The organism is Soonwooa sp., from assembly GCF_030151385.1.
GTDB lineage: Bacteria > Bacteroidota > Bacteroidia > Flavobacteriales > Weeksellaceae > Soonwooa.
Genome location: NZ_JASLDS010000026.1, coordinates 1 through 115,343, shown reverse-complemented (window position 1 = coordinate 115,343; position 115,343 = coordinate 1). Strand labels below are relative to the sequence as shown.

The window sequence follows — 115,343 nt, the reverse complement described above, 5'->3', positions numbered from 1 at the left end:
GCAAATATAAAGTTTTTTAGGTATTCAAGGCTTTGTTTTTCTAACAAGTATAATTAATTGATTTGTAATTGTCTATGCTTGAAAAATCCTAAATTTTGTGAATTTGGCATTTCCTAATTATCCCCTGTTGCGCCCCGACTTGAGTGGAACTCCTTTTTTTTGCTTGGCCTAAAAGGGTTGGCAAAAAAAGAGTGGGAACGGAAGGCGGAAATGGCGCCCAAATAAAAAAGCCCGAGAAGATTCTCAGGCTTTATATCGAGTCTAAAAATCGGTTAAGATTTGAAGGCTTTTAATTTTTCTGTTAAAGCAGGTACAACTTGGAATGCGTCACCAACTACACCATAATCTGCAGACTTGAAGAACGGCGCTTCTGGATCGTTGTTGATAACAACAATTGTTTTGGAACCGTTAACGCCCGCAAGGTGTTGGATTGCTCCAGAAATACCAATTGCGATGTATAAGTTAGGCGAAATCGCTTTACCAGTCTGTCCCACGTGCTCAGAATGAGGTCTCCAACCGATGTCAGCAACTGGCTTAGATGACGCTGTTGCAGCACCTAGTACGTTTGCCAAATCTTCGATCATTCCCCAGTTTTCTGGACCTTTAAGACCACGACCTGCAGAAACAACGATTTCGGCTTCTTTAAGGTCTAGCTTACCAGAAGATTGCTCGTGGCTAACCACTTTTGTATCTTCGTTTGCGATGCTAAGTTCTTTGATGATTTCTCTACCTTCAGTTTGATTCTCTTTAACACCGAAAGCATTTTGAGATACTGTAAGGATTACATTTTTCGCGTCTGCTTTTGCATGCATATAACCTTTTCCTGAGAAAGCTTTTCTCTTCACTTCGAAAGGAGAAAGTGAATCTGGGGCTGCAATTACATTGGTAATTAAAGAAGATCCTTTGATAATAGATAGCATTGGCGCGATTGATGAAGCATCTGTTGTATGTGGGAATACGATGATATCTCCTGTGAATACTTCTGCAATTGCTTGTGCATAAGCTTTTGCGCCAAAAGACTTAAGACCTCCATCTACGATATGGATTACTTCTTCTGCACCATATTTGAATAATAAATCTGAAGAATCTGTTGGGTTGATAGCGATTGCTGTAACTGTATCACCAGCTTGTGTAGCAATTGCTCTAGCGTAAGAAACTGCTTCGAAAGCTGCTTTCTTGTAAACGCCATTTATATTTTCTGCATATACGAATATTGCCATTTTCTTAAATTTTAAATTTTGGATTATAAATTTTAAATGATTTATTTGAGATTTGACATTCGATTTTTGAGATTAAGACTGCAAAATTTCAAATTTCAAATCTTCAATTTCAAATCCTAATTAGATAACTTTAGCTTCTTCGTGAAGCAATCTTACCAATTCGTCTAAGTTGTCAGGAGAAACCAATTTAACAGCTGCTCTAGCAGGTACGCTATCAAAAGCTGTAGCTTCTACTTTTACTTCAACCGCTGAAGGCTCTACAACTTGTAAAGGCTTCGTTCTTGCAGACATAATACCTCTCATGTTCGGGATGATAAGGTCTTTCTCCTCAACCATACCTTTTTGACCAGCGATAACTGCAGGTAACTTAACAGAGATAGTCTCTTTACCACCTTCAATTTCTCTAACAGCGTTAGCTTCTGGACCACTAACTTCTAGACCAACACAAGCGTTAACGAAAGGTTGCTCTAGCAATTGAGCTAACATCCCTGGTACTGCTCCACCGTTATAATCGATAGATTCTTTACCAGCGATAATTAAATCATAAGCGCCATCTTTTGCAACTTTCGCAATTTCTTTAGCTGTAGAATAGCTGTCTTTAGCTTCCATGTTAATTCTGATCGCATCATTTGCTCCGATAGCTAATGCTTTTCTGATAACAGGTTCTGTTGCAGCATCACCAACGTTAACCACAGTAACTGTAGCACCTTGGCTTTCTTGTAATTTTATAGCTTTTGTTAAAGCAAATTCGTCCAAAGGATTAATTACCCATTGGATTCCGTTTTTGTCGAACGCAGATTTGTCTGCGGTAAAGTTAATTTTACTTGTCGTATCAGGCACACTGCTGATGCAAACTAATATTTTCATTTGGATAATTTTTTTGAAATTAAGCTTTGTAAATATACTAAATAATACTATGCACGCATAATATTTTGTTATTTTATGAATAAGAATCGCCGAACAATTGATTCCGAGCAATATCATAAGATTCTTCAAAAAGTTTTGAATTAAATTTTAAAACAAATCCAAAGTTTTGACAAGAATCATAATTCCCAAAAATCATTTCTAAATCCGAAATCTTATTTCCTCTCATTATTTTTTGACTTGTGATGCTCGAAGTTCAACTTTCGCAGGTAAAACGCGAGGATCCATTTTCACCATATTCAGCACCAAATCGCCAATATCTCGTGGTTGTATTTTCCAAGACTCTTCTTCTGACGGTTCCGAATTATTAAAATAAGTATTAATCGATCCTGGCAAAATGACAGAACATTTAATATTATACTTTCTAAGATCCAACATTGCAGCTTGGGTAAAACCAACAACACCAAACTTAGAAGCATTGTAGCCACTTCCCTTTTCAAAAAAGTATTCGCCTGCCAAACTCGCGATTGAAATAAAGTAACCTTCGGTTTTCTTTAAAGCTTCAATGCTCGATTTTAAAGTATAAAAAACACCTGTCAAATTGGTATCAATCATATCTTGCCAATCATCGACACTCAAATCTTCAATGGAAGCAAAATGTCCCAAACCTGCATTAGCAATCACCAAATCTAATCTTCCGAATTTCTCCACAACTTTCGAAATCGCTTTTTGCTCATCTTCAAATTTTTTAACATCGGAAACAATTCCTAAAACACGTTCACCAGAGGCGTCCAATTGTTTTGAAGCTTTTTCTACATCTTCTGCTTTACGCCCCGAGAAAGCGATTCGGAAACCATTCTCCAACAAGACTTCTGCAATCCCAAAACCTACACCTTTTGTTCCACCTGTTATATAGGCCACTTTATTTTCTGACATATTGATTCTTTAGTTTTACAAAAATAAAAAAAGACAATCCTTTCGAATTGTCTTTTAATACATTTTAACCTTTTGTATAATACTCAAAGAAGTAAGGAATACTCTCAATACCTTTGTAGTAATTGTACAATCCGTAATGTTCGTTTGGCGAATGGATGGCGTCAGTGTCCAGACCGAAGCCCATTAAAACTGATTTTGCACCCAATACTTTTTCGAATAAAGAGGTAATCGGAATACTTCCGCCACTTCTATAAGGAAGAACTTCTCTACCGAAAGCTTGTTCCATTGCTTTTTTAGCTGCTTGGAATTCTTTAGTGTCGCTTTCCAAAACATAAGGCATTCCACCGTGGTGCGGCGTAACTTTAACCTTAACACTTTTAGGAGCGATCTTCTCAAAATATTTTGTGAACTTCTCTGTAATTTCTTCAGGTGTTTGATTCGGAACCAAACGCATAGAGATTTTAGCAAAAGCTTTAGAAGCGATAACTGTTTTCGCACCTTCGCCAGTATAACCTCCCCAAATACCATTAACATCTAATGTTGGGCGGATAGAAGCTCTTTCCAAAGTTGTATAGCCTTCTTCACCTTGGATATCGTTTAGTCCAATTGATTTTTTGTAGCTTTCTGGATCATCCTTTAGTTTGTTCATTTCTTTACGATCTTCGTCAGAAACTACCAATACATTATCGTAGAAACCATCAATTGTTATGTGTCCTTTATCGTCGATAAGATCACCAATCATTTTAGCCAAAACATTAATTGGATTCGGAACTGCTCCTCCATAAAGTCCAGAGTGTAAATCTCTGTTAGGACCTTCCACTTCTACTTCTACATAACTAAGACCTCTAAGTCCTGTTGTAACAGTTGGCTGCTCAACCGAATAAATATGCGTATCCGAAATTAGGATAACATCACATTTTAGTTTTTCTTTATTTTCTTCTAAGAAATCAGCTAAACTTGCAGAACCAACTTCTTCTTCACCTTCGATGATAAATTTAACATTACAAGGTAAAGAATTTGTCTTCATCATCGCTTCGAAAGCTTTAACATGCATGAAGAATTGTCCTTTATCATCCGCAGAACCACGTGCGAAAATTGCACCTTCTGGATGTAATTCTGTTTTCTTAACAACCGGCTCGAAAGGATCGCTTGTCCACAATTCTAATGGATCAGCTGGCTGAACATCGTAATGTCCGTACACCAAAACCGTTGGCAAAGCTGGATCAATCATCTTTTCGCCATAAGCAACTGGATAACCTTTCGTTTTGATAACTTCCACATTGTCAGCACCAGCTTTCTTCAAGTGATCAGCAACAGTGTCAGCACATTTCAGAACTTCGTCTTTGTAAGCTGGGTCAGCACTAATTGACGCAATTCTTAATACATCAAACAATTCGTCTAAAAAACGTTGTTTGTTTTCCTGAATATAATTTTGAGTTTCGTTCATATCTAAAACTATTTGGAATTAAATGATATAAAAAATGTCTCACCTGAGTAAGACATTATATATTGTGAGAATCTATTATTACTTAACTTTAACGCTATCAACTTTTGCAGCTTCAACAGGCGCAGCAACCGCAGTCTGTACTGGAGCAGCTTTTGTTGTGTCTGCTTTTGCTTCGTAAGTTCCATGTGGTGCGTTAGGATCATCGTATCTAACAACATCGTCAGTTTTCTTAAGACGACCTTTGTTACCTCCTTCTGGTAAACTACATGATACTACAAATAAAGCTGAAGCCAATAATAAAAGAGATTTTTTCATTCTTAAAATTTTAAAGCTCAAAATTACTAAAACTCGCTCGTACAACAAAATAAATATCAGAAATTTATTCCGATTCTTGATAATTGTTTTTAATCTAAGAGCCTTTTCAAAATTCTTAAGTCTAATTTGTTTAATCAAAATAAACGAAGTTTATTCTTAATTAAACATTAAGAAATTTAATAAATCGATTTGTTTATTTAGTTAAGAAATCAATAAATCGATTTTTTTAAAGGTTTTTAAGCGCATTTCTGTTAAATCTTAATTCCTTAATGTTAAAAAAAAATCGCAATAATATTTAAACAAGCTCCAAACTTCGGAGGACTAATTTGGCTTTTTGACTTTGTGTAAAAACTAAATAATCTTGTCCGCCGTCTTTTATTTTGTATTTCTTTTTAATCTCGTCTGGCGTCAATGGATGATTTTTAGAAATGATATTAAACTTTTCGTTTTTAATTAACTTCTTAGGATCAATATTTTCTACTTTTAAAATTCTTCCCGAGAAAGCATTTAACAATTCCGAAGACGTGTAAAGATGCGTATTTGGATGTAATTTCTTCAGTTTAAATAATTTCGAAACACTATTAAATCCACCCGACTTTAGAACGGCATTATTAGGTATATAAAGATAATCTTCGACTTCGCCAAAGTCAGCTTTTATCGACTTTTCATCTTCAAAATAAAATTCAAAATTAGAATCTTGACTTTCCAAATTAACACAAGAAATCAATGGATTCCCTGAATTAGAATTCTTTTCTAAAGTCAAAACCAATTCCTTAACATCATTTCGCCAAGCAATAATTTCGATTTTGGAAAGATGCTTAACCTCCGACACCAAATAACTAATATCAATCAACGGCGACAATTTAATAATAACTTTATCGCCAATTTCTAATAATTTATTTTGAATTTCTAAAATGTTGGGTGATAAATCTTCAAGCAAAAATTTCTTTTTAAAATTTTGATCACGGCGTGCTGGATCGAGATAAATGACATCAAAATGCTTTTTGTTTTGACTTAAAAAATCTTCTAAATCAAGATTGTGGAAATTCGCTTTTCTGCCAAGGATGTTCCAGTTGTGTTCAACAATTTTGATAAGTTCTGGATTCTGCTCGACCAAATCAATTTCCTCGAAATTTTTTGAAAGAAAATAAGCGTCAATCCCAAAACCGCAAGTCAAATCGAGGAAGTTTTCACCTTTTAAAAATTCAGCTTTATAAACGGCGGTAACTTCTGACGAAGCTTGTTCTAGATTGAGATTTGGAGGAAATATAATGTTGTCTTTCTTCAAAAACGGAAATTTCTTTTCGGCAACTTTTCGACCTTTAATCTGTTGCACAATTTCCGGCATGGAAACGCCATCAAAAGGCGATTTTTTCAATAACAAAGAATGCAAATCTGCGTCGAGATTTGCATTAATATAATTTTGAATTTCTGTACTTAGAAGTTTTTCCATTTTTAAAATATCTGAAACGACGTCAGTTCGAGTTTTTCCTGCAAGGAAAAGTATCGAGAACTTTAATTTTTTTTAATCTATTTTCGATACAATTTTTCTCATTTAGCATTCGAAAAATCACTCAAATTGACGATTAAAAAAAACTACTCAAACATTTCTGCCCAACGAACAGCTTTTATTTCGTTATCGTTGTAAAGATCAGAAACTTGTTTTGTAAGCTCCAATTTTGGATAAAGATTAACACCAATCAATTTGATTTTGCCCTCTTCTACCCAAGTTTGTTCTTTAGTTGCTTGCTCAAAAATCATTTTTTGAATTGCTCCATTTTTGATATTTTCTGCAAATCCACCTTTGTTTTCGAAATCCAAAAACAAAGTCCAAGCTTGCTCTGACAACTGACGCGTCACATCTTCGATCATATAACTTCCAGACGTTGCATCTTCAAAAACATTGATGATACTTTCGTAAGCCAAAACAATCATCTGTTTAAAAGACAATTCTTCGGAAAGTTTGGTTTGATTTTTAATTTTGAAATCGTTGGCGAAAACAGCATCAGCACCACCAATCATAGCTGCAGACAATTCTAGCGTCGAACGAATCAAATTATTTTCTTCGTCGTTGTTGGCTTTATTTCTAAAACTTGTCTCAGCAAAAATGTAGGGAAACAAATTCAATCCATATTCTTTAGAAAGCTGATTGAACAAATATTTAAAAGCTCTAATCTTCGCAATTTCTAAAAAATATTGGTGTCCAATTGCAAATCTGAAACTCAGTTTTTCTAAAATTTCCGATCCAAACTTCTCCACCAAATCTTTAGCTTTTGCTAATGCAATCGCCAATTGCTGAACCAACGAAGCACCAGCATTTTGATAAACCGAAACATCTACACCGATATTTCTTTTGAAATTATTATTAAGTAATGATTGTGCTAAAGCTTCATCAATATTGGCATCTTTAGAAAAAACATCAACCAAACTAACATATTGATTGGTCTCTACCGTTGCAAGATTCGCTAATTCTGGATTCGTAAAAAACAGCGTTTTCTCAGCAACTTTAACATCTTTATCGATTAAAAAAGCATAAGCATCTTCTTCCAAAAAGTCGTTGTATTTCGCAACAAGATGTGTACTTTCTTCAATTCTTGGAAGCTTTTCAGCTTTTGGCGTATTGTTGTTGTAATAAGCTTTAACAACAATATTTTCAAGATTTTCTTTAATTAAAATTGAATCAATATCATCGGTTTTCAATTGCTTTTTCACCAATTGTTCCCAATCTTGAAGACTAACTTTTGGAAATTCCATTTTTACTTTTTATCAATTTTTGTACTATCGGCAACGAGAATAAAGATTTCTTCATTAGGCTTTTTCATGAAATAATTTTCGCGAGCATATTTTTCTTTCTCGTCTTTATTATTCATTAGTTTTTTGTAGAAAGCATCGTTTTTCTCGTATTCGGCTTTGTAATAAGCCAATTGGTGTTCGTATTTTGTAATATCACCATTTAGCTCATTAACAACTAAAAAAGAGGTGTTGTCAAAGAATATCATCCATGCAAAAAAAGCCACCAAAGTGATGGTATATTTGTTAAAAATATAACTGGTCACAAACTTAAGAATCGGTGATTTTTTCTTGATATCTTTGATTAGCTCTTTCATTATTTTTTCAATGAATTGTTAATAACTGTAGTTAAAAAATCAATAGCCACCGTATTGTTTTTCATATTCGGAACAATAAGATCGGCTTCATTTTTTGATGGTTCGATAAACTCTTGGTGCATCGGCTTAAGCGTCGTTTGGTAACGGTGAAGCACTTCTTGCAAGTCTCTTCCACGCTCTTGTGTATCACGGCGAATTCTTCGGATCAATCTTTCATCAGAATCTGTGTGTACAAAGACTTTAAGGTCGTATTCTTTAAGCAATTCTTTGTTTGTTAAAACTAGAATTCCTTCAACAATTAATACATTTTTGGGTTCAACCAAAACATGATCTCCAGTTCTCGAATGTGTAACAAACGAATAAACAGGCTGCTCTATTGGTTGATTATTTTTTAAGGCTTTAACATGTTGCGTCAACAATTCGAAATCGATAGACTTTGGATGATCGTAGTTGAGCGCTTCGCGCTCCGCCAACGTCAGATGTGGGTTATCGTGATAATAATTGTCCTGCGAGAGAACGTTAACACCTTCTACATTAAGCTGTTGAAGAATTTTGTTAACAACAGTGGTTTTTCCAGAGCCCGTTCCTCCGGCAATACCAATTACAAGCATACTTTGATTTTTTACAAATTTAATTTAAAAATAACATTCAGCACAATAGAAATCACATGAAATATATTTTTTGAATTTTATATGTATAAAAAGTAAAATAACTAATCTTCTGTTGGCGAGATTCCTAATATATAATAGAAAACCGCTAAAGTTCTTGCCAAAAATTCTCGAGTATGATTTCGGTAGTAACTTTCATTCTTCGTAACATCTTGAGCGTCAAAACCTAAAGCATTCATATTATTATTTCTTGCAAAAAACAAAGCACGAAGATTATGAAAACCTTGAGACACGATGATGACATTTTTCTCCTTGTAGACGTCCTTACAACGCATAATGCTTTTGTGCGTGTTAAAACCTTTAGGATCTTCTATAATAATATTTGCAGGAACACCTTCTGTATAAACAAGGAATTTCTTCATCGCAGCAGGCTCATCATAATTCTTTGATTTTTCGCCACTCACGATAATTTTTTTGATTTTTCCATGATGATACAAGGTGCCGACAGCAGCCATTCTTGCAGTAAAATAAGGATTGGCAAAGCCCGATTTCATTTTGGGAGAAGTTCCCAAAACCAAAGCACATTCGCGAGGCGGAACTTTACTAATTTTGGTATAAGTCCTACCACTTGTCAAAGCGAAAACCCAGAAATTCGCTAAAAGCATTAGCAAAAAAATCAATTCAAGGCTGACAAAGATGGTCTTGAAAAAAGATTTTATAAACTTCCACATACAAACTGGTTCGCTAACTATATTTTTGAGACAGTGAATTTAACTATAATTTTTTAAAAACAGACTAAAAACTATTAATCAATAATATCAAAATCCAAAAATAAATCTTGACTCATCGCAATTGCCGAACAAGGCAAAATCTTGGATTCTGCAAGTTCTCTATCCGTAAGATACTCATTCTCTTCCATTTCCACTTCACCATTTTTAAGTTTGCAAAGACAACTACCGCAAACGCCAGACTTACAAGAATATGGAACATTAATTCCCAGTCCCAACAATTGTTGCAGAATTTTTCCCTTGTTATTTTTAAGAATAATATCTTCCTCTATCAGATGATTGTATTTAATTTTAACCTTGATATTTTCAACCAAAGGAAAAGCTTTTTCTTGCGGATAAATATCTTCGTTAAAAGATTGAAACAATTCAAAATGAATATCACGCTTCGGAATTCCGCGATTATAACAAGCATTGGCAACGCTTTTTATCATTTCTCCCGGACCACAAATCACGACTTTATCGGTTGCATCCCAAATCGTTGACTCCTCGTCTTCTACGTCCAAATGCAAAATCTGATTGATAATAAGCCCAACCTTTTTGTCATCGAATCGGCCTTCGAAAAGCAAATTATTAATCCGCTCCCGCGAGAAAAAATAATGAACAAAAAATCGGTCAGAATAATCTTGTTCTAATTTATCTAACTCAGATTTAAAAATAACATCTTGCTGAGTTTTATTACTATAAAATAAGAAAATCCTTGTGCTAGGTTCATGATGCAAAAGATTTTTGATTTGGCTAAAAATAGGCGTAATTCCAATTCCTGCAGCAAAAGCAAGAATGCTTCTTTTTTCGTCGGGTTTCAAAATCAAAGAAAAACGACCTTGCGGCGTACTGACAGACATCTCGTCACCAACATTATAGTTTTGATAAATCGCATTTGCAGAACTCTCTGGAGAACTGATTTTAATAGCAACTTCGAAGTTTTCTTCCTCGGGAGCAGTCGTTATCGAGTAATCGTTAATTTTTTCTAATTCATTAATATTGAACTTTAAGCCAACGTATTGTCCTGATTTATAAGCGAAAACAGATTTTAATTCTTGAGGAATTTCGAAACCCAATAAGAAACTATCTTTGGTTAAGTCTATTTTTTTAACTAATTTTAACCGATAAAACTGAGGTTGATTTCCAACTGCAAAAATTTGTTCTGTCATAGCCTCAAAATTAATCAAAAATTATCAAAGTATAATTTCGTAAAAACAATTTCAAGCTTTTAATAATCAAAATAAAATAAATGAGAAAATTAGTCTTAAGCCTTGTTTTGGGGGCGTCTTTAATTGCATGTAAAAACGATAAAGAACTAAAATTCGAAGAGAAAAATAAAGAAACTGATTCAACAACAATCGGTGCCAAAGTAGAAGAAGATTCTGCAATTATCCATAAAGATTTAGTAGAATTCCAGCCAGCACAAATGCCAAATATTTTGGCTGCAAAAACAAACGATACCTTATATGTAACCAACTTTTTTGCAACTTGGTGCCAACCTTGTATGATAGAAATTCCACATTTCAAAGAAAAAATGGAAGCTTTAAAAGGGCAACCTGTAAAATTCACGTTTGTAAGTCTTGATAACAAATCGGATTGGAAAACTTCGGTTAGCGATTTCGCTGATGAATATGGACTTCGCAATAATATCGTATTGCTTGATGGTAGCAATTTGACACCAGAATTTTTTAAAGAAAATTTTGACACTTGGAATGGCGAAGCAATTCCTTTCACATTAATGCGTCGCGGAAATATGGTCGACGAATATATGGGGTCGATGCAAAAAGAGGAAATAAATAGCAAAATCGATAAAATGATGGCTGCTAATTTTGCTCCAAACTTAGACCAACAGAAAGAAAAGAGTAAGATTACAGGCAAAAAATAATCAAAAAGACATCCACTTGGATGTCTTTTTTCTTTTTAATAATTGTACTTTTGGCAGACAAAATAAACTATGGCTAAAAGCTTCCGAATTCTTGGTTTTGCATTAGGCATCGGCATTCTTGTCGCTGTTGCTATCAACCTGAATATCGGTTTTATCCAATTACGTTTTCAAGATTTTTTTGATGAAAATTCTGTCAACGCTGCGATTGCCGACATCAGAATTAATCGCGTATTAGCGATGATTTTGGCAGGCATTTCGATTCCGAGTAGTGGTTTTTTGTTACAAGAATATTTTAAAAATCCTTTGGCTGGGCCAGACGTTTTGGGAATCACTTCGGTTTCGAGTTTGGCTGTTGCATGTTTCATCTTCTTTTCGCAATCTTGGATTTTGCCAGATTTCCTACAAAATAGTTTTATCAGCATCTCGGCAATTGGCGGAAGCTTGGTATTAATGCTGGTTTTGATTTTGTTTTCAAAGCGTTTTCAAAATGCGTCTTTTATTATAATTTTTGGTTTTTTAATATCTGCCTTGGCAGGTGCAATTGTCAGCATTTTGCAATTTTATGTCGAAAGTCAAAGTCTCAAAAACTACATTCTGTGGTCATTTGGTGCCAATAATAATGTAAGTCGTGAGCAACTTTTAATATTATTTTTAATCGTACTAATAGGACTATTTTTCAGCTTCAAATCTATAAAACCATTAATGGGAAGCGCTTTCGGAACTTCTTATGCACGAAGTATTGGTGTTAATCTTGAGACTTTAAAGTATTTCATAATTATTGCCACATCCCTACTATCAGCGTCTGTTACTGCGTTTTTAGGACCGATATTATTCGTCGGAATTGTCGTGCCACATTTTTGTCGTTTGTTATTTAATCCATCAAAACTTTGGCATCAATGGATTCTCAACATGATAATGGGAATTTTTATTATGTTAAGTTTTTCAATTTTATCAGAGTTGACGCAGTTCCCAATCAATATCATCACTTCGGTTATTGGTATTCCAGTTATACTTTTGATGCTTCTTAAACAATCTAAAAATATTTAATTATGAGTGCGTTTTTAGAATTGAAAGACTTAAGTATTGGCTACAACAAAAATTTGGTTTCAGATATTAATACAGAAGCAAATCTTGGCGAAATCATCCTATTGATGGGAAATAACGGCGTTGGTAAAACAACATTGATAAAAACCTTACTTAAACAAAATCAAATTTTAAAAGGTGATATTTTAATTGATGGAAAATCTTTAAAATCCATTTCTCAACAAGCTATTGCCGAAGATGTTGCAATTGTTTTTTCCAAAGCAGAAATCCCAACCAATTACAGCGTTGAGGAACTTATCAACTTTGGAAAGTATATTCATTATCCTTATTATTTTAAAATTAATGAAAAAGATAAAAAGGAAATCTCTGAGATTATTTCTAAACTCAATCTAGAGCAATATCGACAAACGCAACTGCAACACTTATCTGACGGAAATCTTCAAAAAGCTTTTATTGGTCGAGCTTTAGCACAAAACTCTCCGATTATTATTTTGGATGAGCCAACAACGCATTTGGACGAAGAAAACAAATTAATTATTTTAAAATTGCTCCGTTCACTGGCAAAAACGCAAAACAAATTAATTTTATTTTCGTCGCATGATTGGCGTCTTGCACGTGAGTTTGCTGATAAAATTTGGTGGATTCGCGACCAAAAATTAAGCTCTGGAATAACGGAAGAAATTCTTCTAGAGTACAAAAACTTCCTCGACCCTCATATTTTTGACATAAATTCTAAATTTGTTTCTCCTAAAATTTTCGCGCCACAACTCGAAAAAGAATTGTTATTTTCATTTCTTCAAAAGAATTTCGATGAAGATTTATCCTCGTTTTCAATAACTTACAATGACAATTTGTGGTCAATTAACGAAAATTCTTCATTAAGTTATCACAAAAACCTTTCAGAAATAAAAAATTCGCTACAAACTCGCTTAAAATCTACATTTTAGATAATTTTATTTTCTATTTATTGCGAATAGCATAGCAATTAACCCACTGATTCTCAATATTTAACATTTATTTAACTTAGATATACTATGCATGCATAATATATTTTCCTAATTTTGAGTAATCACTTTAATGGTTATTATGGAAAAGAAAAATTCTGATAAAGTTGAAAGTGTAGATTTATTACTTAAATCTGCGTGGTTAGCTGTATCCAAAATGTATTCGGACAAAGCATCGCTATACAATTCTACAGCAGTACAAGCATTGACATTGCTAAAAATTGACCCAAAAGAAGGTACTAGAAGTACGAATCTTGGTCCTAAAATGGCAATCGAACCAACGTCATTGACAAGAATTATCAAACTTTTGGAAGACAATGGTTATATCTATAAAGAAAAAACGACGACTGACAAACGCGAAGTTATTATTAAGTTAACGGATAAAGGCATCGAATCGCGTAATCTATCTAAAAAGGTTGTTCTTGATTTTAACACCAAAGTTGTTGAAACCATTCCTCAAGAAAAATTTGAAGTTTTCAAGGAAGTGATGACTCAAATTCTAAAAATCGCCAACGATCTTAATAACAAGAAATAACATAGTGTTTTTATAAAACATTATTCAAATAAAATTAAATACAAAATCATAATGAAATCGCAAGATTCCATTATTCCAATAAAATTAAATAATAAAAAATAATGAAAAGACGAATCAAACACGTTACAGTATTAGGTTCCGGAATCATGGGAAGCGGTATTGCTGCGCACTTTGCAAACATTGGCGTGGAAGTATTGCTTTTGGACATTGTTCCTTTCGAACTTACTGAAGCTGAACAAAAAAAAGGTTTGACTAAAGAAGACAAAGCGGTTCGCAACAGAATTGCCGCCGAAAATTTAGCAAAACTTCAGAAATCAAGCCCTGCGCTACTCTATTCTCCAAAATTTGCGGACAGAATTAAAGTAGGAAACTTCGACGACGATATGAAGAAAATCGCGAATACCGATTGGATTATCGAAGTTGTTGTAGAAAGATTGGACATCAAAAAATCGGTTTACGAAAAAATCGAGCAATTCCGCAAGCCAGGAACTTTGGTTTCGTCGAACACTTCGGGGATTCCGATTCATCTTTTGACAGAAGGCAGAAGCGATGATTTCAAAGATTATTTCGCAGGTACACACTTCTTCAACCCTGTTCGTTATTTGCCGTTGTTGGAGATTATTCCAACGCCGCACACGCTTCCAGAAGTTGTAGATTTCTACATGTCTTACGGAGCGAAATTCCTTGGAAAAACCACTGTTTTGGCAAAAGATACGCCAGCTTTTATCGCTAACAGAATCGGTGTTTTCGGGATTATGAACATCTTTAATACGATTCAGAAATTAGGTTTAAACATTTCTGATGTTGATAAATTAACTGGACCAGTTATCGGTCGTCCAAAATCAGCGACTTTCCGTACGGCGGATGTTGTAGGTTTGGATACGTTGGTACACGTGGCTAACGGCGTTCGCGAAAGTGGTGTTGAGCAAGATATGTTCAAGGACCAATTTGCAATGCCGAGCTACATCGACTTTTTGATGAATAACAATTTCTTGGGCTCAAAATCGGGTCAAGGTTTCTTCAAAAAAGTTAAAAACGCCGATGGAAGCTCAGATATTTTAAGATTAAATCTTGATACTTTAGAATACGAAACGCAAGGAAAAGTAAGTTTCCCAACTTTAGAATTAACAAAAACGATAGAAAAACCTTTGGACCGTTTCAAAGTTTTAATCGGTGGTAAAGATAAAGCTGGCGAATTCTACAGATTGACCTTGGGAGCGATGTTCGCATACGTTTCTCACAAAGTTCCTGAAATTTCTGACGACATCTACAAAATCGACGATGCGATGAAAGCTGGTTTCGGTTGGGAAAATGGTCCTTTCGAAATTTGGGATGCTGTAGGCGTTCAAAAAGGTATCGAATTGGCTAAAGAAGCGGGTTACGAAGTTTCGGATTGGGCTAAAGAATTGGCTTCTAAAAATGAAACTTTCTATAAAGTTAATGATGAAGGTCAAAGTATTTTCTACGATAAAAACACAGGTAACTACGACCAAATCCCAGGTCAGGAAGCCTTTATCATCCTTGATAATATCAGAAAAAACAAAACACTTTGGAGCAATTCTGGTTCTTCGATTTTAGATTTAGGAGACGGAATTATCAACTTCGAAGTTCATTCTAAAATGAATTCTTTGGGTGGTGAAGTTCTTGATGGACTAAACCGAGCAATCGACCTTGCAGAAAAAGAATACGACGGATTGGTAATCGGAAACCAAGGTGCTAACTTCTCGGTTGGTGCTAATTTGGCGATGATTATGATGATGGCGGTTGACCAAGATTGGGACGACTTGAATATGGCGATTGCATATTTCCAAAACTCGATGATGAGAATTCGTTACTCGTCGATTCCTGTTGTAGTTGCTCCTCACACAATGACTTTGGGTGGTGGTTGCGAAATGACGCTTCACGCTGACCGCGTTGTTGCTGCTGCAGAAACGTATATCGGATTGGTGGAGCTTGGCGTTGGAGTAATTCCTGGCGGTGGTGGTACCAAAGAATTGACGTTGAGAACTTGCAGAGAGTTTATGAAAGACGATGTTAAAACCAACAGACTTCGCGACGCTTTCATGAATATCGCAACGGCTAAAGTGGCGACTTCGGCTTACGAAGCTTACGACATGGGAATTTTGGAGCACGGAAAAGACATCGTTGTTGTTGATAAAAAACGTCAAATTGCTGAGGCTAAAAAAGTGGCTAAACTTATGGCTGAGCAAGGTTACACGCAACCTATTGAGCAAAAAGTGACGGTTCTTGGTAAAGATGCTCTGGGTATGTTCTACGTAGGTACTGACCAAATGCTTGCTGGAAATTATATTTCAGAATACGACAAGAAAATTGCAGATAAATTAGCAAACGTAATGGTAGGCGGAAATCTTTCTGAGCCAACTGCCGTTTCCGAGAGATATTTATTGAATCTTGAAAGAGAAACTTTCCTTTCCCTTTGTGGCGAAAGAAAAACTCTTGAGAGAATTCAGCACATGTTACAAACTGGGAAACCGTTGCGTAATTAGTGGGAAGCTCCGTAGGAGCGACCTGTTAATAGCAGAAAGTGAATTTATTTTGTTGAACCTCGTAGAGGCGACCTGATAATTGTTATGGCAAACACGTACACACAAATTTATATCCAAATTGTTTTCGCTGTTAGTGGAAGACAAAACTTGATTTCGAAAGAAAACAGAGAGGAGTTGCATAAATTTATTTCAGGGATTGTTACTAACAGAGGACAAAAATTATTTGCGGTATTTGCAATGCCAGATCATGTGCATCTGCTTGTCAGTATGAGTCCAGCGATTTCTATTTCTGATTTAGTTAGAGATATTAAAGCAGGTTCATCAAAATTTATCAATGATAAAAAATGGATGAATGGAAAATTCCATTGGCAAGAAGGTTATGGTGCATTTTCATATTCGAAAAGCAGTGTAGATACCGTTGTAAAATATATTTTAAATCAAGAAGAACATCATAAAAATAAATCATTTCGAGAAGAATATTTAGACTTCATGCAAAAATTTGAAATTGAATATGATTCTAAATATTTATTCGATTGGATAGAAGATTAACAGGTCGCTCCTACGGAGCTCCGCTTACCGCTCAAATCCTAGGCTATTAACAGAAAACCTCTACGAGGCAAAAAGCAAAGAAAAATTAATTTTAATTAACAAAAAATGAAAACAGCATACATTATAAAAGGTTACCGTACAGCGATTGGAAAAGCTCCAAAAGGCTCACTACGCTTTACAAGACCCGACGAAATGGCAGCAACAGTTATCGAAAAACTAATGGCTGACGTTCCGCAATTAGATAAAAACAGAATCGACGACCTTATCGTTGGAAATGCAATGCCAGAAGCAGAACAAGGCTTGAACGTTGCGCGTTTAATCTCTTTAATGGGACTAAACACCGACAAAGTTCCAGGCGTTACCATCAACAGATATTGCGCATCAGGTTCGGAGGCGATTGCGATTGCGACTGCAAAAATCCAATCTGGAATGGCTGATTGTATCATCGCAGGTGGTACAGAATCGATGAGTTATATTCCAATGGGTGGTTACAAACCCGTTCCAGACCCTATTTTAGCAAAATCAAATCCCGATTATTATTGGGGAATGGGATACACGGCGGAAGCGGTAGCTAAGGAATTCAATGTTTCAAGAGAAGCTCAGGACGAATTTGCTTTTAAATCTCATCAAAAAGCTTTGAAAGCGATTGCAGAAGGAAGATTCAAAGACCAAATCGTTCCAATGCCCGTAGAATATACTTTTATCGACGAAAATCAAAAATTGCAAACCAAAAAAGTAGAATTTGCAATGGATGAAGGTCCAAGAGCAGATACTTCTTTGGAAGGTTTGGCAAAATTAAAACCAGTTTTCGCACAAGGCGGAAGCGTAACGGCAGGAAACTCTTCTCAAATGTCAGACGGCGCGGCTTTCGTAATCGTAATGTCCGAAGAAATGGTAAAAGAACTTGGTTTAGAGCCAGAAGCAAGATTAGTTTCTTACACTGCAGCAGGTTTAGAGCCAAGAATTATGGGAATGGGACCAGTTTATGCAGTACCAAAAGCATTAAAACAAGCTGGACTTCAACTAAATGACATCGACTTAATCGAACTTAATGAAGCATTTGCTTCTCAATCGGTTGCCGTAATCAATGAGTTAGGAATCAATCCAGAAATCACAAACGTAAACGGAGGCGCAATCGCACTTGGTCACCCACTTGGATGTACAGGAGCAAAATTGGCGGTTCAGTTATTCGACGAAATGAAAAAACGTAACCAAAAATACGGAATGGTAACGATGTGCGTTGGAACTGGTCAAGGTGCAGCAGCGATTTATGAACTACTTTAATAAAATAAAATCACAATAAATAATGGCAAATTTAACTGGCGGTGAGTTTCTAATTAAGGAAATCCCAGCAAACGAAATCTTCTCTTTGGAGGAACTGAATGAAGAACAAAAAATGCTTCGCGACTCTGCAAAAGAGTTTATCGACAGAGAAGTAGTTCCGAATAGAGAAAAATTCGAACATAAAGATTATGCATTCACGGAAGAATGTATGAAAAAATTAGGCGAAATGGGAATGTTGGGAATCACCGTTCCTGAGCAGTATGGCGGTATGGGAATGGGCTTCATCAACACGATGTTGGCTTGCGACTACCTTTCTGGTGCTACGGGATCGTTGGCTACGGCTTTCGGTGCGCACACGGGAATTGGAACGCTCCCTACCCTTTTGTACGGTTCTGAAGCTTTAAAATCAAAATATCTTCCTGATTTAGCAGCGGGAGCAAAATTCGGAGCTTACTGTTTAACAGAGCCTGATGCAGGTTCGGATGCGAATTCAGGAAAAACAAGAGCGACACTTTCGGCTGATGGAAAACATTACATCATCAACGGTCAAAAAATGTGGATTTCTAACGCAGGTTTTGCAGATACTTTCACGCTTTTCGCAAAAATTGATGATGATAAAAACATCACTGGTTTCGTAATCAATCGCTCTGAATTGGAAGATCCAAATTCTCTTACTTTAGGTGAAGAAGAGCACAAATTGGGAATCCGCGCGTCTTCTACGAGACAAGTTTTCTTCAACGATATGAAGGTTCCAGTGGAAAATATGTTGGGGGAAAGAAATAACGGTTTCAAAATAGCTTTAAATGCATTGAACGTTGGTCGTATCAAGTTGGCAGCGGCTTGTTTGGATGCTCAAAGAAGAATTTTAAATCATTCAATTCAATACGCGAACGAAAGAAAACAATTTGGTGTTTCGATTTCAACTTTCGGAGCTATCAGAAAGAAATTGGCTGAAATGGCAACAGGAACTTTCGTTTCAGAAGCTGGTGCTTACCGTGCTGCAAAAGATGTTCAGGATAAAATCGACGAATTGGTAGCTGGTGGAATGAATCACCAAGAAGCAGAATTGAAAGGTGTTGAAGAATTCGCGGTTGAATGTTCAATTCTAAAAGTTTTCGTTTCGGATTTAGCACAACATACAGCTGATGAAGGTATCCAAATCTACGGTGGAATGGGCTTCTCAGAAGACACACCAATGGAAGCAGCTTGGAGAGATTCAAGAATTTCAAGAATTTATGAGGGAACCAACGAAATCAACAGACTTCTTGCAGTTGGAATGCTTATTAAGCGTGCTATGAAAGGGCAATTAGACCTTTTAACTCCTGCAATGGCGATTTCTAAAGAGTTGATGGGAATTCCATCTTTCGAAGTTCCAGATTATTCGGCTTACATGAGCGAAGAAAAAGCAATTATCGCAAACTTGAAAAAAGTATTCTTGATGGTTTCTGGTGCAGCGCTTCAGAAATACATGATGGATATCGAAAAGCAACAACATCTATTGTTAAACGCTTCTGAGATTTTGAACCAAATTTATATGGCAGAATCTGCAATCCTAAGAGCTGAAAAACACTTCTCAGCGGATTCAGTAGAAGCAGCAATGGCTCAATTGAACCTTTACAAAGCGGTTGAGAAAATCATCACAGCAGCTAAAGAAGGTATCGTTTCTTTCGCAGAAGGCGACGAGCAAAGAATGATGTTGTCTGGTCTTAGAAGATTCACGAAATACACCAACACTCCAAATGTTGTAGCACTTACAGAGAAAATTGCTGCACATTTTGTGGAGAAAGGACATTATTAAGAGTTGGAAGTTTAAGGTTTAAAGTTGGAAGTTTCGCTTTTGAACATAACTTTAAACATGAAACTCGAAACAATAAAAAACCTCGCTATGGCGAGGTTTTTTGCTTTATATTTCATTATTAGAAGACATGTAAGTTTCAAAAGTTTCTTGAAATTTCTCTAAACTTTCGTTTCCGGATTTTATAACTTTTCCTGATTTGTAAATGTCATACTTTCCTGTTTTAGAATCTTTAGAATCACTTTTCCAAATGATTCCATTGGTGATTTTCCCTTGGCTATTGGTTTTTAACCAAGCAGTTCCTTGCGGTTGGACTTTCTCGGCATATTTTCCATAGTAGATTTTCAAAAGAGCATCTTCCTGTGAGAAGAATTGCGCAATATTATCAAAAATCGAATCCAAAGAATTTAATTTTGGGTCAATATTTAATCGGTGAAATAGCTTCAAACTTTTGTCTGGATTATCGTCGCCAAGTTTTTCATAATTGGAAACTACTACAACATAAAAAAATGAATTCGCAAAATAACCTCCCGTCACTCTTGCATTTTTAGGCAAATTATTGATGTCAAAATCTATTGTCTCTACCGAAATAGTTTGTTGATTTTTGTAGAAAAACGATTTGTATTGCTTTCCATTTTTCACGCCAAATTTTAGCAAAGAGTTTTTATCGTCGATACTTTTCCCAATAATTTCTTTATCAGTTTTTGTGAAAACCAAATGATTGCCGTAATTCATGGCATACATAGAAACTACGAGGCTATCGAGTTTATCGCCTTTATATTTTTTATAAACTTCCCCACTTTCTATTTTCTTGGTTTCGGTTTTTTGTGCGAAAACAAAACTCGAACATAAAAGCAACACAGCGATAACAAAGATATCTTTCTTCATCAATAATATTTTAGAATTTAAAAATAAAACTTTTACGACTAATAGGAAAAATTTAGAATTTTCATTTATCTAAGTCATAATATTATCTATTATTTTTTGTAGATTTATCAATATAAACTAACAATCGCAAAACGTTTAAATACAAATCTTTTTATAAATATGAAAAAATCTCTATTAGTTTTAGCATATTTTATTTCAATCCTGTTCTATTCTCAATGTGATACCTTTTCGGATTGTAATCCTAATAGTGGATTATATTCAGGTAATGATCCAAATCTCATAGAATATGATAATTTCACCGTTGCCTTTCATACGTCAGTAGTTAAAGATGCTTTTGGCCAATGGAAGGTCTGGGGTGCGAACGGAAAATCGGATGGTATGACAGCAGCAAGTGTTCCCCAATTTATAAACCAAGAAAATTACCCAAACTTGCGCGGTGATATTTTAAAAGTTACAGTAGGTTCCTACTTAGGCAATGCTCAATTGATTGTATTGACTACCGAAGGTTTATTTGTCGGCGGTGCTCCGGAATCTGTGATTCCATCAAGTATTAAATCTACCGCTGAATTTGACAAGATAACCGTTAACTCTAAGTCCGACGGTCTGCCAGCAGGAGTAATGCCTAAAGATGTAAAAATGCTTTTCGCTTCAACTTATACATTAATCTTGACAACGTGCACAGGCGAGGTATATGTCCTTAGCAAAAGCCCAGAAGCTTGGGCTAATGGAAAACAAGGAAGTGATGATATGTGGCATCAGGTAATGGAAAATCCTACTGCACCACTTAAAGATATCATCGTCTGTCGTGGGCAAAGCGCAAAAGGATATGCCTTAAAAAAAGATGGCTCGCTATGGACTTGGGGTGACAATGTTCAATTAGGAGCAAACCAAGCAGCAGCAAATGTATCTTTAGATTACGCAACCAAAATGGTCATGCCAGATGGTATTTCTAAAATCAAGATGATCCAAATGGGAACAGGCCAATCTGATACGGCATCATATTTCGCGTTAGATGATCTGGGACAACTTTTCGTACTTGGATATAATGAATGGGGACAGTTAGGAACATTCCCCTACATAAAAAAGAGACAAAAGACATGGGCTATTTCCAGATACACAGATGGCAGCCCTGTTAATAACATTGTTTGGGTTTCTACGGGAGAACATCAAAGTTGGGGAAGCAACACTGGAATAATCACAACTGATGGGAAATACTACACCGCTGGTAGTAACGGATCTTACATGATCGGTAGAGAAAAAAACGGAGATTTCCATTATTGGGGAATCTCAAATGGCATTTCATCAACTGACATTATTACATTTTGCGAAATAGGTAGCCATTGCAGTGCAGTTATTAAAAAAGGTACTTCGCATTATGGTTATGCTGGTCATCATATTGATGGCTCGATGGGTGACGGAACCGTAAGTGATGGTGTAGAAATGGCTTACAACTTTGTAATAACACCGGAAGTTTCTGTATGTGGCGTTACCTGTAATGACCCAACTATTGAAAATAATAGTCCTGTTTGCGAGGAAGAAGATGAGGCTATTTTCACAATTAGAAGTACACCAAATGATAAAGTAGAATACTCTTTAAACAATGGGTCAACACAGTCAGTTACTATTGATAATACAGGTCATTTTGAAATTAAAATCCCGAGCGTAAAAACTGAGCAAGAACTAAAAGTAACCCATTTTACTAATAATATTTGTGATAAATCAGTTTCAATTACTTCCAAAATTTTAGTAAATCCTAAAACCAAACCTATATTTTCTAACTTCGACAAGATTTGTTTTAATCAAACTTATCCACCTTTGCCTACAACGTCAGATAACGGAATTAAAGGTACTTGGTCGCCGGATATTGATAATCAAAAGGAAATAACCTATACCTTTACTCCAGACAAGGGACAATGTGCTGACATATTTAGTACCACTATCCCACTTATTAACAACTCAAATATTAATATTGACGAATTAGCTAATAATTATATTAATATTAATGTCATTGCTGGCACACCGACTTATGAATATCAACTTCTAGACAGTGAAGAAAATGTATTAATTCCTTGGCAAACGAGCAATTCATTTAATATTCAGAAACCAGATTTATATATTGTCCAGGTGAGAACCATTGGCACAAATTGCGTTTCCCAAACCGAATATTTATATTTAAATATCACCAATGTTATTACTCCAAATGGTGACGGCAAAAATGATCAAATTAAACTCAACTTCCTCAGCAAAGTACCATCTGCAAAATTGACAATCTTTGATCGATTTGGTAAGCTAATGGCAATATTCGACTCAAATACGACTTTTCAAGATTATAAAAATTTCAAATCAGGAACCTACTGGTACATCTTCACTGATGGAAAAGGCAAGACAAAAAACGGTTGGATTTTGATTAAACATGATTAACAAAAATCAATTCTATCCATTAGAATAGCAAATTCTCTTATAATCTCGCTACCTTTGCGCTATGTTCAAAATCGTACTTGTCGGTATTTTGGTGGTCGCGTGCAATGTTATTGTTCAGGCGCTTTCTACCCTATATTTCCTAAGGATTTTCATTCCACAATATAAGCGTTGGCGCAAGAAAAGTGACCTTATTAGTTCATTCGTAATGTTGGTATTTTTGATGATGTTTTTCACTTTGCTTCATGGTGGACAATGTACTTTGTGGGCGGCAGTTTATTACCTTAATCCCCATATATCGAGTTTGGCGAGTTTTTCGGAATCCATTTATTTTTCGTTAATTACCTTTACCACGATTGGCTATGGCGACGTGGTTATCGATTCCGAATGGCGAATTTTAGCAGGTTTGGAGGCTATTAATGGTATTATGTTAGTGGGTTGGTCCACGGCGATGGTTTTCTCCTTCTTACAAGTAATTTATAAAAACGGAAATATTCCAGCTTTGCATCCAGAAAATGACAAACATTAAAATCCTTCTCGTAGAAGACGACGACAAGCTTTCGAAGATTATCAGCAAAGGTTTAACCGAAGCTAGTTTTGAAGTTCTTAACGCTTACGATGGCGAAATGGGACTAAAATTGGCTCGACAAACGGATGTCGATTTGGTGATTACCGACATTATTTTACCTAAAAAAAATGGTCTCGAATTATGTCAAGAATTAAAAATTTCGAATCCTGAATTGCCGATTATCATGCTTACCGCCTTGGGAACGACCGACGAAAAGTTGGAAGGTTTTGACGCTGGCGCTGATGATTATTTGACGAAACCTTTTGAAATGCGCGAATTAATCGCAAGGATAAAGGTTCTTTTAAAACGAAATTCAGGAATTATTTCTGCTCCTAAAAGTATTTTGCAATACGAGGATGTTTTGCTAAATCTTGATGAAAAAACGGTTTTCAGAAATAAACTCGAAATCAAATTAACGCCCAAAGAGTTCAAACTTTTTCAATACATGATGGAAAATCCCGAGCGTGTGCTTTCTCGCACCGAAATTGCCGAAAATGTTTGGGAAACACATTTTGACACAGGAACCAATTTCATCGATGTTTACATTAATTATTTAAGAAAAAAAATCGATAAAAACTTCGATGTAAAGCTGATTCACACCAAACCTGGAATGGGTTTTATGCTAAAAAAAGAATCTTAAATTTTCTCCCATTATGAAAATAAGAACGCGCCTAACCCTACTCTTCACGTTGATAGCCATGCTTTTAACGGGAATTTTTGGTGCGGTTATTTATTTTTCATCCGAGCGAGAACGCGAAAATTCTTTCTATACACAACTTCAAAACGAAGCCATCGCAAAAGCCGATTTGTACTTTACCAGCAGCCTTTCCGAAAAGGAAATGCATAAATTGTACAGCACTAATAACCGAACCTTAAATGAAGTTCAGGTTGCGATTTATGACCGTGATTTTCATTTGATTTATCACGACGATGCAAAAGTCGATTACCTGAAGGAAACGCCCGAAATGATTGCGTCGATAATCTCTGGAAAGAAATTTCGTCACACCGACCACGACATACAAAGCATCGGAATTTTGTATCCAATTGATGGCAAAAACTACGCGATAACGGCAGCTGCCAACGATACTTATGGCAAAAATTCAATTAATAATTTGTTGGTGATTATTTTAATTGCATTCGCCAGCATCAGTGCCTTTATTTATTTTGCGGGGATTTTTCTTTCTCAAAAAGCTTTGCAACCCGTTGGCGATATGGCTTCCCGAATTAAAGACATCACTGCTGGAAAACTTCAAACACGTCTAAATATCGGCAAAGACAAAGACGAATTATCGGAATTGGCGCAAAGTTTCAACCAAATGTTAGAACGTTTAGAAAACTCTTTTGATTCTCAAAAACAGTTTGTCAGCAATATTTCTCACGAGCTACGAACGCCTTTGGCAGCGATGATTTCCGAAACCGAAATTTCACTTCAACGCGCAAGAACGCCCGAGGAATATCAACAAACTTTAAGCAGCATTTTGGAAGATGCCCAAAATATGAATCGCCTTTCTCAAAGTTTAATGGACCTTGCCAAAGCAGGCTACGACGCCGATGAAATCAGCTTCACCGAGCTTCGTGCCGATGAAGTTCTTTTGGATTCTTATGCTCAAGTTTTAAAAGAAAATCCTTCTTATCATATTTCTATCAACATCAGCGACGATTTGGAGGAAGAAGATTTAATGCTTCGCGGTAATGAATATCTGCTAAAAGTAGCATTCAACAATCTTATCGAAAACGCTTGCAAATATAGCTTTGATAAGAAATGTTTCTTGGATTTAAGTAAAGAAAAATCAGGTTTAAAAATCTCTTTCCTCAATCACGGCACCGAAATTCAAAGAGAAGATTTGCCTTATCTTTTTCAGGTTTTTTACCGCAGTAAAAATACTTCTGCACAAAAAGGTCACGGCATCGGACTTTTCTTAACCGAAAAAATTGTAAAACTTCATCATGCCAATATTTCCGTTTCCTCCGAAAACCAAACGACGGTTTTTAGTATTTCCTTTGCGACTTTGACGTGATTTCTTTTGAATCTGAGAAAGATTTTTTTTTAAATAATGAAGTAAAACGTTTCATAGAAACCGAGACAAAATTACTTTTCCAAAACTTCGTATGAGCAACAAGCCTTGTCAAGGTTCTGAACCTTGACAAGGCTTATAGTCCGCTTCCTCCGAAAATAAAATAGCGGTTTTTAGTATTCCCTTTCCTGCTTTGACGTAATTTCTTTTGAATTAAAGAAAAATTTAAAACAAGCCTAACCACCTCGTCAGTTCGAGTAGCGAAGCGTATCGAGAACTCTCACAGGATTTTTCTCTAATACTTTTCTAATAAAATCCTAATACTTCTCTAACGACCCATCCACCGCATTCGTCCTACTTTTGCAACGTTAAAAAACAAAGACATTATGGAAACTGATTTTCCTCCATCACCAATTTTCAAATCTTAGCTTCTTAAGAAACGGCTTTTTACAGGCGTGCTTTCGAAGCTGCAAAAAACCTGTAAAAAAATGACTTTATTAGATTTCACACTTCGTCTATCTGCGGCATTTGTGCTCGGTGCATTCATCGGATTCGAGCGCCAATGGCATCAAAAAAGCGCAGGACTTCGCACCAACACTTTGGTTTGCGTGGGTTCCGCAGCATTTATCCTTTTATCAACCCGAATCGGCGGCGACGCAACTGGCAGAATCGCTTCGTATATCGTAAGCGGCATCGGCTTTTTGGGCGGTGGCGTCATTATGAAAGACGGCTTTACCGTTCGCGGGCTCAACACAGCGGCAACCATTTGGTGTTCGGCTTCTGTAGGCTCTTTGGCGGCTTTAGGACTTTTTCCCGAGGCGGCAATTACCGCACTTTTTATCGTTGCTATTCACTTCTTTTTACGTCCTGTCAGCAATCGGCTTCGTTCCAAAATGGCGAATCGCGAAGAATACACCGAATATCTTTTGTACATCAAATGCAAAAACGAGGTCGAAAACCATATTCGTGTTTTGTTGATGCAAAGCCTTAGTGGGACAGATTCTGTTTTATTAAAGTCGCTAACCAGCGATGACAACGGCGTTCCCGAAAATGCGATTATCACCGCCGAAGTTCATGCTTCCAAACCTCAAGATGCTTTAATCGAAAAAATCGCCAGCAGACTAACCATCGAGGATAAAGTGATAAAAGTAAGTTGGGAAATTATCGCTTCTGAGAATGATTAAGATTTTAATTTAAAATAGAATAACAATGAGCTGCGCAGCTTTACTTTTAATTACACAAAGACGCTATTTAGAAACAAAAATTAAACTACTAAAAAGCACAAAGGATTTGCCTACGATAGAAAGAAAAACCAAAAAAGAAATTATGATTATTCAAGAGGAAAATTCAAAATGAATTTCAGGTTTAGACAATATTAAATCTTATTAAAATAAGGTATTTCAGTCAATTTCTAATGAATCTCTAATGCCTTAACTAAATATAGCATATTACTTTTACACTTTGTTAAAAAACGTTAATTCATTAACAATAGAGAAGATATTTTAAATATAAATTATTAACCAATTAGATGTTTTATGAAAAAAACACTATTCAGCCTTTCATTGCTGGCAATTTTGTGCGCTTGTGGTGGCAAAAAAACCGAAACAACGGAAGAGCAAAGCCTAAAACTTGTTGACGGAAGTGTGAGCATTCCCGACAACAACCCGATTTTGAAGAAAATTTCTACCGTAACCATCGGCGAACAGACGCATAGCGACGACATCGTTTCCGCTGGAACTATACAAGCAATTCCCAATCATTACGCAGAAATTGCGAGTCCTTTTTCGGGACGAATTACCAAATCTTTTGTGAGATTGGGGCAGACCGTTTCCGAGGGAAGTCCGATTTTCGAAATCCTTTCGTCTGATTATTTTTCGGTTCAAAAAGATTATACGGATGCTCTTAACGATGTTCAGTTGGCGGAGAAAAACTACCGTCGTCAGCAGGATTTGGTGAAGCATGGTGTTGGTATTCAGAAGGAATTGGAAGAAGCCGAAACCGATTTTAAAAATAAAAAAACAGCTCTTTCGAACGCATCTTCTGCCTTGAAGGTTTACAACAGTCGTGGCGGCGGTTTGGGAAGTCCACTTATCGTGAGAGCACCGATTAGGGGCGAAATTGTGTCCAACAAAATCGTGAACGGACAATACCTAAAAGACGATGCAGAGCCTGTTGTAATCATTGCCGAGCTGTCTAAAGTTTGGATTACAGGCGAGGTTAAAGAAAAGGATATTCGCTTCATTAATGTCAACGACCAAGTTTCGGTAAAAGTGAGCGCTTATCCAGACAACAAGATCACTGGAAAAGTCTATCACATCGACGAAATGGTGGACGAGGCAACACGAAGTCTTAAAGTCCTTATCGAATGCGACAATCCAAATCGCAAGTTAAAACCTGGGATGTTTGCTACCGTAAGTTACGCTACAACGCCAGAAACGGCGATTTTAATTCCTGTTACCGCAATTATGCAAAAAGATTCCGAGCAATATGTTTGGTTAAAATCAGGTAAAAATAAATACACAAAACGCAAAATTACCACTGGCGAATCTACCGAAAAAACGGTGAAAGTGACGTCGGGACTTCAAAACGGCGACGTGATTATGTCCGAAGGTGGAATTTATCTTTTGGATGCGCAATAAAATTTTGTTCAAGCTTTGTTCGATTGACAAAAACTTTTTTAAATGAAAAAATTACTTACAATCTCTATACAGAAAAGATGGCTGATGCTGGCACTCTTCGTGTTGCTCGCGTTTTTCGGCTATTACTCCTGGACCAAATTATCGGTGGAAGCCTATCCCGACATTGCCGACGTTACCTCGCAGGTCGTGACGCAGGTTCCTGGATTGGCCGCCGAAGAAGTAGAACAGCAAATCACAATTCCGTTGGAACGCTCTCTAAATGGACTTCCTGGGATGCACGTGATGCGTTCCAAAAGTACGTTTGGTCTTTCAATTATTACCATCGTTTTTGATGATGGAATCGACGATTATTGGGCGAGACAACGTATCCAAGAAAGACTTTCGGATGTTAATCTTCCGTACAATGCTCAGCCAGGCTTAGACCCGCTTACATCGCCTATTGGTGAGATTTATCGCTACGTTATCGAGAGTGATAACCACAGTCTCCGCGAATTAACGGATTTACAAAATTTCGTGATTATTCCGAGGATTAAACAAGTTTCGGGGATTGCAGATGTTACCAACTTTGGTGGAATTACCACACAGTTTCAAATCGAATTAGACCCGCACAAATTGGAGCAATACGGACTTTCGCTTGCAGATGTTACCGAAACCATTTCCAAAAACAACCTTAGCGCCGGCGGAAGTATGCTGACACGTGGCGACCTTTCCTACGTTATCCGTGGAATTGGTTTGGTTAAAGATTTAAATGATTTAGGAAAAATCGTTGTTAAAACTCAAAATGGCGTTCCCGTTTTTTTAAATGATGTTGGAAATCTAAAATATGGAAACCTTGAAAGAAAGGGAATTTTAGGCTACACAGACCGAAAAATAAATATTCCCGAAGGTGTTGAAGGTATCGTCCTTTTATTGCGTGGACAAAATCCGTCCGAAGTATTGACAGGCGTTCATGAAGCGATTGACGAGCTTAACAAAGATATACTTCCGCCAGGCGTTCGCATTCATGCTTATTTGGACAGAACCGATTTGGTGAAGACTACTCTTAACACCGTTTCGCATACGTTGACAGAAGGCATTGTTCTTGTAATCGTAGTGTTAATCGTGTTTTTAGGAAGCTGGAGAGGCGCGCTTTTGGTGGCGATTACCATTCCGCTATCCTTGTTGTTTGCATTTATTTTGATGCGTTTTACCAATATTCCTGCCAACTTGCTATCCTTGGGTGCTATCGATTTTGGTATCATCGTGGACGGCTCAATTGTAATGCTGGAAACCATTCTTAAAAAACGTGAAGACAATCCAGAAGAGGCTTTGGAAGAAAAAACAATTACCCAACGTGTGATTGAAGTGGCAAAACCAGTTTTCTTCTCAACCATCATCATTATCACCGCTTATATGCCGTTATTCGCGTTCGAAAGAGTAGAAAAGAAACTCTTCACGCCAATGGCTTTCACGGTTGGTTATGCTTTGTTTGGTGCGTTGGCTGTGGCTTTGCTTTTAATTCCAGGTATCGCGTATGTTATTTACCGAAAACCTCAAAAATTATATCATAACAAATGGCTTGAAAGGCTGAGTAATTCTTACGGAAAACGCATTGAAAAAATCATGCAACGCCCAAAGAAGATTATTCTTCCTTTAAGTATAGTTCTTGCTGCTGCTGGAATTCTGTCATTCACGGTTGGAAAAGACTTCTTGCCCGAATTGGATGAAGGTTCTATCTGGCTTCAAGTTCAGTTGCCGCCAGGAATCTCTTTAGCAAAAGCAAAAGAAATGAGTGACGCACTTCGCGAAACGACGATGAAGCATCAAGAAATCACTTACATGATGGTACAAGCGGGACGAAACGACGACGGAACCGACCCTTGGACAGCTTCTCACTTCGAAGTTTCCGTAGGTTTAAAACCTTATAAAGAATGGCCAGCAGGCAAAAAGAAAGCGGATTTAATTAAAGAACTGGATGCCGAATACAAGAAAATGCCAGGTTTCACGGTAGGTTTCTCGCAACCGATGATTGATGGTGTAATGGATAAAATTTCTGGTGCACACAGTGAATTGGTGGTGAAAGTTTACGGTGACGATTTCAAAGAAACCCGTAGAATTGCGGAAAGCGTGATGAAAACCTTGGAGAAAACGCCTGGTTCTGCCGATTTAGCAATTGACCAAGAACCGCCATTGCCACAGTTGCAAATCATCGCTGACCGTGATAAAGTGGCGCAATATGGATTAAATGTTTCGGATGTTGCAGACCTTATCGAGGTTGCCTTGGGAGGAAAAGCGATTTCTCAAATCTTTATCGGGAACAAAGTTTATGACATTTCTTGCCGATACACCGAGGATAGCCGCGATACGCCAGACAAAATTGGAAGTCTAATGTTGACGTCTGCTTCGGGAGCAAAAATTCCGCTTTCGCAAGTTGCCGAAGTTAAATTAACAACTGGTGAAAGTACGATTACCAGAGAGATGAACAAGCGTCATTTAACGGTAAAACTAAACCTTAGAGACCGCGACCTTTCATCGTTCCTAAAAGAAGCACAAGCAAAAATCGAAAATGATGTGAAGTACGACCACGAGAAGTACCACATCAAATGGGGTGGACAATTTGAAAACCAAAACCGTGCATATTCGCACTTGGCATTCATCGTGCCGCTGGCGTTGGCAATTATGTTCTTGCTTTTATATGGCGCTTTTGGGGATGTAAAACAAGCAAGCGTTTTGATGTCCATCGTTCCTTTAGCATTATTTGGCGGAATGTTAGCGCTTAATGTCCGCGGAATGACGCTCAACGTTTCTTCGGCAGTAGGATTCATCGCACTCTTCGGCGTTGCCATCCAAAATGGAGTGATTATGATTTCGCATATCAACGATTTGCGCAAAAAAGGAGTTGACCTCAAAGAAGCCGTTACCAAAGGTGCTCACGACCGTTTCCGACCAGTTTTGATGACTGCAACCGTTGCCGTTATCGGATTGTTTCCAGCGTCATTGGCAACAGGAATCGGCTCGGATGTTCAACGTCCTTTGGCAACCGTAATCGTGTATGGACTGATGTTCTCGACGGTTTTAACCTTATTTGTTCTACCAGCTTTGTATTATATGATAGAGCGCAAATTCGGAAATAAAAAAATTGAAACTCATGAAGCTTAATATTCAACATTATATCGCAGGAATTGCCCTTTTTGCCACCTCAATTTTTGGGGTTAAAGGGCAACAAAACGAAAGCCTCACTTTTCAGGAATTCCTGAATCAGGTAGGCAGCAAAAACCTTTCTTACGCCGCACAAAAATACAACGTTAGCATGTCCGAAGCCGCAATACGAACGGCAAGTATGTTCCCAGACCCGCAATTGGGTTTGGACGGCAGCGACAACGGAATTAATCGTCAAATGGGTTACACCATCGGCGGAAACATCGGCTGGACTTTGGAAATGGGTGGAAAAAGAAAAGCCAGAATCGATTTGGCAAGAAATAATTCGGAATTGTCTAAAATTCAGTTAGAGGATTTCTTCAGAAATCTTCGTGCTGATGCGACTTCCAGTTATGTTGATGCTCTAAAGGCAAAATCACTTTTGGATGTTCAAAAAGATTCTTACAAAAACATGAATCAGCTGGCAAAATCCGATAGTATCCGTTATAAATTTGGTGCAATTTCTTTGGTAACGTCGAAGCAAAGTAAATTAGAAGCTTCTTCCCTACTCAACGATGTTTACCAAGCCGAAAGCGATGCCCAACAAGCGATTACAGGATTGTCTGTTTTCTTAGGAAGCGACGCGGCTCCCGCAGATGTGGAGGGAAATTTTGAAAGTTTTAACCGAGATTTTAACCTTGATGATTTAATTACACAAGCTTTGAATACTCGTGCAGACCTTTTGGCTGCAAAACAAAATACCAAAGTGACGCAAAGCCAAATCAACTTGGAAAAAGCCAATCGCAAAATCGATTTGGGATTAACCGCTGGGATGTCTCACAACACGACAGCGACCAACGATATTGCGCCATCACCTGCCGTAAATGCTGCTCAGTTGGGTGTTAGTATTCCTCTAAAGTTTTCGAATAAAAGAAATGCCGACCTCAAAATTGCAGAAATGGCAAATTCGCAAGCCGAAATCGAATACCAACAAGCCGAAAAAAGTATTCGTGCCGAAGTAACCCAAGCCTACCAACAATATCAGGCGACGCAAAAGCAACTAAAGCAATACCACAACGGAATGTTGGCTGATGCTAAAAGTATTTTGGAGGGAATTACCTACGGTTACAAACGCGGTGAAAGCTCGATTTTGGAAGTTCTAAACGCACAACGTACCTACAACGAAACGCGCCAAAACTACTTCCAGCTTCTTGCCGACAACGCAAAAGCGCTTATCGACCTCGAACGCAAAACCGGAATTTGGGATATCGAGTTTTAGAATTTGAATTTTTGTAAAATATTTAACATCGCAAAGGCGCTAATGATTTGTAAAAACTATATTTTTTCTAAGGCGCAAAGAATTTATCGTCGATAAATTGAACTTGCAAAAAATGAAAATCTTTGATTTTCTTGCGCCTTAATAAGATTTGTTATGATTCAAAGATTTGCGCCTTTGCGTTTTTTAATATCATTAATCATTCAATTCGAAATTTATAAACCTAAAAAAAACCTACAAAATACGACGCTTTGTAGGTTTTTTGGTTTTTAAGATTTTAGATAATTTCGGAAAATAAAAACGCTTGCAACAATCACATAAATCGCAAAAACAACTTGTAGATAAATTTTGTAATCGTCATCGTAGCCAAGTCTGTCGAATTTTAAAAAGTTGGTGTTTATCAAAACATCTGTAATAACAATGATATTGCCCAACAAAAGTCCCAATTTTAGTTTTGTTAAAAGTAAAACAACAACTAAAAAGTCCAAAAAAGTCAGCGAAACCCAAAAGGTATTTTTCCATTTTGGAACTTCGGGATTTAATATCCAACCGTTATTTAATAAGTCAAAAATATGCGTCGTTGTACCAATCGCAAAACCGAATAGCATTGCGGAAAGCAAAATTTTGACCTTTGTAGGATAGCTTTGAAAAGTTAACTTCACGGTTTTAGTGACTTAATTTTTTGATATGTTTAAAACAATTATTCAAAGATAATTTTTTGTCCTTTAAGTCAAGCAAATTTATTTAAACCCAATTATTTGCAAATAAATCAATGCCCTTGAAAAAACGAAAGCATCGTTTCCAAAGCATCTGAAGCATGCATTCTGTCACCATTTTCTAAAGACTCTTTTGCAATTTCCGAAGCTCTTTTGCGCATATTGATTTCGTAATGTTTGATAGCATCTTTAGTATTCGAAAATTCGTCAGAAGTCAACGCTTCGCTTAATTCTAAAGCATCAAGCATCGCCATGTTTACACCTTCGCCAGCAAATGGCGGCATCACGTGCGCAGCATCGCCCATCAAAGTTAAATTAGCTCGACTTTCCCAGTTTTGGTCGAAAGGCATACAATAGATTGGTCGCGGAACAAAATACTCAGCGCTCGTAAACAATTCTTCCCAAATAATTGACCAATCGGGATAAGTTGCTTGGAACCAATTTAACAATTGTGCATTATTTTTATAATCTAAACCATTTTCCAAAGACCAATTTTCATCCACTCGAATGCTGGCATAAAAACCGATTTCGCCATTTCCTTTTTGTCCCATCAAGATATTTTGATTATCGCCAAAAGCCATGATTTTACCACCTTTCAAAAGTTTGAAAATATTTGGTGCTTTATTTTCGGCATCGTAAATAGTACCTTCCAGCATCGTAATTCCCGAATAAAAAGCTTTGATATCCGTTACATACGGACGAATTTTAGAATTCGCTCCATCTGCAGCAATCACCAAATCGGCATATTCAGGTTTTCTATTTTTGAATTTTAAAAGCAAACCTTCGCCATCTTTTTCCATTGAAATAAAATAACTATCCCAAACCACAACATCTTCTGGCAAAGCGTTTAATAAAATCTGACGCAGCACACCGCGGTCAATTTCTGGTCGAAAATGTTCAGCTCCAAAATCCTCCAAAACTTTATGATCGTGGTCGCTGTAGAAAATCTCAGCTTTTTCGTTCATAATCTGCATTCGGTCGGCGCCAGCCATAAAACTATTCTTGAATTCCTCCAGCAATCCCGCTTTTCGGAGCGCTGCCAAACCCGATTCGTCGTGTAAATCCAAAGGGGAACCTTGCACACGAGCATTTCGGTCGGTATCTCTTTCGTAGACTTTCACGTCAACGCCTTTCAACACTAATAATTTTGCTAAAGTCAATCCCGCAGGACCGCCACCAATGATGGCAACTTTTTTATTTGATAATAACATTTGATTTATTTTTCTGCAAAGTTATTTCGCCGAATAAACTAAGAATTGTAAAAATCGGTCGTTTTCGTTTTTGGAAAGTTCTTTGGGCGAAACGCCAGATAATTTTTTGATTGTTAAACTACATCATCTTTCTTATTTGTCATTCATTTAAAATTGTAATTTTACTCAAACCTAATAATTGGCGAATGTTTGAAGAATTAAAACAAAAATTACAACTAACAGACCAGCAATGGAATGATTATTTTTCATGTTTCCATAAAATTGAGGTAGCGCCGAGAACAATTCTTTTGCAGGAAAATGAAATTGCCAAAAAGATGTTTATCATCGAAAAAGGTTGCATTCGGGTTTGGTTTAATAACGATGGAAAAGAAGTTACGTTGCAGTTTTTCTTTGAAAAGGAGGCGGTGGGCTCTTTGGAAAGTTTTTTCAAAAACATGCCGAGTGTGGTTCATATAGAAACGGTAGAACCTTGTGTGATTTGGTGGATACACAATAAGGATTTGGATAGAATTCTTTCCGAAGTAAAAGAAATCCCGTATTTGAGGGATATGTATATTGATAAAATATTTCAGCGGACTTTCGATTATATGAACTACTTTTTCTCCACGATAAAAGATACACCAGAGAAGCGTTACCTTAATTTAATGAAAGAAAGACCTCAAATTATAAAACGTGTACCACAGCATTATATCGCTTCCTATCTTGGCATTTCGTCGGTGCATCTTAGCAGGATTAAAAATAAACTGATTAAAAAGAAATAGTTTTTAGTAACAAATGTTATCGCTTGGCTTTTAGCTCTGATTGTAATTTTGTTTAAAATTTTAAAACAATCTATTATGAAAGCAGCAGTAGTATTTAAAAAAGGTGAATTACCAAAATTCGTTGAAGATTTCGAAGAACCAAATATTAGTGGAGATAACGATGTTTTAGTTTCTATTAAGGCTTGCGCTATTAAAAATTTAGACAAAATGCGGGCAAGTGGTCAGCATTATTCAACAATAAATGAAGAACAAAAACCAAAAGTTGTTGGCGGAGATGGCGTTGGCATTTTGGCTGACGGTACTAAAATTTACGGAATAGGAATAAGCGGAATGCTGGCAGAGCAAGCCATTGTAGCCAAAGATAAAATGGTGATTTTGCCTAAAAATATAGATGATGCAACCGCTTCTGCGCTTCCCAATGCAGTGATGGGTTCTGCGATGGCATTGCGCTTCAGAGCTCAGTTGCAAAAGGGAGAAACGGTGATAATTAACGGTGCAACCGGCGTTACAGGTAAGCTTGCGGTACAAATTTCCAAACACTATGGTGCAAAAAAGATTATTGCGACGGGCAGAAATGAAAAAGTTTTGCAAGAATTATTAGCTTTGGGCGCTGATGAAATAATCTCTTTGCATATCGGTAACGAGGAATTTATTAAAAAAGTAAAAGCACTTCACAAAGAAACACCTATCGACATCGTTATTGATTACCTTTGGGGCAACAGTGCCGAATCTATTTTGGCTGCGTTGAAGGGAGATGGAAGCTTTTCGCACCATACACGATATGTGACAGTCGGCGGAATGATTAATGATAGCATCAATTTATCATCTTCTATTTTAAGAGGAACTAATATTCAGATTTCTGGGTCGGGATTGGGAAGTTGGAGCCGCCATGAAATGCAATTGCTGATTACCGAAATTTTGCCCGAAATGTTTCAACTGGCTGCCAATGGTGTTTTGAAAATAGAAACCCATCAAACAGATTTAAAGGATATTGAAAAAGTTTGGGATATGAATATTGAAGCTGGAAAGCGCTTGGTTGTGATGGTTTAGAAATAATAAAGCTATTTGGGATAATATTTTTAACAAGTATTATCCCATTATTTTACCTCCGCAGCTGACTCGGCAAATGGCCAAATATTTTTTGATGTAAGTCATAGTTCTGGATAATTGCAACCGATAATTTTGCGAAAAATTGTGAAATTATGCAAGAATTAGAAAAAATAATATGGCTCTCAATTATATTCATTATCATCATCTCGGTAAAAGACAAGGTGAAAATAGTGTTGCCAATTTTATTGGTAATTGCTGGCTTAGTTTTGAGTCTTACCCATTTATTACCTTCAATGGATTTGAATCCAGAGCTGATTTTTTACGTCGTTCTTCCTCCCATTTTATTCGATGCAGCTTGGAATACTTCCATTCCGGATTTTAAAAAGGAATTACCCCGTATTTCCATACTCGCCTTTGGGTTGGTATTTCTTACAACAACAATCGTAGCCGTATTTGTCCATACTTTTATCCCTAATTTTAGTTGGGCATTAGCTTTTGTTTTGGGGGCTATTATTTCTCCTCCAGACGCCGTTGCCGCGACAAGCATTACAAAAAACATCCCTATTCCCAGAAAGCTAACCACCATATTAGAAGGTGAAAGTTTACTGAATGATGCCTCCGCTTTGATTACCTATAAATTTGCAGTAATCGCCATTGTTAGCGGTTCATTTTCATTATGGGAAGCTGGTTTTCATTTTGTCTTAGGTGTTTTTGGTGGACTTGCTATAGGGCTATTTATTGGTTTTCTGTTTTTAAAGGCACATAGATTCTTAAATAATGACAGTAACGTAGAAACTTTTGCAGTCGTATTACTACCATTTGCGGCTTATAGCCTTGCCGAGCATTTAGGTTGCTCTGGCGTATTGGCAGTGGTAATTTTAGGAATGTATCTTTCTTGGAACTCATTTTCTATTTTTACGACCAATAGTCGAATCCAAATGGGACATTTCTGGGAAGTAATCATATTTATACTCAACGGATTGGTGTTTTTACTTTTGGGGATGCAGCTACCAAGCATTATTTCTAATATTCCATCCTCACAAATACTGATATTGGTTTTTTATGGTTTCTTGATTTTTTTAATTTTAGTGATTGTGCGCTTTATCGTATTATTTTCATTTCCAATTTTCAATGATAAAAAAACCGAAAAATCTAAAGGCGATTTTTATCAGACAAACAAAGAATATTTAATACTTTCTTGGTCAGGGATGCGTGGCGTTGTTTCGTTGGCAGCAGCATTTGCACTTCCCATAAGTAATCAATCAGGAGAAAATATCAACCAAAAAAGTACCGTATTATTCCTATCGTTTGTAGTGATTTTATTGACATTAATTATTCAAGGAATCACATTGCCAAGATTAATAAAATTGATTAAACCAACACCGCAGACTTCTAATGATGATTTTGATTTAAATAAAATTCTGTTAGAACAATCGATTTCCTATTTGCATCATTTTCCAACACAAGAACATGCTCCCCAAGATGTACGAGAAGTAATGATTGCTAAACTTCAAAAGGAAGAAATACCTTGCCATGAGGAAGAAAATCTTTCCAAAAACAATCCGCAATTAGACTGGGAAAAAGCCTATCTCACATTGGAGTTACAATTGATTGATTATCAAAGAAAAGTGCTTGAAAGGAATTATCAGCAAGGAAATTTTTCATTGGAAACCATAACTAAAAAAGAGTCGGAACTGGATTTTTGGGCCACTACAGTTTTACATGAACTCAAATAGTATTAATGTTATTTGTCTTCATTCTACTAAATTATTTTTCGGCAATTCTTCTTTTTTGACCTGAGTCAAAGTTTTAGCGCTTGGGCAATTGCAATTTTGCAGTGGAAATAATTTTTAAAATAAAATTTATGAGTGTAACATTACAAACACAAAAAACACTTAGTTTTTATCAAGCTATAATTCCCATTATTATTTCAGTTTTTGGCGTTTATCTTACCATCGGAATTGCCTTTGGAGTGCTCCCAACATTTGTACAAAATAATCTTGGTTACGATAGTCTTATTGTAGGATTGGTCATCGGTTTGCAATCCTTGTCAACATTAATTACCCGTGCCTATTCTGGCAAAATTACCGACACCAAAGGTGCCAAAAAAAGTAATCTTTTGGGCGTTATTCTGGCGGTTGTTGCTGGGCTTGCTTATCTTTTTGCGGCATTATCTCAGGAAAATAAAGCTCTTGCATTGGGTTTGTTACTACTTGCCCGTGTGATACATGGCGTTGGCGAAAGTTTTTTAGTAACGGGTGCTTTAACTTGGGGTATCGGCCTTGTTGGGCACAATAATTCGGGAAAAGTCATGACGTGGAATGGCATCGCAATGTATGCAGGAATCGCTATTGGCGCACCATTAAGCATTTGGCTTAGTCACGGTTATGGTATTTTTCCAGCTTTTGTATTAATCGTTTTAATGCCTTTTGTTAGTTGGATTGCTACCGCAAAATTGCCTGCATTGCCTGTAGATAAAGACCATATCCGAACGCCTTTCTATAAAGTAATCGGAGCAATCTCTGGACAAGGTTTAAGTCTTGCATTTTCATCGCTTGCTTTTGGATGTATCGCCTCTTTTATTGCTTTATTTTTTACCGAAAAAAATTGGGGTGATGCCTCATTGGCTTTCATGGTTTTCGGAGCGTGCTATGTCTTGACAAGAATATTTTTTGCGTCGTTTCCCGATAAATATGGAGGTTACAAAATAGCTTTTATATCGCTCCTTATCGAAATTGTAGGACAAGTTTTAATCTGGACAGCTGCCAGCAAAGCTATTGCTATTGTAGGATGTGGATTAACAGGAATTGGATTCTCGTTGGTTTTTCCAGCATTAGGTGTTTTGGCAATAAAGAAAGTAAGTCCGCAAATGCGTGGTACAGCTCTTGGCGCTTACGTTGCCTTTGTCGATTTGTCGTTAGCGTTGGCAGGTCCTTTGGCAGGTTTAGTTGCTGGCTGGTTCAATTATCAGTCTGTCTATTTATTTGGTGGTATTAGTTGTGTTTTATCGATAATTATTTTGATGCTAAACAAAAGTAAATCGTAGCACCCGACTCATCTTTTGACCTTAAAGGTTTTCAGTTATTGACTATCGATATGAAATTTAAAATGATGAAAAACTAATTGAGGCGTGAGGGAAATCTTTGATTTTTCAGTTTATAGGAAGTAATTTTTTTGTTAAAGATAAAATCCTTGCGCCTTTTTATTATATGATTGATTTTTCAATTGATTGTATTTTTTTTAAGCCTAAAAAATAAGAATAAAAATAATGGAAAATAGTTTGAAGAATTTTGGCAAAACAGCCAAAGAAAGAGTAGAAAATGCCATCGCCGAATTGCAGATGGGAAAAGGTTTATTGCTAATAGACGATGAAGACCGCGAAAATGAAGGTGACCTTATCTTCTCCGCCGAGAAAATGACCCTCGAAAATATGGCGCAAATGATTAGATATTGCAGTGGCGTTGTTTGCCTTTGTCTTACGAATGAAAAAGCCGACCAATTGGACTTGCCTTATATGGTTAACGACAATTCCAGTTTGTTTGGTACGCCGTTCACGGTTTCTATCGATGCCAAAGAAAATGCCACAACAGGACTTTCTGCATCAGACAGAATTGCAACAATAAAAGCGGCAATCTCTGAAAATGCAGTGCCAACAGATTTGGTGCGTCCCGGACATATTTTTCCTTTGCGTGCTAATGACAATGGCGTTTTGGCGAGAAATGGACATACCGAAGGCAGCGTCGACTTGATGAAGTTGGCAGGTCTGCAACCAATGTCGGTTTTGTGTGAGTTGATGAATGACGACGGAACAATGTCTCGATTGCCAGAAATTATCGCTTTTGCCAATGAAAATGATTTAATGGTTTTATCCATTGCAGATATTATAGAATACAGAAAGTATCACCAAACCGAGATATTACAAAAAAATGAAATGCTTTTATAAAATTTAAAACAATGACAAATTCAATTAAAGCTAAAATAGTACGCTCCGTTTTTACGGTAAAAAGAAAAGAGTTTTTAACACCTAATTTTATACGTGTTATTTTTGAAATAACCGATGAACAATGTAAAATGCTTACCAACGTCCAGGAAGGCTCCAACAACAAAATTTTTATTCCGCCTAAAGGGGTTTTACCCACTTATTTTCCAACGAAAGAGCTTAATAATAACTCCGAATTGGTTGCTGTAATGAGAACATACACCAATCGCAAAATTGATTTAATCCAGAAAGAATTAGTCATCGATTTTGTGGCTCATGGAGAAACGGGACCTGCCTCTGCATGGGCAATTAATGCAAATATTGGTGCACCGTTAGGCATTGCAATGAAGGAAGCTGGGCGTCCTTTGGTTGGCGAAGCGGATGATTTTTTATTGGTGGGCGATGCAACGGCTTTGCCTGTAATCGCTTCTATTCTGGAAAATTTACCAAAAGATGCTCATGCAAAGGTTATTTTAGAAGTTCCGACTCATGAAGATGAAATGCCAATTTTCTCCGCCGCAAATATCGAAGTAGAATGGTTGCACAATCCCAATCCCGAAAAAGGAAGTCGGTTGGCAGTGAAAGCCTTGGCACACCAATTTCAAAATAAAGATTCCGTAAATTTTGTGTATTGTGCTGCCGAATATAGCACGGTAAAGGAAGTGCGTGAGTATTTTCGCAAAACCTTAGCTTGGGATTCGCAGTTAATCTACACCAGCAGTTATTGGAAAGCAGGTGCATCCGAAGACGCGATGGAAGCCGATAGGTAAAATTATCATCCTGTTAGGCAAACACAACATTGCTGTTTTTTGGTACATTTGTCTAACACTGATTTCTAAACCATGGAAGAATTATTAATCTCCTACATCAAAAGCAAAATATCGGTAACGGAGGAAGATATTGCGACGATTTTGACTTACTTCAAACCCATGAAAGTAAAGAAAAATGAAATGCTTCTAAACCATGGACAATCCAGTCAGCGTTCATTTTTCGTGGTAAAAGGTTGCTTGCGCATATTTTTCATCAACGAAGCCGCAACAGATTATTTGTTGATTGGGAACGTAACCTCCTTAGCCTATCTTTATGAACTGAACAGAGCAATTGCAGTTAGTAAAAATGTGCACAGCCTTGTTTTCGCAAATGATGCCAAGGAAATTTTCCAAGATATTGACCATAGTTTTCCTTTGGATTCTTATATTCTTGATTTTAAAAACCCTGCCGAACTCACAAAACTCTTAAACGAAAATCTTCCAGAACTTAGTAAAAATAATGTCGCCTACATTGCTGGTGACGCCACTGAAGTGGCTTTAATTCATAATTTTTTGAAAAGTAATTCTAAATTTTCAATGGATAAAATTCATTATAAAAACTTTCGGACTGAGGAAAAATGATTTTAATAATCCATCTTTAATAGTTACTTTATTTGCATTTTGTGAAATGCATAATAATTATTCACAATTTTTTAAAAAAATTAATTCGATATTCTGACAACATTTTTAGCAATGCGAAAAACTTGAATTTGAATATAAAACACTGATAAACATTGAGTTTATTTAGTGTTTGTATTTTATTTTAATGCTTGTCGTGCATATTTATTATTTATAACGTTTATAAATAATCTCTATTTCGATAGAAAATTTTCATTAAATATATTTTATTTAGAATAGTTAAAAATAATACATTTGACGAAATTTTATTTGTGAAGATTAAAACCGCAAAACGTTGGTTCAATTGGCATAAGTGGACAAGTCTTATTTGTACCATCTTTCTATTAATGCTTTGTGTTACGGGCTTACCGCTCATTTTTCATGAAGAAATTGAACAGCTTACACAGAATTTCAACGCACAAGTTCCAGCAGGTGCACAAAAAATAAACCTCGACAAACTCAAAGAAATCGCCGAAGCCAGAAATCCTGGTAAACATGCAAGATTCGTCTTTTGGGATGCTGAGAAAAATCCAAACCAAGTCCTTTTTGATGTTGTCGAAAAACCTGATGCGCCCTACAAGGATAGCAAATATGTTTTGATAAACGAATATACTGGCGAAATTCTCGACGAGCCTAAAGATGAGGGTTTCATGAGTGTTATGCTGCATTTGCATACGGATATGTTTGTCGGGATTCCAGGAAAACTTTTCTTAGGTTTGATGGGCATTTTGTTTGTTATTTCGATTATCTCAGGAATTGTGCTTTATGGTCGTATCATGAAGCATTTTGATTTTGGGATGGTTCGCAAAGACAAATCTGCGCGTTTAAAATGGCTTGATACGCACAATTTTTTGGGTATTGCTATAACCGCTTGGATGTTGGTAGTGGGCTTAACGGGCGTTATCAATGCGATGTCCGATGTAATTATTGGTCTGTGGCAGCAAGGTCAACTTGCCGAGATGACCGCGCCTTATAAAAATGCCAAACCGCTTACGGGCAATCTTAGTTCGATAGACGCTGCAAAAAAACTTGCCGAACAAAAAATTCCCGATATGCACGTTTCGGTGTTGGTATATCCTGGGACGGCTTTTAGTAGCAAGCATCATTATGCGGTTTTCATGAAGGGAAATACGCCTTTAACCGCCAGAGTTCTGAAGCCTGTTCTCATAGATGCTGCCAACGGCCAATTCACGGATTCCAGAGATATGCCTTGGTATGTTAATACTTTATTTGTTTCCGAGCCTTTGCATTTCGGAGATTATGGAGGATTGTTCCTAAAGGTTTTGTGGGCGATTTTTGATGTCATTACGATAATCGTCCTCATCACTGGATTGTACCTATGGATTATACGCAGAAAATCACAAAAAAAGCAATGGACAAGAATACAAAGACTAAATGATGAAAAAAAATAGGTTTTTAAAAGTATGGGGACTCCCAAGCATTTTGGGAGTTCTTACACTTGTCGGCTTAGTTCTGGCATTGGTTAAAGATGGCATTTTGGACATTGTTGCCTGCGCGATTTTGCTAATTCCCATTATCATTCTTCTCAAAAATTATTATTTCAAAAAATAAACGATTCAATTATTTAATTCAATATGAAAAAAATTATAATTCCTGCATTGATATTAAGTTCAACTTTGACTTTCGCACAGGAAAAAGATACGATAAACTCGCACAAGATAGATGAAGTAATCATCAATAAGGTCATCAAAAAAGAATCTGAATCTACCAGTAAAATGCCTTTGAAGGCTATCGAAGACCCACAAGTTTATTCCTCAATAAGCAACGTCGTATTACAAAATCAACTATTGTCGACTGTTGATGATGCCTTTAGAAACTTTACAGGCGTACAAAAAATGTGGAGCGCAAATGGACGCGCTGGCGATGGTGGTTCCTACGTTAGTTTGCGCGGGTTTATTAGTGAGAACTCTATGAGAAATGGAATGATAGCACCAGTTTCCACGGCAATGGATGCTATTAATATTGAAAAGATAGAGGTGCTAAAAGGTCCATCAGCAACACTTTTTGGTAGTAATGTAACTTCTTATGGTGGTTTGATTAATAGAGTCACAAAAAGACCTTTTGACTACCTAAAAGGTGAAATATCATTAAGTGGTGGTAGTTACAATTATTACCGTGCGCAGGCAGACATTAATACACCAGTGACAAATGATAAACGTTTGATGTTTAGGGTTAATTCGGCTTACACAACATCAGGTTCTTTCCAAGATAGTCATGCCAAAAACACTTATTTCGCGTTTGCACCATCGTTACGATACAAAATAGACGACAAATTGGACATTAACGTAGAGTTTGAAAACTTTGAAAGTCGCGCCACGCCAGAGCAAGTTATTTTTTATTTAAATAGTAGTATTGCGCCAGGAATTAAAGATTTAGAAAATCTGGGACTGAACTACAAAAACTCGTATATCGCTTCGGGTATTTATACCACCGCAAAAGTTAGAAATCTTTTTGGTCAAATTAATGCCAAGATTAATGACCATATTAAATCTTCAACCAATGTAGCGACATCTTATTCGTACTCCGATGGGCAAAATCCATATTTTTACATTACACCAAAGTCAGCACTGGATAACGAGTTGGGTGTTGTAAGAGCAGACCAATCTACGCATAATAGCGTACGAAAGTATTTCCAAGTTCAGCAAAATTTTAATTTGGATTTTAATATTGGGAATGTTAGAAACCGAACGGTAATTGGAGGAGATTATATGACGCGTAAAGACGACCAGCATTTTATATTCCTTAGCGCTTTCGATTGGGTTCCTTTCCGTGGTGGCGTGTATGATAATATGACATCTGCAGCAATTTCGCAAATGTATAGCACTTTACAAAATACGCCAGGTTACGATTTTACTGCTAATAATACTTATACAGCAACGGGAACTCTTAACACTTATAGTTCTTATGTTGCCAATGTTGTTACACCCATAACAGGGCTTAACATCATGACATCTGTACGTTATGAAAATAATAAATACGATGGCGGATTACAAGGAACGGTACAAGTTGCACCATATTCACAAGGCTCATGGTCTCCTAAATTAGGCGTTGTTTATGAAATTATTAAAGATAAATTTTCCGTGTTTGGAAATTATCAAAACAGTTTCAAAAGCAATGGTTACATCAATATAGATACGGCTTTGAACACTGCACTTTCTAAACCCGAAACGGCAAATCAATGGGAAGGAGGTTTCAAAACAAGTATTGTAAAAGACAAAATAAATGCAACAATTAGTTACTACAATATCGATGTTAAAAACTCTTTGCTAACAACAGGATATGTTGGCGCTATGGCGATTCAAAATCAAGCAGGAGCCTTAACCAGTAAAGGTGTCGAATTAGAAGTGAATGCCTACCTAATCAAAGGTTTTTCTTTAATCGGTGGTATTAGCTATAATAATATGAAATACACTAAAATGGATGCAGATAGCCAAGGTCTAATTGGTTTAAGACCAGATACAGCATCTTCTCCTTGGTTAGCTAATTTCAATGCAAGTTATCAATTTGTGGATGGTAATCTCAAAGGATTAGGTTTTGGTATCGGTGGTAATTATGCAAGTGAAAACAGAATTTCTAATACGCCACAAGGCTACTTTGCTTTACCAAAATATTTTGTGCTTAATGCAAATGCATTTTATGATACCAAGAAATTCAGAATTGGAATTAAAGCCGATAACTTCACCAACGAGCATTATTGGAATGGCTACACAACCGCAAATCCACAGCAGTTGTTAAATGTTGTAGGCAGCTTCACATACAAACTTTAATGGATGAAGAAATCGCATCATCATAAGAAAAAAATAGGTTTTTTCAAAAAATGGTCAGCCAAACTACATTTGTGGTTTGGCTTAGCTATTGGCATTCCTATTTTCATTATTTCTTTAACAGGCGCCATCTACGTTTTTAAAGATGAAGTCCAAAACTACCTCAGAAAAGACTATATCTACCTAAAGCAAAGCGATATTGCCAATAAAGAAGTACTTCCGATACGAGTTTTGGAACGCCATGTTAACGAACAAGTCAAGGAAAAATATCCAATACATTGGGTTAATGTTCCAATTGAAGCCGATGCCAGTTATCAATTCTATTGGTACGAGCATGATCCATCAGCGTGGAATTATTTCGACGAATTTCCTATCTACAAAGTGGCGTATGTAAATCCTTATAATGGCAAAGTTTTGCAAGTCTATGACGAGAAAATGGACTTTTTCCAAATCGTTAAAATGATACATTGGAGTTTTTTGCTGAAACAAGATTGGGGAACTTATGTGGTCGGAATTCCGGTAGCGATTTTCTTAATCATGCTAATAACCGGAATCGTATTATGGTGGCCAAAAAATAAAGCAGCACGAAAGCAGAGATTCCGATTTCAATGGAAAGAAACAACACGCTGGAAACGCAAGAATTACGACATCCATAATATCTTTGGTTTTTATACCTGCGTTTTGGCTTTGGTATTCAGCATTACAGGCTTATTTTATGCTTTTCTCATCGTGCAATCTTTGTTGTACTTTGCTTTTTCTGGTGGTAAAACAACTTATCCTGATTTCACTGCAATAACCACTAAAGCGCCTATCGAAATGCGAACGGAAGGTACTTTAGATATTATTGCAAACAAAGTAAAACATGATTATCCCAAAGCTTATGGTTTTAGTTTAGACCTTGGACATCCGCACATGGACGATCATCAACATCCCAATTTCGAAGTCTATGTTGCGCACAAAAAGCAGGTGTATTATAAAAGTAGTAGCCTAATATTTGATGAAAATAACGGCGATCTTTTGCATACCCACGATCCAAAAGACAAGAACTTTGGCGAGAAATTTATTGCAGCCAACTACGACATCCACGTTGGTGCCATTTTAGGGTTGCCGACCAAAATTATTGCCTTTATCGTAAGTCTTATGATTGCTTCAATGCCTGTAACGGGTGTACTGATTTGGTTTGGAAGGAGGAAGAAGTAATATAATTTTAATCTAAAAAATCCCTTTAGGTAAAAACATAAAAATTTAAAAAAAATTGAGCTCCGTCAACGCCTTTCAACACTAATAATTTGGCTAAAGTTAATCCCGCGGGGCCGCCGCCAATGATTGCAACTTTTTTATTTGATAATAACATTTGATTTAATTTTCTACAAAGTTATTTCGCCGAGTAGACTAAGAATTGTAAAAATCGGTCGTTTTCGTTTTTGGAAAGTTCTTTAGGCGAAACGCCAGATAATTTTTTGATTTCTTTGATAAAATGCGATTGGTCGGTAAAATTATCAAATTGTGGTGCCAATTGACCTTTTTGAATATATGGCAAACATGCTTGAAACCTCAAAATATTGCAATACGACTTCAAGGAAACACCTAAATTTTGGTTGAAATAACGATTGATTTGTCTTTCGCTCCAAATCACTTTTTCGGAAAGTTCTTTTACGTTGATATTACCGTCTTTTTCAAAAATAAGTCGGAACAATTGGCGTTTGCGTTCATCAATTTTGGTAGGAATTAAAGACTTGATTTTGGCACTTGCCTTGGCGCAAAAATCATCAAAATCGATTACTTTATCCACTTCAAAATTCCAAAAATCGGCAGGTAAATTTTTAGCAACATTCAAAACATCGGCAATGGATTCTTTTAAAATATATTCCAACGCCAAAGGATTAAAACTAATGCTGTAAAAGGTTTCGATATTGCCTTGACGCATTTCTTTCGCCTGCGTTTCCAAGCCCATTAACAGCACTTCCCAATTTTGATTTTCGGTTTTGCACCACATCAAATCAATTCTCCCATTCGGAATAATGATGCCTTTCTCAATCTTAGAAACATCATTTAAACACGAAAAAGCACAGACGAAATCCGCCAAATCTGCATCTGGCAATCGAAACTGATATTGAAGTTGATGAGACAAAATTTAGTTTAAAATTAAGGTTTAAAAATTGTATTTTCGCTGTTAAATCGTTTTTTATTTCCATTTAATTTCCAAGAAATTCATTTATCAAAAATGCAAAAAAAATAGTTTATTCTGCAAAATCCTTTAAACTTCTATTCAAGCTTCTCAAAGTAACGCCGAAATAATTTGCCAAATCATTTTTATGAATCACGGATAAAATATTAGGATAAGATTTTGTGATTTCGGCGATGTTTTGGGCTAAAGTATGGGTTTGCATAAACGAATACCGCAAAGCTTTGTACCTGATTTTATTCGCGAGCATTTTTAATAAAAGTCCATTAAATTCGGTATTTTCAAAAATTAAATTTTGAAAAGTAGCCAATGAAATTTTATAACAAACCACTTCTGTAATCGCCTGAACTTCGGCAATGGTCTTGGTTTCGGAATTGGAAATAATCGTTTCTATTTCGCCTAATATTTCTCCAGTGCTAAAAAATTCTTGCACAAATTCGATTCCATCATTATCAAATCGACTGCATTTTAAAAGTCCAGATTTTACAAGAAGAATATTTTTGATGTAACTATCTTGCTTGATGATAATATCGCCTGCAGCAAAGGTTTTTTCTTCAAAATCCGAATTGATTTTGTGTTCGAAAAAGTCCAAAAAGTCGTCATTTGTTCTAATCATTTTTCAATTGGACATTTGTCCTTTCTTCAAATTGTGCGCACTATTAAATTTGCAAAAAACATCGATTAAATGTACAAAAAATTATATGCATTAAGCCTTTCGTCTCTCTTCTTTTCGGCGAGTTACAATATCTTACTTCCCGAATTGCCAAAATACCTAATCAATATCGGTGGCAAAGAATATTTGGGATTTATTATTCTGCTTTTTACGATTGCAGCATTGGTTTCACGGCCATTTAGCGGATTTTTATCCGACCAAAAAGGTGGCAAATTTGTTATTGCTGTCGGCGTTTTGGTTTCGTTAGGAATTAATCTTTTGTATCCAATTTTCCTAAATGTATTTGGCTTTTTATTACTTCGTTTTGTACACGGTTTTTCGACGGGATTTGCGCCGACGGGATATACCTATTTTGCAAAAAATAATTTTAGCGACAAAGGCAAAGCGATCAGCATTCAAACTGCTTTTTATGCTTCTGGAATGGCGATTGGACCACTTTTCAGCAGTTATATTACCGAAAATTTCGGTATAGAATATTTGTTCTTTGTAGGTTCCGCATTAGCATTGCTATCGATAATTTTGGTTTTACCTTTAAAGGAAATCCGAAATCGAGAAAAGCAACCAATTTCAACACAAGGAAAAAGCAAATCTTTAATCGATTTTAAAATTTGGAAACCCGCAGTTTGCATGTTTTGGGTCTATCTAAGTTTCGGGGTTTTGTTAATTGCTTCGCCATTAATCGCCGAAAAAATAGGATTCGAAAACAAAGGAGCTTTCTTCTTTTTCTTTACGATTTCCACCATTGTGAGCCGACTTATTTTAAGCAATCAATTTCATCAATCAAAACTGCCAAAACTACTACAAATAGGAAGTCTTTTGTTGATTTTATCATCCTTATTTTTCGGAATTTGGCAAGAAAAAATAGGTTTTATTTCCGCTTCTTTACTTTATGGTTTTGCAATGGGAATATTTGTTCCAGCACTTAATTTGTGGACAATTAACAGCAATTCTGGCGAGGACGGAAAGGCGATTTCGACGCTTTATATCTTTATGGAATTGGGCATCGGCATCGGCGCTTTCCTCATTGGTGCGTTGATTGTAAAATACGAATCAGCGTTTAAAATTGTCAATATCTCTTATTTGATTCTCTCAGTTTTCATTCTGTACTTTTTATTGAAAATGCCTAAGAAAACTCAAAATTCAAACAAAGTTTAATTTTTACCAATCCATTTTGCTTCGGTTGGTGGCTGATAATTTCTCATTTTGGTTAATAAATCGTCAATATTGTCGCTAACGATTACCATTTTTTGGTTGACTTCACTCAGAAATCTTTTGTCTACCATTTTGTCAATTAGCGCAAAAAGGTCGTCGTAAAAACCATCGACATTAAGCACTGCTACTGGCTTTTTGTGCAAACCAAGTTGCCCCCAAGTCAACATTTCGAAAAACTCTTCCAAAGTCCCGAAACCGCCAGGAAGCATAATGGTTCCGTCGGAAAGGTCGTTCATTTTGGTTTTTCTCTCGTGCATGGTTTCCACCAAAATAAGCTCGGATAAATTGGGATGTGCAACTTCCAAATTCTTTAAGAAAATTGGTAAAACGCCAATCACATTTCCATTGTTTTCGATGGCACCATTTGCGACAGTTCCCATTAATCCTGTACTGGAACCTCCGTACACCAATCCTATATTTTGTTCGGCAAGTGATTTGCCCAACTGGTAAGCTTGCTCTTTATAAATCGGCTCCGAACCCATGCTGGAACCACAAAAAACTGTAATCCTTTTCATAATTAATCAAATTTTGATTTTATCTTCTTTAGTTTTTTTTCAGAAAAAATTCGATGCAAATATCGGAATTAATAGAATATAGTGAAAGAAATCCGCTCGAATCCCATTGTTTGTTGCTACAATACGACTGTTGGTGGATTATTTTTTAGGAATACATTTAGAACGACTAATATTGCATCAGAAAATCAAAATAGTGTAAATTTAATCAACGTAAAAAATGATGTCTTACCTCAAAATACATTGGAAACAAATGCTCTTTACCTTGCTGGCGTATACCTGTTGGTCGGTATTGGCGTTTATTTTTTTGGTGGCTTTTCAGGGAAGAGAACTTACGATTGAGCAATTTGGCGGCGACCGAATTTACATCAATTTTGGTCATTCGATTATCAAAGGAGCGCTTGTTTATTATGTATTGATTTTTGTGTTTTTGATTCCCTCACTGCAAACTCGAAATTGGAAAAAAGCAAGCTTTCAGATAATCATTTTCTTCGCTTTATTGAGTGTTTATGAATATCTGTGGGCGTTTAGCATCGGTACGCCAACCCAAGCCGAAAGTGGGCATTTAACGGTAAAAACCTTTTTCTTGACCTTGATAATGCTCGATGTGCTTTGCATTTTGGTTTCGATATTTGTGGCGGTTTTGCTTACTTCCTATAAAATGCAGCAACACAAAGCGCTATTGGAAAAACAAAAATTGCAAGCGGAACTTGCAGCGGTAAAATATCAAATCAATCCACATTTTTTGTTTAACTCTTTGAGTTTTATTTATACCAAAACCTACAAACAAAACCCAGAAGCGGCGCACGCTGTACAATTGCTGTCGGAAATTATGAGTTATGCCTTGGAAGATTGGGGCGACCAAGGAACGGTTCCGCTGAATGTGGAAGTAGAGCAAATGAAAAAGGTAATTGAGATGAACCAAATCCGTTTCAGTAAAAAGTTGCCTATTTTCTTTAACGAAGAAATCAACAATTGTACAACGCAGATTCCTATTCTTACGTTGATAACAATTATTGAAAATGCCTTTAAACACGGTGATTTATCGGATGAAAACAATAAAATGACCATCGAGATGAAAGCGAGCGCCAGCAAAATCAATTTTTACGTTTGCAACAAAAAGAAAAAAAGTCCGAAAGAGCCTTCAAAAGGAATCGGTCTGGAAAATGTACGTCAACGTTTGCAGCAGTTTTACGGCGTCCGACATACTTTTGTGACCAAAGAAGACGAGAATTATTATATCACCGAAATCACCATTAATCTCTAAGTTATGATTAAATGTATAGTTGTGGACGATGAAGCCCACGCAATAGAGCTTCTAACGTCGTATATAGAGCAAATTCCCTTTCTACAATTGGTGGGAAGTGCCAGCAATCCGATGGAAGCTTTGGAATTAATCAATACAAAAGAGGTCGATTTGGTATTTTTGGATATACAAATGCCCCAAATGTCTGGAATCGAGTTTTTGCCCATCGTGAAAGACAGGACAAAAGTAATTCTGACAACGGCGTTTCGGGAATATGCTTTGGAGGGTTTTGAGCATAATGTGGTGGATTATCTTTTAAAACCAATATTCTTCCCAAGATTTTTAACGGCGGTACAACGAGTGCAGAATACTTTATCAGAAGTAAAAGCAGAAACAGAAGATTTTATTTTGGTAAAAACCGAATTGAAAGGAAAACTATTAAAAATTAAAATAAAAGACATCCTTTTCATCGAATCCAAAGGAAAATACGTGAGTATCCACACAACAGACGGACAACAAACGATGACTTTACTCAACATCGGAACGCTGGAAGAAAAGCTTCCGAAAGAGCAATTTACGAGAGTTCACAAATCTTTTATTGTTGCGGTTTCGTACATCATTATGATACAAGGAAATAGTATTCATTTAGAATTTACAAAATCTGCAATTCCCATCGGGCAAAGCTATCGCGAGGTTTTCATGAATCAAATGACCGACAAAATCATTACAAATAAAACGAAAGATCAACCAGACGAAAAGTCTTAAATCAATTTAAAATAAATTTTAACAAATATTAAATACAATGAAACAAAAAACATTCATTGCAGCCCTTGCTATGTCTTTATTTTTAGCAACTGCCAACAAAGCAAACGCACAAGCATATCTTGGAAAATCCTACACGCCTACCGAAAAAGTGGACATGTACCTTAACAGCGAAGACGTGAAAAAACCGTACGAGGTAATGGGAACATCCAGTGTTAATCAGGGTTTCAAGTCTTTGGAAAAAACTCAGAAAAAAGTCATCGAACTCGGAAAAACCAAAGGAGCAGACGGCGTTATCATGAAGTTGACCGAAGAAGTGACGGGAACGCAACAAAGCGATTTTGGAAATGTAAATGCAGGCAAGAAAAACAATTCTACCTTTTCGGGAAGTTCGTCTACCACGAATATTAAGGTAAAAAAGATTGAAGCGACTTACATCAAATACAAAGATTAATTTCTGTTACAAACAGCCTACTTTTAGTCAAATATTTAAAAGTAGGCTGTTTTATTTTTTATTGTTTTTGAATTAAATATGCTTGAACAATATTTTATAAAAACTATTAACTTTAATGATAGTAATTGCTAACATCTATTGATTTTAAAATAAGAAAATGAATTTTCGTTCTTAAATTTGTCTTGAATTTAAAAAGAAAAAGCAATGATAACGGGACTTTACGAAACACATATACAAGTACGAGATTTAGAAAAATCATTAAAATTCTATACCGAAGTTTTAGGTTTAAAATTTGCACACCGCGACGAAACTCGCCCCATTATTTTCCTTTGGATTGGCGAAAACAAAGATTATATGTTGGGACTTTGGCAGACGGATGAAGAAATTGTTCCACGCCATTTTGCATTCAGCAGTACAAAAGAATATATCCTAAATGATGCTGTCAACTTTCTGAATCAAAACCAATTGGAGCCTTACAATTTCTTGAAAAATGGAACGACCGAACCAATGGTTTTTGCATGGATGCCTGCTTTAGCCATCTATTTCAAAGACCCTGATGGAAACAATCTGGAATTTATTTCACTGCTTGATGGCGACGCAAAACCAGAATTGGGCGTTTTGTCGTATCAGGATTGGTTGGAGTTGAAGTAAAGGGGAATTCCGTAGGAAAATCTATCCCAACGCAATTTCCACCAAAGCTTCGCAATGCAAATAGGTTGTATCGAAACTCGGAATGTCCAAATCCTCAGGTTTTATAAGCATCGGCAGCTCGGTACAACCTAAAATAACGCCTTGAACATCTTGGTGTTTTGCAATTATCTTAAGGATTTCCGTTTTGGTTTCATCTTTAAAAATGCCCTTGCAAAACTCATTGTAAATAGCATTATGAACATAAAGTCTATCGACTTCGTTCGGAATTTCGGCTTCGATTTGATATTTTGAAAGCTCGTCGGTAAAAAAGTCTTTCTCCATCGTGAATTTCGTTCCTAAAAGCAAAACCTTATTCAACTTTGCTTTCTCTACCGCTTTTGCAGCAACTTCCGCAATATGCACAAACGGAATATTCAGGTTTTTTACCACATCTTGCGAAACGTGATGCATTGTATTACAGCTAATTGCCACACAACTTGCGCCATAATGTTCTAATTTCTGTGCAATCTCCGAAAGGTCAGCACCAATTTGTTGCCAATTATCGTCGTGTTGCAAACTGGTAAAGTGGTCGTAATCTACGCTATCCATGATGATTCGCGCCGAATGAAGTCCACCCAATTTTTCGCTGACAAGTTTATTGATAATCGAATAATACACCGCTGAACTTTCCCAAGACATTCCGCCAATTAAACCAATTTGTTTCATCGCAAATTTTTAAGCTTGTAATTAAAGTGTAAAAATAGAAATAATGCTATACTTTTGTAAGTAAAAATCCGCTAACAATTTTGTAGGTATGGCAAGAAAAGACAATTCCAGCAACCAAATTAATCAATCACAAATCCAAACTTCATGCGACTTAGCGTATTCCGTTAGTTTGTTCGAAAAACGTTGGGCACTCATCATTTTATGCCGTCTCGAGAACGGAAAAATGCGTTTCAACGAAATTTATAAATCTATTGATGGCATCAGCGACCGCATGCTTTCTCTTCGTTTAAAAGAATTGGAAGAAATGCAACTTATCACCCGAAACCACATCAATTCGGCTTCTCCGCACGTTGAATATCAACTGACGGATTTGGGAATTCAATTGTCTTCAATTTTCAAGGAATTACGGAAGTTTGGGAAGAAGCACAGGAGTTTTGTGGAGGGAGAAACTTTGGTAAATTCATCAAAATAAATTAGATAGCAAATTCAGAAATGAATAAATTTAAAAATGCAAAATCCAATCAAGGTAGAAGCTTATAATTTTAAGCCTATAATCAAGTATAGTATCATTGCGGCTTTAGTTTCCTGTTGTTTAATTTTCGTTATTCCTAATTTTGTAAGATTTTTAAGCGAATTATTTGCGGGCATCATCATTGTCGGAATTCCTTATGGTTTTTTTGTTCAAAAAATTAAAAAAAATGAAGAAACATTAGAAGTTTCATTTGATGAAATAAGCATTAATAATAAAAACCTAAATCCTCACGATATTGGTTCTTATCGAATTATGAATGCGTTACGTTTGTATTTTATCCTACGAATCAACTTGAAAAATGGGGAACAAATTGTGTATTATCTTCCCGAAACCGCTAAAGAAAATATCAGAACATTTTTTAACAAAAACGACATTAAAGAAAGCCATTTAAATATTGACTTTTTCATTAAAAACTATCTTTTTATTTACGTTCTTGCATACGTCGTAGTTATCGGTTTTAGCTATTATTTTGGGCAACAATTGTATTACTTTCTTAAGTTTAATTTGTTTATTTAAGGACATATTTAAAAATTTTAGAAAGACTCTCTTAAATACGAGCTTTGCTAAATTTTAATCTTTTCGTAATCCTATTTCGTACTTCACATTTGTGATTAAAACCAAATCATGCTTTCAATATTTGGGATAAGTTTCACTTCTAAAAAAGCCATTTTAAGAAATTTTTAAGCCCAAAAAAATAAAATCGGTTTTTCATTTGCTGTAGTTTTGTACTATATATTTTCTAAATGAAAAAAATAATAGCTTCCGCAGCTGTACTTTGTTCTGTGATTGTACTGGCACAGCAAAAAGCCGACACGTTGAGAAAAGACAACGAAATTCAAGAAGTAACGATTGTTGCTTCCTCCAGAACACAACAAAAAATTGAGAATTCTCCGCAGAAAGTCGAAGTCCTTGGCAAGGAAGAAATGAGTGAGGAAAGTGGTATAAAACCTGCTGGAATCGGAAGTATCCTCGGTGATATCAGTGGCGTACAAATACAACAAAGTTCACCGATTTCGGGGAATTCCAATATTAGAATTCAAGGTTTGGATGGGCGCTATACGCAGATTCTTCGTGACGGAATGCCATTGTTTGATGGATTTAGTGGTGGTTTAGGTGTTTTAAATATTCCGCCTTTGGATCTGCAACAAGTCGAATTGATAAAAGGCTCAGCATCGACGTTGTACGGTGGTGGTGCAATTGGCGGTTTGGTGAATGTCATTTCGCGCAAACCAACTTCTAAGCAAGAACTAACTGCATTGGCCAACTACTCCACTTTGGACGAAAAAAACCTAAATATGTTTGCCTCCAAAAAGTACAAATGGTTTGGCTACACTTTCTTCGGTGGTTACACGCATCAAAATGCTCAAGATGTAAATAAAGATGGTTTCTCGGACGTTCCACAGATTCGTTCTTTGGTTGTACATCCAAAATTATTCTTTTATCCTTCTCAAAATTCAACGATTAGTTTGGGTTGGAGCGAAAGCTTCGACAAAAATCTGGGTGGTGACATGCAAGTTATCAAACATGGCGAAACGGCTGACCATCAATATTTCGAGAAAAACAGATTGCAAAGAAATACTTACGAATTGGTTTACGAGCAAAAGCTTAATGACAATTCGAAGCTTGAATTTAAAAACAGTTTGAGTGATTTCGAAAGAAAATTCACAAGCAACGACAATTATCTCAATGCAAACCAAAGCAATTATTTTTCGGAACTTACCTATGTAAAACCTATGAATAATATGATTTGGGTTTTGGGAACCGATTTCCAAGGAAGTAGGTTTAATCCGCAATCTTTTCAGAACTTTAATATTCCAAGATTCGAGAACAACAGCTTTGGACTCTTTTTACAAAATACTTTAAAATTCAATAAAGCAACAATAGAAACGGGAATTAGAAACGATTTCACCAATCATTATGGAAGTTTCTTCTTGCCAAGTATTGCGATGATTTATCACTTTGACGATCATTGGGCAGCGCGTGGCGGTGTTGGTTTAGGTTACAAAGTTCCGAATGCATTGGCTCCTCAAATGATCGATTATCATTTGGAAAATTTGATGCCAATAAATATGCAAACGACGAAAGCCGAAAAATCTGTTGGTTATAATCTCGAATTTAATTACAAAAAGAAATTTGACAACGGAAACTCGATTTTCATCAATCAAGCTTTCTTCCTGACGGATATTAATCATCCTGTGATAGCGACTGTGGACGCTAACCAAAATGTATATTTTGCAAACCAAGACAAACCTGTGGTTTCAAAAGGTTTTGATACTTATATAAAAGGAAAAGTTGACGATTGGGAGCTTTATTTGGGTTATACCTTTACAATTGCGAAATACAAATTCCAAAATGGAAACCAATTTATTCCTTTAACACCTAAAAACCGTGCAGCAATGACGGTTGTCAAGGATTTTGAAGGTGGTTGGAAATTTGGTGTAGAAGCATCATACAATGGCAGTCAGTACAGAATGGATTACAGCAAAACGCCAGATTATCTTTTTGCAGCAGCAATGATTTCTAAAGATTTGGGCGAGCATTTTACTGTAGTTCTTAACTGCGAAAACCTTTTCGATTACAGACAAAGTCGTAAAGAAGCTTTGTATACAGGAAGCATTTTGAATCCTACATTCAATCCACTTTGGGGACCAATCGATGGACGCGTTTTCAATCTTTCGGTGAAGTGGAAGTTGTAGTATATTTGATTAAAATTTGAAAACTAAAATAGAAATCTTGACCTACTTCGAACGATGGAAAAAGCTTCCTCCACTCCTCTATTTGATAGTGGCTTTAATTCTAATTTTCGGTGTTGAATTTTTACTCAATTTTGTATTTGAACAATTTAATATTTCCGAAAATGAAATAGGATTTTCAAAGTTAAAAAACAGAGGCTTAGGAGAATCTATTTTTCTTGTGGCAATTCTCGCACCTATTTTAGAAAGCTTAATTTTTCAATATTTCGTAATTAATGTGATTCAGTTTTTAGCAAAAAAAATAAAATTTAATGATTCGAAAAAGATCAATTTAATTTGCATTCTTACTTCAACAATTCTATTTGCAAGCGCCCATTTTGGATATAGTTTTTGGTACTTTCTAGCGACATTACCTGCGGGATTAATCCTTGCTATAACTTATCTTAATTTTCAGAAAAGAACGCCAAATGGATTTTGGATGATTGTTGTATTGCACTCCATCCATAATATTATCAGCTTAATGTTGAATGCTTTTTTTTAACATAAAAGCCTGATATCCAATTTTCTATTATTCAAGTTTCCGCTCGAAATTTTCGTCATTTAATATTTATGAAAGAAAAATAAAAACGTCCAACTGATTAAAATTATTAACGCAAAACATTTAATTCCAAAAAAATAACAAACTTGAATTCATTTTTTGTATTTTGAATTAAAATTCAGACTATAACTTATGATGAAAAATTCAAGAATTTATTTGCTCACTTCATTGCTTATTCTTAGCGCTTGTAAGGATAAAAAATCGAATGAGATTCAGCTAGATAAAGCTAAATCCACTGAAGTTAATTCGACTTCAACTCCAACAAAAACAAATCCAGAACAAAGGATTTCGGATATTAAAAATTGGTACGCTGAAGCCCAAAATAGCATGAAATCTTCCAGTAAAGATTGTAAAAAAGCGGAAAAAAAATGGGTTTACAAACTTGACAACGAGCTCAGCATGGATTTTGTTAACAAGGCTACTGAGTGCAATCTTCCAAACGAAATAAAGATCTTGACTGGACAATTTAACGGTTACGAATGGGACGAACAATACAGTTATTATTTTAAAAATGGTAAATTATTTTTTGTTTATTATGAGGTTAATTCGGAAGCTTGTAGTGATGAATATCGAATTTATTATGATGAAAATAAACAAGTTATCCAAATCTTAACAAAAACAAATAACTGTTCTGGAGACTATGTTTCGGACAGCAACACAAAACTTACAGATCCTAAAAGACTGTCAGAAATTCTTGAATATGTCAACAAAGGACTTATCGAAACCAATAATATTCTGAATCAAAAAAAATAAAACAATGGGCCAAGGCAGAGAAAATTACTTACGACAAATTAACCGACGAGAACTATATTTTACAATTTTTTTGATATCCATACCTGTTATTTCTGCTATAGTTATGTATTGGACCACACACCAAGATACGGTCAAAATTGGTATCGAACATTTGGGTGAGAGTAGATTCAAGGAAAGGGAGGATGATAGCCTCAAATTAAGTTTAAAGATTTTTGCTATTAACTCGGGAATTGCTTTGGTTGCGTGGTTTTTTATGCGATTCTATTTTAATACACATCGAAGAAGAATTAACGACATGTCAGAAACGTCCTTCCAAAAACTTGATGACGCCAATGCAAAATTGGGAGATCTAAATATTAATAAATATATGCCGCCAATCATTATTGATGGTGATATTTTGATCGTCCAAAAGCTATTTGGGGCGCAAAGAATTTCATTTTATGATATGAAAGAAATTGGTATCTACAAAGGTCGTGGGCGATATGGCAATACGATGGATTATGTGTACATCAAAACCATTAGCAAACGCTATTATTTTGTCGTAGCGAGTTCCAGAGAATCTATTGACGACCTGATTAATAAAGCGCGGGAATATGGAGATCACATTAACATTGATACAGATTTCACTTGGGCGCTTGGTCATTATATTACTTATTTAAGATCTTCATCTAACTAAAAAAAATCCGCGACCTAAATCGCGGATTTCACTTAAACTTAAACTTTATATCAAGAATTAATTCTTTTTATGATAATTGATTCCACATTCTAAGAATTTTTTGAAATCATCTTTTGGCATATAACCTGATACTGGCGTATTAAGCACTTTTTGATCTGGCGTTACCAACACATAATGTGGCTGTGAGTTGTTGTTGAAATTCACTTGCTGGAACATCGACCACTTGTCACCAATTGTTTTGATCTTCTTCATTTGGCCACCACCCATATCGATTTTCATTTGTTCAGCTTCTGGCAATTCTTCTTTGTCATCAACATATACTGATGCAATAATAACATCATTTTGCAACAATGGCAGAATATCGTCTTGACTCCAAACAAACTCTTCCATCTTACGGCAGTTTTCGCAACCATAACCTGTGAAGTCAATCATGACTGGTTTGTTTTCTTTCTTCGCAATTTCCAAAGCCTCGAAATAGTTATGATAAAGTTTTAAACCTAAAACACCATCTTCTTCTTTGTGGAAATAACTAACATTCATTGGAGGAAGAATACCACTTAGCAATTGTAATTTTGGTTTATCAGCTGGGATTAAACCATAGATTAAATAACCTAAAAATCCTAAACCAACAACACCTAAAAGCTTTCTTCCCATTGAGATTTTTGGCTCTTTATCGTCATGAGGAAATCTGATTTTTCCAAATAAATAAAGCACCAATCCTATTGTGATAATGATCCAAAGTACAATGAACAATTCTCTCTTTAGCATAAATGTTTTTGAAACCAAATCCGCTTTTGAAAGGAATTTTAGAGCTAAAGCAACTTCTATAAAACCAAGTACAACTTTAACGGTGTTCATCCAACCTCCCGATTTTGGAAGACTTTGTAATGCTTGCGGGAATAATGCTAACAATCCGAACACCAATGCCCAAGCGATACCAAAACCAGCTAAAGCAAATGTCAATAAAGTCGGTACATTAGATGATCCCGAAACTACGCCTCCTAGTAAACTTCCCAAAATTGGTCCTGTACATGAGAATGATACAATTACCAAAGTTAGCGCCATGAAGAAAATCCCGATAATACCACCTGCATCTTCTGCTTTTGACGATTTGTTTGCAACCCAGCTTGGTAAGGTAATTTCGTAATATCCAAAGAAGCTGAATGCAAAGAAAATAAAGATCACAAAGAAGAATAAGTTAAGCCAAATGTTGGTTGAAATTTGGTTAAAAATATTCCCTGAAATGCCATCAATAATATGGAAAGGTACACTCAACAATACAAAAATCACTAGAATAAAGAAACCATAGATAAAGGCATCTCTTTTTCCTTTTGCTTTATTTTTGCTACCTTTTGTAAAGAACGAAACCGTCAAAGGAATCATTGGGAACACACATGGTGTTAACAAGGCGATTAAACCTCCCAAAAATCCTAAAACAAGGATTAACCAATTGTTGTCTCCTCCTGTACTTTCCTGAACTGTACCACAATTAGTTAACGGATTTCTGAAATCCAAAGAATTGATTTTTAATTCTTTCTCGTGGTTATTTGTTACCTCCGAAACGACAGCAACTTCACCATTGTTTTCTGGTACTGCAACCGAGGTTGTATCAATTTGTGCAGTTGTTGTAGCATCAGGTTTCACTTCCTCTGGCGCAGCAACAGCTGTTGCACTTTTTACTGCTTTTTCGAATTCTAAAGTCGTTGGTGCAAGACAAAGTCTATCGTTACAAACTTGATAAGTTATTTCCGCAGCAACTTTAAAGTCTTTATCAGGATTCTTTGCTTTAAATTTTTGTTTAAATAAAACCTGATTCGAATAATAAATAATCTGCGCTCCAAAAGCTTCCGAATATTCATCATGCTTTTTCCCAACTTCGATGACCTTGCCAGTTGTGGTAATACCTTCTTTGGAAGTTAATTTGAACTCTGTTGGAAAACCTGAATCTGGCGGCAAATCTTGTGAATAGATGTGCCATTTGTCCTCCATTTTGGCAGTCAACACTGCTTCATACTCTCCTTTTCCTAAGTCTTTAACATCAAATTGAAACTTTACAGGATTCTGAACTTGTGCTAAGACTAAAACTGAAAAAATAAAGGAAAAAAATAATAAAACTCTCTTTAAATTCATTTTTAGCTAAATATTTATTTAAAAAAATTGATCTAGAATGTGGTATTGATGTTAAGCGTAAAACCAGTATTCTCTGGTACCATACGGCAAACACCTCCTACGCAAAGAAGTCCTCCTCTCTGTCTTCCATAAGAAGCTTGGACTCTGGTAGAGTTTTTTCTGAAAACAGCGCCAAACGTATAATAGTGCATCTGCTTTTCCTTATCATCATTACCATAATTATACATGTCACTTGCAAATATAGACCAATTCTTTTTAAAATTGAACTCCGACAAGGCAGCAGCCCAGTTCTTATAAGAAGATTCTGCCCACTGATGTTGTAATTCTAGCTTTAAAGAATTTTTATTGATTTTGAAAATATTGTCCCAAACGGCTGTGGTAGCGTATACGTGCCCTTCCGTTTCTTGGATTCTACTTGTGTTGTAATCTTGATAGATATAGACTAAAGCTGTATTCCAACTTTCCGATAACCTCTTACGGATATCAACATTAAAGTCAGAATAATATCTTTCTCCCAAAGCAAAAGTCTTTGTATCAACGGTATTGTAATCTTCGTAAACTCTGTATTTACCTTTTAGTCCATACCAGTTTGCGAAGTTAAGCGCCACATCTGTACCATACTTTCCTCCAAGTGCTGTACCTTTTTTAAATTGATAATAAAGGTCAAACTGTGATCCAATTTCCCCAGCTTTTCTTTGTGGGAAAAATGTCAGTTGTGGCTGTGCTTGGTAGACATAGATATTTGCTAAACTATAGTCATACTGCTTTGTTAAAGCTGGCGTATAGTTAAGCAAAGCTTGGTTATACTGGTTACCAATTTGCTCTCTATCAGAATAAATATTGAAGTTTTCTAATCTTCTAAGTGTACCACTAAATCCTAAACCTTTTTTAGTAAAACCTAAAACCAAGTTCATTGCATTTCCAGAATAGATATTAACTGGATCTACTGCGGTAGCCATTTTAATGGCGTCTTTGGTTTTGTAAAGATATTCGGCGTTTAGATAGAAATCTTTGTATTCGTTATTCCAGCGTACACCATAGATGTTAACATCAGCAGGTGCATTAACATAATGAGGATCTTTTGCCTCGTGTTTATTAACAAAACTAAATCCAATATTCGAATCAAATTTGTCAGAGCCTAAAGCTTTTGCCAACTGAAATTCTGTATCAACACCAGCAACAGCTGTATTCGACAAGTCGAATCCCATCCCTAATCGTTGTTTACCATATAAAGCTTTTACGGTTGCTAAGTTATCAGCAAGAGAAAGCTTAACACGACCACCGACTAAAGAATTGGCGATTCCTAACTGTCTGTCTTCCCATGTTCTTAATGCCAATCCCGACCCAAACTGCTCGTAAAAATGCCCCAAAGTAACATCAACACCTTTATCATTATTATAATTAACATAATAAGTACCAAGGTTAACATCTTTGAAAGTCGGCGAGTAGTTAAGAAGCGCTTTTGGCGCATAAGATTCTACTTGTGCACCAACGGTAAACTGCTTGTATTTGTAGGTCATTGTCAAATAAGAATTTGATCTGAACCTATCTGATGCTTCGTTTTCTGCTAATTTGATTTTTGCATCATCAACATAATATTGGTTGTTAGATTCTAAACTTGCGTTAAACTGAGCATGCAGTAATGTTGCACCGAATACAAAAAATATAGGGAGTAGTTTTTTATTCATATTTTATTGACTTATTGGATTTGCTTTAATTTCTCAAATAATTCATCTTCATCACCTGGCGCATATCCAACATGCGAATAAACCAATTTGTTTTTATAATACACTAAAGTTGTAGGTACATTGTTAACATTAAGTTGTCTTTTAATAGATTGTGATGGATCTAGTAAAACTTGGTCAAAATTCCAGTTTTTACCATTAACAACTGTTTTAACTTTAGTAACCGTTCTAGGATCGTCGGTTGAAACAGCAATAAAATCAAAATCTCTTTCTTTCTTCCAGTTGTCAAGTTTTTCGTTAACAGCATTCAGCTCTTCCATACAAGGCAAACACCAAGTTGCCCAAAAACTCATTACCAGAGGCTTTTCATTATTAAGTGTTTTGAGAGCGATATTTTCACCTTTGATGTTTTTAGCAGCAATACTTTCAATAGATTGTGCACTAATAGAAGCACTAAAAATAATTGCCAAACCAACTACGATCTTTTTCATGTTACTTTTTATATTAATTATTCCTGATTTTTCAAAACACTAAACTATTAATAAAATTTCACAACTTCCAAATATTTGTTAAATTAATTTTCAAAATATCCATTTAATTTTAGGATAAGTGAAAAAAATAAATATTCTTTAGGTCAATTTAAAAAAAATTGTAATTTTACATAAATGTTATGAATCTATTAATGAAATGAAAAATCTATTCTATTTACTATTGTTAGTTACGTTATCGTTAAACTCTTGTACTGGATCAGAAAGCGATGAAGGTCAAGATGTGGTAACTTATGTTAAAGTATTTTCTTCTGGCAGTAATATTATCTTAGGTCAAACTGCTAAACTTGTAGCGACTGACAACCTTAATAATGATGTCACTAGCGAAAGTACTTTTTATATCAATGGACAATTGAATGCTGGGGGTGCACTTTTTAATCCAGAACACTTAGGTGATTACACAATTACAGCAAAGTATAAGGATTTCAATACCAAACCAATCAAAGTTGCTGTTATTAAACCTACTGGCGTTAACTTCGTTCATAGAATTTTGTATGAAGACATTACAGGTACTTGGTGCGGTAACTGTCCAATTGCAAGTGTTAGATATGAAAATCTTGTTGCGCAAAATGATAAAGTAGTATTCCTTGGTGTACATGGTCCTACTGTAAAAACGGACCCTTTCACTAGTCAAGCTGCTATGAATCTTGTTAGCTTGTTAAAGATTGGTGAATATCCAACAATCCTTTTAAACAACACTAAAAAATGGACAGCTAATGACAATAACTACCAAGATATGTCTTTTGCAATCCCATTAATTAAACCTTTTAGCAAAATTGGTATTGCTATCACAACAAAACTGGAAAACAATGTTTTTTCTGGGGAATATAAAGTTGCATTTGCAGAAAACTATTCAAATCTTAAAACTACTGTATACATTGTAGAAAACAAAATAGTATATCCGCAGCACAACTACTTTGATGGTTCTGGAGGTCGACCTGTCTTATTTGGAGGAAAAGCAATTGTTAATGACTATGTTCACCACAATGTTCTAAGAGATGCATTAACACCAGTTGCAGGAACACCAATTGCATCAAGTGATAGCCAAGACGGATCAGTATACACACAATCTTTCTCTTATACAATCCCGGCTGACTTTGCAAAAGAAAATGTAAAAGTTATGATTGTTATTTCTGATGCAAATAATGATGTGTTAAATGTTAGAGAAGCTGACATCAACACGATTAATGCTTTGGAAACTTTGTAAAATATAGAACGTAAATTATTTAAAATAAAATTAAAAGTAAAATTGTTATGAAAAAGTTTTTCTTAATTTCTTCAATGTTAACATGTGCGTTTGCTTACTCGCAAATGCAAGTTCAAAAACTTGACGGAACACCAATCCACGATGGCGATGTTTTCACTTATGGTGTTTTTGATGATCCAGAATTAGGAACAGAAAATAGTTCTCTAAAATTCACTGTAGCAAATACCTCTTCCTCCCCTATTAAAGTATCTGTACTTTGCGAAAAACTAAATAATACAGATGGAATGGATTTTGAATTTTGCTTTGGTGGAAATTGTATGCCGTTTGTAATTGAAGGACAAGACTATCCTATGAGTGGACAAGGCTATCCAATCGCTGCGCATGGTAATTCCGGTACTTCGGATCATTTTAAGAATATGACAGGCTATGATGACCCAATGAGCATGGTTTTCAAATTCTATCAAATGGATGACCTTGGAAATCCAATAGGTACTCCAGTACACGTGACTTACAAATATGATAAAAACCTAGCCGTAAGTGACGTTAATACAACAAAAGATGTTGTTCTAAAAAATACTATTGTGACAAATACTTTAGAACTCGTTTCCAAAAATAAAACAAGCTTTCAGCTTTATGATATGAACTCGAAGCTAGTAATGAATTCTGAATTAAAAGCCGGAGATAACACAATTAATGTTAGCAATTTAGCAGCAGGAGTTTATATTCTAAATGCAAAAAATGCAAATGGAAAAATGCAATCGCAAAAAATTATTAAAAAATAATAATTAACACAACACTCACAACACACCAAATCACAACATTTATGAAAAACATCTACAGCATTGCAGCAGCATTTTTGCTGGCTGCATCGATGAGTGGTCAAGTACACTACTCAGAAAATTTTGAAACTTTAGATTTTAGCACGTGGAAAAACTCGGATCTTGATGGAGATGGTCAAAAGTTTTTCGTAGCTAACGCTAGTGGTATTTATCCCAACGCAAACTTGGGCCTAAAAACACTAGGTTCGTACTCTTATGCTAATAATACACCGTTAAGTCCTGACAATCTGGTAACAAGTACACCAATCACTTTACCATCTGGAATGGCAAATCTTGTTCTTAAATACCAAGTGGGCTCGCAAAATGGTGATTATGGAGCAGAGCATTATGCAATTTATCTGTCACCAACAAACGTTCCCGCAGAAGTTATTGCAACAACACCAGTAAAAGAAGAAACTCTACCAATGGCTGGTGGGATGAAAGAAGTAGCCATAGATGTATCAAGTTATGCAGGCAAGACTGTTTATCTTTCATTTAGACACTTTAACTGCGTAGACATGTATTTTGTGTTGTTTGATAATATATCGATCGAAACGCTTCAAAATAATAATGCAAAACTCGTATCATCAAATATTGCAAAATACATTGCTGTTAATTCTCAAAATGACCTTAAATTCACAATTAAAAACCAAGGTGCAAATCCAATAACTTCGGTTGAACTAAATTGGAATGATGGTACAGATCATATAGCAACGGTTCCGGTTAATATTGCTGTTGGAGCAACAGCTACTGTAACACACCCAACTAAAGTAAGCTACTCTGACATTACAACAAAAAATATCAACTTAACAATTACTAAAGTTAATGCTGGAGCTGATGCGGATCCTAGTGATAATACAGGAACAACTTCGACTTCGGTAGCATCGCAATTAGTTGCTAAAAAGATTGTTTTAGAAGAAGGTACTGGTACTTGGTGCGGATGGTGTCCAAGAGGTATGGTTGGTCTAGAAAAAGTTAACAACGAATTGCCTAACGATCAAGTTAGTATTGCGGTACATAATCAAGATCCGATGGTTCTTGCGGCATACAACTCAGGAGCAGCATTTAACGGTTTCCCTGGTATGAACGTTGACAGAGAACTAAAAGGTGTTGATCCAGGGCCAAATGGTATCAATAATTATGTAACATCTAGAAAAAATCTTCCTACCCCTGTTAAGGTATCAGGTGATTATAGTATTGCAGGAAATCAACTGACAGCAAATGTTAGTAGTAAATTCTTCATTAACAAACCAAATACAGCATTTAAATTACTTGTGGTCATTACTGAAGATGGTGTTAAAGGTACAGCTGCTAACTATGGACAATCTAACTACTATGCAGGTGGTGGTAATGGTCCAATGGGTGGTTTTGAAAACTTACCGTCAACGGTTCCAGCTGCACAGATGGTATACGATCACGTAGGTAGAGCTCTACTAGGTGGATATACTGGTCAAGCTGGCTCAGTTCCTGCCGCAATCACTGATGGACAAACAGTTAATTATACATTCAACTATACAATTCCAGCAGCGTACAAAGCAGAAAACCTACATGCTATCGCAATGTTAATTGATTCCGACGGAACTATCTTGAATGCTGAAAAACTCACAGGTTCTTTAGCTGTTAGCGATATTTCTAAAATTGGTGCTAATACGTTAATCTTCCCTAACCCTGCAAAAACAGAATTCAACATCAAAACTGTTGATGATGGTAAGTACAATGTAAGCATCTTTGATATGTCAGGAAGAGAGGTTAAAAACCTAGGAACAGTGAATACGTCTTCTAAAAATATTAATGTACCAATTAACTTAGCACCAGGTAAGTATATGGTAAATATTTCTAGAGATGGTGTTTCATTCTCTAAAGAATTATTAGTAAAATAAAACATTAAAAATTAAAGATGATGTCGACTATTATGATATCATAACAATAATAACAACCGTTGATATATTACTTTTTTGGAAATGAAGGAATAATATATCACGGTGTTATTTTTTTTAATTAAACAACATTTTGTAACGTAAAAAATTAAAGTTATTATGAAAAAATTCTATCTATTAGCTGCAGCTTTATATTTCTGCGGTTTTTCTAATGCTAGTACAATCAAAACTGGCGACAATCCAATTTCTATTAAAGCCTCAAAAAATGCTTTTGCCACAAATGACGTACAGGTTGTCAGTGCAAAACTTGATAAATTTCTTGTTGCAGGTGCGCAAACCTATATTAAAGCAGTTGTAAAAAATGTTGGCACTAACTCGATTTCATCCATTGAAATCAATTGGAATGATGGTACAGGTGATCATAAAGAAAGAATAGTCGCTTACATCAGTCCTGGCCAACAAAAAGAAGTTACACACCCAATACCAACTTCCTATACTGATGTTTCCACTAAAACTATAACAGTATCTGTAACTAAAGTAAATGATGCTGATGATGCAGACCCCTCTAATAACAGCGCCAATGTTATGACAAGTGTTGTATCACAGTTTATTCCTAAGAAAGTTGTTTTTGAGGAAGGTACTGGTACATGGTGCGGTTGGTGCCCACGAGGAATGGTTGCTCTTAAACAAGTTAATGAAGATTTTCCAGATGATCAAATTAGTATTGGTGTACACAACAGCGACCCAATGGTAGTTGCGGCGTATAATAGTGGTGCTGCCTTTTCTGGCTTCCCAGGTATGAATGTTGATAGAGAACTAAAAGGTGTAGACGTTAGCCCTTCTTCTATCGGAAACTATGTCACTAATAGAAAACAAATGGCATCTCCAGTTAATTTGTCAGGAGACTTTAGTATAGTTGGCGACCAATTAACAGCAAATGCTAGCGCAAAGTTTTTCATAAACAATCCTACGACAAATTATAAAATGAGTGTTGTTGTCATTGAGGATGGCGTTGTGGGAACAGCAGCAGGTTACAAACAAGCTAACTATTACGCAAACAATGCGCAAGGTGAAATGGGAGGTTTTGAAAGCCTACCAAATCCAGTACCAGCAGACAAGATGGTCTATGACCATGTTGGAAGAGCTCTACTTGGTGGTTATAGTGGACAAGCAGGATCTGTCCCAACGGCAATAAGTGTTGGTACTTCTGCAAACTATACTTTTAATTACACAGTCCCTGCAGAATACAAATCAAACAATATTTCGCTGGCGTTACTTCTAATTGATGGGGCGGATGGAACAATTATATCAGCGGCAAAACTAAATAAAACACTTGCTGTAAACGATGTTTCAAAAATTGGAGCCAACACAACTATCTTCCCTAACCCTGCACATTCAGAATTCAATATCAAGCTAACTGACGATGCTACTTACAAAATCACTATTTTTGATATGAATGGTAGAGAAGTGAAAAACTATGGTGAAGTGAAATCTAATTCTAAGAATATCAAACTTCAGATTAATAATTTAACTCCTGGAAAATATTTAGTAAACATTGCTAAAGATGGTGTTTCGTTTACGAAGAATCTATTAGTTAAATAATTATAAATTTTTCAACATAAATTAAAAGGATGCCTAGGCATCCTTTTTTGTTATCTATTATGATATAAAAAAACCGAAGATTAAATCTTCGGTTTCATTTATTTTATTAGTAGATGAGACTACTTAGCTTTTACGCTTTCTAATGTTTTATTATAGGCGTCTTTTACATCATTACCTGCTTTTTTAGCTGCATCTTTTGTATCCTGTGTTGCCGTTTTAACATCAGACTTCAGATCTTGAGCAGCAGATTTAGCATCTGCTTTAACATCTTGCGCAGCTGTTTTTAGGTCAGATTTAGCATCTTGTGCAGCAGCGTTTGTTTTGTCCGCAGCATTGCTAACACCATCTTTAACATCTTGAGCAGCAGAACCTACTGCAGCTTTAGCTTTATCCCAAGCTGTTTGAGCATCAGCTAATGTTTTTCTAGCATTTTCTTCTGCAGCTTTATCACCTTTTTTAACAGCAGCATCTAAATCAGCTTGTGCTTGGTCAACTTTAGCTTTTGCATCAGCTTCGCTAATAACGCCAGTTGTTTCTTCAGTATGCACAACTGCAACTGTATCTTTTCCATCAGTCGTAATTACAGTGCTGTTTTCTTTTTTACAAGATACAACTACTGTCAATAATACAGCAGACGCTGCGAATAAAATCTTTTTCATAGGTTTAAAATTTGATATTGTTTTTTTATGTTTAATTGTTATTTAACTGCAACTCATTAGAAAATATTATACCAAACACAAAAATTTTAAAACTATTTTCCTAAAACTTCAACGATAGGTTGTCCAACGTTTCCACTTGGGTTTTCAATCTTTAAAAATTGAGCTAAAGTTGGTGCAATATCGGTCATATAATAAGGTTTGTTGCTTTCGCCATTTTTAACTTTCCAACCCATAAAAATTAATGGAATATGTGCATCGTAAGAATTCCAAACCGAATGTGTTGTACCTTTTTTAGCATAGTAAGCTAGGTTAGAATCTTTAGTAACAATTTGGATATCACCACTTCTCTTCCAGTTGTAACCATTGATTGCTCTGCTTTTAATAGGTTCTGGTACAGGCACCTCTCCTACTTCGGTCATATCAAAAGCATACAAAACTGTTGGATTTGATTTTAAATTTTTAATAATGTATTTTTTAACATCTTCCGAATCTAAATTCTTTTCCGAAATTAATTTATCATTAGTATAAACTTGATAGTTATCGATTGCTAATATTAAATTTGCAACTCCAAATTTCTTCTCCAAATCAGCATTAAGCGATTTTTCTAAACCTTCGCCAAAGAAACCCGTTGGTATTTTGTTTTCTTCTAAAAATCCTACAGAATGTGCACCGCCGTGATCCGCTGACAAGAATACCAAATAATTATCCTTCCCAACTTTTTTGTCCAGCATTTTGAAAAAAGTACCCAAATCTTTGTCCAATCTCAAATAGGTATCTTCAACTTCGATAGAGTTAGGTCCAAAAGCATGTCCTACATAATCGGTAGACGCCACATTAATTGCTAAGAAATCTGTAATATCGTCCGCACCCAATTGATAACCATCGACTGTTGCTTCAGCAAATTTTAAAGTATATGAGTTTCCAAAAGGTGTTGTTCTGAGAATTCCTTTCTTTTTATCGTAATCTGCCGCCAAATTGTTATAAGGAAAAACAGGTTTTGTAGCAGAACCAAGTAGACTTTCCCAAGGTGCGTCATCGCGAGAACTTTCAGTATATTGATTGATTGGCAATAAGGTATTCCATCCTTTAGAAACCAATTCTTTTGCATAATTTTTTGAATTAAAATCTTTAACCCAATTTGGCAAATCTTGCATGTAATAAGTACTTGTGACAAAATTACCTGTCGTCTCATCAAACCAAAAAGCACCAGTTGGATTATGACCTGCTGGTAGAATCGAAGCTCTATCTTTTAATGAAACTCCAACGACTTTTGCCTGAAAATTAGTAGCAAGCCCCAGTTGGTCTGTTATCGTCGTGCTCCACAAATTTTTTGGCGAATGTGCACCAATCTTATTATCAGTTGTCCCAACGCCTTTGTAGGCATCATCTGTCGTACAATAGACATTTTTTCCAGTTTCTTTGTCCGTCCAATCATTTCCTGCAATTCCGTGGATCGATGGTACCGAGCCTGTATAGATACTTGTATGGCCAATCGCTGTAACAGTCGGCAAATACGGAATCATAACATTGTTAAAAGAATAGCCTTCCTTCAACATTCTTTTGAAACCATCTTCCCCAAATTTATTATAAAAACGGTACAGATAATCCCAACGCATTTGGTCTATTGCAAGTCCTACAACCAGTTTTGGACGTTCAACTTTAGTTTGTGCCGAAGCCTGAAAAACTCCTAAAAATGTTATTGCAGCTGCAATCCCTATACGTTTTATCATGTTTTTTATTTTTAAGTACTACAAAGCTAAGCTAGATTTTCAAAACACGAAAATTAATTAATCTTAAAAAAAGAAACCTTCCAAAAATTGAAAGGTTTCTTTGATTATTTTCCGCCGCCTTGGTTTTTCTCCACATCGGTTTTGGTATTTTCTTTTACCTTTTGATTTCCGAAACGTTTGGTAATCGTTAACGAAGCACCATACCAATCGGAAGTATTAATATTTCTGATGGTTCCGGCTTGACTATAAGTTGTTCTGTCAAATACTGGTCTTAGGAATATATTATTAAACTGCACACTTGTTTCTAAACCGATTTTATCAAAGATTTTGGTCACCGAAATATTGTGGAAAACATTGGTTGTATTGCTAAGAGAGTTTCCATTATTATTTTTGTAAACGCCCATCCAACCAGAAATATTAATATTTTTATTAAACAAGTTGGTGTATGAGAAGTTAGCAGAACCAGAGAAGTTCGTTAGATAATCTTTCGCATTAAGATTATTTCTGTGGTTAAAATCGCTGTTGTCTTGATAATTAACACCTAAGGTTACATTGACATTTAATTTATTTTTAAAAAATGTTTGATTGGTGTTAAAGTTAGCAGAATAGCGTGCCGATTTTCCGTCAAAATTATTTGGCATTGATACCAACTTATCTCCTTCTGGCACATAATCCGTCCAATAATCTTGGTTGGTAAATCCGTAGCCTAAAGACAAGAAATACTTTTTGTAAACCCCAAATTTCATCGTAAATCTATGATTTGGGTTTGGATTAAGGTTCATATTTCCGCGGTAATAATTTCCGTCGCTTGTTGGCAACTCAAATGGATTATACTCCGAATACCAAGGTCTCCAAATATTATAATTATAAGAAGTTGATATATTAAAGTTTGGACTAAACGTATATTTTAGTAAAGCATTTGGCATCAACTTACCATAAGAATCATCACGTTTTAAATCCTGATTTTCTTGATGCAATTTAAAAGTCATATACTCATAACGAAGCCCAATTCTAACATCCAATTTTTCAAATAGTTTTGTACTAATATTGGCATAAACGGCATTAAGATTATCTTTATAGCTAAATCTATTTCGTAGAATATCCGCCGAATATCCATAATAATCGATTGGCATAAAGTTGTTATTGAAATCGAATTTCGCGCCTGCTTCCAAGTTAGTATTTTTAGAACCCAAAGCTTGCGAATAATCTAACTTAAGATAATAGTTTCGCATTTGCGAGTCCTCTGTAACTCTTGTATACTCTGTGTTTGGCGCAATCGTTTGATTTCTAACATAACTTCTATCACTTTCGTCTCCGTTATAATTAACACCTAGATTAACATCGAAAATTCTATTTTTTACTTTATCATAATACTTATAAAATAAATTGGAATTCAGCATCAGATATTTTGAAGTCTGATTTTGGTTAATGTTGTAACTGTTAAAAGGATTTCCATCACGTAAGATATTTCCAGTACTCGTATTTTCGGAGTTTCCATTATTTTGAAAATACTCTACAATAAGCCCAACGTTGTTTTTATCATTCAACTCCAATTCTGAAGTCGAAGATACCGATGGCATTTTTCCTTTATTGACAGACCGCATATCAGTGTAACGCTCTTCGTTGTCCTGGAAAAGATTGCTTTCGGTTTTGATGGTCGAAACGTTAGTATTATCGTTATAACTTCCTGTTATCGTTTGCGTAAAATTCTTTTTGTGATAGTTAAGATTAAGGCTAGAATATTGATTGTTCTTGGTATTCTGCGTATTAGTCAATGCCACACTTCCTTTGATACCTTCGTCTTCGCGTTTTTTAAGAACGATATTAATCACTTGTCCAGTCGTTTCGTATCTAGAAGATGGATTGGTGATGACCTCGATTTTCATCAAATTATCAGCAGGAATAGATTTGAGATACTCTTTAAGCTCCTTACCTGTGAAAACCGATTTTCTATCATTAATATATACCGTCACATTTTCGCCTTCAGATTTCACAACATCATTGTTATCAATGCTTACCAACGGTGTCATCCGAAGAACATCCCAAGTTGTGTTACCAGCAAGAATTGAACTATCTGCAACATTAAAAACAGTTCTGTCAACTTTCGTTTCCACAGTAGGTTTTTTCGCAATGATTGTTACAGCCTCTATTGAATTTGACTTAATAGTATCCTGTTGGGTTTGAGCGAAAAAAAAACTGCTACACAGTAATCCAGCACTAGTAAAAAATAATTTCATGTTTCGTTTTTTAATAAGACAACCGAAATAGGCAACTTGTTACATCTGAATCAAAAAACATCACTAATTATTTAGTTTAACACTGACAATCAAGATAATAATTTTACAATTAAACAAAAAAAGGCGCATCAAAATGACACGCCTTAATATTTTAGAGATTGAAAATCTTAGAATTTCAAATCACCATTAACATCTCTTACCGCTTGTGCAGCTTCATCGAATTTTGCTTTTTCAGCATCTGTTAATTTGATATCAACAATTTTTTCAACACCATTAGCACCGATAATTGCCGGAACTCCTAAGCAAATGTCAGATTGTCCGTACTCACCATCTAACATTAATGAACAAGGAATCATTTTCTTTTGGTCGCAAAGGATAGATTGTACCAATACTGATACAGCCGCACCTGGCGCATACCAAGCAGAAGTACCTAATAATTTAGTTAATGTTGCACCACCAACTTTAGTTTCTTCTGTAACGTAAGCGATTTTTTCATCGTTAAGGAATTCAGTAACTGGCACACCATTTCTTGTAGCTTTGCTAACCAATGGAAGCATTCCTGTATCTGAGTGTGCTGCGATAACCATACCATCAACGTCAGAAATTGGACATTCTAGAGCTTCAGCCAATCTGTATTTGAAACGTGCAGAATCTAATGCACCTCCCATACCGATGATTCTTTCTTTTGGAAGACCAGAAGTCTTGTGTACCAAGTAAGCCATTGTATCCATTGGGTTAGATACCACAATAATGATTACATCTGGAGAATGTTTTACCAAGTTAGCAGTAACTTCTTTAACGATACCAGCGTTAATACCGATAAGTTCTTCTCTTGTCATTCCTGGTTTTCTTGGAATTCCAGAAGTGATAACCGCAACTTTAGAACCCGCAGTTTTGCTATAATCACCAGTTGTACCAGTAATTTTTGTATCAAAAGCGTTAAGAGATGCACATTGCATTAAGTCCATAGCTTTACCTTCAGCAAAACCTTCTTTAATGTCAACTAATACTACTTCTGATGCGAAATTTTTCATCGCGATGTACTCTGCACAACTTGCTCCTACGGCACCTGCGCCAACAACAGTTACTTTCATTTATTTTTCTATTTAATAATTGTTAAAATTAATGCTTGTAAATATAATAAAGATTGACCACATAAAAACAATTTGAAAACCTAAAAATTATCATTTCTTCGTATTTCTAAATGTGATTAAAATCAAATTTATTAATTATTTATTATTCAATGAAATGTCTATTTTTTTGTAGATTTGCGTACTAATAAGTGGACTATGTCAAATCAAAAAATAAAAACAATCGCTGTTTTAACTTCTGGTGGTGACGCACCTGGGATGAATGCCGCTATCCGTGCTGTTGTAAGAACGGCTTGTAGTCTTGGCCTAGAATGCTACGGCGTTCGTGAGGGTTACAACGGTCTTATCCATGATGAGTTTATCAAAATGGGACCTCGTTCTGTTAAAAACATCATCAACGAAGGTGGTACAATTCTAAAATCTGCTCGTTCTTCTGAATTCAAAACACCTGAAGGTCGTGCAAAAGCTTTTGAAAACTGTAAAAAACACAACATCGACGCATTGGTATGTATTGGTGGAGACGGAAGTTTCACAGGCGCTAAAGTCTTAAACGAAGAATTCGGAATCCCTGTAATTGGTGTACCAGGTACGATTGATAATGATATTTTTGGTAGTGACAATACCATTGGTTACGACACAGCTCTTAATACAGCAATGGATGCTATTGATAAAATCCGTGATACAGCAACATCTCATAATAGAGTATTCTTTGTAGAAGTTATGGGTCGCGATGCTGGTTTTATCGCGCTAAATAGTGGGATTGCAACGGGAGCATTAGATATTTTAATCCCTGAACAAAAAGACAGTATGGAAGAACTTTTTGGCACATTTAGAAAAGCTGAAAAAGTTGGAAAATCTTCAAGTATTGTTGTTGTTGCAGAAGGCGAAAAACTGGGTAACATCTATGATTTAGCAAAAGCAACTAAAGATGAATTCCCAACTTTCGATATTCGTGTAGCTGTTTTGGGACACATTCAACGAGGTGGATCACCAAGTTGTGCAGATCGTGTTTTGGCAAGCAAAATGGGTTATGGCGCCGTGATTGGACTTATCGAAGGTAAAAGCAAAGTAATGGTTGGTGTCAAATCTAACAAGCTGGTATATACGCCAATTGAAGAAGCGATTAAAAAACACAACGAAATAGATAAAGACTTGCTAAAGATTTCCGAAATATTAGCAATGTAGTTCGTTAAAAATTTTGTAATTTTAGAAACAATATATTATCAAATTTAAAAAGTAAAATATGTCAACAATTAAAGTAGGAATTAATGGATTCGGGAGAATCGGACGTTTAGTTTTCAGAGCAATGGCTGAAAGAAGCAACATCGAAGTAGTAGGTATTAACGACCTTATCGATGCTGAATATATGGCTTACATGCTAAAATACGATTCAGTTCACGGTGCTTTCAAAGGTGAAGTTTCTGTACAAGGAAATAACCTTGTTGTGAATGGAAAAACAATCCGTATCACTGCTGAAAGAGATCCTAACAACCTAAAATGGAACGAAGTTGGTGCTGAGTACATCGTAGAATCTACAGGTCTATTCTTATCTGCTGATACAGCTAACGCACACATCAACGCTGGTGCTAAGAAAGTTGTTCTTTCTGCTCCTTCTAAAGATGATACGCCAATGTTCGTAATGGGGGTTAACCACAAAGAACTTACTGACGATATCAAAATCTTCTCTAACGCTTCTTGTACAACTAACTGTCTTGCGCCTTTAGCAAAAGTAATCCATGATAACTTCGGAATCGTTGAAGGTCTTATGACAACTGTACACGCTACAACTGCAACTCAAAAAACAGTTGATGGTCCATCTGCTAAAGATTGGAGAGGTGGTAGATCTGCACTTAACAACATTATCCCTTCTTCTACTGGTGCTGCAAAAGCTGTAGGAAAAGTTATTCCTTCTCTTAATGGTAAATTAACAGGTATGTCTTTCCGTGTACCAACAGCAGACGTTTCTGTAGTAGATTTAACAGTAAGATTAGAAAAAGCTACTTCTTATGATGAAATCGCTGCTGCTATCAAAGCTGCTTCTGAAGGAGAATTAAAAGGTATCCTAGGTTACACTGAAGATCTAGTAGTTTCTCAAGATTTCGTTGGAGATAAGAGAACTTCAATCTTTGATAAAGATGCTGGTATTATGCTATCTCCGAACTTTGTTAAGTTAGTATCTTGGTATGATAACGAAATGGGTTACTCTAACAAGTTAACAGATTTATTAGTTCATTCAGCTTCTTTGTAAGTCAAGAATTAATATCAAAAATAGAAACTCTCCTACTTTGGAGAGTTTTTTTATTTTAAAAATTAAAAACTCCCAATTCGCGATTGAGAGTTTCTAAAATTATGTTGATATCAAATATCTTTTTCTAAAATCTGTAGCCAAATGAAATACCAGAACGCAAACCAGCCCAAGGTCCATCCAGCTTAATGCTACCACCAGTTGCATTGATATGCGCTTCATGCTTTATGATAGGAATATCCAAAGTATTAATTTCATCCTGTAATTCTGCTTGTTGAGAAGGCGTCATTGTATATCGAGATTTACCATCAAGATTACCTGACGCAAAACCATAATGTCCTCCAACAATCCACCAATCCAAAACCCAGTTTTGACTAGTTCCAAAAAGCCATTGTGCACCAATCATCAATCCAAAACTATGTGCAGAGATAGATCCGTTCATATCCAATGGATTATCCACTTCATTATTGTTCGAATCTTTGTATACTAGATAGTTGTAATGAAATTCGTCGAACTTCATATTGGTATAACGATAATATGGGGCCAAATAAAATCCACTATTATATTTCTTCCCAAAGTAATATCTTCCCTCCAATGTGAAGGAAGTATTTCCCATTTTAATCGTACCAATATCCTCTCGATCTCTTTCATTAAAAAAGGTATTCATAAAAGGTAAACCTCCCTGTGGAATCACAGCCAAAGTAGCATTAACAGCAATATTTTTATTAATCGACCTTTCGTAAGTTATATTCAAATTACGAAAAGCATAGGCTGTAAGGTTGGTTTTAATCGTGTTTTTATTTTCAGAATCGCCACCAGAATTCTGGGCATAGACTAAGCTTGTAGCAAGCAAAGAAGCAAGTAAAATTTTAGTTTTCATATTGTACTTTTATTTTTTTGTCAAATATAAAACACATTACGCCTAAAAAAAATACCTAATTCTCGGTATTTTCATTTTTGATACAATTTGTATCAATTAATAAATTCTAAAACTAAAGTTTTTTCGTATTTTTGAACTAATTAAAAATTAAGATGAGTAATATTGACGATAAAAAGAAAGCGCTACAATTGGTGCTGGACAAATTAGATAAAACGTACGGAAAAGGAACCGTAATGACCCTTGGCGAAGATTCTGTAGACCACACAATTGAGGTTATTCCTTCAGGCTCTTTGGGTCTTGACCTTGCCTTAGGTGTTGGTGGTTATCCTCGTGGTAGAATTATCGAAATCTACGGACCAGAATCTTCAGGTAAAACAACTTTGACACTTCACGCTATTGCAGAAGCTCAAAAAGCGGGTGGTATTGCAGCCTTCATCGATGCAGAGCATGCTTTTGATAGAAACTATGCAGGCAAACTAGGAATTGATCTAGACAATCTTATCATTTCTCAACCAGATAACGGTGAGCAAGCTTTAGAAATCGCAGATAACTTGATCCGTTCAGGCGCAATTGATATCGTAGTTATTGACTCTGTTGCTGCATTGACACCAAAAGCTGAAATCGAAGGAGAAATGGGTGATTCCAAAATGGGATTACATGCAAGACTAATGTCTCAAGCACTTAGAAAACTAACAGCAACAATTAACAGAACAAAATGTACAGTTATCTTTATCAACCAGTTGAGAGAGAAAATTGGTGTTATGTTCGGAAATCCTGAAACAACGACTGGTGGTAACGCTCTTAAATTCTATGCTTCTGTGAGAGTAGATATTAGAAAAGCAAGTGCGCCAATCAAAAACGGAGACGAAGCGGTTGGTAGCCGTGTTAAAGTAAAAATTGTTAAAAATAAAGTAGCACCGCCTTTCAAAATGGCAGAATTCGACATTATGTATGGTGAAGGTGTTTCTAAAGTTGGCGAAATCCTAGATCAAGGTGTTGAACTTGGTGTAATCCAAAAAAGTGGATCTTGGTTCAGCTACGAAGGAACAAAACTTGGTCAAGGTCGTGATGCAGTTAAGGATGTTATCAAAGACAACCCTGAGCTTGCTGAAGAGCTTGAAACAAAAATTAAAGAAAAAATTAAAGGAGAATAAGCTTTTAATAATATCACAAGAAAACGCCGCAATATTTTGCGGCGTTTCTATTTGTATAAGGTATTTAAGGTTTCCTATTCGATACTAAAATTAACTTCGGCGTCTAGTTTTGGAAACTTATTCTGAGAAATAAATTGCTTGCCTGTACAATCAACCTCCTTCCAGCCTTTCTTACGCCCCAAATCGCCAACTTCAGCAACAAAAGGCACCAACTTTATATTCTTTTCATTTTCGTCGAAAATTTCCTTGTACTGTACCGCAACATCCAAAATACAATCAAAGTCTGTATTTAGTTTGACATTGCGATAGATAATATCAAAATGGCTTTCTTTATTTTCTGGAATGCTAAAATAAGTTTCGTAGCCAATACTATCACCTTTCAAGACTGCCATAGATTTCAAAGCATAAAAAAGAGCATAGGTATAAAAGATCCTTGTTTTCTCTCTTTGATAATCATTAGGATAAAAACCACCTTCGAATAAGATTGTAGGAATTCCAGACTTCATTAAGTTATCGCCAGATGATGTCGGATAAAACTCATCATTATAACGTGCAATTTGATTCGGAATCATCGTTTGCATCTGCATAAAAACACCCGCAATAATTGCCATACTTTTCTTGCGATTCTCAGTCAAGCTTCTTTCCACATCTTCCGATGGCGCCAAGAATGATAAAGTTGCTGGATGCTCCTTATCGGTCGAAAAAATCGTGCGTTGATCATGCAAATTAAGGGCATAATCATATTTCTTTTCGCTTAAAAACTTTTTAAGAAGACGCATTTCGATGCTGGATTCTTTTAGGAAATCTCGATTAATATCAATATCCAAAGCGTTACGTCGCGTCCACACTTCCGATCCATCTGGGTTTAACATAAAGATAAAGTCCAGACTAATCGCCGAAAACAAACGCTTTTTAACCTCATCATCAGTTTCTAAGATCTCAATCAAGTCAAGCATTGCTAAAGTCGCGGTAGATTCGTTTCCGTGCATTTGTGACCAAGCCGATACCTTCACAGGGCCATTACCTAAGCTTAATTTATAAATAGGTTTCCCCAAAGAGGATTTTCCAATTTCAGAAATGTAATCGCCGAGATTGTCCTGTAGGTAAGAAAATAATTTTTCAGGGGAAATATAGCGTTCTGGGAAATTTTGATTTTTAACGTATTGAAAGATTCCAGCCATTTATTAACAATTTAAGTTTGTCAAATTTAATAAAATCAAACTAAATAAACATCGTTTACAAATGTAATTTGATTAAACATTTCTAAATGCCATTTTGTCTGTGGATTTTATTGTTAATTACATTATCGAAAATTAAAATTTACATATAATTATATATCAGCATTTTAGAAATTTTATATGAATTTAAAATTTAACTTTACTTTAAGTGTTAATAAGTCGATTTCAAGGCATTTAAGGAGTATTTTGCTAAACAACTGCCTTGTGGATAAGCATCTAATATTAAACACTTTATACAAAAGTAAACATCTATAAATTCTGCATCAAAAATAAAAAAAGCAACTCCAAAATAGCATTTACATTTGTATTTGATTGATTTACAATACATTAAAGTGCTTAAATGTGATTTCTGCTTCTATTTTTCATATTAAACACTGAGAAATTTACAATACTAAATTAGCTGTAGTTAAAACAATATTTCCACACAGATGAAGTTATTAACAATGTATTATATTGATTTTAAATAGATTACATTCATGTTTACAAGTGTGTATTACAAAAACAATAGATTGTTTACATTTGTTGTTTTACAGTTTTAAAACATTTGTTACATTTGTAAAATGGAAATTAATGAGAGAATCTCCATTATTATGGAGCATTATAATATTACGCCATCAGAATTTGCGGAAAAAGTTGACGTGCAGCGATCGAGTATTTCACACATCACCTCTGGTCGTAACAAACCTTCTTTGGAATTTATCACGAAAGTGAAAAGTGCTTTCCCAGACATCGAATGGGACTGGTTAATCAATAATAATGGGCCAATGATAAAACCCAAAGTCGAAATTATTGAAGAAAAACCCGAAGCAAAGAAGCTTCCCCTACCCGACCTCTTCTCAATAATCGAAGATGATAATTTTGGGCAAGAAAATTTGGAAGTGCCAACACCTGAAAAACCTAATCGTCCAGAACCGATTGTTTCTGCTCCTATCAAAGAAGAGAAAAAAACATCCAATTCTCAGCCATTAGATAATTTTCCAATTCCACAAGGAAAAACAACAAAAAAAGTAAAGCGCGTTATTCTTTTTTTTGAAGATGGAACCTTCGAAGCTTTTGAAAATTAATTTTTCATTTAGCCTTTATTTAATACCATAACGAAAAACGCAAAACCTAATGAAACTTGAAAAGCTTTATCTGCCTTTTTCAAATTAAATCCAATTTTTTGTTGCCTAATAATTATTAGGAATCGTTTTAATATTTCTGCCTCTTAGCAATTATGATTTTGAATAGGCATAAAATTTGACAATGAGAAATCATGAAAAACTCAGTTTATTTATTAATCCTTCTCTTTGCTTTAACATCCTGTGGAGCGATACATAATACGCCAAAAACGGAAACACCTAATAAGGTAGAAAGCTCTAGTTTGGCTTATTCCTTTGTTGATCAAAACGGAAACTTCTATCCAGATAATTGGCGCAAGCAATATGGAGCACCTCCCGAAAATGCTAAAAACAAAGATTTTTCTCTTAAAAAATTAGCTAGTGAAAAAGGTAAAGAAGTAGAACTTTCGGCTTCCGAAAAAACAAAAATTACGCAAGTTGCTAACAGTGGAAAAAATAAAAATAGGATTTTTATTTTCGTGCATGGTTTTAATGCTAGTTCCGAAAAAGTAACCAAAAGTTATGCAGCCATAAAACAACAACTAAATACCACCAACAAAGACCAAATCATCAATTTTTATTGGGATGGATTGGTTGCCAACTCGATGTTTGGTGCTGGGAAAATTTGGTTTAATGCAACCAATAATAGCCAAATGGCAGGCGAATTTGGATTGCGTCGATTGTTGAATTCTTACAAAAACAAAGACATTTATATTATTTCTCACAGTCGCGGCGCTTCGGTGGTTCTTAGTTCACTAAGCAATCCGCCCTTTAGCAAGCAAGAAATTGCGGATCGAAAAGATATTCATAATGTTGATATCGATAACGATTCCAAATCCTTGCAAGAAAACAACAATAATATCTACTGCATTATGCTGGCGCCAGCAATTGGCACTAAAGATTTCAAATCTGAAGACCTTAAATCTGGTGATGATAGCTATCGCGAGTTTAGTCCGCAACTCAAGAAAATCCATATCACGATTAACAATACAGATCCAACACTTAAGAAATATTTAGGCTTTCTTTCGGACAAATTAAAACCCACGGATTTAGGTTATAAATCAGACGCTTTTGATGCATTGAAAGAACATTATAACTTCATGGAAAAAACTGATTTTAGCGGTCAAAAATCGCATAATTTTGATGTCTATATTCACAATCCGAAATTCAAAAGTATCTTAAAAGAATTCAATATTGCGAAATAAAAAAAGCCTTGATCGATCAAGGCTTTTTCGTTATTTAAGAACTTCTGCTAAAAACATCAAGGTATGTTTCCAAGCACGTTTTGCCATAGTTTCATTATATTCTGGCGATTCTGGATTGGTAAAAGTATGACCAGAATTGGCATAAGTAATAATTTGCCAATCTGCTTTTCCCTCGTTCATTTCTTTAATTAAATTATCATAATCTTCTTTGGTCACGCTTTTGTCATCAGCAGGATTTTCGACCAAAATCTTTGTTTTAATAATTGAATTTGGACGCGCTTTATCTTTAGCCAAACCGCCATGAATGCTGACAACTGCTTCGACAGGCAAGCCAGCTCTTGCAACTTCCAAAGCGCCAGTTCCACCAAAACAATAGCCGATAACAGCAATCTTTTTGGGATCAGCATTTTGTTTTAACAAAGCTTCCAAAGCCAAATTAATACGATGTTGATAAGCTTTGTAATCGGTTTTATAATTGGTTGCTATTTTTGCTGCTTCTTCGTTGGTCTTTGGAATATTGCCTTCACCATAAATATCGGCGATCAAAGCAATATAACCTTCTTTTTGAAGATCCAAAGCCGCTTGTTTAGCCTCGTTGTCAATACCTTTCCAAGCAGGTAGAATAAGAACAGCCGGACGTTTTTGATTGCTATTATCAGTAATTAAAGCATTTAACTTTTGAGAGCCATCTTTATAAGCAAGATTTTTGAGGCTTTGTGCAGAAATATTTGTCATCATAGCTAAACTTAAAATTGCAATTATCTTTTTCATCTTCAAAATTTTACGTGTTTTAAAATTAATCATTTTTAAGTGCATGTTTAAATTTTATTATAAATAATTTTTAACATTAAGGAATTAAGATTTAATAGAACAAAACTTAAAAACCTTACCAAAAATCAATTTATTGATTTCTTAAAAATTTACAACTTGACTTCCTTAATTTCTTAATGTTTAAGGAAGAATAAACTTCGTTTATTTTTGATTAAGGGAATTAAATTTTAAAACAGGATTAAATAAAAATTTAAACAAAAAAAGCAGTTCCAACTCTGAAACTGCTTTGTAATTTATCTTGTATTTTTTCCGTCAACAATAATACGTTCTGGACGATTCGCCAACTCCCAAGCCGTTGTGAAAACCAATTGTGTTCTCTTTTGCAACAAAGGATAGTCAATTTTGTCTGGTGTGTCGGATGGCTTATGATAATCTTCGTGAATCCCATCAAAGTAAAATGCAATTGGCACATTATGTTTTGCAAAATTATAATGGTCCGATCTGTAATATAATCTATCTGGATCGTTTGGATCGTCGTATTTGTAATTCAGGATTAGATTATGAGAGTCTTTGTTGGCTTGCTCATTAATCTTTTTTAATTCTGTACTTAGCATTTCTGATCCAATAACATAGACATATTGTTTACCTCTGTTTTCAGCATCATCGCGACCAATCATATCAATATTAAGATCTGCAACTGTGTTCTCTAAAGGGAAAACTGGATTTTGCGTGTAATAATCAGAACCCCAAAGTCCATGCTCCTCACCTGTTACATGCAAAAACAAAATCGAACGTTTTGGTCCATAACCAGCTTTCTTAGCTTTTTGAAAAGCTTCAGCGATTTCCATTACAGCAACTGTACCACTTCCATCGTCATCGGCACCATTGTACACAACACCATTTTTTGTACCAATATGGTCGTAATGTGCAGACACAACAAGCACCTCATTTGGCTTTTCGCTACCTTCAATATAAGCAAGAATATTTTCCGAATCTGGAAGTGTGCCTTTACGGCTTTTCATAAACTCAGATGGCACTTTTTGATAATAAGAACCTAAAGCGGCAGGATAAGAAATTCCGTAGCTTTTGTATTGACTAATCATATATTCGCCAGCTTTTTTCTGTCCAGCAGAACCAGTATCACGACCTTCCATATTGTCACCTGCAATGATATACAGATTCTTTTTAAGATCGTCAACGCTGATGCTTTTGTAGGCATTCTTAAATCCTTTACCAGAAACCGAATAATCTTTACCACCAGCAACATAAGCGGTCGAACCACAACTTTGCATAAAAGCTGCAACAGCTACAAGTCCTAAATACTTTAAATTCTTCATATAATTTTTTTTTGCTTTTAAACTTTATTAATGCGCTTCTAGCCAGTTATCGCCAACACCAACCTCAACGGTTAAAGGTACTTTTGTGGAATAAGCAGACTCCATCGCATCTTTAATAATTGTCGAAACCTCATCAACTTCATCCAATGGTGCTTCAAAAATTAATTCGTCATGAACCTGAAGCAACATTTTGGTTTTCAGTTGTTTTTCGGTTAAAATTTTATCAATTTTAATCATCGCTAATTTTATAATATCCGCAGCACTTCCTTGGATTGGTGCGTTAACAGCATTACGTTCGGCGTGACCTTTCACCACAAAATTGCTAGAGTTGATGTCTTTAAGATGTCGCTTTCTTCCCAACATTGTTACAACAAAACCATTTTTCCTTGCATTTTCGACCTGTTCAGACATATATTCTTTAAGTCTTGGATAAGTTTGGAAATAGGCATCAATCATCGCTTTAGCTTCTGATCGTGACATTCCTGTTTGGTCAGCAAGACCAAATGCACCTTGTCCATAGATAATTCCGAAGTTAACACTTTTCGCCTGAGAACGTTGTGTTTTACTAACTTCTTCAATTGGAATTTTAAACAATTTTGCAGCCGTAGCAGCGTGAATATCTTCACCGTTTTGGAAAGCTTCAATCATATTAAGTTCATCAGAAATCTCTGCAATAAGGCGCAATTCGATTTGTGAATAATCAGCAGAAATAATTTTGCAACCTTTATCCGCCACAAAAGCCCCACGAATCTGCTGCCCACGAAGTGTACGAATTGGGATATTCTGCAAGTTAGGATTAACACTCGCCAAACGTCCAGTCGCCGCAACGGTTTGCGCATAAGTCGTATGCACGCGATCATCAATTGGATCTATCTGGTTAGGAAGTGCATCTACATAAGTTGATTTCAGTTTTTGAAGCTGGCGATAATCTAGAATTAAAGCAATAATTTCGTGTTTTGAAGCCAACTTTTGCAACACATCTTCCGAGGTTGCATATTGTCCTGTTTTTGTTTTTTTAGCTTTTGGATCGAGTTGTAATTTTTCAAATAAAACTTCTCCCAGTTGTCTTGGAGAATTCATATTAAACTCTTCGCCAGACAATTCAAAGATTTTAGTTTCTAAATTTCGAAGATCATTTTCGAGGTCGCCACTTTCTTTTTTAAGCCATTCAGAATCGAGTTTAACACCGATTAATTCCATTTTTGCAAGAACCAACATCAACGGCATTTCGATATTATTAAAAACCTCTTCTAAGTTTTCTTTAATTAATTGCGGTGCAAAAAGTTGATACAATTGGAAAGTAATATCAGCGTCTTCTGCTGCGTAAGCCGTCTGCTCTTCCAAACTAACGCCACGTAAAGTCAGCTGATTTTTACCTTTTTTACCAATTAAACTTTCAATCGAAATTGGCGTATAATTAAGGTACATTTCGGATAAATAATCCATACCATGACGACCATCAGGATTCAGCAAATAATGCGCAATCATCGTGTCGTACATTGGACCTTTGACTTCGATGTTGTAATTTTTTAAAACTTTATAATCATATTTAAGATTATGGGCAATTTTTAAAACTTTGTCATCTTCAAAAAATGGTCGAAAAATTTCAACAGTTTCCTGTGCTTTTTCTTGATCCTCAGGAATCGGAATGTAATAAGCCAAGCCTGCTTTGTATGAGAAGCTCATCCCAATAAGTTGTGCTTCTAACTCGTTAAGCGACGTTGTTTCTGTATCAAAACAAACCGCTGGTTGCGCCAACAAATTGTTAAGCAACATTCGCATCGCTTTCGGCTGATCTACAAATTGATAAAGATGATCGTTTTCTTTAATATTCGATTTGGAAGAAGTAGCTTCATTTAACTCTTCAAAATTTGCAAAAAGGTCAAGTTGCGTCACTTGAGGTTTTGCCGAAGTCGAGGTTTTAACTGTCGCAGTTTCCGCTGGAGCAACGGTTTCGGTTGAGAAAGTTCTGTAAAGATTCTCGTATAAACGGCGGAACTCTAGTTCTTCAAAAATCTCTTTAAGCTTTTCGAAGTCAGGCGTTTCGAGGTCATAATCTTCTTCTTTAAAATCAATCGGAGCATCACAAAGAATGGTCGCAAGCTTTTTTGACAACAAACCACGCTCGGCACTTGCTTCAACTTTTTCTCTTAATTTTCCTTTTAATTCATTAGTGTGCGCTAAAAGATTCTCCATAGAGCCATATTCTTTAATGAATTTCTTAGCGGTCTTCTCACCAACACCTTCTAATCCTGGAATGTTATCCACAGCATCGCCCATCATCCCAAGATAATCGATAATCTGTTTGGGATCATCAACTTCATACTTGGCTTTTACTTCTTCAACACCCAAAATCTCGATGTCACCACCTTTCAGTCCAGGTTTATAAATTTTAACCTTATCGGTCACCAACTGAGCAAAATCTTTGTCAGGCGTTACCATAAAGACATTGTAATCTTTTGCCGATGCTTTGCAAGACAGCGTTCCGATTACATCATCTGCTTCATAACCTTCCACTCCCAGAATCGGAATATGCATAGCTTCAAGAATCTGATGAATATAAGGTTTTGCAAGAATAATCGCTTCGGGCGTTTCGGCTCTATTGGCTTTATAATCACTATAATCTTCATGTCGAACATTAGTCCTACCAACATCGAAAACTACTGCCAAGTGGCTAGGTCGTTCTCTTTTGATAAGCTCAATAAGCGAGTTGGTAAATCCGAAAATTGCCGATGTATCCAGACCTTTTGTCGAGAGTCTAGGATTCTTTATAAATGCATAATAGCCGCGAAAAATCATCGCATAAGCATCAATTAAGAAAAGTCTTTTGTCTGTTGTCATAGCAACAAAAGTAAGGAAAATTGCAGCATCTTTTGAAGCTAATATTTTAGATTTTAATTTTGAAATGTTTAATTCACAATAAGGCAAAGTATTCAAAAATAAATAATTGTTAAACTTTCTTAAAAAAAAGACATTTATGAAAGTATTTGGTCGTATTTTTGCATTACAATCGCGATGAATAAAAAACTACTTTTTGGTATTGGCATTTTTGCCGTTTCTTTAATTGTTATAAGCTGCTCCAGTGCTGGAAGAAGCCAGATGGCGGTTGCACAATTGGCGCAGAAAAACAATATTAAAAGAATTCTGTATTTCGTACCAGAAGTAATTCCTGACATCGAAGAAATCAAACAACCGACTTACGACGTTTTCTTTACTGCTGCAAGTGACAAAATGATGTCCTTGGGAACGAGAGATTATTTAAGAATAGATATTCCAATTTCTTACGACAGCGTTAACATTGATATGCTTCGTGAATTTTGCAAAAATAATGATGCCGATGTTGCAGTCGTGCCTCGCGTTAAATACTTTAAAGTAGGATTGGGAAAATATGTCTTTTCTAATCAGGTTGAAGTAAGCCTAAAACTCTTTGACGCAGATGGCAATTTTATGTTGGAAACGCGCTACGACACCTTCAAAGGTGGTGGTCGTATGCTAGGATCTGCAGCCAATTCTGTTAAAATCGGAACCAAAGGTGCTTTGCAAAATATGAACAAAGAGTTGCAAAACAACAAAATCTTCTTCGTTAAATCTACGTAACATTTGAAATCAAAGACTAAAGTTGATTTCTTTATTCATAGACTTTTTAATACTTTTGCACTTTAAAACAAAAAGCCTTGGAAAATACGGAAATCATTTTAAATCCAGCCGATATTGCCGAATCTCTTAGCGAACTACCTGCTAAGGACAGGCTCTTGGCGTTTTTGAAAGTTCCGAAAGCTTACAAAGCTGAAGTTTTTGCACATCTAGATCCTGATTTTCAGGAGGAGACAATTCGTGGTATTGGTAGCAATGAGGTTGCCTACATCCTTAACGAAATGACGCCCGATGACCGTACACAGTTGTTTGAGGATTTTCCAGATGAGCTAATCAAATATTCTATCAATCTTCTTAATCCGCAAGAACGTCGTGTTGCCCTAAAACTTTTAGGTTATCACTCTGACTCCATTGCGCGATTGATGACACCTTATTATATCCAAATCCGCAAGGAATGGACTGTTAAACGTTGTTTTCAACAGATTAAAAAAGTCGGTGCCAAGGTAGAAACCATGAACTACCTTTTCGTTGTTGATGAGAAAAATCGACTTATCGACGATATCACCATTGGGACTTTATTGCTAGCTGACGAAGACCAATTTGTATCAGAACTATGTGATAATCATTTTGTTGCGATTACAACGACAACAACCAAAGAAGACGCTGTTCCGTATTTCGAAAAGTATGACCGAAGTGCCATGCCTATTGTTACAGATTCAGGAGTCTTGGTAGGTATCGTAACGATTGATGATATCCTAGACCAAATCGAGCAACAAAACACCGAGGACATCCAAAAGTTTGGTGGTTTGGAAGCTTTGGACTTGCCTTATACGCAAACGCCTTGGACAGAAATGATTAAGAAAAGAGCCACTTGGCTTATTATTCTTTTTGTGTCCGAAATGTTGACTGCGAGTGCGATGGGCTATTTTGACAAAGAAATCGAAAAAGCCGTTGTTTTAGCATTATTCGTTCCATTAATTATTTCGAGTGGTGGTAATTCTGGTTCTCAAGCAGCAACGCTTATTATTCGTGCAATGGCACTACAAGAGCTGACCCTCAAAGATTGGTGGTATGTTATGAAAAAAGAAATTATCTCTGGACTATGTTTGGGATTAATTCTTGGTGTTATCGGCTTTGTACGAATTATGATGTGGCAAAAGCTAGGACTCTTTAACTACGGCGTATATTGGCCTTATGTTGGGTTAAGTGTTTCCGTTTCATTGATTGCCATCGTCCTTTGGGGAACGCTTTCTGGCTCGATGATTCCTTTTGTTTTAAAGAAATTAAAACTAGACCCTGCAACTTCTTCAGCACCATTTGTTGCAACTTTGGTGGACGTAACAGGTTTAATTATTTATTTCACTGTTGCAGGATTATTCTTGACAGGCAAACTTTTGTAATTTCTCACTCTAACAATCACTTTTTTTATTTGTTTATCAATATTAAGTCGTAGAATTCTGTAATTTTTAGTATTTTTAAAGCTCAGAAACAGAATCTCATTATGATTAATAAAACGGTAAAAAACGTTGAAGAAGCTTGCCATGACATCCAAGATGGCGCTACCATTATGCTAGGCGGTTTTGGTCTTTGCGGAATTCCAGAAAATAGTATTGCCGAATTGGTAAAAAAGAATGTCAAAAACTTGACTTGCATCTCTAATAATGCTGGTGTTGACGATTTTGGACTTGGATTACTGCTCCACCAAAAACAAATCAAAAAAATGATTTCGTCTTATGTTGGCGAAAATGCCGAATTTGAACGTCAATTGTTAAGCGGCGAATTGGAAGTTGACCTAATCCCACAAGGGACTTTGGCGACACGTTGTATGGCGACGGGTTACGGAATGCCTGCTATCTACACACCTGCAGGTGTTGGAACCGAAGTTGCGGAGGGCAAAGAAACTCGAAATTTCAATGGTAAAGATTATTTGCTAGAATATGCTTTTGATGCGGATTTTGCGATTGTAAAAGCTTGGAAAGGCGATACAGCAGGTAATTTGATTTTCCGTTCGACGTCACGTAATTTCAATCCATTAATGGCAATGGCTGGTAAAATAACAATTGCCGAAGTTGAAGAATTGGTAGAAGTTGGCGAACTAAATCCTGACGAAATCCACACACCTGGAATCTATGTACAACGCATCTTCCAAGGCGAAAAATACGAAAAGAGAATCGAACAAAGAACTGTCCGTAAAGCTAACTAAATATAAGGCTCCAGATTTTTGGAGCTTTTTTAATTTTAAATTTTATCCAATGAAATTAGGTGCATTTTCTATCAGCTTAAGTGTCAAAAATTTAGAAGTTTCTAAAAACTTTTACGAAGCTTTGGGTTTCGAGGTTTTTGCTGGCGCATTAGACCACAAATATTTAATCATGAAAAATAGCGACAGCCTTATCGGTCTTTTTGAAGCGATGTTCGATGGTAATCTTTTGACCTTTAATCCTGGTTGGGACCAAAACGCCAACGAACTCAGCGATTGGCAAGACGTTCGCGAAATCGCTAAAAGCTTTGCCGAAAAAGGAATAAAATTCAATCAACAAATCGACTCCGAAGCTGGTCCGGGAAGCATCACTTTACAAGACCCAGATGGTAATATGATTTTAATTGACCAACATCGTTAACTAGAATAAAGCAAAAAGCTCAGAAATTTCTGAGCCTTTTTATTATGATTTATCCGTTTCCTTTTCTTTTGTTTCCTTTTTCTTTCGTCCTGCGTTACTGAGACTTTGATGAATGAGAAATTCGATTTGCCCATTCACACTTCGGAATTCGTCCGCCGCCCACTTTTCAATAAGCTTGTAGGTGTCTTCGTCAATCCGCAAAACAAAACTCTTCTTACTCATTTCGTTTCATTTAAAAGCCAAAAGCTTTAGTTAGATTAGTTATAAAGTGTACCAGCATTTAGGATTGGTTGCGCTGCTTTTTCGCCGCATAATACCACCATTAGGTTGCTTACCATCGCTGCTTTGCGCTCGTCATCCAACTCTACAATATTCTCCTCTGATAGTTTTTTTAATGCTAAATCTACCATCCCAACAGCACCTTCAACGATTTTGGTTCTTGCCGCAACTATCGCCGTTGCTTGTTGTCTTTGTAGCATCGCACCAGCAATTTCGGATGCGTAAGCCAAGTGCGAAATTCTTGCTTCTTGCACAACAATTCCTGCAGGAGCAAGACGCTCTGTCAACTCTCTCTCCAAAATATGGTTAACATCATCCCCTCCGCCTCTCAAGGTAATTGGCGCACTTTCGTCCTCCAAATTATCATACGGAAAACTAACTGCCAAGTGACGAACAGCTGCCTCACTTTGCGTTCTTACATATTCCAAATAACGCTCAACATCGAACGCTGCCTTGTAAGTATCACCAACTTTCCAAACGATAACCGCTGCAATCTCAATAGGATTTCCCATTTTATCGTTTACTTTAAGGGTTTGTCCTTGTAAGTTTTCGGAACGAAGACTCATTCTTTGTGATGAATAAAAAGGATTGATAAAAAACAAACCATTTTCTTTAACAGAACCTACATACTTCCCAAAGAAGTTAAGAACACGTGAGTGATTGGGTTGGATAATCATTAAGCCTTTCATAAAAAAGAATGACAACAATATCATCAGAATCGCGACAATTGCTAATCCTACGCTGTAATCAATAGAATAAATAAACAATCCTACGCCTCCAAAAAATAGCACAATGCTAATTAGTAAGGCTAAATAACCAGACATTGGTTTTAAAACTTTTTCCATAGTGTTTGAAATTTTGATATTAATTTGATATTATAAAGATATTGATTTTTAAAATACAAAACATGAAAAAACGCTTAAAAAAAGCGTTTTAATTTTCTTATTGTTTAATAAAGCTTTGTTTAATCAGCTTTTCGTCGGTTTTTAAAACTAAAATATATGTTGCTTTAGAAAGTTTAGAAACATCAATTTTTGAAGTATTTAAAATGCCTGATTGTAGCAATTGTCCACTCAAATTGAAAATTTGGAAACTAATATTTTTAACATCGCCTTCAACTGTGATAAAATCTTTTGCCAAAGTTGGATAGATTTTAATATTATTTGCTGCTTGATTATCAACCGCCAAACTGCAATTGGTTTCAACTGTCGTATTGGGAACATTGACAATGATGTCATTACAATCTTTTTTAATCAAATTAAAGTTAGGATTTGACTCAACATTAATTAAAGTAATATTATTATCAAAACCATCCATAAAATCAAATGAAGTCAATTGATTATTCTTTGTCAAAATCGTTTTTAACAAAGGATTATTGCTAAAAGTGATAGCTGTCAATTTGTTAGACTCGGCAGAAAACCAATTTAGTTTCGTAAGTCCTGACAAGTCCAAAGTCGTCAATTGGTTGTCGTTGATATGGATTCTTTCGAGGTTAGGATTTTGCGAAACATCCAAACTCGTCAATTTGTTGGTTACTAAAAACAAACGTTGCAAATCTTTAAGCTCGGACAAATCAATCGTTGTCAAGGCATTCTCATTGATATAGACGATTTTTAACTTGGAATTCTGAGGAAAAATAATACCAGTCAACAGATTTTTATTAAGTTCGATATTCGTCATTTTATCAAGTGCCGAAACATCTAAAACGCCTGTCAGTTTATTATTACGAAGATTAAGCGTTGTAACTTTCGTATTTTTTGAAACATCAATTTTGTTAAGATTGATAAGGTCTCCCAAATTAAGCTCTGTCAAATTCGTAAAATACTCGATTCCTGTAGCATCATAAATATTAGGATAATTGGAAAGGTTACGAATGGACGTCAAAGTCAAAGCTTCGGTCTCCGAAATTTGCCCATCTTTATTAGCATCAACAGCTGGATAAGCCTTGATAATTGCCGCCTTGAAGTTGGCATCTGGAAAATTAATAATTTGTGCATTAACAGCACTTGCGCCCATCATTACTAGGCCGAAAATTGTAAAAATTTTCTTCATAAGTATAAAATTAAATTAGTTTAACTCCCGAAACTATTGGGGATTATACTCATAAAGAGTTGCTATGAAAAGACAGAACGTCCATCACTTTTGTCCCCGAAAGTATCAACATTAGGCAGGTCTCCTGGCTCACATCTTGACATCGTCCTTCCCAAAGCTAACTTCAGTGGACATTATTTGACATCAAGTTTTGTAGTTTACAGTTGCGGGTACAGCTCAGGTATTTCACCTGATTCCCTTTTAATAAAACAAAAACTGCTTTAACCTAAGTTTTGCAAAGATACGTCTAATAAAGTGGTTGGTAAAATTTTTCATCGAAAAGTACACATTAAAGAATGCCAATAATGCTTGTGCAAAACTTCAGTTATTTTTTTGCATTTTGTGGACAGATTATTGCAATACAATTGTTAAATTAGATTTTTCAAAAACTACTCGTGAAGTCCTATTTAAAACAGATTCGGTTCAAAAACCTCCCTTGGAAAGAATTACTTGCCGTTATTATTTTGCTTTTTGCTTTCGTATTCTTCCGAAGCGAAAGACACGAAATGGCACAAATTATCCCGCAGCTAAAGCTTTCTGATGGATTTTGGCTATTGATTGGCGTCCTTCTAACAGGCGTCTATATTGCGTTGCAAGCTTATATGTATGTGATGAGCTTTCGTGCTGTCAATCTTAATCTCAACTTTTGGACAGCGATAGACTTGTTTTTGAAACGCAACCTATTGAGTGTTTTTCTTCCTGCAGGCGGCGTCAGTTCTTTAGGATACCTCCCAAGAAGTCTTAAAAAACAAAAATATCACAACACAGCGCAAATTCACCAAGCCAGCGCGATATACGGCTTTGTTGGATTTTTGACGGTATTAATTGTCGGAATTCCGTTGATTATCTATTCGCTTTTCATCAATAAATCCATTGCCAATTCGTGGGTGTGGCTTGTTGTATTGGCGGTTATTATTTTTGCGCTTTATTATATTTATTTAAGTTTTAAAAAACAAAATGCGCTGTATCAATACCTTTTAAAGAAGTTTCCAAAATTGATACACAACACCGAAGATATTTTCGCTGGAGATGTTAACAGCTCTTATTTCTGGAAAAGCGTTTGGGTTTCTATTTTTATTGAGGTATGTGGCGTTCTGCATTTGGTTATTGCCATGAAAGCGCTTGGATTAAACGAATCTTTTTCAGCGGCCGCCATTTGTTATGTTGTTTCGGTATTATTGATGATTGTATCGCCGTTCTTACGAGGATTGGGCGCTGTAGAATTTTCATTGACATTTTTGCTAGCCAATTTCGGATATTCGCATTCGCAAGCTTTGGGAATTACTTTAGTTTATCGTGTTTTTGAATTCTGGTTGCCACTCGTTCTCGGGATTTGTTCTTTCTTATGGAATGGTCGAAAAATGTTTGCCCGAATCTTCCCTGCTTTGCTAATATTTTCTTTAGGAATTATTAATATTTTGTCAGTAATAACGCCAGCCATCACCGAACGTCTTTTACTCGCAAAGAATTATTTCTCAGTAGAACTTGTTCATTATTCCAAAATCTTAACATTAATTGCTGGTGTTTTGCTGCTTGCAACCTCTGCCAACTTATTACGAGGTTCCAAAAGAGCTTGGTATTTTGCCATCGTTTTATCTTTAAGTTCCTTAGTTTTAAACCTTTTAAAAGCGCTCGATTATGAAGAAGCTTTGTTTTCGTTTTTTACAATTTTGTTCTTAATCTATGCTAGAAAAGAATATACTTTAAAAAACGAAAAACATTTTATTAATAAAGGTTTTGGACGCTTTTTAGCCTTTTTTATTTCGGTGCTTATCTTCAATTGTATTTCACTGTATTTTATTGATGTTCATCATTTTGGAACAAACTTCAATAAAGAGCAAGCCTTTTCGTACACCTTGCAATCTTTTCTATTATTCCATGATTACGGCATAAAACCTTTAACAGGATTTGCTAGAGATTTCCAAATCTTAAATCAAATTCTTGGAGTTCTATCATGGACATTGTTGATTATTTCATTTTATAGAACTGCCAAAAAGCATGACTCCGCCGAAGATAATGCTAAAGAAACCGCGGAATCTCTTATTAAACAATATGGTGATTCGTCACTTGATTATTTTAAAACTACCAAAGAAAAATCGCTTTATTTTTCAAAGGAAATTGAAGGCTTTGTGTCCTATCGTGTTGCGAATGGATTTGCCATCGTCCTAGAAGAGCCCGTTTGCGCCGTCGAAAATAAAATTGACCTCATAGATGAATTTGATAAATATTGTCAGCAAAAATCCCTAAAAACCGCCTATTATCGCGTAACTGAAGATGCTTTACATTACTTTAAAGTTTTAAAAAAGAAAAAACTCTTCATCGGTCAAGAAGCTTTACTGAATGCGGAAGCTTTTAGTTTGACAGGAAAGGATCGAAAATCGTTGCGTAACGCGATTAATCTTTCGGAAAAGTCGGGCTACAAAACGGAAATAAAACTCGCGCCGCAATCAGACGAATTCATTGATGAATTGCAAAAACTCTCCAACGAATGGCTACAAAAATTTGATAAAAAAGAAATTGTCTTTGCAGAGGGCTTGTTTGACAAAGCGACGATAAAAAATCAAGATGTTATTTCTCTTTTTGACGAGAATGGCACTTGTGTTGCCTTTCTTAACATTATCCCCGATTGCGCGCGCGAAGAGACGAGTTATGATATGATTAGAAGAAGCGAAAACGCTGCTGGAGGAAGTATGGATGTCTTAATTGTAAAACTGGTAGAATACGCGAAAAGTAAAGGTTTGAAATTCATTAATATGGGAATGACGCCAATGGCAGGAAATGACGACCCCAACAATGTTGCCGAAGAGTTAATGAAAATCGCCTACGAAAAAATGGGAAGTTTCCGACATTATCAAACGCAGCGTGGTTTTAAAGAAAAATATGCTGATGTTTGGGAAAATGCCTACCTCATTTATAGTAATGACATTGACCTGATCCAACTTCCAATGGCGCTTAACAAAGTAATGAAAGCCTAATTATGAAAAAGAAATTGCTTATTGCGGGTTTAGGTCTTGCTGTCATTTGTGGCGGTCTTTACGAGTATTGGCAATACAAAATCACGAAAGATTTTCCTGTAACTTCTTGGAACAGTGAAAGCAAGAAACCAATTATAATGTACATAAGTGGCGATGCTGGTTTTAACACATTTTCAAAAAGCTTGTCGGAACATCTACATGAAGCTGGTTATGATGTTTTTGCATTAAACTCCAAAGCTTATTTTTGGAATAAAAAAACACCAACACAAGCCGCTTCCGAAGTCGAAAGATATATTAATCATCAGTTGGATGGTCGCGATAACCAGCACGTTATTTTGATGGGATTTTCATTTGGTGCTGATGTAACACCTTTTATCTACAATCGTTTTTCTGACCAAATGAAGAAAAATATTGAAAAAATTATTGTGATTGGCCCCTCACAAAGCAATGATTTTGAAATTCACCTTTCAGAATATGTTGGTGTCACCAAAAAAAGACACTTTTTGGTAATTCCAGAGATTAATAAAATCACTGACAAACCTATATTATTGATTATGAGTGATTTGGAATATATGTATTTTCCTTTTAAGAAAATTAAACTCGGGAACAATTACAAAATGCTACACATCCACGGCGACCACCAATATGACAATAACACCAAAATGCTTGCTGATACCTTAGTTAGTCAGTTTCCTACAAGCTAATAAAGTTTTAAATTTAATTTTAAAAAAAGCATTTTGCCAATACAAGGTTAGCGGCAAGTGTTGTTTGTTTTTTAGTTCAGAATTCCGTTTGCTTCTGTTAGTATTAAAGGTTTTCCGTCTGTTACGATAATGGTATGCTCATGTTGAGCCATATAACCACCTTTATTACCAACCATTGTCCAACCGTCATTTAATTCCGTTGCATAAGTTGAAGTTGTAGAAATAAAAGTTTCAATAGCAACAACAGAATTTTTCTTAAACCGTCTTTGGTCAAAACGGTTTCTGTAATTCATTATTTCATCAGGCTGTTCGTGTAGGCTTCTTCCGATTCCGTGTCCACCAAGATTTTTTATAACTTTTAAACCTCGCTTTTTTGCTTCGGTTTCCATTATATAACCAATGTCAGCTATTTTTACTCCACCTTTTATGTTATCAAGAGCTTTCTGCAAAATTTCTTTTGAAGCGTCAACTAATTTTTGATGTTGATTAATATCTTTTCCAATAACAAATGACGCTCCGTTGTCTGCCCAAAATCCATCTAATTCAGCCGAAACGTCAATATTTATTAAATCTCCTTCTTTCAAAATTCTTTTTTCGGAGGGAATGCCGTGACAAAATTCGTTGTCCACGCTTATGCAGTTCCAACCTGGAAATCCATAGGTTAAGTGAGGTGCAGATTTTGCTCCAAACTCTGATAAAATTTTCGCTCCGTACTCATCCAGTTCTTTTGTAGTCATTCCAGCCTGAGCATATTTTATCATTTCTCTTAATGTAAATGCAACTGCGTGACTTGCTTTTTGCATTCCTAATAATTCTGATTCTGTTGATATTGACATAATTCACTTTTTTGACAGATTGTTGTTTTAGACTTTCCGCCAACATTTGATGTGGTCTTAGCTTTTTAAAACCAGTTTAAATTCTAAAAAGCTTTTTAATTCAAAACATTACTTTTTAGGATGAAGACTGTTTTGTAAGCTTTTAAATCTAAAGTAAGAAACGACTGTTAATGTTCCCATAAAGGCTAAACCTAACCAAACCCAAAGCGGAATTGGAATAGCATCTCCTTTAGCATAAGAATGCAGACCTGTTAAGTAGTAATTTACTCCAAAATAAGTCATCACCATAGAACAAAACGCAAACATCGTCATCACGTGGAAAATATGTCTACTACGAAGTCCAGGTACCAATCTCATGTGCAATACAAAAGCATAAACCATAATCGAGATGAAAGCCCAAGTTTCTTTTGGATCCCAGCTCCAATAACGTCCCCAACTTTCGTTAGCCCAAATACCACCCATAAAGTTACCGACGGTAAGTGCTAGCAATCCGATACTTAACGACATTTCGCTGACTACGATAAGCTCTTTAAGTGTTGTGTCATTATGTTTCTTAAAGATTGTTGGCGATGCCATGATATAGAAGAATAATGAGATCACAGCAATAATCATCGACAACGAGAAGAAACCGTAACTGGATGCAATAATCGCAACATGGACAATCAACCAATACGATTTAAGAACCGGTTGCAATGGTGTCACTTGTGGATCCAAAGCCGATCCGCCGTGCGCAAATCCCATCATAATAACCGCAACTAAGAATCCAGCTGCTGGAATCAAAGCATTGGAGTTTCTATAAAGTGCAAAACCTGCTGTAATACCAACCCACGAGATAAAGATAATTGCCTCGTAACCGTTACTCCAAGGTGCGTGACCAGAAATATACCATCTTGCAATTAATCCCATAAAATGGAACAAATAACCAACTGCGCCAATATAAATTAGTCCTTTTACAATATTATGTAGTATTTTGTTCGGTCTGAAAATTTCGAAAAATGCCAGAATTAATAAAATACTTCCAAGTATCGTGTAGAAAATCAACAATTTGAAATTGATGTCAATTTTATTTAATAAAACTTCTAAATTAACTTTAGAATCTGGTGGAATCACTTGTTTTCCCCATTTGTGTTGATAAGCTTCAACTTTTGCTAATTCTTCGTCTGCTTTTTTCCAGTTTCCATTTTGTGTTGCAAGAAGCACGCTTGATAAATAAGGCCCTAAAACATCTTGTGCATTCTTGTCCATTTCGAAATTGGCAGTCATCACCGAATTCCAAGTGTGGTTAGCATCATTCTGAACAGGAACAGCACGGAAATATTGATAAGACATTAAAGCATTAAGAACCTGTACTTTATCATTTAATTTGATAACAGCTTCATCAAATTTCGTTTTATCAATTGGCTTTTTACGGAATGCGGCATTATACTCATCTTCCAAAACAAAACGAAGATTTCCATTTTTATCTGCTGGGAACAACTTCACCAAACTTGTAAAACCATCCGCATTAGCTTTGGTAATTTTTGCTAAATCTTTACCAACTTTTCCTCGGTGTTCAATTTTAATAATATTAACCTGCGCCCAAAACATTGGGTCAATTGTCGCCGCCAAAAACCATTGGTTAGCATCCAATTGTTGGAAGTAATCGCGATCCGTTAATTTATGTAAAATATCGATGGCTTGCGTGTTAGCAGGCTGTATACGTCCTTCGTAACTTTGCACCAAAAGATGTCCAAACTTCTCTGCGTGATCTTTATCAATCTGAATATTCTTAACGAAATCGTCTGCAGAGACTTCTTTCATTTTGTTAGTCGGTGGCGCAACATTAGAGGTTGCTGGCGCTGCAACATTATCTTTGCTTCCATCTGTTGCAGAATGTGTTTCAATCTTTTGAGCGTTAAGTCCTAAACTTAAAAACAATAAAAGAACACTAGCCATTTTTGCTTTTTTCTGACTGATATCACGAAGCATTTTGTTAAGATTCCAGAATCGCGAACCTTTCCAGAACATCGTCACAAACATCCCAACAAATAAAAATCCGTAACCAATGTAACTGAATAATGTTCCCCAATAATCGTGGTTAACTGATAGAATCGTTCCTTTTCTGTCTGGGTCAAAACTCGATTGGAAAAAACGATATCCTTTATAATTAAGAACGTGGTTCATAAAGATTTTATAAGGCGTTTGTTTTCCTTCATCAATAATCTGTACATGAGATTCGTAAGCCGATGGCGAAGAACTTCCTGGATATGTTTCCATAACAAATTTGTCTAATCTTAGCGCAAAAGGCGTGTTGTATATTTTTGGACCAAAACCAATCATCACATTCATTCCGTCCAACTCCACTTGCTTATAAGCATTTGGATTTCCTTTTTCCACAGAAAGATCTACCATCATTTTAGATTTTGGACCTTTAACTTCTACTGTCAATTGGTCAGGTACATCTTTATCTTTTTGCTTGTCACCTTCATAAGCTTTCAAACTTCCTTTCTTAAGTCCTTCTGGCACAACCAATTTCAAATCGTTGATAGAATAGAGACTTCTTAGCGCTAAAGGTTGCAACTTATCCTTGGTTGTTGTTCCTGTCGCTTGGGTTGCCATCGTCATGTATTGTGCATCCACAGGAGTTTTGATAAACAATGAATCATTCTCTTTACGGAATTCTACAGCGCCATCAATCGATGTTCTGTTAAAACTCACCAAAGTTCCATTGATATTTTGGACATCGCCTGCTGCAAGATATATATTTTGACGACCACCTTTCTCATTAGTCGACACAAGATGGAGATACTCTTTTCCATTTGGATTAACGACAAGGCTATCCATTTTGCGTTGCAAATAATTAAGCGCTTTTACTTCCAATTGCTTATCGTGGAAGTTATATTTCGCATTCAAATCATAATGAAGCGGCGACATTAGATATGGAATATCTGGATAATGTAATTCGTCTCCTTTCTCTTCGATTTTAACTTTTAAAAATGTTTTATCTGTCACAATCTCGTTGCTGCTTTCGCCTTCGCGGATGTGCATAACACCTTCAAAACTGATGTATCTCGTAATAGCACCTCCAATAAAAATTAAGATAAAAGCTAAGTGAAATACCAAAATTGGCCATTTTTCTCGACGGAAAAGTCTGTATCGTCCAATGTTACCAATAAAATTAAGAATCAGCAAAAACATAATGGCTTCAAACCATTTTGCCTCATAGATAAGCGCCTTTGCAGTTGGAGTTCCATAGTCATTTTCCACGAAAGTTGCGACTGCCATACTAATGGCATACAACAGCATCAGAACCGCCATTGTTCGCGTGTTAATCAGAATATTCTGAATCTTTTTCATAATAACTCTTTCTATTAAAGATGAAACCAAATCCAGAAAAACACACTTATAACAACCTAGATTTAGTCGATTGCAAAAATAGTGATGTTATTTAGATTAAATACATAAAATCAGGCATTAATGACAATTCTCATAATCGATATTAGCTATTAATTAATGAAATCTCTTTTAGTTTTCACTATAATTAAATTCAAAAATTCGGTTTCTTAAGACTTCTTGAAAAATTAATCGTTATTTTATGTTATTCAATCTTAAAATCGCTTTTTTAACACAATTTTATTTTTATTATTTTTATTAAATCTAAATAACAATATTGCTTCAAAATAATTTTAAATCGAAAAACACCAAAGCCTCAAATATTTACGCCAAAATCCATAAGAAAGCCCTATATTTAACTTCAAAATTCATTTAAAAAAGATTAAATTTGCACGGAATTGACCGTATCTATCAATGGAAAAAAGCAAAACTACAAACACAAACGACCAAACAAAAATCCTTCCCAAATCCCGCATCGTTACAGGTATTATCCTATTTTGCATCGCTGGGATGATGACCATAGCTTTCGTGTCTTACCTAATGAATTGGAAAGCAGACCAGTCGCAAGCTGGTACAATGGGTGACCGACACATCAAATCTTCTAATGTTTTAGGAAAAATCGGTGATTGGCTGGGGAATCTTTTCATTTTCGATAGCATTGGTGTTACGGCTTTTATTGTTCCTTTCTTGTTGATGGTTTTCGGATTTATCATTCTTAAGAAAAATTACTTCAAGCCTTGGAAAACAATTTCGCATAGCTTATTTTTCATTTGTTGGTTGCCAATTTTCCTAGGTGCAGTTACCAAAGGTGATGGCGTATGGAGTGGCGTATATGGTTACCAAATCATGGATTACCTAAAGGCTTATGTTGGTTCAGTTGGACTTTGGCTTATCATATTAATAAGTATATTGCTTTATTTTGTTTTAGAATTTAATTTGAGACCAAGTAGCATCAAGAATAAATTCAACAAGATTAATGACAGCACCTTTGGCAAAATAAAAGATATGATGCCAAAATCGGAAGAAAACTTCGATGCGGATGCCGAGCTTGAAGAAGAACTCGAAAAACATCATGAAGAAGTAAAATCTGAAAAAACAGAAATATCAACTGAACTTCCAAACATTAAAGTTACCGAAGATATTCAACCAATTGCAACACCAAATAAAACAACTTTTGAAAGTGTTGAAACACCGCCAATAATACCAGCAGAAGAGCTAGAAGCCGTTTCTATTAAATTAGATAACGATTTCCGCACACCGCCTGTTGTAGAAAAACCAGTTACGCCAACTCAAAATATTGCGTCAAACACAGAAGATATCGCTTTTAATATCGAGGTTAAAAAAGAAGAGCCACTTGATCCAAATGAAGCTAAATCACAAGAATTGGTGAAAGAACATGGGTTGTATGACCATAGATTGGATTTGGCAAAATTCCAGATGCCTAGCACTAATTTGTTAAAAGATTATGGTAGCGAAGAAATCACAATCAATAAAGACGAACTAGAAGAAAACAAGAACAAAATTGTTGGTCTTCTTAAAAACTTTAATGTCGGAATTTCTGAAATTAAAGCAACGATTGGTCCAACAGTAACACTTTACGAAATTGTTCCAGAAGCGGGAATTCGTGTAGCACAAATTAAAAAACTACAAGACGATATTGCGCTTAACCTTTCAGCTTTAGGAATCCGTATTATCGCGCCAATGCCAGGAAAAGGAACCATTGGTATCGAAGTTCCAAGAAAAAATCCAACCATGGTATCGATGCGTTCTGTGATTGCTTCCAACAAATTCCAATCTTCGGATATGGACCTTCCTGTGGTATTTGGTAAGACGATTTCTAACGAGATTTTCATGGCGGATTTAGCAAAAATGCCACACTTATTGATGGCTGGTGCGACTGGTCAAGGTAAGTCTGTTGGTATTAATGCGATCTTGACTTCCCTACTTTATAAAAAACATCCTAGCGAACTGAAATTCGTGATGGTAGACCCGAAAAAAGTAGAATTATCGCTTTATTCTAAAATCGAAAGACATTATCTAGCCAAACTTCCAGATGCGGAAGATGCGATTATCACAGACAATAACAAGGTAATTAACACTCTTAATTCGCTTTGTATAGAAATGGATAACCGTTACGAATTGCTAAAAAATGCATTTTGTAAAAACTTAAAAGAATACAATAAAAAATTCACGGAACGAAAGTTAAATCCTGAAAACGGACATCGCTATTTACCTTATATTGTTTTGGTTGTAGACGAGTTTGCAGATTTGATTATGACCGCTGGCAAAGAAGTTGAAATCCCAATTGCACGTCTTGCGCAGCTTGCGAGAGCGATTGGTATCCACTTGATTGTAGCAACGCAACGTCCGTCTGTTAACGTTATTACAGGTATGATTAAAGCAAACTTCCCTGCCCGTGTCGCTTTCCGTGTTATCCAAAACACCGACTCTCGTACGATTTTGGACTCACCTGGTGCTGAACAGTTAATCGGAAAAGGTGATATGCTATACTTCAATGGTAACGAAATTACGCGTCTACAATGTGCTTTTGTTGACACACCAGAAGTAGAAAAATTAGCAGAGTTTATTGGTGAGCAAAAAGGTTATTCGGATGCTTATATCCTACCAGAATACAGCGGCGAAGAAGCTTCTTCTACTGTTGGAAGTTTTGACCCTAACGAGAAAGATCAATTGTTCGAAGAAGCTGCAAGAATCATCGTTTCGACGCAGCAAGGTTCGACTTCTATGTTGCAACGTCAATTAAAACTTGGTTACAACCGCGCTGGTAGAATTATGGACCAGTTGGAAGCTTCGGGCGTTGTTGGTGGCTTTAACGGCGCCAAAGCGAGAGAAGTTTTGATCTCGGATTTACACGGTCTAGAACAATTTTTAGATAGCTTAAGAAAATAAGAAACTCGGCATTTAATGAATGCCGAGTTTTTTTTGTTAAAATGATTTATCATTACTTTCACTTACTTTTCCTTCATAATTTAGATGAAACCCAAAACATCCCAATTGGTTTGAGCTACAGAAATGAGGTTTACGAAAAGTTGAAAATTTAGTGAAGAATTTCGTATTCAAAAAAAAAATGACACTTCCAATCGTAAGTGTCATTTAATTATATTTTCTTGATCTTATTTTAAAAAAGCTCGCAGATTCTCTAAATTCTTTCTGTCACTACCAGCAAAAATCTCTTTATCGGCGATAAACACTGGTCTTTTCAAAAAACTGTAATGCTCGAGAATCAAATCTTTGAAATCATTTTCTCCCAAGGTCTTTACATCAATTTCTCGCGCCTTGATCTGCGTTGATTTTTTACTGAACAAAACTTCATAAGATTTTGTCAATTTATACATCTCTGCCAATTCTTCTTTTGTGACTGGCGCTGATTTTATTTCGCGAAGCTCCCAATCTGACAAATCGAATTCCGCCATTATCTTTTTGCAAGTTCCGCAAGTTTTTAGATAAAATACTTTTTTCATAATCAATTATATTTAATTAAAACTTAAAAGTATTTGCAGGGAATTCTTTATTCACTTCGATTTTAAAAATAGAAAGAACATAATCGCCATCTTTTTTAGGCGAAGAAGATTCGATACGATGTGCCATCACAAGATTACCAACTTTCTTATAGTCATCATAAGTTATGGTTTCTTCTTTTTTAATTTCTTTGTACAACATATATGTTTTAACATCGAAATAATAAATCGTTTTGTTAACATTTTTGGTCAATTCAACCTTAAAATAATTGTTATTTCCGATTTGTTCTTTACCTACTAAATTGGCTTCAAAACCTTTGTTTTCCCAATCAATAAAATCATTATCAAAACTTTCTGGAACATAACTCGGATATTCTTGAATCTTGTTTTGAGCATAATTCATCGCATAACCTTTCCTGCCGTCATAACCTTCAACAGCCGTTTCTTTTTGATTAATCATAATCACGGTTTTTGTCAAATTAGGACGTTTTTGATAGATTTTAAACGGATATTCGTCATTAACTCCCAAAGTCACACGACCTTGTAACAATACAGAATTCAAGAGCTTCCAGTTGGTCAAACCGCCCGAAAGTTCTATATTTTTATCGATAATTTCTTTTGCTGTTTGTGCTTGAATAAAACACGATAGAACCACCCCAAATACTAATAGTAATCTCTTCATTTTGCAATTAAACTCCAAATATAAGTTTTTTAAAATGCTTTTTTCTTTTGAAAATTATAAAAGATGTTAATTCTGACCAATTATCAACTTTGCCTTTTCCAAATCTTCGGGTGTATCGATGCCAACGCCTACAAAATGGGTTTCTATCAATTTGATTTTCATACCATATTCCAAATAGCGAATACACTCAATTTTCTCGGAAATTTCTAATGGCTTCATCTCTAATTTTGAAAACTGCAACAAAGCTTCCTTTCTAAAAGCATAAACACCAATGTGCTTGTAATATTGAACATCAAAACTTATTTCGCGATGAAAAGGGATAACCGAACGACTGAAATACAGGGCAAATCCGTTGTTATCCGTAATTACTTTTACATTATTAGGATTTTCGATTTCTGACTTTTCTTTAAGTTCAATTTTTAAAGATGCTAAAGATATTTCTTTATTGCTATCGGTCTTGAAAACGTCTATCAACTGTTGCAAAGGCTCTAATTTAAGGAAAGGTTCATCGCCTTGAACATTAATTACAATATCGCAATCGATATTCTGAACAGCTTCTGCAATTCTGTCGCTTCCCGTTTCGTGTTCGCCCGTCATAACAGCTTTTCCGCCATTTTTTTCGATTTCGTTGAAAATAATTTCGGAATCTGTTGCTACAAAAACATCATCGAAAAGTCCCGTTGCCAAAACGTTCTGATATGTTGTTGTAATTATGGTTTTGTCGCCCAAAGTCTCCATTAACTTCGCAGGAAACCTGGTCGAATTGTAACGTGCGGGAATAACTGCAATGATTTTCATTTACTTTAGTTATGAGTTATAAATTATGAGTTATGAATTATTTGGAATCGAGATTCTTTTTTGTTGTTACAATAATACTTCGAATAATTTTTAACAGTTCTGTTGCATCATTTATTAAAAAATCCGCTTCATCAGAGTTAATAAAATCAGTTTCCCTTAATAGTTGAAACCAATATATAGTTTCGTCACATTCTTTTTGAGCAATTGACAATTTATGAATAAAATCCATTTTACTTTGTGCATTTTGAGCTTCTCTTACATTTGGACCAATCGAAGTTCCAGAGCGTAAAAACTGTTTTGATAAAACATATTCTTTTTTCTCAATTGAAAATCTTTTGTAGAAATTTACAATCTTAATAGCAAAGTCAAAACTCTTTGTAACAACAATGCTTTCATTCATAACTCATAATTCATCATTATTAATTTAATAAGTTTAAAGCTCTTTCTAATTTTGGAAGCATTTCTTTGATTTCATCAACTGAAAGTCCACCAACCGATGCACGGAACCAAGGATCAGTAACTGAACATCCAAATGCTGAAAATGGTACAAACGCAACACCTCCTTCACGAATTAAATAGAATACCAAATCTGAAGTTTTCTCGATAACATCTCCATTTGACATTTTTTTGCCGATATAATCCATTTTGATTGTTAGATACATCGCTCCCATCGGCTGAATGCTGTCAACATTCAATCCTTTTGATTTTAAACCTTGAATTCCATCATGCAAAACCTTCAAGCTGTTTTCTAACTCACCTTTAAAATGATTTACAAAACGATTTAATTCCGCCGTATTTTGATAATAATTTGCTGTCGCTTCCTGCTCTGGTTTTGGTGCCCAAGCTCCAATGTGGGTATTTAGAGCTTTCATTTTTTCGATAATCTCCGACGGTCCGAAACTCCAGCCTACCCTAACGCCAGTTGCAGCAAGACTTTTTGAAATTCCATCGACGAAAATCGTGTATTCTTTTAATTCTGGAAACAAAGAAACCGGATTGAAATGCTCCTCACCAAAAGTCAAATTAGAATAAATTTGATCATATAACAAATACAAAGGTTTTTGATCTGCCGAACGTTTTTTGTTTTCTTCTAAAATTAATTCACAAATTCCATAAAGTTGGTCTTTTGTAAACATCGTACCAGTCGGGTTTAGCGGCGAACACAGCGAAATAAGAACCGCATCCGAAACATGTGGAGCAATTTCTTCGGCTGTCGGTAAAAAGTTGTTTGCTGGCTTGGTTTCCACTTCAATTCCTTGTGCCGAAGTCAAATAGGTATAATGGTTGTTATTCCACGATGGAACTGGATAAATCACCTTGTCTCCTTCATCTACAATGGTTTTGTAAATGGCATAAATCAAAGGTCTTGCTCCAGCAGTAATCAAAATATCCGCAGGCGAATAATCGAGATTCCATCGGCTTTTTAAATCCTCAGAAACGGCTTTTCTCAACGATAAAATTCCGTTTGCTGGCGGATAATTGGTTTGATGATTTTTGTATGCTTTTTCGATTTCCTGCTCTAATAATGCAGGAATTGGATACAATTGAGAATTCAAATCACCAATGGTAAGGTTGGCAATTTGTGCTCCATTTGCCTTCATATCGTTTACTTCATTTCCGATTTTTACAATTTCGGAACCGATAAGGTTGGCTGCTAATTTTGAAACTTTCATTTTCTTTTTTACTAATTTATTTTCGTTAGGCTATATCATTATTATTTATTTCAAAACAACGGACTACGTCCGTCGTTGTTATGATTTCGACGGGTTTCACCCGTCGCTATTATAGTTTCGATGGGTTTTACCCATCGCTACTGTAGTTCGCCACTTCGTGGCGTTCGTGACTCTACCGCTTTTCCAACGGGCTTCACCCGTTATTACTATAATTAAACACTTCGTGTTTAACATATTTTGCAATCGTTTTTTCGACGGGTTGCACCCGTCGCTATGTTAGTTCGCCACTTCGTGGCGTTCGTGACTCTACCGCCGTTCCAACGGACTTCACCCGTTATTACTATAGTTAAACACTTCGTGTTTAACATATTTTGCATTCGTTTTTTCGATGGGTTTTACCCATCGCTACTGTAGTTCGCCACTTCGTGGCGGTCGTGCCTCTATGGCCGTTCCAACGGGTTACGCCCGTTGTTACTTTAATTAAACACTTCGTGTTTAACGTATTTTGCAATCGTTTTTTCAAGGGGTTTTACCCGCCGCTATTGTAGTTCGCCACTTCGTGGCGTTCTCGAAAATGCACAATGCATTGAGACGTTTTCAAAATTTAAAAACAAAAAATTCGGGATTTATTCATCCCGAATTTAGATATTAATTGAGATTAAGACTCTCTTTTACGGCTTCAATTTTCTTTTCCAAAATCGGAAGTTTTGCTACAAAATCAGCTTCCGAATTGATGCTATCCTTCACAGAAACATAAAATTTAATTTTTGGTTCGGTGCCTGATGGACGTACACAAACCTTTGTTCCATCTTCTGTGTAATAAATCAAAACATTGGATTTTGGAATATCATCCATTACTTTTTTCTCATTGTTTGCAACCACCAAGCAAGTTTGCTCTTTGAAATCTTTAACTTCTGCAACTGATGAACCTGCGATTTCTTTTGGTGGATTTTCGCGGAAATTCTTCATCATATTCTGAATTTCTTCTGCTCCTTCACGACCTTTTTTAACAACATTTATCAAACCTTCATAATACATTCCGACTTCTTTGTAAATGTCAATCATGTATTGATACATCGTTTTGCCATTGGCTTTGCACCACGAAGCAATTTCGCACGCCAACAAAATAGAACCGCAAGAATCTTTATCTCTAACGAAATCTCCTGTCATAAATCCGAAACTTTCTTCGCCACCACAGATGAATTTTTCTTTGCCTTCAAAATCGCGAATCATTTTACCAATCCACTTGAATCCTGTTAACCCAACTTTGCAGTCAACACCGAATTTCGCGGCAACATCGAAGAAAACATCAGAAGTTACAATCGTAGAACCAATAAATTCTTTGCCCGTAATTCTTCCTTGTTTTTTCCATTGGTCAAGGATATAATAAGTTAAAATTGTGTTGGTTTGGTTACCGTTAAGCAATTGCATTTCACCTTCTAAATTTCTAACAGCAATTCCTAATCTATCGCCGTCTGGGTCGGTTCCGATAACGATATCGCCGTTGGTGATTCTCGCTAAATCCATCGCCATTTCCAAAGCTGCTGGTTCTTCAGGATTTGGAGATTCAACTGTTGGAAAATTTCCGCTTGGAATCATCTGTTCTGTAACCAAGTCAACTTTTGTGAAACCTGCTTTTTTCAAAGCTTTAGGAATCGTCGTGTAAGTTGTACCGTGAATTGACGTGAAAACAATATTCAAATTATCTCTTCCTACATTTTGATACAAAGAGTTCTCCATGCAAGCATCGATGTACACATCATCCTGCTCATCACCTACCCACTCGATTAAATCATCATTTCCATCAAATTTTATTGCATCAAATTTCGTTGCGTAAACTTCTTTGATAATGTTTTCGTCATCTGGCGGAACTACTTGTGCTCCATCATTCCAATAAACCTTATAACCATTATATTCTGGCGGATTGTGAGAAGCTGTCAACACAATTCCTGCGTTGCACTTTTTATCACGAACCGTAAACGACAATTCTGGTGTTGGACGGTGATTTTTGAACAATAAAACTTTAATTCCGTTAGCTGTTAAAACATCAGCAACCAATTTTCCAAATTCTTTAGAGTTATTACGAACGTCGTACGCAATCGCAACTTTTATGTCTTGATTTGGAAATGATTGATGAAGATAATTGGCAAGACCTTGAGTCGCTTGTCCGAGTGTATATTTATTAAGACGATTGGTACCAACGCCCATTATGCCGCGCATTCCGCCAGTTCCGAACTCCAATTCTCTATAAAAAGAGTCTTCTAAATCTGGTGAATTGCTATCGATAAGCATTTGTACTGTATCTCTTGTCTCTTTATCGAAAGTTTCGCTTAACCAAAGCTTTGCTTTATCTAATGTTGTCATAGAATGTTATGTGTGTTTTTTAGTTTAAATTCTTTTGTTGCATTGTTGCTTTTTCTTCAACTTTTATCTTTTTCGACGGATTGCCGTAATAGACTAATTTGCCTGTATTGGTGATTGTACCTTTAATTTCTTCGTCGACATTCACTTCTGTATAGTTTCCGTTTTTCGAATCCAATTCTAGACTATTGATAAACCAATATGGCGAAATAATACTTGCGGTGTCCGAGATTTTAACATAGGCTTGGTCGGTTTTCCCTAAAAGATTAGCGCGACTTTTTTGCGTCATATTGAGCCAAGTTTTGTCCGAAACCACGCCTCCAATAAATTTGGATTGGTCTTTGAGTGTCAATTTGAAGTCATTGACTTTCATTTGACTAGAAATATTTAATTCTACTGAATCTGCTAATTTGACATCATCAAAAGGATGTTTTCCGTAAATCGTCAAATTATAAAATCCAGCATTTTCTGTTGGTCTTTTTTCTTTAATATTTAAGACTTTATTATCAACACCAATTTCGAGGTTTTTGAAGAGATTAGAAGTTGTCTCAACAGTCACAAAATTGTGCTGACTTTCCACATAAAAAAGTCGAAATTTTCCTTTTGCATCGAGTTTTGTAAACTCAGAAAGCTCTACATCTTTAGCTTCGATATTACCTTTTGGACTTATCTTTCCACACGAAAATAAAGTCATTATCAGCAATAAATAAACTAGGTTTTTCATTCTTAAAATTTGAAGTTTCAAGTTAGCTTTTTTCCCAGAAATAAGGGCAAAAATTATCAGAAAAATTAATGTTACAAATAAAGATAAAAATCATAGCGTTTTCGCAAAATTTTTAACTTAGAATAGTTGAAAACTATAGCTCTTGAATTTTATTAATTGACACATCATTTTTAAGTAAAATTTCGGAGCCAGAATTTTCAAGGTAAACGTCAAAATTATTATCCGCTTCATTTATTTTAAAAACAAAATAAAAATCTTTGGATGTCGACTTTTGTTTTAATGTGTTGTAAGCCTCCATAATATCTATTTGATTGCACAGAAAATCATAGCGAAATCCTGACTCATCCAGATAATATTGCAATTGTAGACGTTGGGGAAACAAGTTGATTTGAGGCGAAGTTTGGTTATTTTTGAAATCCTCAATTCTAAAATCATTTTGAAGAAAATCATTTCCAAAGACAATATTAGCTTTTAGATATTTAACATAATCAACCTTTATTCCCCAATTGACTTTGGTTTTATTGACAAACATATAATCTTCAAAAGTCTTTACATCCTCGAATCGATCTCCATTACTTCTTAATAAATCAAGATTTTCAGGTATTTTTTTTCCTTGAAAAGTCCCTATTGGAATTATGTTTATTTTACTGTTCTTCTCAAAACGACTATCGGATTTGAAGTTTCCTACTGATTCTGTCATTCCAAATTCTAACTTGCCATTTGGAAGAATTTTAGTAACGAAACAAGGAGCTGCCTTAAGATTTTCTGTTAATTGATCAATTTTTTGCGATGGTAGTTTTGTTTCAACTTCATAAAAAGTTTCGTCTTCATAACAAAACCATTTTATGTTTAAAGAGTGAGGATAAGCTTTTGTCGGTGATTGAGAATATAAACTTGGACTAAATATATGGCCTAAGTTATTAAAATTTGTTGCGTTATTAGAATTTAGAATTTGATATTGTGCCTCGCTAAATCCTTCATAATCTTCGTCACTATAAATAAGCTGATAATCGATAATTTTGTAATGTTGATCAACATTTTCTGTCGTCAAATACCAATACCAAACTTTCTTATCAAAAAAATTATCCTTTTTTAGTTGAAGAAAAAATGCCACGCAAAAACCGACTAATATTAGAAATAGTCCCAGATTGATGATATTGACACGACTCTTCAACATAATTCTTATTTATTTCCAGCTCCTAAGCCAATTAAAAACTGGGGTATAAAAAAGTAAAACACGAAAAATATCGCCGAAAACTTAAAAGCTTTTTTAAAAAAGTTGGAGTAAACAGGATCTGACTTCATCGTCAACAACCACAAAATCAAGAAAAAGAACAAGGTCATAATCGGGTTAAAATAAAACACCGATATACGACCTAGCTCCAAATATTTGAATAAAAATTGGTAACTAACCGCGTTAATAAATACTAGTAAAACAAAAGACAATGCTATTTGTCCGAAAACTTTATCTTCCATTTTTGTATTATTAATCGAGTTAAATTACTTCCTCCACATTATAATTTTTGTGATCTCTTTTGGAACGGACAATCATCTCGCCCAAAAATCCTGAAACAAACAACAGAGTTCCCAAAATCATCATCGTCAAAGCAATGTAGAACCAAGGATTTAGCGCGATCAGATGACCATAAACGCCTTTGGAAACATCAATTAATTTTGAGATTCCCAACCAAAGTGCCGACAAAAACCCGATGATGAACATCAAAGTTCCTGCAGCGCCAAAAAAGTGCATTGGACGTCCACCAAATCGACTTACAAACCACAATGTTACCAAATCTAGGAAACCGCGAATAAATCTTTCGGTTCCGAATTTTGAAGTTCCGTAAGGACGCGCTTGGTGCTGCACAGGTTTTTCTGTAATTTTCTTGAAACCTGCATTGGCTGCCAAAACAGGAATATACCTGTGCATATCGCCATACACGTCAATAGATTTTACAACACGTTTTTTGTAGGCTTTTAGTCCACAATTAAAATCGTGAAGATGAACTCCCGACAACTTACGAGCCGCACCATTAAAGAGTTTTGATGGAAGATTCTTGGTCATGACATTGTCAAAACGCTTCTTCTTCCAACCTGATACGATGTCGTAATCGTCTTTGACAACCATATCATAAAGTTCAGGAATTTCTTCCGGAAAATCCTGCAAGTCCGCATCCATCGTTATTACAACATTACCTTGCGCTTTCTCAAAAGCCGCGTGCAAAGCTTGAGATTTTCCATAATTTTTGGAAAATTTAATCCCATGTACTTGCGGATGTTGCACTTTTAGATTTTCTATAATGCTCCAAGAAAGATCCGTGCTACCATCATCGACAAACCAAACATCATAACTTAGCTGATGTTGCTTGCATACAACATCAATACGGTTAAAAAGCTCTTCGATGGATTCTTCTTCGTTGAGAAGTGGAATAATTATAGAAAGATTCATTAATTAAATATAAGTAAAAATGATTATTCGTAACGCTTTTTGTTTTTCAAAAAGGCTGAAATAATGATTGACAAAAGTAAATAAAATAATAAAATACCCCCAAAAAGTGAAGATAAAAAATTGAAAGAAAAATAGTTGGTATTGTTCTTTATTGCATTGTTAATACCGATTTTGTACTTTTCGTATTCTTCGTTTAGCGGCTTTAACTTGTCCGTATCTTTTGGATTAATTTCCTTGATTTGCTTTTGATAAGACTCATCTAGCTTTTGCATTTCAGACTGAAAATGCTGATGATTGAGCATATCTCGTGCATCTGTATCAACGTAATTAAGGAACGCAAACATCGTCATAATCGACAAAAATCCGCCAACAAATAATGTCAAAAAGGATTGTTTAAAAGCTTGAGGAAAAGTAATAAATCCGTTTCCTTTTTTCCAAAAAACAGAAAGAAAAGCTGCAATACCATAAAGAAAAGTTAGTCCAAAAGCATTAACCTTCATACTAACATCCCAATAGTTAGGGCCTGCAAAAAAATAATAAACACCAAAGAACAACAACATCGTTATTCCGTATAAAACTAAACCAATAACTACTGGATTTTTCGTCATAATTTTCTAAAATGTGGGAAGATTATCTCTGTCAAACTTCATTTTTGTCGATTTAAAAATTCTTTTTTTAAGGTTAAATGACAAAATTTAAAAAATTTTCAAGATTTTTTCAAATTAAAAATCAAGCTATTAGGCTAATTAACGCCTATAAATTCTGATTTTCTTGAGAAGACTCTTCCAAATTCATAAATAATTTCTATATTTGCACTGGCAAGTCCTACACAACCAGCTCCTGAGAATCCTCCAGGGTGGGAACACAGCAAAGGTAATTGGTCGTAGCGGTGTGATGTAGGTAGCTTGCCATTTTTTATTTCTTAAAATTCAAATTCCTCACCCAGTTTCGGTAAAACCAACTCCACATTTTTCTCTTCAAAATGCTTCATTGCACTGTCGTGATTAATTGTAATTGGAGGAAAAGTATCGAAATGACATCCTATTACTTTCGGAGATTTCAATAATTCACCTGCAGCAAAAGCAGCTTTTCTTGGACACATTGTATAGTGACTTCCTACCGGAAGAATAGATAAATCTATTTTACCAAAAAGTCTCGGGAACAACTCCATATCAGCCATTACTCCTGTATCACCTGCTAAGTACATATTTCTTCCTTCAGGAAGTCTGAAGATATAACCTACAGGTACACCACCATAAGTACCATCCGGGAAAGAACTTGTATGATGAGCTGGCACCATAGAAATCTTGAGATCTTCAACTTTTGCAGATCCTCCCAGGTTAATATCACATGTATTTTTCGCATTTTTAAAATAACCGCATACTTCCGGTACTCCAATAATAATTGCTTCCGGATAATGAGCCAATACCTCTTCTACATCCGCAATATGATCGCCGTGTGCATGCGTTAACAAAATATAGTCAATTTTGTGTGCTTTAATATCAAATCCTGACTGTTCTTTCTGATAATTATAGAAAGGGTCTGAAAGGATATTTTTTCCTTTGTAAGTGAACAAAAAACAGTTTTGTCCTAAAAAAGTGAATTTCATAATACTTTATATTATTTTTGACATTACCGGAAGAAACCTTCCTTCTATTTTTGTAGGTTTATTTCTTATTGTTTTAAAACCAAATTTCTGATAAAAATTTTCGGCACAAGGATCAGCATCCAAAACTACCATATCAGTCAGTAAACTTACCTGACTCAGAAAATGATCTAACAATAATTTCCCATAACCGCCTCCAATATATTCAGGTTTAAC

General features: G+C 35.7%; 103 protein-coding genes, 1 other RNA gene, 1 pseudogene and 1 riboswitch. Of the genes and pseudogenes, 55 read left to right on the top strand and 50 right to left on the bottom strand.

Annotated elements, in window-relative coordinates:
• Positions 1 to 272: 272 nt before the first annotated feature.
• The 12 genes from Q1V95_RS04160 to Q1V95_RS04105 form a co-directional block, all read right to left on the bottom strand.
• The gene (locus Q1V95_RS04160) at positions 273 to 1,220 is read right to left on the bottom strand and encodes an electron transfer flavoprotein subunit alpha/FixB family protein (RefSeq protein WP_300670613.1); all 948 of its coding nucleotides are present in this window, start codon (positions 1,218 to 1,220) and stop codon (positions 273 to 275) included.
• A gap of 120 nt (positions 1,221 to 1,340) precedes the next feature.
• Positions 1,341 to 2,087, bottom strand: coding sequence for an electron transfer flavoprotein subunit beta/FixA family protein (locus Q1V95_RS04155; protein ID WP_300670610.1), 747 nt, complete (start codon positions 2,085 to 2,087; stop codon positions 1,341 to 1,343).
• Between the two features lie 73 nt (positions 2,088 to 2,160).
• Complete coding sequence (locus Q1V95_RS04150) at positions 2,161 to 2,313, bottom strand: hypothetical protein (protein ID WP_300670607.1); 153 nt, start codon at positions 2,311 to 2,313, stop codon at positions 2,161 to 2,163.
• The gene (locus Q1V95_RS04145) at positions 2,313 to 3,020 is read right to left on the bottom strand and encodes an SDR family oxidoreductase (RefSeq protein ID WP_300670604.1); all 708 of its coding nucleotides are present in this window, start codon (positions 3,018 to 3,020) and stop codon (positions 2,313 to 2,315) included. The genes Q1V95_RS04150 and Q1V95_RS04145 overlap by 1 nt, the downstream gene beginning before the upstream one ends.
• 64 nt (positions 3,021 to 3,084) lie before the next feature.
• A complete protein-coding gene (locus tag Q1V95_RS04140; protein ID WP_300670602.1) occupies positions 3,085 to 4,467 on the bottom strand; it encodes a dipeptidase in 1,383 nt (460 codons plus the stop codon).
• Between the two features lie 78 nt (positions 4,468 to 4,545).
• Positions 4,546 to 4,782 carry a hypothetical protein gene (locus Q1V95_RS04135; protein ID WP_300670599.1) on the bottom strand — a complete coding sequence of 79 codons (237 nt, stop codon included), beginning with the start codon at positions 4,780 to 4,782 and terminating at the stop codon, positions 4,546 to 4,548.
• 295 nt (positions 4,783 to 5,077) lie between these two features.
• Entirely contained in the window at positions 5,078 to 6,235 is a 1,158-nt protein-coding gene (locus tag Q1V95_RS04130; protein ID WP_300670596.1) for a class I SAM-dependent methyltransferase, read from the bottom strand.
• Between the two features lie 143 nt (positions 6,236 to 6,378).
• Complete coding sequence (locus Q1V95_RS04125; protein ID WP_300670593.1) at positions 6,379 to 7,536, bottom strand: methylmalonyl-CoA mutase family protein; 1,158 nt, start codon at positions 7,534 to 7,536, stop codon at positions 6,379 to 6,381.
• A 2-nt stretch (positions 7,537 to 7,538) separates the two neighbouring features.
• Entirely contained in the window at positions 7,539 to 7,889 is a 351-nt protein-coding gene (locus Q1V95_RS04120; RefSeq protein ID WP_300670591.1) for a septum formation initiator family protein, read from the bottom strand.
• The gene (gene udk, locus Q1V95_RS04115; RefSeq protein WP_300670588.1) at positions 7,889 to 8,500 is read right to left on the bottom strand and encodes a uridine kinase; all 612 of its coding nucleotides are present in this window, start codon (positions 8,498 to 8,500) and stop codon (positions 7,889 to 7,891) included. Before udk ends, Q1V95_RS04120 begins: the two co-directional genes overlap by 1 nt.
• A gap of 101 nt (positions 8,501 to 8,601) precedes the next feature.
• On the bottom strand, positions 8,602 to 9,162 hold the full coding sequence (locus Q1V95_RS04110) for an ElyC/SanA/YdcF family protein (protein WP_300670761.1): 561 nt from the start codon (positions 9,160 to 9,162) through the stop codon (positions 8,602 to 8,604).
• Between the two features lie 140 nt (positions 9,163 to 9,302).
• Positions 9,303 to 10,436 carry a ferredoxin--NADP reductase gene (locus Q1V95_RS04105; RefSeq protein WP_300670586.1) on the bottom strand — a complete coding sequence of 378 codons (1,134 nt, stop codon included), beginning with the start codon at positions 10,434 to 10,436 and terminating at the stop codon, positions 9,303 to 9,305.
• A gap of 80 nt (positions 10,437 to 10,516) precedes the next feature.
• Between Q1V95_RS04105 and Q1V95_RS04100 the strand changes: the two genes are divergently transcribed.
• The 8 genes from Q1V95_RS04100 (at position 10,517) to Q1V95_RS04065 (ending at position 19,873) form a co-directional block, all read left to right on the top strand.
• Positions 10,517 to 11,152 (top strand): TlpA disulfide reductase family protein, encoded by a 636-nt coding sequence (locus Q1V95_RS04100; RefSeq protein ID WP_300670583.1) that lies wholly within the window; start codon positions 10,517 to 10,519, stop codon positions 11,150 to 11,152.
• Positions 11,153 to 11,221: 69 nt separating this feature from the next.
• A complete protein-coding gene (locus Q1V95_RS04095; RefSeq protein ID WP_300670580.1) occupies positions 11,222 to 12,199 on the top strand; it encodes an iron ABC transporter permease in 978 nt (325 codons plus the stop codon).
• Positions 12,200 to 12,201: 2 nt separating this feature from the next.
• Complete coding sequence (locus Q1V95_RS04090; RefSeq protein ID WP_300670577.1) at positions 12,202 to 13,143, top strand: ABC transporter ATP-binding protein; 942 nt, start codon at positions 12,202 to 12,204, stop codon at positions 13,141 to 13,143.
• Between the two features lie 139 nt (positions 13,144 to 13,282).
• Complete coding sequence (locus Q1V95_RS04085; protein WP_079665380.1) at positions 13,283 to 13,735, top strand: MarR family transcriptional regulator; 453 nt, start codon at positions 13,283 to 13,285, stop codon at positions 13,733 to 13,735.
• Between the two features lie 101 nt (positions 13,736 to 13,836).
• Positions 13,837 to 16,242: a 3-hydroxyacyl-CoA dehydrogenase/enoyl-CoA hydratase family protein gene (locus tag Q1V95_RS04080; RefSeq protein WP_300670569.1), complete on the top strand. Its 2,406-nt coding sequence runs from the start codon at positions 13,837 to 13,839 to the stop codon at positions 16,240 to 16,242.
• 84 nt (positions 16,243 to 16,326) lie between these two features.
• Complete coding sequence (gene tnpA / locus Q1V95_RS04075) at positions 16,327 to 16,791, top strand: IS200/IS605 family transposase (RefSeq protein WP_300670565.1); 465 nt, start codon at positions 16,327 to 16,329, stop codon at positions 16,789 to 16,791.
• A 105-nt stretch (positions 16,792 to 16,896) separates the two neighbouring features.
• Positions 16,897 to 18,075: an acetyl-CoA C-acyltransferase gene (locus tag Q1V95_RS04070; protein WP_300670562.1), complete on the top strand. Its 1,179-nt coding sequence runs from the start codon at positions 16,897 to 16,899 to the stop codon at positions 18,073 to 18,075.
• A gap of 22 nt (positions 18,076 to 18,097) precedes the next feature.
• Positions 18,098 to 19,873: an acyl-CoA dehydrogenase family protein gene (locus Q1V95_RS04065; RefSeq protein ID WP_300670559.1), complete on the top strand. Its 1,776-nt coding sequence runs from the start codon at positions 18,098 to 18,100 to the stop codon at positions 19,871 to 19,873.
• Positions 19,874 to 19,978: 105 nt separating this feature from the next.
• Here Q1V95_RS04065 and Q1V95_RS04060 read toward each other — a convergent pair whose 3' ends face one another.
• On the bottom strand, positions 19,979 to 20,758 hold the full coding sequence (locus Q1V95_RS04060) for a hypothetical protein (RefSeq protein ID WP_300670557.1): 780 nt from the start codon (positions 20,756 to 20,758) through the stop codon (positions 19,979 to 19,981).
• Positions 20,759 to 21,187: 429 nt separating this feature from the next.
• Here Q1V95_RS04060 and Q1V95_RS04055 point away from each other — a divergent pair, with 429 nt between their 5' ends.
• From Q1V95_RS04055 to Q1V95_RS04020, 8 genes are all read left to right on the top strand, one after another.
• On the top strand, positions 21,188 to 23,179 hold the full coding sequence (locus Q1V95_RS04055) for a gliding motility-associated C-terminal domain-containing protein (RefSeq protein ID WP_300670555.1): 1,992 nt from the start codon (positions 21,188 to 21,190) through the stop codon (positions 23,177 to 23,179).
• A gap of 61 nt (positions 23,180 to 23,240) precedes the next feature.
• Complete coding sequence (locus Q1V95_RS04050; protein WP_300670554.1) at positions 23,241 to 23,705, top strand: potassium channel family protein; 465 nt, start codon at positions 23,241 to 23,243, stop codon at positions 23,703 to 23,705.
• Entirely contained in the window at positions 23,692 to 24,384 is a 693-nt protein-coding gene (locus Q1V95_RS04045) for a response regulator transcription factor (protein WP_300670552.1), read from the top strand. The genes Q1V95_RS04050 and Q1V95_RS04045 overlap by 14 nt, the downstream gene beginning before the upstream one ends.
• A gap of 13 nt (positions 24,385 to 24,397) precedes the next feature.
• Positions 24,398 to 25,762 (top strand): ATP-binding protein, encoded by a 1,365-nt coding sequence (locus tag Q1V95_RS04040; protein WP_300670550.1) that lies wholly within the window; start codon positions 24,398 to 24,400, stop codon positions 25,760 to 25,762.
• Between the two features lie 485 nt (positions 25,763 to 26,247).
• Positions 26,248 to 26,943 carry an MgtC/SapB family protein gene (locus Q1V95_RS04035; protein WP_300670548.1) on the top strand — a complete coding sequence of 232 codons (696 nt, stop codon included), beginning with the start codon at positions 26,248 to 26,250 and terminating at the stop codon, positions 26,941 to 26,943.
• A gap of 351 nt (positions 26,944 to 27,294) precedes the next feature.
• A complete protein-coding gene (locus Q1V95_RS04030; protein WP_300670546.1) occupies positions 27,295 to 28,398 on the top strand; it encodes an efflux RND transporter periplasmic adaptor subunit in 1,104 nt (367 codons plus the stop codon).
• Positions 28,399 to 28,440: 42 nt separating this feature from the next.
• Positions 28,441 to 31,536 carry a CusA/CzcA family heavy metal efflux RND transporter gene (locus tag Q1V95_RS04025; protein WP_300670543.1) on the top strand — a complete coding sequence of 1,032 codons (3,096 nt, stop codon included), beginning with the start codon at positions 28,441 to 28,443 and terminating at the stop codon, positions 31,534 to 31,536.
• Positions 31,526 to 32,794, top strand: a complete 1,269-nt coding sequence (locus tag Q1V95_RS04020; RefSeq protein WP_300670541.1) for a TolC family protein — start codon at positions 31,526 to 31,528, stop codon at positions 32,792 to 32,794. Before Q1V95_RS04025 ends, Q1V95_RS04020 begins: the two co-directional genes overlap by 11 nt.
• Positions 32,795 to 33,060: 266 nt before the next feature.
• Here Q1V95_RS04020 and Q1V95_RS04015 read toward each other — a convergent pair whose 3' ends face one another.
• Together Q1V95_RS04015 and Q1V95_RS04010 are read right to left on the bottom strand one after the other, a co-directional pair.
• The gene (locus tag Q1V95_RS04015; RefSeq protein ID WP_300670539.1) at positions 33,061 to 33,453 is read right to left on the bottom strand and encodes a hypothetical protein; all 393 of its coding nucleotides are present in this window, start codon (positions 33,451 to 33,453) and stop codon (positions 33,061 to 33,063) included.
• Between the two features lie 107 nt (positions 33,454 to 33,560).
• On the bottom strand, positions 33,561 to 34,718 hold the full coding sequence (locus Q1V95_RS04010; RefSeq protein WP_300670537.1) for an NAD(P)/FAD-dependent oxidoreductase: 1,158 nt from the start codon (positions 34,716 to 34,718) through the stop codon (positions 33,561 to 33,563).
• A gap of 185 nt (positions 34,719 to 34,903) precedes the next feature.
• On the opposite strand from Q1V95_RS04010, the gene Q1V95_RS04005 reads away from it, so the two are divergent.
• The 11 genes from Q1V95_RS04005 (at position 34,904) to Q1V95_RS03955 (ending at position 46,920) form a co-directional block, all read left to right on the top strand.
• On the top strand, positions 34,904 to 35,479 hold the full coding sequence (locus tag Q1V95_RS04005; RefSeq protein WP_300670534.1) for a Crp/Fnr family transcriptional regulator: 576 nt from the start codon (positions 34,904 to 34,906) through the stop codon (positions 35,477 to 35,479).
• A gap of 75 nt (positions 35,480 to 35,554) precedes the next feature.
• Positions 35,555 to 36,529 (top strand): zinc-binding alcohol dehydrogenase family protein, encoded by a 975-nt coding sequence (locus Q1V95_RS04000; protein WP_300670533.1) that lies wholly within the window; start codon positions 35,555 to 35,557, stop codon positions 36,527 to 36,529.
• Positions 36,530 to 36,681: 152 nt separating this feature from the next.
• Positions 36,682 to 38,265, top strand: a complete 1,584-nt coding sequence (locus Q1V95_RS03995; RefSeq protein ID WP_300670531.1) for a Na+/H+ antiporter — start codon at positions 36,682 to 36,684, stop codon at positions 38,263 to 38,265.
• A gap of 128 nt (positions 38,266 to 38,393) precedes the next feature.
• The gene (locus Q1V95_RS03990; RefSeq protein WP_300670529.1) at positions 38,394 to 39,575 is read left to right on the top strand and encodes an MFS transporter; all 1,182 of its coding nucleotides are present in this window, start codon (positions 38,394 to 38,396) and stop codon (positions 39,573 to 39,575) included.
• 222 nt (positions 39,576 to 39,797) lie between these two features.
• Positions 39,798 to 40,472 (top strand): 3,4-dihydroxy-2-butanone-4-phosphate synthase, encoded by a 675-nt coding sequence (gene ribB, locus Q1V95_RS03985; RefSeq protein WP_300670526.1) that lies wholly within the window; start codon positions 39,798 to 39,800, stop codon positions 40,470 to 40,472.
• An 11-nt stretch (positions 40,473 to 40,483) separates the two neighbouring features.
• On the top strand, positions 40,484 to 41,278 hold the full coding sequence (locus Q1V95_RS03980; RefSeq protein ID WP_300670523.1) for a siderophore-interacting protein: 795 nt from the start codon (positions 40,484 to 40,486) through the stop codon (positions 41,276 to 41,278).
• A gap of 72 nt (positions 41,279 to 41,350) precedes the next feature.
• Entirely contained in the window at positions 41,351 to 41,899 is a 549-nt protein-coding gene (locus tag Q1V95_RS03975; protein ID WP_300670521.1) for a hypothetical protein, read from the top strand.
• A gap of 308 nt (positions 41,900 to 42,207) precedes the next feature.
• Complete coding sequence (locus tag Q1V95_RS03970) at positions 42,208 to 43,347, top strand: PepSY-associated TM helix domain-containing protein (RefSeq protein WP_300670518.1); 1,140 nt, start codon at positions 42,208 to 42,210, stop codon at positions 43,345 to 43,347.
• A complete protein-coding gene (locus Q1V95_RS03965; RefSeq protein ID WP_300670515.1) occupies positions 43,331 to 43,507 on the top strand; it encodes a hypothetical protein in 177 nt (58 codons plus the stop codon). The genes Q1V95_RS03970 and Q1V95_RS03965 overlap by 17 nt, the downstream gene beginning before the upstream one ends.
• A 23-nt stretch (positions 43,508 to 43,530) precedes the next feature.
• Positions 43,531 to 45,723 (top strand): TonB-dependent receptor, encoded by a 2,193-nt coding sequence (locus tag Q1V95_RS03960; protein WP_300670513.1) that lies wholly within the window; start codon positions 43,531 to 43,533, stop codon positions 45,721 to 45,723.
• 3 nt (positions 45,724 to 45,726) lie between these two features.
• The gene (locus Q1V95_RS03955) at positions 45,727 to 46,920 is read left to right on the top strand and encodes a PepSY-associated TM helix domain-containing protein (protein WP_300670511.1); all 1,194 of its coding nucleotides are present in this window, start codon (positions 45,727 to 45,729) and stop codon (positions 46,918 to 46,920) included.
• Between the two features lie 64 nt (positions 46,921 to 46,984).
• Here Q1V95_RS03955 and Q1V95_RS03950 read toward each other — a convergent pair.
• The 3 genes and pseudogenes from Q1V95_RS03950 to Q1V95_RS03940 form a co-directional block, all read right to left on the bottom strand.
• Positions 46,985 to 47,074, bottom strand: a pseudogene (locus tag Q1V95_RS03950) (FAD-dependent monooxygenase); the annotation flags it as partial.
• A gap of 21 nt (positions 47,075 to 47,095) precedes the next feature.
• On the bottom strand, positions 47,096 to 47,851 hold the full coding sequence (locus tag Q1V95_RS03945) for an AraC family transcriptional regulator (protein WP_300670509.1): 756 nt from the start codon (positions 47,849 to 47,851) through the stop codon (positions 47,096 to 47,098).
• Between the two features lie 109 nt (positions 47,852 to 47,960).
• The gene (locus Q1V95_RS03940; RefSeq protein ID WP_300670507.1) at positions 47,961 to 48,521 is read right to left on the bottom strand and encodes a Crp/Fnr family transcriptional regulator; all 561 of its coding nucleotides are present in this window, start codon (positions 48,519 to 48,521) and stop codon (positions 47,961 to 47,963) included.
• A 69-nt stretch (positions 48,522 to 48,590) separates the two neighbouring features.
• On the opposite strand from Q1V95_RS03940, the gene Q1V95_RS03935 reads away from it, so the two are divergent.
• Positions 48,591 to 49,733, top strand: a complete 1,143-nt coding sequence (locus Q1V95_RS03935; protein ID WP_300670505.1) for an MFS transporter — start codon at positions 48,591 to 48,593, stop codon at positions 49,731 to 49,733.
• On the opposite strand, the gene Q1V95_RS03930 is transcribed toward Q1V95_RS03935, so the two are convergent.
• Positions 49,730 to 50,305 (bottom strand): TIGR00730 family Rossman fold protein, encoded by a 576-nt coding sequence (locus Q1V95_RS03930; protein ID WP_300670503.1) that lies wholly within the window; start codon positions 50,303 to 50,305, stop codon positions 49,730 to 49,732. The genes Q1V95_RS03935 and Q1V95_RS03930 overlap by 4 nt on opposite strands.
• Positions 50,306 to 50,522: 217 nt before the next feature.
• On the opposite strand from Q1V95_RS03930, the gene Q1V95_RS03925 reads away from it, so the two are divergent.
• The 4 genes from Q1V95_RS03925 to Q1V95_RS03910 all read left to right on the top strand — a co-directional run bounded on the left by Q1V95_RS03925 (position 50,523) and on the right by Q1V95_RS03910 (position 53,415).
• A complete protein-coding gene (locus tag Q1V95_RS03925; RefSeq protein WP_300670501.1) occupies positions 50,523 to 51,569 on the top strand; it encodes a sensor histidine kinase in 1,047 nt (348 codons plus the stop codon).
• 3 nt (positions 51,570 to 51,572) lie between these two features.
• On the top strand, positions 51,573 to 52,313 hold the full coding sequence (locus Q1V95_RS03920; RefSeq protein ID WP_300670499.1) for a LytTR family DNA-binding domain-containing protein: 741 nt from the start codon (positions 51,573 to 51,575) through the stop codon (positions 52,311 to 52,313).
• Between the two features lie 37 nt (positions 52,314 to 52,350).
• Positions 52,351 to 52,764, top strand: a complete 414-nt coding sequence (locus Q1V95_RS03915) for a hypothetical protein (RefSeq protein ID WP_300670497.1) — start codon at positions 52,351 to 52,353, stop codon at positions 52,762 to 52,764.
• 204 nt (positions 52,765 to 52,968) lie between these two features.
• Positions 52,969 to 53,415 carry a VOC family protein gene (locus Q1V95_RS03910; RefSeq protein ID WP_300670495.1) on the top strand — a complete coding sequence of 149 codons (447 nt, stop codon included), beginning with the start codon at positions 52,969 to 52,971 and terminating at the stop codon, positions 53,413 to 53,415.
• A 21-nt stretch (positions 53,416 to 53,436) separates the two neighbouring features.
• On the opposite strand, the gene Q1V95_RS03905 is transcribed toward Q1V95_RS03910, so the two are convergent.
• Entirely contained in the window at positions 53,437 to 54,120 is a 684-nt protein-coding gene (locus Q1V95_RS03905; RefSeq protein ID WP_300670493.1) for an amino acid racemase, read from the bottom strand.
• An 88-nt stretch (positions 54,121 to 54,208) separates the two neighbouring features.
• On the opposite strand from Q1V95_RS03905, the gene Q1V95_RS03900 reads away from it, so the two are divergent.
• The 6 genes from Q1V95_RS03900 (at position 54,209) to Q1V95_RS03880 (ending at position 59,372) form a co-directional block, all read left to right on the top strand.
• Positions 54,209 to 54,592, top strand: coding sequence for a helix-turn-helix domain-containing protein (locus Q1V95_RS03900; protein ID WP_300670491.1), 384 nt, complete (start codon positions 54,209 to 54,211; stop codon positions 54,590 to 54,592).
• A gap of 36 nt (positions 54,593 to 54,628) precedes the next feature.
• Positions 54,629 to 55,168, top strand: a complete 540-nt coding sequence (locus Q1V95_RS03895) for a hypothetical protein (protein ID WP_300670489.1) — start codon at positions 54,629 to 54,631, stop codon at positions 55,166 to 55,168.
• A 227-nt stretch (positions 55,169 to 55,395) separates the two neighbouring features.
• On the top strand, positions 55,396 to 57,348 hold the full coding sequence (locus tag Q1V95_RS03890; protein ID WP_300670487.1) for a TonB-dependent receptor: 1,953 nt from the start codon (positions 55,396 to 55,398) through the stop codon (positions 57,346 to 57,348).
• Between the two features lie 88 nt (positions 57,349 to 57,436).
• Positions 57,437 to 57,886 carry a CPBP family intramembrane glutamic endopeptidase gene (locus Q1V95_RS16280; protein ID WP_366143267.1) on the top strand — a complete coding sequence of 150 codons (450 nt, stop codon included), beginning with the start codon at positions 57,437 to 57,439 and terminating at the stop codon, positions 57,884 to 57,886.
• A 189-nt stretch (positions 57,887 to 58,075) separates the two neighbouring features.
• The gene (locus tag Q1V95_RS03885; protein WP_300670485.1) at positions 58,076 to 58,696 is read left to right on the top strand and encodes a hypothetical protein; all 621 of its coding nucleotides are present in this window, start codon (positions 58,076 to 58,078) and stop codon (positions 58,694 to 58,696) included.
• Between the two features lie 4 nt (positions 58,697 to 58,700).
• Complete coding sequence (locus tag Q1V95_RS03880) at positions 58,701 to 59,372, top strand: hypothetical protein (protein WP_300670483.1); 672 nt, start codon at positions 58,701 to 58,703, stop codon at positions 59,370 to 59,372.
• Positions 59,373 to 59,429: 57 nt separating this feature from the next.
• On the opposite strand, the gene Q1V95_RS03875 is transcribed toward Q1V95_RS03880, so the two are convergent.
• The 3 genes from Q1V95_RS03875 to Q1V95_RS03865 are packed head-to-tail and all read right to left on the bottom strand — an operon-like array spanning position 59,430 to position 63,678.
• Positions 59,430 to 61,502, bottom strand: a complete 2,073-nt coding sequence (locus tag Q1V95_RS03875) for a thioredoxin family protein (protein WP_300670481.1) — start codon at positions 61,500 to 61,502, stop codon at positions 59,430 to 59,432.
• Positions 61,503 to 61,534: 32 nt separating this feature from the next.
• A complete protein-coding gene (locus Q1V95_RS03870) occupies positions 61,535 to 63,190 on the bottom strand; it encodes a DUF6029 family protein (protein ID WP_300670479.1) in 1,656 nt (551 codons plus the stop codon).
• Positions 63,191 to 63,201: 11 nt separating this feature from the next.
• Complete coding sequence (locus tag Q1V95_RS03865; protein ID WP_300670477.1) at positions 63,202 to 63,678, bottom strand: TlpA disulfide reductase family protein; 477 nt, start codon at positions 63,676 to 63,678, stop codon at positions 63,202 to 63,204.
• Between the two features lie 196 nt (positions 63,679 to 63,874).
• Between Q1V95_RS03865 and Q1V95_RS03860 the strand changes: the two genes are divergently transcribed.
• The 4 genes from Q1V95_RS03860 to Q1V95_RS03845 all read left to right on the top strand — a co-directional run bounded on the left by Q1V95_RS03860 (position 63,875) and on the right by Q1V95_RS03845 (position 69,239).
• On the top strand, positions 63,875 to 64,942 hold the full coding sequence (locus tag Q1V95_RS03860; protein WP_300670475.1) for an Omp28-related outer membrane protein: 1,068 nt from the start codon (positions 63,875 to 63,877) through the stop codon (positions 64,940 to 64,942).
• 47 nt (positions 64,943 to 64,989) lie between these two features.
• Entirely contained in the window at positions 64,990 to 65,724 is a 735-nt protein-coding gene (locus Q1V95_RS03855) for a T9SS type A sorting domain-containing protein (RefSeq protein ID WP_300670473.1), read from the top strand.
• A 41-nt stretch (positions 65,725 to 65,765) separates the two neighbouring features.
• Complete coding sequence (locus tag Q1V95_RS03850) at positions 65,766 to 67,640, top strand: Omp28-related outer membrane protein (protein ID WP_300670471.1); 1,875 nt, start codon at positions 65,766 to 65,768, stop codon at positions 67,638 to 67,640.
• Between the two features lie 156 nt (positions 67,641 to 67,796).
• A complete protein-coding gene (locus tag Q1V95_RS03845) occupies positions 67,797 to 69,239 on the top strand; it encodes an Omp28-related outer membrane protein (RefSeq protein WP_300670469.1) in 1,443 nt (480 codons plus the stop codon).
• A 119-nt stretch (positions 69,240 to 69,358) separates the two neighbouring features.
• Here the strand turns inward: Q1V95_RS03845 and Q1V95_RS03840 are convergent, their stop codons facing one another.
• The 4 genes from Q1V95_RS03840 to Q1V95_RS03825 form a co-directional block, all read right to left on the bottom strand.
• The gene (locus tag Q1V95_RS03840; RefSeq protein ID WP_300670467.1) at positions 69,359 to 69,898 is read right to left on the bottom strand and encodes a hypothetical protein; all 540 of its coding nucleotides are present in this window, start codon (positions 69,896 to 69,898) and stop codon (positions 69,359 to 69,361) included.
• Between the two features lie 92 nt (positions 69,899 to 69,990).
• Complete coding sequence (gene pafA / locus Q1V95_RS03835) at positions 69,991 to 71,628, bottom strand: alkaline phosphatase PafA (protein ID WP_300670465.1); 1,638 nt, start codon at positions 71,626 to 71,628, stop codon at positions 69,991 to 69,993.
• A 104-nt stretch (positions 71,629 to 71,732) separates the two neighbouring features.
• Positions 71,733 to 73,865, bottom strand: coding sequence for an outer membrane beta-barrel family protein (locus tag Q1V95_RS03830; protein ID WP_300670463.1), 2,133 nt, complete (start codon positions 73,863 to 73,865; stop codon positions 71,733 to 71,735).
• A gap of 167 nt (positions 73,866 to 74,032) precedes the next feature.
• Positions 74,033 to 74,959 (bottom strand): malate dehydrogenase, encoded by a 927-nt coding sequence (locus Q1V95_RS03825; RefSeq protein WP_300670461.1) that lies wholly within the window; start codon positions 74,957 to 74,959, stop codon positions 74,033 to 74,035.
• A 195-nt stretch (positions 74,960 to 75,154) separates the two neighbouring features.
• Between Q1V95_RS03825 and pfkA the strand changes: the two genes are divergently transcribed.
• The gene (pfkA, locus tag Q1V95_RS03820; RefSeq protein ID WP_300670459.1) at positions 75,155 to 76,141 is read left to right on the top strand and encodes a 6-phosphofructokinase; all 987 of its coding nucleotides are present in this window, start codon (positions 75,155 to 75,157) and stop codon (positions 76,139 to 76,141) included.
• A gap of 58 nt (positions 76,142 to 76,199) precedes the next feature.
• Positions 76,200 to 77,204, top strand: a complete 1,005-nt coding sequence (gene gap / locus Q1V95_RS03815) for a type I glyceraldehyde-3-phosphate dehydrogenase (RefSeq protein WP_300670457.1) — start codon at positions 76,200 to 76,202, stop codon at positions 77,202 to 77,204.
• A gap of 124 nt (positions 77,205 to 77,328) precedes the next feature.
• Here the strand turns inward: gap and Q1V95_RS03810 are convergent, their stop codons facing one another.
• The gene (locus Q1V95_RS03810) at positions 77,329 to 78,081 is read right to left on the bottom strand and encodes a DUF3575 domain-containing protein (protein WP_300670455.1); all 753 of its coding nucleotides are present in this window, start codon (positions 78,079 to 78,081) and stop codon (positions 77,329 to 77,331) included.
• Between the two features lie 152 nt (positions 78,082 to 78,233).
• On the opposite strand from Q1V95_RS03810, the gene recA reads away from it, so the two are divergent.
• Entirely contained in the window at positions 78,234 to 79,235 is a 1,002-nt protein-coding gene (recA, locus tag Q1V95_RS03805; protein ID WP_300670454.1) for a recombinase RecA, read from the top strand.
• Positions 79,236 to 79,309: 74 nt separating this feature from the next.
• Here recA and Q1V95_RS03800 read toward each other — a convergent pair whose 3' ends face one another.
• A complete protein-coding gene (locus Q1V95_RS03800; RefSeq protein WP_300670452.1) occupies positions 79,310 to 80,416 on the bottom strand; it encodes a M14 family zinc carboxypeptidase in 1,107 nt (368 codons plus the stop codon).
• A gap of 617 nt (positions 80,417 to 81,033) precedes the next feature.
• Here Q1V95_RS03800 and Q1V95_RS03795 point away from each other — a divergent pair.
• Entirely contained in the window at positions 81,034 to 81,537 is a 504-nt protein-coding gene (locus Q1V95_RS03795; protein WP_300670449.1) for a helix-turn-helix transcriptional regulator, read from the top strand.
• Positions 81,538 to 81,728: 191 nt separating this feature from the next.
• On the top strand, positions 81,729 to 82,778 hold the full coding sequence (locus tag Q1V95_RS03790) for an alpha/beta hydrolase (RefSeq protein ID WP_300670443.1): 1,050 nt from the start codon (positions 81,729 to 81,731) through the stop codon (positions 82,776 to 82,778).
• Positions 82,779 to 82,808: 30 nt separating this feature from the next.
• On the opposite strand, the gene Q1V95_RS03785 is transcribed toward Q1V95_RS03790, so the two are convergent.
• The 3 genes from Q1V95_RS03785 to polA form a co-directional block, all read right to left on the bottom strand.
• Positions 82,809 to 83,549 (bottom strand): dienelactone hydrolase family protein, encoded by a 741-nt coding sequence (locus Q1V95_RS03785; RefSeq protein ID WP_300670441.1) that lies wholly within the window; start codon positions 83,547 to 83,549, stop codon positions 82,809 to 82,811.
• A 293-nt stretch (positions 83,550 to 83,842) separates the two neighbouring features.
• Complete coding sequence (locus Q1V95_RS03780; RefSeq protein WP_300670759.1) at positions 83,843 to 84,841, bottom strand: M28 family metallopeptidase; 999 nt, start codon at positions 84,839 to 84,841, stop codon at positions 83,843 to 83,845.
• Positions 84,842 to 84,913: 72 nt separating this feature from the next.
• Positions 84,914 to 87,727 carry a DNA polymerase I gene (gene polA, locus Q1V95_RS03775; protein ID WP_300670439.1) on the bottom strand — a complete coding sequence of 938 codons (2,814 nt, stop codon included), beginning with the start codon at positions 87,725 to 87,727 and terminating at the stop codon, positions 84,914 to 84,916.
• A gap of 174 nt (positions 87,728 to 87,901) precedes the next feature.
• On the opposite strand from polA, the gene Q1V95_RS03770 reads away from it, so the two are divergent.
• The 4 genes from Q1V95_RS03770 to Q1V95_RS03755 all read left to right on the top strand — a co-directional run bounded on the left by Q1V95_RS03770 (position 87,902) and on the right by Q1V95_RS03755 (position 91,101).
• Positions 87,902 to 88,483: a pyruvate decarboxylase gene (locus Q1V95_RS03770; RefSeq protein ID WP_300670437.1), complete on the top strand. Its 582-nt coding sequence runs from the start codon at positions 87,902 to 87,904 to the stop codon at positions 88,481 to 88,483.
• A gap of 77 nt (positions 88,484 to 88,560) precedes the next feature.
• Positions 88,561 to 89,880 carry a magnesium transporter gene (gene mgtE / locus Q1V95_RS03765; RefSeq protein WP_300670435.1) on the top strand — a complete coding sequence of 440 codons (1,320 nt, stop codon included), beginning with the start codon at positions 88,561 to 88,563 and terminating at the stop codon, positions 89,878 to 89,880.
• Positions 89,881 to 89,981: 101 nt separating this feature from the next.
• Positions 89,982 to 90,683 (top strand): CoA transferase subunit A, encoded by a 702-nt coding sequence (locus tag Q1V95_RS03760; RefSeq protein ID WP_300670434.1) that lies wholly within the window; start codon positions 89,982 to 89,984, stop codon positions 90,681 to 90,683.
• A gap of 49 nt (positions 90,684 to 90,732) precedes the next feature.
• Positions 90,733 to 91,101 (top strand): VOC family protein, encoded by a 369-nt coding sequence (locus Q1V95_RS03755; protein WP_300670433.1) that lies wholly within the window; start codon positions 90,733 to 90,735, stop codon positions 91,099 to 91,101.
• A gap of 42 nt (positions 91,102 to 91,143) precedes the next feature.
• On the opposite strand, the gene Q1V95_RS03750 is transcribed toward Q1V95_RS03755, so the two are convergent.
• The 3 genes from Q1V95_RS03750 to Q1V95_RS03740 all read right to left on the bottom strand — a co-directional run bounded on the left by Q1V95_RS03750 (position 91,144) and on the right by Q1V95_RS03740 (position 93,432).
• On the bottom strand, positions 91,144 to 91,323 hold the full coding sequence (locus tag Q1V95_RS03750) for an Arc family DNA binding domain-containing protein (RefSeq protein ID WP_300670431.1): 180 nt from the start codon (positions 91,321 to 91,323) through the stop codon (positions 91,144 to 91,146).
• Positions 91,324 to 91,358: 35 nt separating this feature from the next.
• Complete coding sequence (locus Q1V95_RS03745; RefSeq protein ID WP_300670429.1) at positions 91,359 to 92,225, bottom strand: SPFH domain-containing protein; 867 nt, start codon at positions 92,223 to 92,225, stop codon at positions 91,359 to 91,361.
• Between the two features lie 97 nt (positions 92,226 to 92,322).
• The gene (locus Q1V95_RS03740; RefSeq protein WP_300670427.1) at positions 92,323 to 93,432 is read right to left on the bottom strand and encodes a T9SS type A sorting domain-containing protein; all 1,110 of its coding nucleotides are present in this window, start codon (positions 93,430 to 93,432) and stop codon (positions 92,323 to 92,325) included.
• Between the two features lie 96 nt (positions 93,433 to 93,528).
• A riboswitch (cobalamin riboswitch) is annotated at positions 93,529 to 93,716 on the bottom strand.
• 150 nt (positions 93,717 to 93,866) lie between these two features.
• Between Q1V95_RS03740 and Q1V95_RS03735 the strand changes: the two genes are divergently transcribed.
• Positions 93,867 to 96,446 carry a phosphatidylglycerol lysyltransferase domain-containing protein gene (locus tag Q1V95_RS03735; protein WP_300670425.1) on the top strand — a complete coding sequence of 860 codons (2,580 nt, stop codon included), beginning with the start codon at positions 93,867 to 93,869 and terminating at the stop codon, positions 96,444 to 96,446.
• Positions 96,447 to 96,448: 2 nt separating this feature from the next.
• Positions 96,449 to 97,150: an AcvB/VirJ family lysyl-phosphatidylglycerol hydrolase gene (locus Q1V95_RS03730; RefSeq protein ID WP_300670423.1), complete on the top strand. Its 702-nt coding sequence runs from the start codon at positions 96,449 to 96,451 to the stop codon at positions 97,148 to 97,150.
• Positions 97,151 to 97,221: 71 nt separating this feature from the next.
• Here the strand turns inward: Q1V95_RS03730 and map are convergent, their stop codons facing one another.
• Both map and ccsA read right to left on the bottom strand, forming a co-directional pair.
• On the bottom strand, positions 97,222 to 97,986 hold the full coding sequence (gene map, locus Q1V95_RS03725; RefSeq protein WP_300670421.1) for a type I methionyl aminopeptidase: 765 nt from the start codon (positions 97,984 to 97,986) through the stop codon (positions 97,222 to 97,224).
• A gap of 108 nt (positions 97,987 to 98,094) precedes the next feature.
• Positions 98,095 to 101,322, bottom strand: coding sequence for a cytochrome c biogenesis protein CcsA (gene ccsA / locus Q1V95_RS03720; RefSeq protein WP_300670419.1), 3,228 nt, complete (start codon positions 101,320 to 101,322; stop codon positions 98,095 to 98,097).
• Between the two features lie 450 nt (positions 101,323 to 101,772).
• On the opposite strand from ccsA, the gene Q1V95_RS03715 reads away from it, so the two are divergent.
• Complete coding sequence (locus Q1V95_RS03715) at positions 101,773 to 104,268, top strand: DNA translocase FtsK (RefSeq protein WP_300670418.1); 2,496 nt, start codon at positions 101,773 to 101,775, stop codon at positions 104,266 to 104,268.
• Between the two features lie 224 nt (positions 104,269 to 104,492).
• Here the strand turns inward: Q1V95_RS03715 and Q1V95_RS03710 are convergent, their stop codons facing one another.
• The 11 genes from Q1V95_RS03710 to Q1V95_RS03660 all read right to left on the bottom strand — a co-directional run bounded on the left by Q1V95_RS03710 (position 104,493) and on the right by Q1V95_RS03660 (position 114,129).
• The gene (locus Q1V95_RS03710; protein ID WP_300670416.1) at positions 104,493 to 104,840 is read right to left on the bottom strand and encodes an ArsC/Spx/MgsR family protein; all 348 of its coding nucleotides are present in this window, start codon (positions 104,838 to 104,840) and stop codon (positions 104,493 to 104,495) included.
• 16 nt (positions 104,841 to 104,856) lie between these two features.
• A complete protein-coding gene (locus tag Q1V95_RS03705; protein ID WP_300670413.1) occupies positions 104,857 to 105,519 on the bottom strand; it encodes a histidine kinase in 663 nt (220 codons plus the stop codon).
• Positions 105,520 to 105,585: 66 nt separating this feature from the next.
• Positions 105,586 to 106,317: a 3-deoxy-manno-octulosonate cytidylyltransferase gene (gene kdsB, locus Q1V95_RS03700; RefSeq protein WP_300670411.1), complete on the bottom strand. Its 732-nt coding sequence runs from the start codon at positions 106,315 to 106,317 to the stop codon at positions 105,586 to 105,588.
• A gap of 37 nt (positions 106,318 to 106,354) precedes the next feature.
• Entirely contained in the window at positions 106,355 to 106,717 is a 363-nt protein-coding gene (locus Q1V95_RS03695; protein ID WP_300670409.1) for a four helix bundle protein, read from the bottom strand.
• Positions 106,718 to 106,736: 19 nt separating this feature from the next.
• Positions 106,737 to 107,990, bottom strand: a complete 1,254-nt coding sequence (locus Q1V95_RS03690) for an aminotransferase class I/II-fold pyridoxal phosphate-dependent enzyme (RefSeq protein ID WP_300670407.1) — start codon at positions 107,988 to 107,990, stop codon at positions 106,737 to 106,739.
• A gap of 648 nt (positions 107,991 to 108,638) precedes the next feature.
• Positions 108,639 to 110,354, bottom strand: a complete 1,716-nt coding sequence (locus Q1V95_RS03685) for a phospho-sugar mutase (protein ID WP_300670405.1) — start codon at positions 110,352 to 110,354, stop codon at positions 108,639 to 108,641.
• A gap of 19 nt (positions 110,355 to 110,373) precedes the next feature.
• Positions 110,374 to 111,075: a DUF2807 domain-containing protein gene (locus Q1V95_RS03680; RefSeq protein WP_300670403.1), complete on the bottom strand. Its 702-nt coding sequence runs from the start codon at positions 111,073 to 111,075 to the stop codon at positions 110,374 to 110,376.
• 133 nt (positions 111,076 to 111,208) lie between these two features.
• Entirely contained in the window at positions 111,209 to 112,252 is a 1,044-nt protein-coding gene (locus tag Q1V95_RS03675) for a hypothetical protein (RefSeq protein ID WP_300670401.1), read from the bottom strand.
• Positions 112,253 to 112,257: 5 nt separating this feature from the next.
• On the bottom strand, positions 112,258 to 112,551 hold the full coding sequence (locus Q1V95_RS03670; RefSeq protein WP_300670399.1) for a hypothetical protein: 294 nt from the start codon (positions 112,549 to 112,551) through the stop codon (positions 112,258 to 112,260).
• A 19-nt stretch (positions 112,552 to 112,570) separates the two neighbouring features.
• Positions 112,571 to 113,521, bottom strand: a complete 951-nt coding sequence (locus Q1V95_RS03665; RefSeq protein ID WP_300670397.1) for a glycosyltransferase family 2 protein — start codon at positions 113,519 to 113,521, stop codon at positions 112,571 to 112,573.
• Positions 113,522 to 113,544: 23 nt separating this feature from the next.
• Entirely contained in the window at positions 113,545 to 114,129 is a 585-nt protein-coding gene (locus tag Q1V95_RS03660; protein ID WP_300670395.1) for a DUF4199 domain-containing protein, read from the bottom strand.
• 208 nt (positions 114,130 to 114,337) lie between these two features.
• Here Q1V95_RS03660 and ffs point away from each other — a divergent pair.
• Positions 114,338 to 114,435, top strand: an RNA gene (gene ffs / locus Q1V95_RS03655) — signal recognition particle sRNA small type.
• A gap of 8 nt (positions 114,436 to 114,443) precedes the next feature.
• On the opposite strand, the gene Q1V95_RS03650 is transcribed toward ffs, so the two are convergent.
• Together Q1V95_RS03650 and Q1V95_RS03645 are read right to left on the bottom strand one after the other, a co-directional pair.
• A complete protein-coding gene (locus tag Q1V95_RS03650; RefSeq protein ID WP_059322399.1) occupies positions 114,444 to 115,130 on the bottom strand; it encodes a metal-dependent hydrolase in 687 nt (228 codons plus the stop codon).
• Between the two features lie 6 nt (positions 115,131 to 115,136).
• On the bottom strand, positions 115,137 to 115,343 hold a 207-nt coding region (locus Q1V95_RS03645), incomplete at its 5' end, for a GNAT family N-acetyltransferase (RefSeq protein WP_300670387.1).

Bases quoted from the DNA above. Each gene is read 5' to 3' on its own strand.
- Q1V95_RS04135 (WP_300670599.1), bottom strand. From the start codon at position 4,782: ATGAAAAAATCTCTTTTATTATTGGCTTCAGCTTTATTTGTAGTATCA.
- Q1V95_RS03695 (WP_300670409.1), bottom strand. From the start codon at position 106,717: ATGAATGAAAGCATTGTTGTTACAAAGAGTTTTGACTTTGCTATTAAG.
- Q1V95_RS04145 (WP_300670604.1), bottom strand. From the start codon at position 3,020: ATGTCAGAAAATAAAGTGGCCTATATAACAGGTGGAACAAAAGGTGTA.
- Q1V95_RS04110 (WP_300670761.1), bottom strand. From the start codon at position 9,162: ATGCTTTTAGCGAATTTCTGGGTTTTCGCTTTGACAAGTGGTAGGACT.
- Q1V95_RS03890 (WP_300670487.1), top strand. From the start codon at position 55,396: ATGAAAAAAATAATAGCTTCCGCAGCTGTACTTTGTTCTGTGATTGTA.
- Q1V95_RS03965 (WP_300670515.1), top strand. From the start codon at position 43,331: ATGATGAAAAAAAATAGGTTTTTAAAAGTATGGGGACTCCCAAGCATT.
- Q1V95_RS04120 (WP_300670591.1), bottom strand. From the start codon at position 7,889: ATGAAAGAGCTAATCAAAGATATCAAGAAAAAATCACCGATTCTTAAG.
- Q1V95_RS04140 (WP_300670602.1), bottom strand. From the start codon at position 4,467: ATGAACGAAACTCAAAATTATATTCAGGAAAACAAACAACGTTTTTTA.
- Q1V95_RS04030 (WP_300670546.1), top strand. From the start codon at position 27,295: ATGAAAAAAACACTATTCAGCCTTTCATTGCTGGCAATTTTGTGCGCT.
- Q1V95_RS03685 (WP_300670405.1), bottom strand. From the start codon at position 110,354: ATGACAACATTAGATAAAGCAAAGCTTTGGTTAAGCGAAACTTTCGAT.
- recA (WP_300670454.1), top strand. From the start codon at position 78,234: ATGAGTAATATTGACGATAAAAAGAAAGCGCTACAATTGGTGCTGGAC.
- Q1V95_RS03875 (WP_300670481.1), bottom strand. From the start codon at position 61,502: ATGAATTTAAAGAGAGTTTTATTATTTTTTTCCTTTATTTTTTCAGTT.
- Q1V95_RS03885 (WP_300670485.1), top strand. From the start codon at position 58,076: ATGATGAAAAATTCAAGAATTTATTTGCTCACTTCATTGCTTATTCTT.
- ribB (WP_300670526.1), top strand. From the start codon at position 39,798: ATGGAAAATAGTTTGAAGAATTTTGGCAAAACAGCCAAAGAAAGAGTA.
- Q1V95_RS04130 (WP_300670596.1), bottom strand. From the start codon at position 6,235: ATGGAAAAACTTCTAAGTACAGAAATTCAAAATTATATTAATGCAAAT.
- Q1V95_RS03935 (WP_300670505.1), top strand. From the start codon at position 48,591: ATGTACAAAAAATTATATGCATTAAGCCTTTCGTCTCTCTTCTTTTCG.
- Q1V95_RS04035 (WP_300670548.1), top strand. From the start codon at position 26,248: ATGACTTTATTAGATTTCACACTTCGTCTATCTGCGGCATTTGTGCTC.
- Q1V95_RS04100 (WP_300670583.1), top strand. From the start codon at position 10,517: ATGAGAAAATTAGTCTTAAGCCTTGTTTTGGGGGCGTCTTTAATTGCA.
- Q1V95_RS03905 (WP_300670493.1), bottom strand. From the start codon at position 54,120: ATGAAACAAATTGGTTTAATTGGCGGAATGTCTTGGGAAAGTTCAGCG.
- Q1V95_RS04070 (WP_300670562.1), top strand. From the start codon at position 16,897: ATGAAAACAGCATACATTATAAAAGGTTACCGTACAGCGATTGGAAAA.
- Q1V95_RS03995 (WP_300670531.1), top strand. From the start codon at position 36,682: ATGCAAGAATTAGAAAAAATAATATGGCTCTCAATTATATTCATTATC.
- Q1V95_RS03895 (WP_300670489.1), top strand. From the start codon at position 54,629: ATGCAAAATCCAATCAAGGTAGAAGCTTATAATTTTAAGCCTATAATC.
- Q1V95_RS04080 (WP_300670569.1), top strand. From the start codon at position 13,837: ATGAAAAGACGAATCAAACACGTTACAGTATTAGGTTCCGGAATCATG.
- Q1V95_RS03920 (WP_300670499.1), top strand. From the start codon at position 51,573: ATGATTAAATGTATAGTTGTGGACGATGAAGCCCACGCAATAGAGCTT.
- Q1V95_RS03955 (WP_300670511.1), top strand. From the start codon at position 45,727: ATGAAGAAATCGCATCATCATAAGAAAAAAATAGGTTTTTTCAAAAAA.
- Q1V95_RS03960 (WP_300670513.1), top strand. From the start codon at position 43,531: ATGAAAAAAATTATAATTCCTGCATTGATATTAAGTTCAACTTTGACT.
- Q1V95_RS03865 (WP_300670477.1), bottom strand. From the start codon at position 63,678: ATGAAAAAGATCGTAGTTGGTTTGGCAATTATTTTTAGTGCTTCTATT.
- Q1V95_RS03845 (WP_300670469.1), top strand. From the start codon at position 67,797: ATGAAAAAATTCTATCTATTAGCTGCAGCTTTATATTTCTGCGGTTTT.
- Q1V95_RS04060 (WP_300670557.1), bottom strand. From the start codon at position 20,758: ATGAAGAAAGATATCTTTGTTATCGCTGTGTTGCTTTTATGTTCGAGT.
- kdsB (WP_300670411.1), bottom strand. From the start codon at position 106,317: ATGAAAATCATTGCAGTTATTCCCGCACGTTACAATTCGACCAGGTTT.
- Q1V95_RS03850 (WP_300670471.1), top strand. From the start codon at position 65,766: ATGAAAAACATCTACAGCATTGCAGCAGCATTTTTGCTGGCTGCATCG.
- Q1V95_RS03915 (WP_300670497.1), top strand. From the start codon at position 52,351: ATGAAACAAAAAACATTCATTGCAGCCCTTGCTATGTCTTTATTTTTA.
- Q1V95_RS04085 (WP_079665380.1), top strand. From the start codon at position 13,283: ATGGAAAAGAAAAATTCTGATAAAGTTGAAAGTGTAGATTTATTACTT.
- Q1V95_RS03755 (WP_300670433.1), top strand. From the start codon at position 90,733: ATGAAATTAGGTGCATTTTCTATCAGCTTAAGTGTCAAAAATTTAGAA.
- Q1V95_RS04000 (WP_300670533.1), top strand. From the start codon at position 35,555: ATGAAAGCAGCAGTAGTATTTAAAAAAGGTGAATTACCAAAATTCGTT.
- Q1V95_RS03930 (WP_300670503.1), bottom strand. From the start codon at position 50,305: ATGAAAAGGATTACAGTTTTTTGTGGTTCCAGCATGGGTTCGGAGCCG.
- Q1V95_RS03840 (WP_300670467.1), bottom strand. From the start codon at position 69,898: ATGAAAAAGATTTTATTCGCAGCGTCTGCTGTATTATTGACAGTAGTT.
- pfkA (WP_300670459.1), top strand. From the start codon at position 75,155: ATGTCAAATCAAAAAATAAAAACAATCGCTGTTTTAACTTCTGGTGGT.
- Q1V95_RS04125 (WP_300670593.1), bottom strand. From the start codon at position 7,536: ATGGAATTTCCAAAAGTTAGTCTTCAAGATTGGGAACAATTGGTGAAA.
- udk (WP_300670588.1), bottom strand. From the start codon at position 8,500: ATGCTTGTAATTGGTATTGCCGGAGGAACGGGCTCTGGAAAAACCACT.
- Q1V95_RS04010 (WP_300670537.1), bottom strand. From the start codon at position 34,718: ATGTTATTATCAAATAAAAAAGTTGCCATCATTGGTGGCGGTCCTGCG.
- Q1V95_RS03910 (WP_300670495.1), top strand. From the start codon at position 52,969: ATGATAACGGGACTTTACGAAACACATATACAAGTACGAGATTTAGAA.
- Q1V95_RS03750 (WP_300670431.1), bottom strand. From the start codon at position 91,323: ATGAGTAAGAAGAGTTTTGTTTTGCGGATTGACGAAGACACCTACAAG.
- Q1V95_RS03745 (WP_300670429.1), bottom strand. From the start codon at position 92,225: ATGGAAAAAGTTTTAAAACCAATGTCTGGTTATTTAGCCTTACTAATT.
- Q1V95_RS04105 (WP_300670586.1), bottom strand. From the start codon at position 10,436: ATGACAGAACAAATTTTTGCAGTTGGAAATCAACCTCAGTTTTATCGG.
- Q1V95_RS04005 (WP_300670534.1), top strand. From the start codon at position 34,904: ATGTTTGAAGAATTAAAACAAAAATTACAACTAACAGACCAGCAATGG.
- Q1V95_RS04020 (WP_300670541.1), top strand. From the start codon at position 31,526: ATGAAGCTTAATATTCAACATTATATCGCAGGAATTGCCCTTTTTGCC.
- Q1V95_RS03860 (WP_300670475.1), top strand. From the start codon at position 63,875: ATGAAAAATCTATTCTATTTACTATTGTTAGTTACGTTATCGTTAAAC.
- Q1V95_RS03830 (WP_300670463.1), bottom strand. From the start codon at position 73,865: ATGAAATTATTTTTTACTAGTGCTGGATTACTGTGTAGCAGTTTTTTT.
- ccsA (WP_300670419.1), bottom strand. From the start codon at position 101,322: ATGAAAAAGATTCAGAATATTCTGATTAACACGCGAACAATGGCGGTT.
- Q1V95_RS03940 (WP_300670507.1), bottom strand. From the start codon at position 48,521: ATGATTAGAACAAATGACGACTTTTTGGACTTTTTCGAACACAAAATC.
- Q1V95_RS03980 (WP_300670523.1), top strand. From the start codon at position 40,484: ATGACAAATTCAATTAAAGCTAAAATAGTACGCTCCGTTTTTACGGTA.
- Q1V95_RS03660 (WP_300670395.1), bottom strand. From the start codon at position 114,129: ATGACGAAAAATCCAGTAGTTATTGGTTTAGTTTTATACGGAATAACG.
- Q1V95_RS03785 (WP_300670441.1), bottom strand. From the start codon at position 83,549: ATGAAAAAGATAATTGCAATTTTAAGTTTAGCTATGATGACAAATATT.
- Q1V95_RS03810 (WP_300670455.1), bottom strand. From the start codon at position 78,081: ATGAAAACTAAAATTTTACTTGCTTCTTTGCTTGCTACAAGCTTAGTC.
- Q1V95_RS03880 (WP_300670483.1), top strand. From the start codon at position 58,701: ATGGGCCAAGGCAGAGAAAATTACTTACGACAAATTAACCGACGAGAA.
- Q1V95_RS04065 (WP_300670559.1), top strand. From the start codon at position 18,098: ATGGCAAATTTAACTGGCGGTGAGTTTCTAATTAAGGAAATCCCAGCA.
- Q1V95_RS04150 (WP_300670607.1), bottom strand. From the start codon at position 2,313: ATGAGAGGAAATAAGATTTCGGATTTAGAAATGATTTTTGGGAATTAT.
- Q1V95_RS03705 (WP_300670413.1), bottom strand. From the start codon at position 105,519: ATGAAGAGATTACTATTAGTATTTGGGGTGGTTCTATCGTGTTTTATT.
- Q1V95_RS03740 (WP_300670427.1), bottom strand. From the start codon at position 93,432: ATGAAGAAAATTTTTACAATTTTCGGCCTAGTAATGATGGGCGCAAGT.
- gap (WP_300670457.1), top strand. From the start codon at position 76,200: ATGTCAACAATTAAAGTAGGAATTAATGGATTCGGGAGAATCGGACGT.
- tnpA (WP_300670565.1), top strand. From the start codon at position 16,327: ATGGCAAACACGTACACACAAATTTATATCCAAATTGTTTTCGCTGTT.
- Q1V95_RS04040 (WP_300670550.1), top strand. From the start codon at position 24,398: ATGAAAATAAGAACGCGCCTAACCCTACTCTTCACGTTGATAGCCATG.
- Q1V95_RS03870 (WP_300670479.1), bottom strand. From the start codon at position 63,190: ATGAATAAAAAACTACTCCCTATATTTTTTGTATTCGGTGCAACATTA.
- Q1V95_RS03650 (WP_059322399.1), bottom strand. From the start codon at position 115,130: ATGAAATTCACTTTTTTAGGACAAAACTGTTTTTTGTTCACTTACAAA.
- Q1V95_RS04160 (WP_300670613.1), bottom strand. From the start codon at position 1,220: ATGGCAATATTCGTATATGCAGAAAATATAAATGGCGTTTACAAGAAA.
- Q1V95_RS03780 (WP_300670759.1), bottom strand. From the start codon at position 84,841: ATGCAAAGTTGTGGTTCGACCGCTTATGTTGCTGGTGGTAAAGATTAT.
- Q1V95_RS04095 (WP_300670580.1), top strand. From the start codon at position 11,222: ATGGCTAAAAGCTTCCGAATTCTTGGTTTTGCATTAGGCATCGGCATT.
- Q1V95_RS03665 (WP_300670397.1), bottom strand. From the start codon at position 113,521: ATGAATCTTTCTATAATTATTCCACTTCTCAACGAAGAAGAATCCATC.
- Q1V95_RS03825 (WP_300670461.1), bottom strand. From the start codon at position 74,959: ATGAAAGTAACTGTTGTTGGCGCAGGTGCCGTAGGAGCAAGTTGTGCA.
- Q1V95_RS04090 (WP_300670577.1), top strand. From the start codon at position 12,202: ATGAGTGCGTTTTTAGAATTGAAAGACTTAAGTATTGGCTACAACAAA.
- Q1V95_RS03900 (WP_300670491.1), top strand. From the start codon at position 54,209: ATGGCAAGAAAAGACAATTCCAGCAACCAAATTAATCAATCACAAATC.
- Q1V95_RS03975 (WP_300670521.1), top strand. From the start codon at position 41,351: ATGGAAGAATTATTAATCTCCTACATCAAAAGCAAAATATCGGTAACG.
- Q1V95_RS03670 (WP_300670399.1), bottom strand. From the start codon at position 112,551: ATGGAAGATAAAGTTTTCGGACAAATAGCATTGTCTTTTGTTTTACTA.
- Q1V95_RS04155 (WP_300670610.1), bottom strand. From the start codon at position 2,087: ATGAAAATATTAGTTTGCATCAGCAGTGTGCCTGATACGACAAGTAAA.
- Q1V95_RS03925 (WP_300670501.1), top strand. From the start codon at position 50,523: ATGATGTCTTACCTCAAAATACATTGGAAACAAATGCTCTTTACCTTG.
- Q1V95_RS03710 (WP_300670416.1), bottom strand. From the start codon at position 104,840: ATGAAAAAAGTATTTTATCTAAAAACTTGCGGAACTTGCAAAAAGATA.
- Q1V95_RS03800 (WP_300670452.1), bottom strand. From the start codon at position 80,416: ATGGCTGGAATCTTTCAATACGTTAAAAATCAAAATTTCCCAGAACGC.
- Q1V95_RS03715 (WP_300670418.1), top strand. From the start codon at position 101,773: ATGGAAAAAAGCAAAACTACAAACACAAACGACCAAACAAAAATCCTT.
- Q1V95_RS03690 (WP_300670407.1), bottom strand. From the start codon at position 107,990: ATGAAAGTTTCAAAATTAGCAGCCAACCTTATCGGTTCCGAAATTGTA.
- Q1V95_RS04025 (WP_300670543.1), top strand. From the start codon at position 28,441: ATGAAAAAATTACTTACAATCTCTATACAGAAAAGATGGCTGATGCTG.
- Q1V95_RS03790 (WP_300670443.1), top strand. From the start codon at position 81,729: ATGAAAAACTCAGTTTATTTATTAATCCTTCTCTTTGCTTTAACATCC.
- Q1V95_RS03770 (WP_300670437.1), top strand. From the start codon at position 87,902: ATGAATAAAAAACTACTTTTTGGTATTGGCATTTTTGCCGTTTCTTTA.
- pafA (WP_300670465.1), bottom strand. From the start codon at position 71,628: ATGATAAAACGTATAGGGATTGCAGCTGCAATAACATTTTTAGGAGTT.
- polA (WP_300670439.1), bottom strand. From the start codon at position 87,727: ATGACAACAGACAAAAGACTTTTCTTAATTGATGCTTATGCGATGATT.
- Q1V95_RS03795 (WP_300670449.1), top strand. From the start codon at position 81,034: ATGGAAATTAATGAGAGAATCTCCATTATTATGGAGCATTATAATATT.
- Q1V95_RS03760 (WP_300670434.1), top strand. From the start codon at position 89,982: ATGATTAATAAAACGGTAAAAAACGTTGAAGAAGCTTGCCATGACATC.
- map (WP_300670421.1), bottom strand. From the start codon at position 97,986: ATGTCAATATCAACAGAATCAGAATTATTAGGAATGCAAAAAGCAAGT.
- Q1V95_RS04045 (WP_300670552.1), top strand. From the start codon at position 23,692: ATGACAAACATTAAAATCCTTCTCGTAGAAGACGACGACAAGCTTTCG.
- Q1V95_RS03675 (WP_300670401.1), bottom strand. From the start codon at position 112,252: ATGTTGAAGAGTCGTGTCAATATCATCAATCTGGGACTATTTCTAATA.
- Q1V95_RS03855 (WP_300670473.1), top strand. From the start codon at position 64,990: ATGAAAAAGTTTTTCTTAATTTCTTCAATGTTAACATGTGCGTTTGCT.
- Q1V95_RS03990 (WP_300670529.1), top strand. From the start codon at position 38,394: ATGAGTGTAACATTACAAACACAAAAAACACTTAGTTTTTATCAAGCT.
- Q1V95_RS03730 (WP_300670423.1), top strand. From the start codon at position 96,449: ATGAAAAAGAAATTGCTTATTGCGGGTTTAGGTCTTGCTGTCATTTGT.
- Q1V95_RS03680 (WP_300670403.1), bottom strand. From the start codon at position 111,075: ATGAAAAACCTAGTTTATTTATTGCTGATAATGACTTTATTTTCGTGT.
- Q1V95_RS04050 (WP_300670554.1), top strand. From the start codon at position 23,241: ATGTTCAAAATCGTACTTGTCGGTATTTTGGTGGTCGCGTGCAATGTT.